The organism is Pirellulales bacterium (assembly GCA_036499395.1).
Classification (GTDB): Bacteria; Planctomycetota; Planctomycetia; order Pirellulales; family JACPPG01; genus JACPPG01.
The window spans coordinates 1-115,343 of the sequence record DASYDW010000129.1 but is presented as its reverse complement, the minus strand read 5'-3'; the positions used below and the strand labels follow the sequence as shown (position 1 = coordinate 115,343).

The window sequence follows — 115,343 nt, the reverse complement described above, 5'->3', positions numbered from 1 at the left end:
CGATCAACCGGCGCAGTTTCCTGCGGGTGGGCGGGGGTCTGGCGCTGGCCAGCGGGATGGCGCCGCAATTGGCGCGCGGACTAGCGACAACGCCGTCGCTGGGGCGGGCGCGGTCGTGCATCTTCGTTTATCTACTGGGTGGCCCCTCGCACCTAGACATGTGGGATCTGAAGCCGGCAGCACCGGCCGAGATTCGTGGACCGTTTCAGGCGATCGACACGGCCACGCCCGGCTTGCAAGTCTGCGAGCATTTGCCGCTGCTGGCGGCGCGCTCGAAGCAGTTTGCGATTGTGCGCTCTGTGAGCCATCACAATCACAACCATACGCCGATGATCTACTACACGCTGACCGGGCGTGAAGTCGAACGGCCCGAGATCGACAACGACGTGCGGCCTCCCGACCGGACTGATTTTCCGTGTGTGGCCGCGCTGGTGGCGGCGCAGCGCAAGCAGGCAGCGCAGTTGCCGGGCTACGTGGCGATCCCGCAATTGGCCACACGCAGCAGCATATCCGGCGAATTCGTGCGGGCCCGACAGGTATTTCGTGGCGGTGGCGCCGGTTTTCTGGGAACGATCTTCGATCCTTTGTGTGTGGATGGTGATCCCGGCGCAGGGGACGCGGTCCCGGCCCTGAATCGGCCCGACGATGTGGCGGCCGAACGTATGGAGCGCCGGGCGCGGCTGTTGTCGCTGGTGGAATCGCGCCGGCCGATCGCGGCCGCGGCCCAGTCGTACCTGGAGCTGCGCGATCAGGCGGTCGTGTTATCGGGCGCCAGTGGGAATTCGGCCAGCACGTTCTCGCTCGACGGTGAGCCGGCGAAACTGCGCAAAGCTTACGGGAACCATCGCTTCGGTCGGGCCATGCTACTCGCGCGACGTTTGTCCGAGGCAGGCGTGCCGATGACCGTGATTCACTTTAATGAAATGACCGTCTGCGACGGCTGGGACACGCATTCAAAAAACTTCGAAGCGTTGCAAGGGGAACTGCTGCCGATGGTCGACCACAGTCTGTCGGCGCTGTTGGATGACCTGTCCGCGCGCGGCACGCTGGACGAAACGCTGATCGTGGTGATGGGAGAGTTCGGCCGCACGCCGAAGATCAACGCCAACGCCGGGCGCGATCACTGGGGATCGTGCCAGTCGGTGCTGCTGGCGGGCGGCGGCATTCGCGGCGGGCAAGTGATCGGGGCCTCGGACAAGATCGCCGCGTTCCCCGCGACCACGCCGATCGATCCGGTCGATATACACGCCACGATGTTCCACTGCCTGGGAATCGATCCACGCAGCGAGATTCACGACCACCTGGGCCGGCCGTTTACATTGACGACTGGCAACGTGGTGAGCGGGCTGCTGTAGATTGAGTTCATATATCGTGCGCGAGCGCGTCGGGCGTCGCCTCGGAATGCCAGAAACGTGCCGCGCGTGATGGGCTACTCTTTCACCCGCTCCAGCACGTACAGGTAGGCTCTGACGTCCGGCGTGGTTTTGAATTCCGTCGGCCGCGGCGCGCTTGGGTTGTACGAATAGCAGATTTTGAGCGTGTCGCCGTCCAGCGAGCAAATGCCTTTGAGCGTTTCATCCCCCAAGCGATCCGCCGAGAGATCGACCAGCATCGGACTCTGGCTGGCGTCGAAGTGGAACCGGTACTCGGCCGTGCGGCGTTTAGACCGTAGCCAACTATTGCCGCGGATCTCGTCTTCCGTGCCGACAATGCTCCGTGAATCCCCGCCGGTGAATTCACAGCGAGTGATTCTCCATTTGCCCTGCATTGCTGCTAGATCAGGCTGCGGAACTGCGCTGGCAATCGATGGCGAAGATTCGACACGGCGTGTGGTCTTCGGAGCGCCGACTTTCACCCGCTCCAGGACGTACAGATAGGCCTGGGCGTCCGGTGTGGTTTTGAACTCGGTCGGCCGCGCCAGGTCCGGGTCGTAGGAGTAACAGATCGTTAGTTTATCTCCGTCCAGCGCGCAGATCCCTTTCAAGGTTCGATCGCCCAAGCGGTCGGCCGACAGATCGACCCACATGGGATTTTTGGTGGCGTCGAATTTCAACCGGTACATCGACGTCCGACGGTTGGGGCGAAACCATTTGCCATCGACGATCGCATGTTCCACGTCGACGATTTCATTGTCGGGCTTTCCCGAGAATTCACACCGCGCGACAGTCCACGTCCCTTGCACCTGTTGCTCGGGCGTCGGGTCGGCGGCAGCGGGTGCAGCGCCGCGATCGTCGTTGGCTTGCAGTTGCTGCTGCAGAGTCAGTCCCGTTCCCGGAAGGAGCATTAGCAATCCCACCAGGAAGCAGATTCGCGAGATTCGCACGGTCCACCGATGATCGATCTGTGCATACTTCATGATGGACTCCAATCTTTGTGAATTGACTTCCAAGGCTCGCATGCCCGGCTGCGCGACGAGCGAGCGCAATCGTCCGCTCAGTTCGAGAACGTTTAACAGCGTGCGCGCATAGAGCGCCGGCTTGCAGCCGAGGCCCGAGAGTAGTTCTTCGTCGCAACAACGTTCGCGCTCGCGGGTGAGTTTTTGATTCACCCACCAGATGATCGGGTTGAACCACCAGGTGAGTTGCGCGACGAGTTGCACCGTGCTGGCCGCAACGTCCCTTCGGCGGATATGGATAAGCTCGTGCGCGAGCACCAGCTCGACGCGCTCTGGGGGCGTACCGTTAAGCAGTGCCTCGGGGAGCAGGATTGTAGGCCGAAACAGACCGAAGGCGGCCGGACCGATAGGCCTCGAGGTCACGATCAATCGGACATTCCGTTTTACGCCAAGCTGTCGCGACAGATTGCGCAGGGCCGACGATAAGCGTTCGTCCACGGGAAGGCGCGAGCGGTGGATCAGACGCGCGGCGATAAGTCGTTTCTCTAGTACGTATCCCGCGCCGAGAAGCAACCCGGTCAGCCAAAGTGCAAAGACGATCACGTGAAGACGTGGTCGCTCCGGATATTCCTTCGCGATGGTCTCGCCAGAAAGGTCGTGTGTGTCCTGCGAAGTAATGTCGCCCACGACGGAGACTTGCGGCGGACTGTTTGCAGCCTCGCTCGGTTCGATGAGCTGAGGAGTTCGCGCTGCCAAGCTGTCAGTCAGTGCTCCACGATCGGTTACGGCCGCACGATCGGCCAGTGCCCAACTAAAGATGCCGACGGGGCTGCTCCAAACGGGCGGCACGAGCGATTTGACGATGACCAGCATCCAGAGCGCGTAGGCCAGCCGCGGCCGAGACCGGCAGCAGATTCTTACGATAAGGCCTATCACGAGCGCCACGATCGTCGTTTGCCAAAGGTGGGCCCAGGCGAGATGAGCAAAGTTCTCTGAAGAAAAGGTCATGGCGATTCCTTCTCCATTTGGTCGAGAAGCTCGCGAAGCTGTCGCACTTCGTCGCTGGACAACCCTCGATCGTTGACCATGTGCTGAAAGAGCGGCAGAACCTGGCCATCGAACAGCCGGTTCAGCATGTCATCAACGACTTCGCCGATGACCCGGCCCGGCCGGATGATCGGTTTGTAGACATTGCTGCGCCCATCACGGCTGGTTTTGACGTACCCCTTGGCCTCGAGGCGGCGCAAATACGTTTGCACGGTCTTGAAATCGAGCCCACGATTCTCGGGCAGAGCATCCAGAACCTGGCGCACCGTGGCCTGCCGCAGGCCCCACACGATGCGGGCGATCTCGAGTTCCGACTTGGCCAGTTCTGGTCGCTTGGACATAAGCGGATAGCCCTCGCTTAATGGCGTTCAATTGACAGTCATCATAGCGTTCATTTGAACGCCGTCAAGATTTAAAACGATACCATAGTCGTGTGCCGCTGCTGACTTGCTGACACTGCTAGACGAGCTAACAGTGGCAACCAAGGCGTGGCGGTCGACATGCAGCTTTGGATGACTTTTTTCGATGTGAAAAACTCTTGACTTCGTCGTTACATGCCAATAGATTGACACATGCCAAATGAATGGCACTTAAGGATGGGTCGACATGTCGAATAAAACACCGCTGGAACTGGGCAAACGCGAACGGCAGATCATCGAAACGATCGAGCGCCTGCGCGAAGCCAGCGTGACCGAGGTGCGAGCCAATCTGGCCAATCCCCCCAGCTATTCCGCCGTGCGCACGATGCTGGGGCTGCTGGTCGACAAGGGATGGCTGAAGTTTCGCCGCGACGGCAAGCGTTATCTATATCGCTCGGCCGTGTCGCGCGAGCGTTCGCAGCGTACCGCCCTGCGCCGACTGCTGGGCACGTTCTTCGGCAACTCGCCCGACGATGCCGTGGCGGCACTGTTGGACCTGTCGGCCGCCGACATGACCGACGAGCAGTGGCAGCGAATGACCGCGTTGATCGAAAACGCGCGGCAAGAGAACCAGAACAAGTAAATCGAGGGCATACCGATGGCACTCCTAAGCTCGCTACTCGGCACGATCGAGGAACGCGGCGTGCCGATGATGGTTTCGTCGCTGGCGTGGGCGACATGCTTGTTGGGACTGGCCTGGATCGCGGCGCGGCTCTCGCGCCGCTCGTCGGCCGGCGTGCGTTATTGCATCTGGCAATTCGCCTTGATCGGGCTATTGGCCGTGCCGGCTCTGTTTCTGGCGTTACCCGGCGTGCCGTTGGGTTTCACGCTCGAGCCGGCTGCCGCCACGGCCGAGGCCGAACGTGTTGTGGCACCATACGCGGTTCAAAACTCGTCCACGCCGGATCTCGTGCAATCGCCAGTCGGTGAACAACAGTCGGCCCGCACGCGCGAGAACCCGTGGGCTTTTGCTTTGCCGATCGAGGGGCAGCGATCGGCGGAGTCGCTGCCGACTAGCGCGCCGGTGACGCGCGTCGACGCTGTGCCCGTCGAATCGTCACTCGCCGCTGCATCACCTGTCGTGATCGATGGCGTATCCCTTACCGGGACATTGCTACGAATCGTCGTTGGCACGTGGGTTCTGGGAATCGTCTTGCAAGGACTGTTGCTGTTGCGATGCATTGTCCGGGCCGAGCTGTTGGCGCGCGGCGCCACGGTGATTCACGACGCGCGCTTCGAGCAAGCGATGCGGGAACTGATACCGAACTTGGCGGCGCGGTCGCGCGTACGGCTTGGCATCTCACCGCAGGTGCGCGTGCCGGTAGTGATAGGGATCTGGCAGCCGCGAATTCTCTGCCCGGCCGATTGCACGAACTGGTCGCGGGAAAAGATCCGGCTGGTGTTGTCGCACGAGCTGGCGCACGTCGACCGGCGCGACATCGTATGGCAATTGGCGGCGCGCGTGGCGGCCACGTTGTATTGGGTTCACCCGCTGGCGTGGCTGGCGCTGCGGCGGATGCGCGAAGAGCGCGAGCGAGCTTGCGACGATCGCGTGTTGGCAATGGGAGTCGCGGCGGTCGACTATGCGACCGGACTCGTGGAAGTGGCCGCGGCGCTGGCGGGTCGCCCGGCCCGTTTGGTGGCGGGCATCGGCATGGCCGAGCGCTCGGAGCTTGCGGATCGGGTGAATTGGATTCTGGATCGCACGTCGCGGCGCCATCCGGCCTCGGCGCGATTTCGCCGTGGGCTGCTCGTGACAACGGCGCTGGTCGTGGTGGTACTGGGCGTGCTGCGCCCGTTCAGCCCGATCGCGAGTGATGCGGATGAAGCGCCGGCTGCGGCGCAGTCAGAGAATACTTCGGAAAAGAGTAGTAACGACACTCCGGTCGTCCAGGATGCGGGGCAGAGCACGAAGACCACCGATCAAACCACGAGCGTCGAAGCAGAGAAGAAGGAAGTGACAAAGCCGGTCCCGACAGCACCGGCCGACACCGCGGAATCTGAGCCGGCCAAGCGCATCTCGCCATCAACCAATCGAGTCATCGCAACGACGAAAGGAAATATTCTGGTCCGCGTCGTCGACTCGGATGGCAAGCCCATCGCCGGGGCTCATATCCATGCCAGCGTCTGGACGGACGAAAAGGATTTCAAATCCAATCAAGATTACACATGCGACGAGCAGGGTGAGGTCGAGGTCGCGCTGCCGGAGATTCTAACCATTATGCGGCTGTGGTCGTCGAAGGCGGGCTACGTTCCGTTGTTTGCCAATTGGGACACGAACGTCCCCGAAGACCGTGTACTTCCCGACGAGTTCACATTTCAAATGCAGCCTGGCACCGCACTCGGCGGCGTGATCAAAAACGAACAAGGCGAGCCGATAGAGGGAGCGTACGTCGACGTCAAATATGATCGTGGCAAGGTTAAGGAAATTTCGAAGAGCCGCCCATTTGTCGATACTTGGTTGTCCAACGGAGCCACGGCAATCCGCACCGACGCCCAGGGGCGCTGGATACTGCGAAACGCGCCGGCGGGAGATAACCTGCCGATTCAGATCAAGCTCCGTCACCCCGACTATGTGAGCGATGCGAACTGGGCCGAGCCGACGGTATCGATGAAGGCGCTGCGCGAGCAGACGGCCGAGATGGTAATGCACGGCGGCAAGCAATTGACTGGTACGATCACCGACCCTGACGGCAAACCGGTTGTGGGCGCGCTGGCGATTTGGGGTGATCGTCCGTATTGGGAGCATCGGCCTGAGCAAGAGGTACGCGCCGACGAACATGGCGCGTACCGCTTTCCGCCACTGTCGCCGGGCAAGATGCGCGTGACGATCGTCGCCAAGGGGTGGATGCCCGAGATGCGCTTCGTCAACGTTGGCGCCGGCATGTCCCCATTGGACGTGCAATTGAAGCCGGGGAAGACGTTGCGGGTGCGCTTGGTCAATGTCGAGGGACAGCCGATTTCGAAGGCGCTGTTTCAGATTGCTGGCTGGCGGGGGGCGGAATCACTTTACAACTGCGATCATCCCAACGTCCTCGACTCGCAGATTCCGCGACATCCTGACAAACAAGGTATCTACGAGTGGACCTGGGCCCCCGACGACGCGGTTTCGTTTCGAGTTTCGGCGATTGGCGATTACGCCATGGCCGAGACCACATTTACAGCGGACGATACGGAACAAGAGTTCGTCTTGCAGCCGAAGCTGCGCTTCCGTGGCCGTGTGACGGACGCTGTCAGTGGTAAGCGGATCTCGAACTTCATAATCGTACCGATGATTTCGTTCCGGCCTGATTTTCCTCTCGTCGAACGTGACCAGGCCGAAACGGCGAAAGGGCGAAGATTCGATTACCGGCCCGATCGCACCGATGTCAAGCACAGCTTGCAGATCGAGGCGCCGGGCTATGCCACGGCGCGGCTGGGGTGGTATAGCGTCGGCGATGAAATTTCCGATCAAGATATTCGGCTCACGCCAGCGCCGCACTATGAAGGGCGCGTCGTTACCGACGACGGACGTCCGTTGGCCGGAGCGCGGGTCTATGTGGGAAGCTATTCCGAGCAGTTGGATTTGCGCAACCTCGACGAAGAGACTGGCGGCCCGCCATCGAATGATTCCGTCCCGACCGACGAGCAAGGACGCTTCGAGATCCCTCACCAGTTAGAGCGATACTCATTGGTCATCGTGTCGCCAGATCACTACGGCGAAGCGGAACGCGCGGCGGACAAGGTTCCCGGCGAGATCCAAACGCGGCGGTGGGCTAAGGTAACGGGGCGCTTGGTGCAAGCGGGCAAGGCAATTCCGAAGTGGGATGTACGACTCGATCCAATTCGCGAGCAAGGAGGGGACGCTCCGCGCGGACGTTTCAGCCTGCACGCCAAGACGTCGGACGATGGCTCATTCGAATTTGGCCGCGTTCCTCCGATCCCCTGTCACGTCGAAGGGAGCATTCATTGGTCGAGCGAAGGTCCGTTGAGTTCGAGTCGCTCGTTGTCGCTTCATCCTGCGCCGGGAGAAAGTATCTCAGTGACGCTGGGCGAAGGCGGAACGGAAATCAGCGGGCAACTGGCGCTCGATCCAGCGGCGCCGGCGGGCTTCGACTATCACTTCGGCTTGAACTATCTGGTGCCGCGCCGGCCGGGCATCACACCGCCGCCGGCGATCGCGGCCTATGGCTTTGACGGCAGCCAAGGCTGGAACGATGCGTGGACGAACTCTCTCGAAGGAACAGCTTTCTTAAATACGCTCGATCATTTTTTTGTGAAGCCTGATCCCGACGGACGATTTCGCATCTCAGGCGTACCGCCGGGCGAATATGACCTTGCGTTCAAGCTGTATGGAAGTACGGAAGGATGCCTGACGCATCCCGTGGGGCAACTCGTCATGCATGTGAACGTGCCCAAGGGGGAAGCGACACTCGATCTGGATACAGTCAAGGTGCCGGTGCTCAAGGTGCGCGACCCAGCGCCGGACGTTGAGTTCGCAATGATGGACGGCACGAAACAAAAGCTGGCCGAGTTGCGCGGCAAGTACGTGCTGATCGACTTCTGGGCCTCGTGGTGTGGTGCCTGCGTTTCGCGCATGGGCGAAGTTGAAAAGCTGCGCGAGTCGCTCATGTCCCGACCGGAACTGATCGTCATCGGCGCGAACCTGGATCATGACCCGGCGCGCGCGAAAGAGTTTCTAAACACGCATCAGCTTCCGTGGAAGCACGCGCTGCTGGGAGATTGGTCGAGCACCGACATACCGAAACGGTTCGCCGTGTCGAGCATTCCGACCTACGTCCTGATCGACCCCGACGGACGCGTGGCCGCGAACAGCTTCTCGCTCGACGATGTTCGCAAACAACTGAGCGAGGTGATCACCGCAACAGGCAAGTTCGACGGCAAAGTCAATAGTACAGAATTTCTGAGAAGGGCCGAGTAGAAGCAGTTGCAGCCTTCACGCAATAAGATCCGACCAAATTGATCTCTGATCGTCTCCGGCAAGCAGAAAAAACGAGCGGCCTGAGAGCCGATGTTCGAAGACGCGGCGCGATTTGTCGAATTGAGAAACGTGACTCAGCGCGGCGCGGCCGGGTCTTTCCCTTTGATCGCGATGTCGCCGGCCACGAATTCACCTGGCTCTTTCGCACGGAAATCCTTCGATCCCGAATTCCCTTTCTGCGAGTCGACGTACAACTCGGCTTTGACGCCCAGCGGGACCGCGGGAACTTTGAATGTGCCGTCGGCGTTGGCGGCGAGCTGCAGGGTGACCTTGCGATTGTTGTGCGGCTTTCCAGGCTCGTCGCCAGGCAGTTGCCAATCGTCCGGCATCGAGATCGCGCAAAACACGCGGGCCTGCGCCAGGGGTTGGCCGGTCTCGTCGACGGCGCGACCCACGAGCGTGGCCGCGGGGGCGAGCTTGAAGTTGCAAGTCTTGTCATCCTCGACCAGTAGCGCCGTGTCGGCCCGATTTCCCGCAACGTCGCGTGCAATGGCGAACATCACATCGGTCCAGCGTTCGGTTTGAAAATGCCCTTCGGCATCGGTGACGGCGTGAAATCCGGCATGACCGTTGTGTTCAACTGATTCGCCCGAGACGACCACGTCGGCTACCGGCGCGTTATCTTCCCCCGCGCGCACGGTTCCTTGTAACTGGTCGCGCGCTTTGCGCTCGGCGTGGGCGTCGTTCACGATCGACGCTTGGTCGTTAACTTTGACGTCGAGCTGCGCCGGCGTCATGCCAGAGGGAAAGCGAAGCTTGTAATTCCCCGGCCCGACGCGAAAGCGATAATACCCCTGCTCGTCGGCGTTCGACCAGCGAACGAACTGCGGCTCTTGCAGCAGGGTGGCAGTTTCTCCGACGGCCGGAGCGTGGTCGGGTCCGATAGTCAGATTTCCCTCGATGAGAGTTCCCGGAACGAGTTGGAAATTCACCACGTGCGGCTGGTCCCCTAGCTGCACCTGTTCGCCGGTGTGGCTGCGGGCGGCCCAATCGTCGTCCAGCACGTTGACCGCGTACGTCTGATCCGCATAGACGCTGAACGCGTAATTCCCTTCTTCATCCGAGCGGGCGAAGCCGCGGAAATAATGGGGCGAGCCGTTCCCTTCAGCTTGCAGCAGAATCTGCGGCGCCGGCGAACCGTCGGCAAAGGTCAATTGGCCGCGGATCGTGACGTTGGGCTTGAGCGTGATGTGCAGCGGACCTGCATCGCCTGTCGGAATGTGCAGTGATTCGGTGGCGTGATAATCGTCCGAATGAACCAAGAACGACACGCCTTCGGCCATCAGTCTTGGCAGAAATGCAAAGTGGGCACGTCCGTCAGCGTCGGTTAGGCGGCGCGTCGAGAGACTTCCTCCGATGTTCGCGTACGACAGCTTGCCGGGCTTCTTGACCGTCCACAGCAGGACGCCGATTCCGGCCAGCGGCTTGCCGTCGGGCGTCTCGGCTTCGGCAACGACGTCCGGTCGCGCGCCGTCGAGCGTCAGACGAATATCCTCGGCGAGCGGTCCGCGGTCGTTCGTGGGAAACGCCTTGTAGTTTTCGTGATAATCGAATCCGACGTCGTCTTTGAACGCCAGAACCCAATCGATTTTCACATCGGCCGGAAACCACAACTCGGCGCGGCCGGCGCCGTCGGTTGCGCTGACGGCCACGGACGAGTAGTCACCGATGACTTCTACCGTTGCGCCGGAGACGGGCTTGCCCGCGCCATCGACGACCGTGACGAAGGTCTTTCGCGGCGGCTTGAGCATGATTTCCAGTCGGCGCGGCAGCGCATGCTCTTCGTGAACTTTCACATACGACTGATGTTCGTGGTTGGGAGTGGTGGCGATCAGCGTTCCGCTGCGCCAATATCCCGGCCGGCCGTTCAGCCGGAAGTTGCCCGTCGCGTCGGTGAGGGTGTTTACCGGCTGGCCCCAGAGCCGGGCGTGATTATTCGAGACGATGACGCCGGCCATTGGTTTGCCGTGTTCGTCGAACACCTCCCCGCGTAGTGTGTCACGCAAGGAAGGAGGGGGCGCCGCGGCGGGCTGAGCGCGCGATGCCACGGGACCGATCAAGTCCATCGCGAGCGCGACGGCGAGCGGGAACGTTCCCCGAAAGATGGAAAATTGCAAGAGCATGGCTCCCCCCCACAGCCAGTAACGCCCAACGGCTCACACTTCACCTTAGCACCCGTCGCGGCGTGAAGACAGCGACATCGAGGCGCTCGCCTGGCAGGAGAAGTGGCGCGCAATCGCAAAAAACGAGCCGCTTGAGGGAATCAAGCGGCTCGTCCTTGCCCGAACAGCAGGGAAGCGGTTCTGTCCGGATTAATTCTTCACGCGTCGCCAGGCGGCGAACCCGACGAACCCGAGCGCCAGGAAAACGATCGACGCAGGTTCGGGAACGGGGACTGGAACTGGCTGGGCACCAGGGCCAAGGCTGGTCCACGGCGAGGGAGGAATATGATCCTGCGACGTGGCGTTGCCGTAGGTCGGCGGCTCCGTCGACAGGAAATAGAGCGTGGTCGACTGCGAGCCTGCCGCCAAAGGATTGAAGGTCCAGGTCACGGTGTCGTCGTTCGGATCGAGGCTCGTGTTGACGCTCGTCAAGCCTTGCAGGGCGAAGCCTTCTTGCTCGGTGGCCAGGATTGGAAACGTCGCAGCGTCATGCGCCGGATGATTCGCGGTCAAGGTGTCGAGATTGTCACCGCCGAGCACACCGGCCGAGACGATGCTATTAAACGAGCCGGCATTGGGCAGGCTGACGCTGTAGATGTCGACGCCCGAGAGGGACGTGTTTTCGATCTGATACAGGTAGGCGTACAGACCGGGCGAAAAGGCGGTGCCGGTGGTGGGAATGACTTCCCAGTCGATGTTGACGCTGCTGCCGACCGTAAAGCTGCTGGTCAGAATAGATTCCCCTGCGGAGGGGACCGGGCTTGGCGACCCGGGAATTGGCCCGGCCTGAGATCGGCCGGCGCAAAGTGCCAAGCATAGGCACAAGATTGTCGCCTTACATGTCCTGCTCATTTGCGGCTCCTTCGTGATAGCCCAGGACGAGAAGTTCTGCCCTGAAAGTCGTTCGAAATCTGTCGTTGAAAGCTAATGGTGGCCGGCGAACGTCTCGCCGACCGGTATCGCGTGGACTCAGCTCCGCGGGCTCCCGAAGGGGCCACACGGGATCAAAAATCGCGCCCTGCGGTGTGTATCAAAAGATTACTAGTCTTCGACTTGGGTCCGATTCGCTGAGGAGCGTCGCGGCCGGTCCGGCAAGACATTCCCCCCCACGCCCGCATGCCCATGAGGGCACTTGGACAAAGGCAAATACGAGCCGGAACGGGTGGCAGATTTCTTTTTTTCGTCTTAACTGTCAGGAATTCTCTACACAGCATTGTGGAGGGGACTGGCGGCGCCTCGCGGGGACCCAAGCGCCAAGCCACCGCATCGAAGTTCAAGCATGTGAGCTAATGCTCAAAGGTCGGAAGCGCGTAGCTGCCGTGGCATCGCCAGGCGGAAGCGGGACGATGAGAGAGAATTGAAAGGTTACTTTGCCGGTTGGGCGACTGGCGGTTGCCAAGCGCCGTCCAGTAGAGCCTGGCGCGGGCGGTAAAACCGCAGCAGGTAGTTCCAGCCTGGCGTGACGGGCAGAAAGTTCTTGGCGTTTTCGTTCCCGCCGAAATGGATTGTCACAGCGCCATCTGCATCGGGCGAGCCGGTGATATTGTTCACCGTGTAGGCGTTCTGAGCGTTTTTTTCGAAGTAGCCGTCCTTGTTATAGACGCTAACGGACCAGAATCCGTCGACCGGCACATTCTTGATCGCGAGTACGTATGGGGTCTGCCCATCATTCTTTTCAGGCGCGGCGCCGGCATAAAGAGCGGCGGTCCGCGGGTTACCGCCCCAGCCTGCTGCCGTGCCCAGCAGGTGCTGAACCGGATCAACCTGGTCCTTGCGGCCGAACATTCGTGCCGAATCGATCCCGCCATTGGCGGTCGTCAGATTAAGCAGCGCCTCGCGGATCTTCTTAAAGCGACGCCTGATCCCAGTCAGGTAAGACAAGCTTCCCCGCGCCTTGCTGCGCGACCTTGATTGCATCCTGCAGTTTGTGCGCGGCCTGCAGGTCGTCCGGATTGTTGGGGTCAACGAAGGTACGGACCGCCAGGCAAACGTACCGAGTGCCGACATTTTCTTTTGTGACAGTATGTGTGCCTGGTGCGTAGAACACATCTACGGCGTAGTGGTCTTCGCTGATGACCTGCAACGACATGAACCGTTTGCCGGTGTCAGGCAGGGTAATTGTGATCGGCCCGGCGTCCAGGTCGAACACACCGAAGGAATAGAGCGTGTCGCGGTTCAGGCGGATCACAGCTTGATGATCGATATCCGCTAGAGCGCGCTCGTGTGCGAGACGGCCGAAGCCACCATCTTTAGCGAACCGGGCGAAGTAATTGTCTGTCTCTGCGCGGCGGAAGTTATCGACGTTTACCCGCTGCGGGGCTTCGTCGGCCGAGGAAGCCGGCAGCCACGATCCTGGAAAGAAGAGCACGGTCGTCAGGATACTCGTTGTCGTTCGCATTATCTTATTAAACGTTGAATGTCGCCGCTGCCAAACAAACGCCGCTGCCGAAGTGTACCATTAAGGTGAGGGGGTCGTGCCGTCTGCATGTTAGAAGGAGAGACGGGTTGGCGGCATTCACAAGCTTTCGATCGGCGCGCGACGTGAACGCGGAGCGCTCAAAGAATCGGCAGAATTGCGGCGCAAATGCAATCGCGTCGTTGGCCGTAAGCGACCTATTTATCGCCCTATTCGAGGCGTCGAGCGCGCGTCGCCAGCCCCGCCGATTTGTGTAAGTTTGGTGAATCTGCCGTGCTTAGTCTGCATTTACGCGTCAATCAACCACGCCGTTCGGTCAATTTGATAGTGCCGGGTTGCGCCAGGGTTGCGACCCGAAACGTGCCAGTTACGATTGGCACACATCGTCGTTTGCATCTGGGAGCATTGGCCGTGAGCGATCGCAGGTCTTATGCGGGGTTCTGGTGGGGCAGAGTCCTGCTGATTTTGACATTTTTGGGGTGGCTTTCGCCGCTGTCCGCTGCGGCAGCCGATCGCGAGGTCGACTCGCGCGCGCTCGATTTGTCTCTGTTGGTGGCGCCTGAGTATCCATGCACTTGGCCGGCTCCGGGGTTTCCTCCGTTCTCAATGAACGGTTATCTGCGGATCGGTCCGATAAGCGCGTACAACGGCGAAATCCTGATGATCGACGGGAATACCGGCACGCAGTTCGACGTGCCTCCGCATTCGATTCCGCACCCCGACACGAACCTGCCGAACGCGGGCCCGGCGGGCCGGATCTTCACTGACAAGGTACCAGCCTGGCAATTCGGCGGCGAAGCGTGTGTGATCGATTGCCGGGGGCTATTTGATACGGCGCCCGAAGGGCAAAGCCCGCTTGTGAAAAAGAACCGCGTCATCGCCTGGGAGCGCGAGCATCGCTCGCTGGGCTTTGGGGACGTGGTCCTGTTTCGCAGCGATTACTCGGACAAGTTTTACCAGCCGCTGCCGGCGGGCCGACGTTTTCTCGCCGATCCCGTTGAGGGATCCGCTCCGGCGTGGCCTGACCCCGACCCCGAATGCATGGAATACCTGGCCAGCAAAAAGGTCATGGCGCTGGCCACGGATAGCGCCAGCATGGGCCCGATTCCTGACCTGGCCGAGCCGACGCACCTGGCCGGCTTGAAGTACGGCATGGTCTGGACCGAGTCCGGCACCGGCTTCGATCAATTGCCCGACACCGGCGCGTTCTATTGCTTGCTCACGCCCAAGCACGCGGACGGGCCGTATGCCGAGGCGCGGGCGATCGCGATCGTGGGCGAGGCGGCGCCGCGGTTGATCGAGTCGGCAAAGAATAAGCGGGCCGTTGATCTGTCGGTTCTTTTGTCGACCGAGTATCCCGTTACCTGGCCGGGGCGCGGCGCAGGGCGCAATCGCGTTCCTTATCTGAAGGTACCGCTGCAATTCGCACCGAACCTGGGAACTTATCATCAAACGCATGTCATGGATGCCCACGTCGGCACGCACCTGGTGCCGCCGAGCTACGCCTTGCCGCCGCCGGGATTTAACAATCGCGATTACCCGGCCGAGGTACGTCCCTGGCTGGCCGAATACGAGAAGCGTTTCGGCCCACGTGGCACGAGTACGATGACCACCGAACAAGTTCCGCTGGCGTGGACTTGCGGCCTGTCGCGGACGATCGATGTGAAGCATCGCGTCGGTACGACCGAAGCCTCGAACTGGCCGGAATCCCCCGAGATTCGCCTCGAGGATATCCAGCAGGACGAAAAGCTGCACGGTCCGCTGGCGGCGGGCTCGATCGTGATTTTCACCAGCGGCTACAGCGACACATATTTCAAGTCGTTCCCAGAGGGGAACGCCTGCCTGTCCGACCCGCTGAACGGCAAACGCGAAGGGTGGCCCGCCCTGGGTCCCGAGGCGATCGCCTACCTGGCCACGAAGGGAATTCGCTGCGTCGGAACCGACGGACCCTCGCTGGGAGGCGTCGATCCGAAGAGGGCGCTGTCGACCTACTGGACGCTGGGCACCAAGAACATGGTAGCGGTCGAATTCTTGACCGGGGTCGACAAGATGCCGGCGGGCGCGTTCTTTCTGTTTGCGCCGATCAAAATTCGCGGTTGCCACGGTGGGCCGGGACGCGCGATTGCTTTATTCTAAGGCGCGCGCATGACGAGCCATTTCCTCGGCGCTGTCGCTGGTTTCAAGCGCGCTGCTCTTTACAGCACAGGATAAAGCACGATCCATGGAAAACGCCGTTCACTTTCGCCGCAAAATCAAAGCGACTGTTCCGTGTCTGGGAACGTGCATCACGTTCACCGATCCCACGGTCACCGAAGCGCTGACCACCGTGCTCGACTTCGTATGGATCGACGCCGAGCACGGCCCGTTCTCGGTGGAAGGGATTCAAGGACATATCATGGCCACCCGCGGCAGCGAAACGACGCCGCTGGTGCGTGTGGCCTGGAATGACCCGGTACTGATCAAGCCCGTGCTCGACGCTGGCGCGGCAGGCATCATTGTGCCGCTGGTCCGCACGGCCGACGAAACGCGCCGCGCCGTAGCAGCATGCCGGTACCCGCCCGAAGGTATTCGCGGATATGGTCCGCGCCGGCCGGGACGTTATGGTACTGCGGGCGGTCCCGACTATTGCAAAACCGCGAACGAGTCGGTGATCGTGATTGTGCAGATCGAGCATATCGAAGCGGTGCAGAACATCGACGAAATCCTGGCCGTCGAAGGGCTCACGACGCTGGTGATCGGCTCGCAAGACCTGGCGGCTTCACTAGGTCGCCGAGCCGAGCCGCGTCACCCCGACGTGCTGCGCGCGATCGATACCGTGCTCGAGCGGTCGGCGAAAGTCGGCATGCCGGTGGGCATGGCGCTGGGGGATCGGCCGGAAATCTATTGCGACTGGCACGCCAAGGGAGTTTCCTGGTTTGCAGTGGGCGCCGATTTTCTGCTGCTGCAGCAAGCGGCGGCCGACGCCGTGGCACGCATCCGCAAAGGCGTGACTTCGAAATAATCACGCGGCAATCGTGCGCTGTAGCGCCATGAAGCACGATTCTTCCCAGCCCGAGAGTTCCTTGCCGCGAGCCGGTCACGTAATCGCGCCGCAGTCTCGCGGGGCGACCTGGCGCCGCACGTGGCCCGCTGCGATGCTCGTGCTGCTGGTGCTCGTGACGTATATCCCGGTTCTCGACGCGGATTTCATCACCGATGACGACGTCAACGTCACGGCGAATCCGACGCTTTACTCGGCGACCGGCCTGCGCGATATGTGGCTCGTACCAACGGCGGCCCAACAGTTCTACCCGATCACGTATTCGACGTTCTGGATCGAAACCCGTCTGTGGGGACGTCATCCGCGCGGTTTCCACGTCGTCAATGTTCTGATCCACGCGACGAACGCGGTTCTGCTGTGGCATGTCCTGAAGGCGTTACGACTACCGGGGAGCTGGTTCGCGGCAGCGATCTTTGCCGTTCATCCGGTCGAGGTCGAATCCGTAGCCTGGATCACCGAGCGCCGTAACCTGCTGTCGATGGCGTTCGCCTTGGGCTCGCTATTGTGCTACGTGCGATTCGCTCCGACCGAGGTTTCGGCAGGCTCGGCGAAGACTTTGGGGCGTGGTCGCTGGTATGCCGCGTCGCTGGCGCTGTTTGCCGCAGCGCTGCTCTCAAAGACGGCCGTGGTCACGTTGCCGGCGGTGATCCTGGTCATCGAGTGGTGGCGGCGCGGACGCCTCACGCGTCATGACCTGGCCTTAACAGCGCCGTACTTTGCGCTAGCATTCGCGCTCGGTAGCGTGACGTTGTGGCTGGAAAAAAATCATGTCGGCGCGCAAGGAAGCGAATTCGACTTGTCGTTCGCCGAGCGGTTTTTGGTAGCCGGACGTGCCATTTGGTTTTATGCCGGAAAGTTGCTGTGGCCGTATCCCACTATGTTCTTCTATCCGCGCTGGACTATGGATCCGCGCGTGTGGTGGCAATGGGTGTTTCCCGCGGCCGCGCTGGCCGTACCAGCAATCCTTTGGGTAACGCGAAAGAGAATCGGGCGCGGTCCGTTGGCGGCGGTATTGATCTACGTCGGCGTGCTGATGCCGACGCTCGGTTTCTTGAACGTTTACTTTCACACGTTCTCGTTCGTGGCGGACCACTTCCAATATCACGCCAGTCCAGCGTTGTTCGCCCTGGCGGCGGCCGCGCTCACTGCGGTATTCGTCCGGCTTGCGCCCGACGCGGCGTCGGTCGTGCCGCGAAATCTCTTTCGTGTAACGGCCGGGGCGATATTGATCGCGCTGGGCGTTCTTTCGTTTCGGGCAGCAGGGCATTTTCACGACGAAGAGACTCTGTACCGCGACACGTTGGCCAAGAATCCCGCTTCCTGGGGCGGATGGTCGAACCTGGGGATGCAACTGGGAGAACAAGGACGTTATGCCGAGGCGCTCGACGCAATGACGCATGCGATCGAGATCGATCCCGGCAAATCGCGCGTCCAATACAACTATGCGAAGCTGCTCTTGGACCGTGGCGAGCGCGCCGGCTTCGGCCCCGACGATCTGGCCGATGCGTATGCGCACTTTCGCGAGGCGGCGCGGCTGACGCCGGGCTGGGCCCTGCCCGAGGTCGGCATGGGACTGGTCCTGTTGCGCGAGAATCGCACGGACGAGGCGGCCCAGCAACTCGAACACAGCCTGGCACTCGAACCGGAAAATGTCGACGCACTGCTGGCGAGCGGACTGCTCTGTTCGCAACGCGGCGCGACCGGCGACGCGCAGAAATTCTTTGCTCGCGCCGTCGAACTCGATCCGCAACGCCCCGAATCGCATTACGGGCTGGGCCAGGTGCTGGCGGAACAGGGGAATCTGCGCGGCGCGGTTGAGCAACTGGCCGACGCCGTGCGGCTGCGTCCCGACTACCCAGCGGCTTGGAGCAATCGGGGCGCGGTGCATGCGCGACTGGGCGACGCGGACGCGGCGGTCGAGTGTTTCGAGCAGGCGGCGCGCCTGGAACCAAACTCGCCACAGGCGCAAGAGAATCTGGCCAAAGTGCGCGAGTGGAAGCGGCAGTTGACACGGCCGTGACCTCGCTAGCGGATGCTTTTCGCGGCAAAACGGCTGCCCAATGCCGGCAAACTGCTGCCATTCCCGCCACCTTCGCTATCCCCTACAATCGAGGCCTGGGATGGGCCAGCATCCTCGCGCGGGGGGCCGCGGCTTAGGGAGTTAACAATGCCGTTCTGGAGTTCCCCAAAGAAGGGGAAGAAGAGCCGTCGCTTTAATATCGAACATCTAGAGGATCGGTACTGCCCCAGCGTTACAGTGAGTGCTGTTCCCATCAGCGCTGGGCATCCCATGGCCGGATACGATCTCGAGATCGTCAACACCGGCGGACCGGCCACGATCAATATTCTCGACCTGGGTAATCGGTCCGTTTCGGTAACCGATGGCGCCGGCATGATGCTCGGTGGCGCCATGAACGTTCGATCGGTCCATTACGAAGGCAGCTCAGGCGACGACACGGTTACCTACACGCTGGCCCATCAGTTGAGCACTTCGGAGATGGTCTACATTGATTTGGGGAACGGTAGCAACCACGCCATGCTGAACTTCGGCGGGGGTGTTGCCAACGCGAACCTGTCGGTTTGCGTGATCGGCGGCAGCGGTGCGGATTATATTTCGACCTCGCTCGGGATGATCACCAACGCCCACGTCATGTTCTGTCTCTCGGGCGGCGCCGGCGACGACCGGATTCTGTTTGGCGCGCCCGTGGATGTCGACTCCCGTTCGACGGTGAACGTCGTGCTCAATGGCGGCGCCGGAAACGACGACCTGGAAGCCGCTGCCACGGGATTGATTTTCGGTTCGCTCTCCGTGGCGGCCTACGGCGGTGACGGCAGCGACACGATTAACATCAACATCAAGGTCGAAGAGGATAGCACCGGCGCGGTCAGCGGTTATGCTGCAGGCGGCGCAGGAACCGACGCGATTACGCTCGCCATGAACGACTACTCGGGCGACGACATGCAAAGTACGATGCGGTCCGTTCGCGCGGCGATCGTCGACGATATTCGCACTTCGATCCTGACGAGCACGTGGAACGTGAAGGTGACCCCAACCTCACCCCGCTATAACTAAGGACGTCCCGGCGGAAACAAGCGAAGATGCGAGCCAAGCGCACGGCCCCCGCGGGACCGTGCGTTTCGCTTTTCTGACCGGGGCCCTGTGCGCGGCGAGTGGATGAAGAGCGGCCGTTCGTCACGCAAAACTGGCAATGCGACGCGAATCCGGCTATTGTCGGACACATGCTGCTCGCCCGCGTTATCGTCTGTTTGTCGCTGTCGGCCGCGCTCGTGGTCTGGCTTTTACCGCGCAACGTGGCTGCCGCTGAATATTCGGACGCGGTGCGCGGCGGTGTGGGATTGCTGGCCTATTATCGTTTCGAGGAAGCGGGCAACCCGTCGGCCGACGCGGCCCCGACTCAGACCCACTCTGCGGAACTGGTCGGCGAGACGGCGCAGGGCGTCGATTCGGCTTACGAGCCGCTCGGCAAAGCGCTCCGCCTGGGACCAGGGGGCTACCTGCGTATTCCCGATCTCGGCCGGCATGACGCGGTCAGCGTCGAACTGTGGGTAAACGTCACGCGGCTTCCTACGGAAGAAATCGCCGCCCTCTTCGCGGCCGATCATTGGGAGCCCGGCTATCTGCATTTCAATCTCAAGGCGTCGGGGGCGCTCGAGTTTGCGCTGGACGGCGCGAACACGTATCCGAATTCCGAAGCGCAACTGATTCGGCCAGGACGTTGGACGCACCTGGTCGCGACGTACGACGCGCGCGACGGCCGAGAGCGGCTGTTTCGCGATGGCCGCATGATTCTGGAAGCGACGGTCGAGCCGCGACCGCAAGTCGTGCTGGCCACGGCGGCGCTAGGCGCGTGGTACAACGGTGCAGCGTCTCGCCCCTTGGTGGCCGACATCGACGAAGTGGCCATCTACGGCCGCGCCCTGTCGCAGGGTGAAGTTCGCGAGCATTACCTGGCCGCCCGCGGCGAGCAGGGACCGCCGGTCGATTTCGCGGCTGCCGTGCGCCCGCTGCTGGCCGCGCGCTGTTTCGCCTGCCACGGACCCGAGAAGCAAGAGAACGAACTGCGCCTGGACGTGCGCGACTGGGCCCTTCGTGGTGGTGAGTCGGGCGAACCGTCCGTCTCGCCGTTCGACGCCGACGCGAGCCATCTGATTGCGCGCGTCACGAGCAACGATGCCGAATTCGTCATGCCGCCCGAGGAGCCGCGGCTCGCGAACGACGAGGTCGCGATGCTGCGCCGCTGGATCGATCAGGGAGCGACATGGCCTGACGAACTGGCCGGCCACGCCGAACCGCCGCAGGTACACAGCGATCATTGGTCGCTGCAGCCCGTCGGCGATCCGCAGCCGCCGCCGAGCGCTGACCCGTTCGCCACGACGGGCAACCCGATCGACGCCTTTATCCTCGCCCACCTCGGCACGAAGGGGCTGCATCCGTCGCTCGTGGCCGATCCGCGCACGCTGATTCGCCGTTTATATCTGGACGTGCTGGGGCTGCCACCGACGGCCGAGGACATCGATCGATTCGCTAACGACGATGCGCCTGACGCGTGGGTTCGGCTGGTCGACGGCGTGCTGGCGAGTCCGCATTACGGCGAACGCTGGGCCTCGCACTGGTTGGACGTGATTCGTTACGCCGATACGCACGGCTTCGAAGTGAACACGCCGCGCGATAATGCCTGGCCCTATCGCGATTACGTCATCAAAAGCCTGAACGACGACAAGTCGTTCGATCGCTTTATCATCGAGCAGGTGGCCGGAGATCAATTGGGCGTCGATGCGGCGACCGGCTTCCTGGTGGCGGCGCCGGCCGTGTTGCCGGGCCAGGTCGGCAAGGACGAGCCCTCGATGCGGCAGGCCCGCGCCGATGAATTACACGAAGTGATTGTTTCGGTCGGGTCGGGCGTCCTGGGACTGACCGTGGGGTGCGCTCGCTGTCACAATCACAAGTTCGATCCGATCGCACAGCGCGACTATTACCAGTTGCAAGCCGTGTTCGCGGGCCTGCAATACGGCGACCGCCCGATGCGCGATCCGGCCGCAGTGCGCCTAAGTGACGCGGAAACCGCGGTGCTGCCGAAAACGATCTTCGGCGGAAAATTCACGGCGCCCGGTCCGACGTATCGGCTCTATCGCGGTGATCCCGGCCAGCGGCGCGAGCGCGTGTCGCCGGATGTGCCGGCCGTGTTCGGTTCGCTCGCGCTCGCTTCGACCGCGCCGGACGCCGAGCGTCGTATGGCCCTGGCCCGCTGGCTGGCGAGCGCCGACAATCCGCTGACGGCGCGGGTGATTGCGAACCGAGTTTGGCAGCATCATTTCGGCACCGGCATCGTGGCGACGCCGTCGGACTTTGGCGCGATGGGCTTTCCACCGACGCATCCCGAGTTGCTCGATTGGTTGGCACGCCGATTGATCGATGGCGGCTGGTCGTTGAAAAAGCTGCATCGGCTGATGCTTACCTCGAACACGTACCGCCAAGCCAGTCAGGCGCACGAGGCCGGTCTGGCCCAGGATGCTGGGGCACAGTCGTTGTGGCGCTTTCCGTCACGCCGGCTCGACATGGAACCGGCGCGCGACACGATCCTGGCTACCAGCGGCGCGCTCGATCTGACGATGGGAGGGCCGGGTTTCAGTGTCTTCAAGGCGAACGACAATTACGTGCGCGTTTACGATCCCAAGGAGGAATGGGGGCCCGGCGATTGGCGCCGCATGATCTATGTCCATCGCGTGCGCATGGCGCAAGACGGCGTCTTCGGCGCACTCGATTGTCCCGACGCGGGACAACCGGCGCCGCGTCGCAGCCGCTCGACCACCGCGATTCAGGCGCTGAATTTGTTCAACAGCACCTTCATGCGCGAACAAGGCGAACGTCTCGCCACGCGAGTGCGCGAATCCGCGGGCGAGGATCATAGCGCCCAGGTGCGGGGCGTGTTTCGCTTCGCCCTGGGACGTGCCCCCAGCGACGACGAACTAACCGCGTCGCGGCAAGTCGCCGACGAGTTCGGGCTGGCTGCCGTGTGCCGCGCGGTGCTCAATAGCAACGAGTTTTTGTTTTTGCCGTAGCATGCGACCAAAGAATCTTCACCACCGATCGCCGAGCCCTGCCGATCTGCTCTTGGATCGGCGCGCCTTTCTGGGAAGCACCAGCACTGCGCTGAGCTCGATTGCGCTTGCGTCACTTTTACAACAAGAAGGGTTGCTGGCCGCCGAGGCACCGCCGGCCTACCGCCCGGCGATGGATCCGGCTGCACCGCATCAGGCCCGGCCCGCCCCCGAGCCGGCCCGAGCACGCAATGTGCTGGTGATCTTTTGTTCCGGCGCGCTGTCGCAGTTGGAAACATTCGATTGGAAGCCGGAGCTGGTGAAGCGCGACGGGCAGGCCATGCCGCAGCCCGAGGCCGCGGTGACGTTTCAAGGCGAGAACGGCGCGATCGCGCGGCCGCTGTACGAGTTCCGCCCGCGCGGGCGGGTGGGCAAGATGGTCAGCGATCTGCTGCCCCGACTGGGCGAACTGGTCGACGATTTTTGTTTTATCCATTCGCTGACGACGAAAACGAACACGCATGGGCCGGGCGAGAACTGCATGTCGACCGGCTTTACGCTCGACGGGTTTCCGTCGATCGGCTCGTGGGTGACTTACGCGCTGGGGTCCGAGAACCGCGAATTGCCGGCTTATGTCGCGATCCCCGATCCGCGCGGCGTGCCGCAGGCGGCCGTGAATAACTGGGGGCCGGGCTTTCTGCCGGCGGTGTTCCAGGGCACGGCGTTCAACGCGCAGCGGCCGATCGCAAATTTGCAACCGCCGGCCGTGATCTCACAAGCCGAGGCCTTGGCAACGCGGCGTTTGCTGGCGCGATTGAACGAAGAGCATCGGCAGAAGTTTCCGGCCGATGGCGAATTGGCGGCGCGCATCGCCAGCTACGAACTTGCGGCGCGCATGCAATTGAGCGTGCCCGAGGCGACCGATCTGTCGAGCGAGCCTGAGTACATCCTGGCCGAGTACGGCGCGGATGACACGCAGAACAAATTCAAGGCGGGCTTTGCGCGCAACTGTCTGCTCGCCCGGCGATTGATCGAACGGGGCGTGCGCTTCGTGCAGTTGTTCAATGGCGCGTATGCGATGGGCGAGGGGGTCGGCAACTGGGACGGCCATCGCAAACTGAAAGAGCAATACGACATCCACGGACCAATTCTCGATCAACCGGCCGCGGCGCTACTTAACGACCTGAAGCGGCGCGGCTTGCTCAAGGATACGCTGGTGGTCTTTTGCACCGAGTTCGGCCGCATGCCCATGTATCAAAAGGGGGCTTCGGGGCGCGATCACAACCCGCTGGGCTTCACTTGCATGATGATGGGAGCGGGAGTGCGAGCGCCGCTTTCGTACGGCGGCACGGACGAACTGGGCTACAAAGCGGTCGAGAATGTTGTCTCGATCCACGATTTCCACGCCACGATCCTGCATATTCTGGGCATCGACCACACGCGGCTACGGTTTTATCACAACGGCATCGAACGACGATTGACCGACGTGCATGGACGCGTGATTTCGGAAGTTTTGAGTTGAAGGCACTGTGCGATGTATCGCATTAACGCTGATGCTTAGGCGCAGGGGTCCTTTTGATTATTGAGCCAACTGCTGTTTCCCCTCACCCTGCCCTCTCCCGGAGGGAGAGGGGTTTGAAGGTTACGCCGATGACAAGATGTTGCTGTTTGTTGGTGCGGTTGAACGCCGTGTTCATCGCCCTGGGGTGTTTGCTCTGGGGTGATGCGGCATCGGCGCAAATTATGGTTTCGGCCAATGAAGGGAAGTACGACCTGTCGAGCGGTGTCGGCCGGGTCATTGATTCGGCGACGGCCGAGGCGGACAGTCTGACGATTCTCGACTTCGGTCAGTTTCCGCCGCGCGTGCGAAACATTCCGGGCGTCGCGAATAGCGTCGTCGGACCGCCGACGAACGTGGCTATCACGCCGGACGAGCGCTTGGTGCTGGTCGCGAATTCCGTGCGCCGCTACACGGACGATCCAAAGAAGCCCGTGCCGGACGACGTGGTACAAGTCGTCGACTTGAATGGCGGGAATGGCAAGATCGTGTCGCGAGTGACCGTGGGCAAGCAGCCGTCCGGTATCGCGATCCGTCGGTCGGGGGACCTGGCGATGGTGGCGAATCGCGCCGATGGCACGATCTCCGTATTGGCGATCGACGGTCCGCAGGTCACGGTGCGCGAAACGATCACGGTCGGCGACGCGGCCAGCGAACCTTCGGACGTCGCCATTAATCCGGCTGGCGATTTGGCGCTGGTCAGCTTGAACAAAGGGGCCGCCGCACGGGTGCTGCGAATCGTCGACGGGCACGTAAAGGTCGACGAGCGCAAGATCCCGCTCTATGGCGAACCGTATCACGCGCAGATCACGCCCGACGGTGCGCTGGCGCTAGTCGCGGGGGCAGGAAATCAAAAGGGGCTCGACGCTGATCTGCTGACACTGGTTGATCTAAGGGCGCGTCAGATTCACACGATCGATCACGTGAAGGTCGGCACCGGGCCCGAATCGTTCGATATCAGCCCCGATGGCCGGCTGGTGGCCGTGGTGCTGATGGAAGGCTCGAACGTGCCGGCGGACGATCCGCAGCGCGCCGAGCACGCCTGGCTGCGCCTCTTCAAGCTCGACGGGCAGTCGCTCGCGCGCGTGCAGGAGCTGCGCATCGGCCGCATTCCCGAAGGAGTCTGCTTCTCGCCCGACGGAAAATACCTGGTCGTGCAAGAGCACGCGGCAAAGCGATTAGTACTCTTCGCCGTAAAGGGGGGCGCGCTCGAGGAAACCGGCGTGCATATTCCAACGCCCGGGTTTCCTTCGGCGTTGCGACGAGCTGAGCCGCGGCGGTGACCGACTGTCGCGGTGGCAGAGCACCAGGCTTCGCGCCAGCAACGGGCAGCTTCTCTCGATTCTCTCGCACGCCCCCTATTCCGGTCGGGATTGGTCTCAAGCCCTGGTGCGCATTGCGCCGATGCAAAAAGTGAGCGACTTTGCCGGTCGCGTAAATTCTGCGCTCGCTGCTAGCACCTGGCGTTGGGCGATACGCCGGTCGGCGTGCGCGTGCAATCGTTGTTAACGGCGAGGGGGGCCTCGGCCATGGCATTCGACACTGCGCAATCCGTATCGGTACGGGCCGCATCGGCACCGGGCGTATCGCCCCGGGGGCGCTTGGGGCGCGCGCTCGCGATCCTCGCGCTTTCTGTGTTCGCTGCCTGCGAGTTTTATCGTTGTGTCTTTCAGAGGGACAACGATTTTCTCTGGCATCGCAACTTCGGCCTCACGTTTCTCAACGACAATATCTACGAGTCGTTCGCCTTCCATTACCTGCCGGCGCGGGCGATGATCGATGCCGCCACGGCCTGGCTGCCGTACCGAGTCGATCGTGCCATCTGGTTGCTCGCAACCTGTGCCGGGCTCGCCTGGTGCGTGAAGTTTTGGTCGTCGCTGGGCAAGGAACCGGGATACGCCTGGGGCCGGCCCGCCGCTGCGGCGCTCGCGGTGACCGGTTGCTACATCCTGCGCGATCTGCCCGAGTGTGGGCTCCAATTGTTCTTGCTCTTCTTGTTGAGCATGGCGCTGTGGGGGCTCGTGCAGGGTCGCGTGGCGCTGTGTGGCTGCAGCCTGGGCTTGGCCGCGGTTTATAAAGTAACGCCAGCGATTTTCCTGCCCTACCTGCTATGGAAGCGGCAGTGGCGCGCAGCGGGCTGGATGGTCACTTCGAGCACGCTGTTTTGTCTGTTGCCGGCGCTGCATCTGGGTTGGGAAAAGGATGTTGCTCTGCATCGGCAGTGGTTCGCGTTCGTGACGCATACTTTGACACTGGCTGATCCCTCGGACAACGGCGTGGAAGTGCCGGTGCTGCGCAATCAGTCGTTGCCGCTGATGCTCGCACGGTTGGTGGAAGAATATCCCGTCGGGCATCCGCTGTATGTCAAAAGCGACGCGCTCGTGCGATTGGCCAACTGGGATGCGGCGCGCACCAAGCTGTTCGTGCGCACCGGACTCCTGGTTTTGGCCGGTGTGCTCGCCTGGCGATGTCGCAGGCGCGTCGACGTTGTGGACGGTGGCGTGGGGCTCGGTTGCGAATGGGCGGCCGTGTGCGTGCTGATCGCGATTCTCTCTCCGCTGTGCTGGATGCAGCATCTGGTGCTGGTGATCCCTGCCGCGCTATTGTTTGCGCAGGTCGCGGCGGCTGGCGAGGCACGCAGCTGGCAGTGGGGGCTGGCGGTGTTTGCCGCGGCGCTGATGCTGCTGGTGCATCGCGATTTGATCGGCATGCGGCTATGCGAAATCCTTAGTTGCTATCAACCGCATACGCTTTCGGCCGTGTCGCTGCTGACGCTCGTCCTTTCGCCGCGCCAGCGGGCCGAAGCCGCGGCCGGATCATTCCTGTTCGTGTTTCCCCGGCGCCGGGCAGCCGTGTAACTGTGGGGAACGCCAGCCTTGGCAGAATGGGGACGCGAATGGCAACCGGCGGTGCGCCCGTTCCGACTGACAAGTTTGTTAGCTCACTGAGTAAAATCGCGGCTGGCTGCGTAGTGTGATATGGTGGGAATACCGCCCGACAGCGAGCCAAGACCGGGACGGCCGGGGTCCGAGGGATAGGATGGTCGCGCATGAGGGGTTCAGGCATGTCGCACCGCAACGCACGATTATTGTTCGCCGCGATTCTTGGCGGCACCTTTGCCAGCGCCAGCTTGACGCTTGCCGCCGAGCCGGCAGCACCCCGCGACGGTGACATGCTCGATTCGATCGAGCGCGTGCGGAGCGTGATGCGCGGCATGATGGAAACCGAGGTACGGGCCGCAATAAGTGATGCGCGCCAACGGCTTGCAACCGATCCCGAGGGAGTGCGCGCTACGCTGGCGCAAGAGGCGGCCCGCGTACGCATCGCTCCGGAACTCGATCCGGTGGATCGGACGCGCTTGCTCGGCAGCTTGCAGTCCGTGTCGCGCGAGGCGGCGCGGCGATCGTCCACCGCGCACACCGCGGCCGTGCATGCGCAGGAAGTGCAGGCCGAGCATCAAGCGCGCCGGCAATTGCACCAGAACCTTGCCAAGCGCGAGCAAAAGATCGAACGACAACTGGCGCACGCGAATGACCTGGCGGGGCAAGGCGATTATCGCGCGGCGGAAGAAGCAACCCGATCACTGGCCGACGGCAATGCGACGATCGTCGGCACGACCACACCGCTCGAGGCGGATTTGCAAGCGAATCAGATCGAAATGCAGGCGCTGCTCGCGCGGCGCCGGCAGCACTTGCAGGAAGAATTCCGCAACCAGGATCGGCAATTGGCCGTGGATACCGACGCTCGGCCGGTCATGTATCCCGCCGCCGAAAAATGGCAGCAGATTAGCGAGCGCCGCCGAGAATGGCGCGAAAACGCCAGCACCTATCGACCAAGCGCCGGCGAAGCGAAGATCAACCGAGCGCTGCAAGAAGTTACGAGCGTCGACTTTCAGGAGATGCCGCTATCGGACGCGCTCGATTTTCTTAAGCACAAGTTCAACATCGAAATCCAACTCGATACGAAGGGAATGTCCGAGGAAAATATCGGCCCTTCGACCCCCATCACGAAGAATCTCAACAACATCAAGCTGCGCTCGATACTGCGGCTGATCCTGGGGGATCTGAATCTGGCGTATGTCGTCAAAGACGACGTGCTGCTGATCACGTCGATCGAATCGGCCGACAGCATGACGACCACACGTGTGTACGACGTGGGGGACCTGGTGGTGCCGGTTACGCCGCTGTTTTTTCCAGGGCGCATGCCGTTCTAGCGACGCGCGACATGCTTACGCGTCTCGCATTTGGTACGGCTAAATCGGTCCGAACTGGCTCCGGCTCGTGTCGACCAGGAAGTAACCGTTGTTGGCCACTGGCACCAGCGGCGCCCAGCAACGGCCGGCCACGGTGCTCGACCGGGCGTTGGGCTTCGGGTAGAACGCCAGGCCGATCGTGAAATTCCAGGCTTCGTCGATCGATCCGGCCGCGCCCGCCCCGGCCGACGGATGCATGTAGGTCGCCAGTGCGAACAGGCTGATGCGATCGTTGAGCGGCGCATTTCCGGCCACGCCGGCCAGGTAGTCGCCCAGGCTGCCGTCGCGCGTAATGCGCGACTGTTCGGGCCGTCCAATCCAGAACCAGGTGTCGGGCCCGTTCGTCACCCACTTGTGATGCCAGTAAACATTCAACTGCTGCACGGGCTGCCAGCGGACCGGCCCGACGGTGGGAATGTCTATCGTTTGCCCCAGCGTGCGCCACGTGCCCCAGATGCCGAACTCGTTCTTGTCGCTGATGCAGTAACCGAGCTGCCCGCGCATCTGCATCAGCATCGGGTTGGCGCCGAAGATGCCGAAGGTGTTGTTGTACATCGTGTCGCTAACCAAGGCCGCGGTCCAGCGCGACGATTCGAATGCGTGACGAAAGAAGCCGAAGGTGAGAAAGCCTTGCGTCTCGGCCTGGTCCTGGTTCATCAGCCGGTAGTTGGTGCCCGACCAATCGAAGGCGCCGACGCTGGCACCAATCTGAAAGCCGATGCCGGTCAGCTCGCTGATCTCGGCCAGGCGGGTGCCGAAGTTGAAGCCGGCGACAACGCCGTTGTTCTGCCAACCGCCGTCTTGCACCCCTTTGAACGAGTCGTAGCTGACGAAGCCATTGAACACATGGTTTGGGCAATCGTCGCAGCGGGCCGGCAACTCGCCGCAGCGGCCAGCGTCGCAGTTTCCTTCGGCACACGACGAGAGATCGACGGCCTCGCCGAGATTGCACGACGCGAGTTGCGCGTTGTTCGGTTGCGCTGCCGAGGCAGGCACCAGCACGAAAGATTGCTGCGTGGGATTCGACTCGCGACCGATGATCTCGGCTAAGGGGGTGGCATTCGCGCGCGACTGTGCAGTGAGAGGCGAGGGAAGGCGCACGCACGTATCGGCGTCCGCGAAAGCGCGATCCTTGACGCACAAAGCGAGGATGATAACGAGACCTGCGAGCCTCGTGCCCATTTCTTGACGCACCACCTGCCTCCCTGCAGTGGTCGATTGTGGCCGGCCGCGATTTGAGCCGAGCGATTTCCTTTTCCGACTTCTAAGCAGAGCGTGCGGTTGCACGCACAAGACCTAACCCCGCGAGGCTATGCTTGCGCGCAGCACTCCCCGCGCACGCCACTGGTTCGGATCGACCGGAGCAGGCTGTTTGGCGAATATTTCCTCGGCAAAGATTGCCGCTTCCGCCATCGGCATACGCGTCACGGGCCGCAGGGCTTAACGGATTTCGGTTCGTTACGTGCTGGTCGGGAAGAGTTTGCCGTGGCGCGGATTAGTGCAGCTCGGCCAACAGCCGGTCCACGGCCTGCAATTGCTCGTCGACACGCGATTGCATTTCGACTCGGTCGTACCACCGAGCCAGGGCCTGCAAGCATTCGCGATCGAAGCCGGCGCCGGCATCGGCGAACATGATCTCGCGAGCTTCCGGCCAGGCGAGCGCCCGGCGATACGGGCGGCGCGCGGTCAGCGCCTCGCACACGTCGGCCACGGTCAGGACGCGCGTCATCCAGGGAAGCACGTTCTCGGAAAGCTGGCGGTGGTAGCCGCGACCGTCCAAACGCTCGTGATGGGCGCCCGCGATCTCGGCCAGTCCGCCGAAGACCGCGACCTTCTGTAGAATCTGCTGCGAGTAATCGGGGTGCTTGCGAATCTGCTCCAGTTCCTGATCGTCGGGCTTGCCAGGCTTGTCGAGAATCAAGTTCGAGACGCCCAACTTGCCAATGTCGTGCAAAAGCGCCGCGCGGCGCAAATCGCGCAGCAACTCGTCACCGCAGGCGAATTGCCGGGCAACGCCGACCGCGATGTCCGCCACACGAATCGAGTGCTGATAGGTCCACGGCGATTTGGCATCGACGACGTTGGCAAACGCCTCGGCCACCCGGTCTAGGCAGGCATCGTCCGCCAAAAGCTGCTCGTCGGCAGGTTCCCAACGGCTTAGCTCCGCAGGCAAGTCGTGCGTCGTTAACCGTGACCAGAACGATTCGTCGGACTTGAGCGTGCCCAACAGATCGACCAGCTCGGGATCGAACCAACTGCCGCGGCGCTCGCGCGCGACTTCGAATGCCGCGGACAGGCCATACGCGGTACAGAACAGTTCGACGGTTTGCGCCAGGCAGCAGATCCGTCCGAGCAGTGAGATTTCTTCGTGCTTTCGCCCCAGCGGATGACCGCGACCATCCCAATGCTCGTCCAGGTCGAGAATGGCGCGGGCGGTGGGCTCGGGAAGGTGCAACATTCGCGCGATCGAGGCGCCGCGCTCGCAGCGCGTTTGCGACAATTGCTTCGCCCCCTTCATGCCGCTGCGGGCGAGTGCCGCCATCTGCATGAGCTTGTCGAGGGCGCCGCCCCCGGGGGCACATTGCCGCCAGCAGTTTTTCAGATTCTCGCCGGCATTGGTCCAGTTCGTCAGGCGAATCGATCGCTTCACACGATGATCGTCCGCGCCGAACAGGTACGAAATTTTGGCCGCGTTGCTCGAACAGCCGACATCCTTCAGCAACAACGCGTAAAACAATGCCGAGCGGTCGGCCACGTGCAATTGCAACTCCTCGGCCAGTCGCATGCCGATGAGCGCCGTGCGCATCGAATGCCCTTGCCGGTTGCCTTGCGTGAGATCGAGCGCGACCGAAAGAGCCGAGATGATCTCGGAGAAACGAATCTGCGCTGGCGACGCGGGAACATGGAAGACAGGCCGGTCAATGACCTGGGTCTCGACGCACGAGATGCAGGTATCCGTGACGCAGGAGGAATCTTCCGCCATACGACGCGCTCCAGAAGTGCTGCCAAGCCGGGTGAAGTGCCTTCGGGAAGCATAGGTCACTTCCGCACTGTGCGATGTCTGGCACGACACAGAAACGAATCAAGCCGGATAATTGATACCGGAACCGTTCCGCAGGCCCCGCGATCTCATTCCTGCGAGGGAAGAATCGCGCGCTTGCGGCATTTGGTCCGTGGCGCTATGATCGAATGTTCACTAGCGCATTCTGTCGTGTGGCGCTAAGCTGCGCGCAACAGGAGCCGGCTTGAAATCTCTCGAAGGTAGGTTTTCGGCCGCAGGTTTTCGACCAGGAATCTTCTGCCAGGAGGAGCAATCGTGGCTTCACTTAAAGGGCTCAACGACGTCGTGCAGGGGGATTGCATCGAGCGGATGCGATCGATGCCGGCCGGTTCGGTCGATCTGGTGTTTGCCGATCCTCCGTTCAACATCGGCTACGAATACGACGTCTACGAGGACAAGAAAGAAGCGCACGACTATCTCGACTGGTCGAAGAAGTGGATCGGCGCGGTGCATCGCGTGCTGAAGCCGGACGGCACGTTTTGGTTGGCGATCGGCGATGAGTACGCAGCCGAGTTGAAGATCGCGAGCCAGGAGATCGGCTTCCATACTCGCAGTTGGGTAATTTGGTATTACACGTTCGGCGTGAATTGCAAGAACAAGTTCAGCCGTTCGCACGCGCACTTGTTCTACTTCGTGAAGGACCCCGCGACATTCACGTTCCGCGCCGACGAACTCGAGAATCGTGTCCCCTCGGCACGGCAACTGGTCTACGCCGACAATCGGGCGAATCCCAACGGCCGACTGCCCGACGATACCTGGGTGTTGCGCCCGCAGGACCTGGCCGAGTGTTTCACGACCGGCGAGGACACCTGGTACGTTCCGCGCGTGGCGGGCACGTTCAAGGAGCGGGCCGGCTTTCACGGCTGCCAAATGCCCGAGCAACTGCTGGGGCGGATCATTCGCCTGTGCAGTCAAGAGGGGGAAATCGTGCTCGACCCCTTTAGCGGCAGCGCCACGACGGTAGCCGTGGCGAAGAAGCTGGGTCGACGCCACATGGGCATCGACCTTTCGGCCGAATACATTACTCGCGGTCGAGCCCGGCTGGACGCGATCACAGTCGGCGGCGCGCTAGATGGCGCGCCCGAGCCGACGATGAGCGCGCCGGCCACGCCGAAGAGCGGCGCGGCGAAAAATGGGGCGACAAAAAAGCGTGCCGCACAGCCGAAGAAGGCCCGGAAGCGCGAGCGAGTTTCCTCAAATGATTGATCGGACAACGTAGCCGCCAAGCGCGACGACGCTCATCATCACAGTCCAGCCAACTTCGACACCACACATTGCCGCTGCGAACACAAGCGGAACGCAGCCAACCGGCACCAAGCAGCAGGTAATGCGTACCCACATCGGGTAACGAACTCGCGATTTTGTCGGAAGCATCTCACTTGCCCTCCGACGTGAGCAATGATAGCGCAGAGGACACTTCGGCAAGTTCCGTAACCTGCTGCTCGGCAATTCTTTGAAGAAGGATCAGGAGCACTGGGAAAGCCTGTGCTTTCTGCGCGATCGAAACCGTTGTTAGGTCGTGCGGCTCTTGTTCATCGTAATCGTCCTCAATTAACCACAAACCCCAACGCTTTCGCCTTTCGAAGGCAACCGTAATTCCGTCGCGATGCGCACGCGCTTCGACTTTTCCTGACGTTGCGTCAAGTCGCGACGCGATGGCGGCGATGATATTTGACAATTGCGACGCGCGGTCGCCCAAGATTTCACCAGTGCTCTCTATACGCTCGATGATTCCCGGAACCGAACTAAATGGGTCGGCATTGGAACTCTTGGCCATATCGGCTCCTTTGGCTTCACAGCCAGCCACAACGGCTAAAAAGGGTAGAAGGGCTTTCGCGGATCACTCCGCCAAGCCGGTCGTCTCACGACAACCAAATCAATTCTTTCAGAACGACCGACGCCCTGTCAAGCAAACTTTGCGCGATGAAGAATAGCGCGACACCGTAAACCCAGTTTTAGGGCCTTCATTCGGCTGCGTCGTTATCTTCCTCATTCTCTTCCCAAAGTTCTGACTCGTCTTCCATTCCATATTTCTTCGCGATCTCTGGATCGGTCGTCACAAGAGTCGCGTAATCGTCCGCAGTTCCCCCGTCAGGATCCAAGAAAACGCCATCGGTGCGCATCGCATCTAACTGTTCTGCCGCATCGCGAAGTATCGCAATCATCTCGTCGAGCGACTTCGCTTCGGTCGTCAGAAATTTATTGCGCCATGTCGTCACATAGCGCTTCTGGCGGCGATGAACGTCGCGCCATAATTCCGCATACTTGGCCCGGACGGACTCGCTCAGTTGAATAGCGAAGTCTTCGGGCAACGTGAGCAACTTGATGAGTTCCTGGACGTCAGCCAAATCCTTTATGCGATCGGAACCGGTCATACCCGATGCCAGCTTCAACTCGACTAAGGTGGGCAAGTTTAAGAACTTGACGCCGTCCTGCTCAACGGTGACTGATGCCGGGTCCGGAAACTGCACCTGTTGCGGCTTTCCATCGCCAGGGTAACTACCTGTCAAAAGAAACTCGATCTTGACCCCTTCTTCGGTGTCACGCAGATTCTTACTCTTCTCGAAGGGACGTTTGTACCCTAAACCTTCAAGCGCCTTATGAATGGTCTTAAGGCCTTCACGGGTGACAAGGATGTCAACATCTTCGGTAAATCGCCGATAGCCATGCTGAAACAGGGCCATGCCGCCGACAACAGCGTAAGGAACACCAAGTTCGTTAAGCCGCTTGCATATTTTGCGAAGGGCTTTTTGAACAGCACCTGTGCCCTCAAAGAATTGGCTGCCCTCACTCAAAGCCCACCTCGGATCGGCTGCTAGCCGCACTTCAAATGCGGTTGGCGGAGAGGTTCCAACGTCCGGCTTACTTGTTGAATCAACCACCTAAGCGCCTCGCGGGTCGAAAAACGCGGCCGTGGATATAATCCATTATTGTTCACCCATCAGCTATTTCCAATTACACATCCAGATTCCGCACTTCCAGGGCGTGTTTCTCGATGAATTCGCGGCGGGGTTCGACTTTATCGCCCATCAGGATGCGGAATAGTTCGTCCGCGCCTGAGACGTCGTCCATCCGCACTTGCAAGAGCGTCCGGTTGGCGGGATCCAATGTGGTATCGCGCAGCTCTTCGGCGTTCATTTCGCCCAGGCCTTTGAATCGTGTGATCGTCAGGCCGCGTTCGCCGGCCGAGCGGACGGCCGAGAGCAGGCTGCGCAGATCCTCGATGCCGATCTCGCTTTCGCCGCGACGCAGGATGTAACGCGGCTCCTCGGTGCCGGTTCGTTCCTGGGGAATCAACGACTGAATGTCGAAGCCCATCGCGGCCAGGTCAGCGAGCGCCTTATTGATCGAGCGGACCTCGTGCAGCTCCACGATGTGCAGCCGGTGCGCGGCGTCCCCGTTGGTATGCCCGGCCGCGCCGTCGACCGCTTCACCGCCGTAAGGGCGCGGACCCTTGGCGGCCGGCAGGTCGGTAACGGTCAGCTCCTTGCCGCTGGCCGCTTCGCGTTCGGCGACGAACTTGTCGAGCTCTTCGCGCGCGGCGAACCAATATTCGCCCGTGCCCAGGTAGACGTGATACATCGGCAGTCGGCCGCTGACCGGATCCTGTCGCACGGCGTGCTGACGCAGGCTGATACCGCGTCGCTCGAGCGCCACGAGCGACTCTTCGAGCGTGGCCAGCGTGCGGCAGAGCTTGGTCATCTCTGCGCCGCCGATCTTGCGATCATCGCCCGGTTCGAAGACGGCGTCCTGTTGCCCCTGCTCGAGCAACTGGCCGCGCATCTCTTCGTCGCTTTGGACGTAGTAGGTTTCCTTCTTGGTTTTAACGCGGAACAGCGGGGGCTGGGCGACGAAGACATGCCCCCCTTTCACCAGCGGATACATCTGGCGATAGAAGAACGTGAGCAACAGCGTGCGAATGTGCGAGCCGTCGACATCGGCATCGGTCATGATCACGATCTTGTTGTAGCGGCGCTTGGCGAGGTTCATTTCGTCGCCGATGCCCGAGCCGATCGCGGCGATGATGCTGCGGACTTCTTCGTTGGCCAGCACTTTGTCTTCGCGCGATTTGAAGGCGTTGATGATCTTGCCGCGCAGCGGCAGGATGGCCTGGAATTCGCGCAGACGGCCACCTTCGGCGCTGCCACCGGCCGAATCACCTTCGACCAGGTACAGCTCGCATCGCTCGACATCGCGGCTCGAGCAGTCGCGCAGCTTGCCGGGCAGGCCGCCGCCGGTGAGGGCGCCCTTGCGTTCGCGCACCATCAGTCGGGCCTTGCGGGCGCTCTCGCGCGCCTCGGCGGCCAGCAAACCTTTTTGCGCGATGATCTTGGCGGTCTTGGGGTTCTCTTCTAAGAAGCGATTGAGGAAATCACCCACCGCCGAATTGACGATCCCTTCGACCTCGCTGTTGCCGAGCTTGGTCTTGGTTTGCCCTTCGAATTGCGGTTCCGGAACGCGCAGCGAGATGACGGCCGTGAGCCCTTCACGGAAATCCTCGCCCGTGGGGGCCAGGTCCTTGAACAGATTCTCCTTTTTGCCGTAGGAGTTCAACGTGCGCGTGAGCGCCGTGCGGAAGCCGGAGAGGTGCGTGCCTCCTTCGGTGGTGGCGATGTTGTTGACGTAGGAGTGGACGTTCTCGGTGTATTCCGAGGAGTACTGCAGCGCGACCTCGAGGCCGACGCCATCGTAGTCGCCAGCGATGTAGACCACCTCGGCGTGCAGCGGCTCGGTGGCACGGTTCAGATGCGCAACGAACTCGATGATGCCGCGCTTGTACTGGAACGAGTCCCCTTCTTCGGTGCGCTGATCGGTGAACGTGATGCGCACACCGCGGTTGAGGAACGCCAATTCCTGCAACCGCTTATAGAGCGTGTTGTAGACGAATTTTTGCGTGCCGAAGATTTGCGAGTCGGGCTTGAACGTGGTCTTGGTGCCCACCTTGTCGGTGGTGCCGATGCGGCGGACCTCGGTCGTCGGTTCGCCGCGCTCGTATTCCTGCTGATAGACATGCCCGTTGCGGCGCACTTCCACCTCGCACCATTCCGAGAGGAAGTTGACGACGGTGACACCGACGCCGTGCAAACCGCCCGAGGTCTGGTAAGCCCCCTTCGAGAACTTGCCGCCGAACTTGAGCACGGTCATCACGCCCTGCAGCGTGGAAAAGCCCAGGTCCGAGTGCATCTCGACGGGGACACCGCGGCCGTCATCCTCGACCGTTACCGAGCCATCGATGTTGATCGTAACGCTCACCGTGTGAGCGTGGCCGGCCATCGCCTCGTCGATCGAGTTGTCGACGACTTCGTACACCAGGTGATGCAATCCGCGGGCGCCCGTATCGCCGATGTACATGCTGGGCCGTTCGCGAACGTGCTCGAGATCGCTGAGATGTTCGAGCTGCTCGGCGCCGTATTCGGATTCGACCTTGCGATATTCCGGCATGTCGCCAACAACGTCATCCTTGTCGGGCGAGTTCGATGCGGGTTCGTCTGACATAGCGCTATTGCTTATCCTTTCAGGGGGCATGTTCGAAGCCGTCGAGCGATGGTCCTCATTGACCGATGCGTCTCGGCAAGGCTTTGATGCCCTAGATTCTCAGCTCGTTACTCCGTGGGACCGACCCGAAAACGCAGGTCGGCAATATGTTCCTGAGGTAGTTTTTTTTGCAGGTGCGCGAGGATTGCCGCCTTTTGAAAGGTTAGCTCCTGGACCAGCGCCGAATGGGCCACGGTCACCTCTAACCGTCCCTGCCGGACCAATCCCACTCGACTGTGTTGCGCCACTAATTCTCCGGCTGCTTCCTGCCAGACGGCGGCCAGATCGGCGGTCGATTGCTGGCGCGCGTAACCGCGACGTGCCATCAGATCGGCAAGCACATTCGCGATTTTTTGAGGCCGTCCGGTCGACACCGCTTTTCACCGCGTTCCTTTTCGTCACTACCCCTGCTTTGTTTCGCTATTGTCGGACTGGTTACCGATCGCGCGCCAGCGGCATGATCACATACGAGTAACCGTCGCCGGTATGGCACACGGCCGCACTCTCGGCATCCTTCAGCTCGAGCGTGAAGGTCGCCTCGGCCTCGAGCACTTTGAGAAAGTCGTTGAAGAAACGTGGATCCAGGCTGATCGACACGGCCGCACCGTCGTAGGCGATTGGCAACTCGACCCGCGATTGACCGACTTCCGGCGCGCGGCCTGCTAATACCAGCTTTCCCTGACCGAAGGTGAAATCAACGCCACGGCTTTCTTCGCTCGTCACGATCGCAGCCTGTCGCACCGCGGAGTGGAGTGGGCCGACCGACAGCTCGATCTTGACCGCGTCCGGCCGCTTGGGAAATACGTCGCGCCACTTGGGAAAACGCCCCTCTACCAGCCGAGTGTAAAGCATGGCACGCGGACTTTTCACCAGCACTTCGTTGGCGCGGGCCGCGATATGAATCTCGGCATCCGGCTCGGTGAGGATCTTTTCGATCAGGTGCATGCTGCGGGCGGGGATGATCGTCATGTTGTCGCCGGTCGCGTGGCCGCCCACGCTTTGCGCCGGCGCTTCCATCATCGCCAGGCGGCGTCCATCGGTGCCGACGGCCGTGATCTTGTCGGCGCTCAGCTCGACGAGCACGCCACCCAGAGCGTAGCGGCTGCTTTCGTTATCGGTGGCGAATGTCGTGCGGCGAATGATCTGCGATAACACGCGGGCCGGTACGACGTGATACTTCGCCTCGTTAAAGTCGGCGATCGCGGGAAACTCGGCCGGATTTTCGGCGGGCAAGCGGAACTCGCTATGCTCGCCGCGGACCACGACCCCATTACCATCGGTTTCGATTCGCAGCACGGCATCGCCACTTTCGCGCAAGATCGATCCAAAGCGCTGGATCGGCAACACGACGCTACCGGGAGCCTCGGCCGTGACGCCGGGCACCTCGACGCGGATCCCCACTTCGAGATCCGTGGCCAGCACCATGCCTCCGGCGCTGCTGGCATCGAGCTTGACGTTTTGCAGAATCGGCTTGGGGCTGCGCGTGGGGGCTACGGCCGCCGCACTTTGAAACGCCGTTAACATCTTTTCGCGATCACATGTCAGCTTCATTTGAGTCCCGCGCTCCTGACGGGTAGGTCCTGAAATCCGTTTTTCAAAAGAATCGTTATTTGCTGTCTTAGGCTGGTGGGACACTACTCGACGTTGGCTCGCATTCCGAGTCACGAGCCCGGTAATCGAATGAGCTTGTCGAGGGAGTGCTTTTCCTATTTAGTTATTTTTTTAGTGACAGTAGTAGGAATGCTTCGCCCCTTGGCGTTGATAACTTTCTCCGTCCCTGCCTAAGCCGTGCTGGCCGTTGATTTTGTTGCGACGCGATGGCGACTCACGCCTGTTTAAAATCTGTCGAGTGGCCGTCGATAGCCGTTGCCAAGTTGCACGCAAGATGTCGACAGTTCGAGCAATGCCCCCCTCCCTGATTTCACGGCGCGCCTTTACTGCTTCGTACTGTCGACAACTCTCGACGTGTTTTCCACCACGTAGGATGTTCGTTCAATCTCCACGGAGTGCGGTCCGTAAATCATGCACCGTCTGGCGCAGCTCGGCATCGCGCGCCATTAGCTCTTCGGTCTTACGGCAGCCGTGCAATACGGTCGTATGATCGCGGCCGCCGAAATATTTTCCCACCGCCCCCAGGCTTTTGTCGGTCAATTGCCGCGCGATGAACATCGCCACGGCTCGGGCTCGGGCGATATTTTGCCGCTGCGAGGGGCCGCGCAAATCCGCTACCGCCAAGGCATAGTGCCGCGCCGTGCGCGCCGCGATATCACCCAGCGGCACCGGACGCGCCGCCGGACGGCCGGTGAGAAACGCCACGGCCCGGGCATGATCGATCAACGCCGCTGGTGCGTGAGCAGAAGCGGTGTTCGTGGGCGCTGTTAGTTCGTGCAATGCGCCGGCCAACTCGGGCATCGTGACGTCCAGATCACGGGCGAGCAGCCGTAACGCGTCATCAGTTAGCGAAATGTCCATCGCACGAGATATCGCCTCAAGCGCCACGCTGCGCGCTGCTGGACCAGGTTTTGTTAACGCAACGGTCAATCCCGCGGAAAGTCGGCTTACCAAACCTGGCAGCAGGTGCGGGATGCGCGTCGGGATGGTGCGCGCCGTAACCAATAGCCGGCCCCCCGCGTCTGCGAGTGCATCGATTGTGTGCAAAAACTCAATCTGCGCTGCGGACTTGCCGGTGAGCTCGTCGAGATTGTCGATCACCAATAGCGCCGCCCCGCGGAATGCTTCGCGCCAGGGGAGGATGTCGTGCGTTTCGACGGCCGTCGCGTAGCCGCGCGCGAAGTCGGCACCGGTTTCGCAAACCACCGACAATGCAGGATGTTGCGCGGCGAATCGCCGAGCGATGCCATGTGCCAGATGCGACTTCCCCAGGCCGGCCGCGCCGTGCAGCACTAGCGGCTGGTATGGCGTCGTGTCGCGGCCGAGAAAATCGTCGAGCGCGCACCGTAAAAGTGCGCCTTCCGTGCCCAGGAAAAACCGGCTGGCCCAGGTCGTGCCGTTGGACAATGCCAGCGCAAAACTCCCCTCGGAGAGCGGTGTCACCAGGGGGCGGTCAGGCACGTTCAAGTGGCTTATTCCAACGCGAAAATTGTCGCCGAAAAACAAGCCGTCAATCTACCAAATTTGCCCCCTGTCGGCGACCGTCGGGGGGGATTTTTTGCCCAATTTTTTGCCTCGCAACTCATTGCAAATCTTCAAGATGCGCCGGGCCGCCTCGGCCGTCTCGACGGCTGTGCTCGACGCTCCCCAACTGAAGCGCAGCGCGCTCTCGAAAACGTCGCGCGGACAATCCATCGCCAGCAGCGTTGGCGACGGTTCGGACGAGCCGCTGGCACAGGCCGAACCCGTGGAGCAACTGACCCCCGCCAAGTCGAGCGCCATGACCAACGCCTGCCGGTCCAGACCGGGAAACGAGACGTTGCTGGTTTGCGGCAATCTTACGGCACCCGCACCATTAACGACCAAGTCCGGCCAGCCGGCGCGTAGCGTGACCTCGAATTCGTCGCGCAGCGCGGTCCATTGGCCGGCGGTATTTGCCATGTTCGCCTGGCGGAACTCCAAGGCGGCCTGCATTCCGGCGGCGAGGGCCACTGGTTCGGTGCCCGGGCGGAGACCTGCCTGTTGATGGCCGCCGTGCAGCAGCGGAGCGAGCGTCACATCGTGACGCAGGACGAGAGCGCCGATGCCCGGCGGTCCGCCGAACTTATGCGCGCTCGTGGTCATCGCGGCGGCCCCCAGGGCGCCGAAGTCGACGCCGATCTTGCCGATCGCTTGGGCCGCGTCAGTGTGCAGGGGAATGCCGCGCTCGGCGCAAATCGCGGCCGCCTGTGCAACCGGCTGCACTACGCCGGTTTCGTTATTCGCCAGCATCAAGCTGACCAGCCGGGTGTCGGGGCGCAGCAGGTCGAGCAGCGCTTCGACCCGGGTGATGCCGTCCGAGGTGACGGGCAGAAGGTCCACGGTCCAGCCGCGCCGGCGCAGCTCGTCGGCCGGCCCGAGGACGCAGGGGTGCTCGATGGCCGAAACGATCAGATGTCCCGGCACCTGGCCGGCCAGGCCGAGAAGGGACAGGTTATTCGCTTCGGTACCGCCCGAGGTGAAGACGACGCGATCGGCCCGGGCGGTGTCGCAGCGGGCACCGACGAGAGTGGCAATCGCATCGCGCGCATCCTCAAGAAGCTGTCGCGCTTTGCGTCCCGCCCAATGCTGGCTCGCCGGATTCGCCACGGCCGAATCGTAGACCGCCACGATCGTCGCCGCGGCCTGCGGCAACAAGGGGGTCGTGGCATTATGGTCAAGATAGATATGTTGCGGCGCTACCGACATGGCTTAATTATAGCCGAACGTGGTCGTCGCAACGGTGCTGCCACGGCTCTAGTCGCTCGCGTGAAGTGGGAATGCGCCGGCCCGTCGCGGAGTCCCCCTGATTGCCATTGCCCCTCGTTGCGGCTGGCTTGTATTATCCGCCCACTTTTCGGGGTGATCGGTGCGTTTGGGGCATATCCAGACACGTCTTGCGCGCGGCCTTTCGGCCATGAGGCAAGCAGTAGGCCAGGGAGACGCCAGGCTGCCATGCAATCGTCGGCTGTTGTGACGCTTCGCGCGCTGGTGATGTTGGTCTGCCTGGTCGTGGTCCCATTGACTGCCATCTTCGGTTCTTCGTTGCCCCAGTTCTTCGACTCGTTGATCCAAGGGCGCGGCATTACGCGCTTCGTGGGAGAGAAGAAAGAGTCGAACGATCCGCGCACCCGAGGCGGCGACGCACCGATTTTCAGCACTCCGACGGAAACAAGCGCGCCCGACGCTGCGGCGGCCGTTCCGCCGCGCGGCCTGGATGGCACCGGATCCCTATGGGCGCCGGGGGCTATTTCGGCCGCTTCACACGAACAGCATAGTGCGGGGGGCGCCAACCGACCCCCTGACGAGCACGCGCGGACCGCCCAGTTCGATGCGGCTCCCGCGCCCATGGCCGGGTCGGCGCCGCAATTCGCTGTGCCTCAACCGGCTGCGAATGCTGCCCGTGATCCGCGTGCGGCCAGCGAGGGATTTCACGCCATCGAGCGCCGCTTGCGCGAACTGGGGGCCACGTACTACTTGTTGGAAACGTGGGGAAATGCCGGTCAGATGTACCGGTTCCATTGCAAAGTTGCGATGGAAAACAACCCGAAACAGACGCGACAATTCGACGGCACCGATGTCGAGCCGCTACGCGCCATGCGCAAAGTGCTGGATCAGGTCGAGCAGTATCGCGCGGGCGCGACTCCCTAAGCTGGCGCGGGTCTAACGCCTGTGGTTGAATGACGAAATTCAACCGGCCGGCCGATCAGGGCTTGCCAGAAGCCCATCCCTCGGCATATTTTGGCGGCAAGGACGCACAGGAAGTTGGGCCAGAGGCGGGCTTTACGAAAGCATGCCCCGCGCGGAATCACGCTCCTGAAGCATCGTCGGTGGCGCATGACGATGTGGCTGCGCGCAGCAGTCCGGTTTGCCTGATTGACGGAAGATTTTGCTGGCCGCGATACCCCCAATCCGCAAGCGCTGTTCGTAACGACCGATGGTATCGTCTCGCCCCACAGTCGGCAGTTTGCTTCGTAGCGTAGCACTGCGCTATCAGCCGCGCACGACGCACGCTTGGAACCCCCCAGTTCGGCGATCACGGTTGCCTGCGTCGACCGGCGAAAGTCCCGCCGTCTCGCCAAGAGTTTCCGGCCGCAGGAATCATGCGACGGCGATGGTCGAAGCTGTGTTATTGATCTCAAACGAACCGATTACGAATCGGCGCCTCTCTCAGGCGGCCGGGCTGGCCGATCCCACCCAAGCGCGGACCCTGGTGCGGCGGCTGAACGAAGCGTACCTTCGCGACGGCTCGCCGTTTCGCGTCGAAGAAGTGGCGGGGGGATGGCAACTAATGACCCACCAATCGTTCGGGGGGTGGTTACGTCGGTTGCATCCCTGGGGATGTGGGATCAGGCTGTCGAGCCCTGCGCTTGAGACCCTGGCGGTGGTTGCGTACCGGCAGCCGGTATTGCGCGCCGAGGTGGAGTCGATTCGCGGCGTGCAGTGCGGCGAAATGCTACGTCAGTTGATGGATCGCGATCTAGTACGTATCGTCGGCAAATCGCATGACTTGGGGCGTCCATTTTTGTATGGTACGACTCCACGGTTCCTGCGGACGTTCGGACTGCGGCACCTGGATGATTTGCCCCGGGCGCAGCAATTGCGTCCGGCGGCGGCGAACCTGTCAACGACAAGTGAAGTTATCCCCGGCGCCGGCCGGGATCAGGATTTACCCGGACCTACTTTTTGACTTGAAAGAGGAGCAACACACGTGACGATTTCCCTCGAGCACGAATTCGAAACGGATTGGCTGTCCTTGTCGGCCATGTCCGATCTTCTTGCTGTGCGCGCGGCCAAGAAGAAAGTCGAAGACGACGAGGAGCTCGATGACGAGGACGAAGAGCTCGACGACGATGATGACGAAGACGAAGACGACGACGATGAAGAAGAAGAGGACGAGGACGACGACCTAGATGAAGACGACGACGACTGGGAAGAAGTCGACGACGACGACGATGAAGATTGGGAAGACGAAGAAGAGGACGAGGACGACGACTGGGATGAAGACGAGGACGACGACGACGATGATGACGAAGAGGAAGAAGAGGAAGAAGAGGAGTGGGAAGACGACGAGTAACGCACTCGGTAGCCTGGTCTCGCGTATGCGGGCCGGGACTAGTCTTTGAGTTGGAACAGCCGCTTGAAGGCGTCCAGCAGTGTGTGCGTCATCCCCTCGGCTGCTTCGTCGCGCAGGCTTTCCAGCGGCGGGTGAAGCAGCTTGTTGATCAGCCGATCGAATGATTGGCGGACCTCTTGCTGCTGGCGGTCATTCAGGTCGGGGAGTTTATTCAGCAAGCGGCGCAATTCGTCCTGCGTTGTTTGCTGCCAGCCTTGCTTCAGCCGCTTGATGATCGGGCCCGTGGCGCGATGGTTCAGGTCGGCCATGAAACGGGCCGTTTCCTGCTCGACGATGCGGATCGCGGCCGGCCATTCTTTTTCGCGTTCGCGCCGATTGCGATCGCAGGCCTCGCGCAGGTCGTCGATCGAATATAGGTACACGCCCAGCGATTGGCCGACCAGCGGGTCGAAATCGCGCGGCATGGCCAGATCGAGAATGAATAGCGGGCGCTGATGACGCGCCGCTTCGACCGCCGCGAACGAGGACCGCGTCACGATCGGCTCGGTGGCAGCCGTGGTACTGATCACCAGGTCGGCCGCGGCCAGTTCGCGAGTCAGCTCTTCCCAACGCGCGGCGCGCCCACCCCAGGTCTGTGCCAGTTGCTCGGCGCGCTCGAAGCTGCGATTCAACACGTGGACGTCGCGGGCGCCTTCGTCCTGCAAATAGCGGAGCGTCTCCTCGGCCATTTCCCCAGCCCCCAGCACTAGCACGCGCTTGTCGTCGAAGCGCTCGAAAATCTGCTTCGCGAAATCGGCGATCGCGACGCTGGGAATGCTGACGCGCTTTTCGTTGATCGAGGTCTCGCTGGTAACCCGCTTTGCCACGCGCAGCGCCGCCTGGAATACCTGGTTCGTCAGCGGGCCGGTGCTGTCGCGCTCGCAGGCCAACTCATAGGCTTGCTTGATCTGTGCCACGATGTGCGGCTCGCCCACGACCATGCTGTCCAGGCTGGCGGCCACATGGAACAGATGCCGTACGACGTCCTCGCCGGTCCGCTCGAAGAGATCGTCGAAGATGTCCGACAGGTTCAAGCCGTGGAAGTCGGCCAGAAACTCCGCAACTTCCTGATGCGATGGCACGCCGGTCGGCACGTCGCAGGCGGTGTAAATCTCGACCCGGTTGCAGGTCGACAGCACGACCGCCTCGGCGGCGGGGAAGCGCTCGCGAAAATCGGCCAGCGCCGTGCGGGCCTGCTCGATACTGAACGCCAGCCGGCCGCGCGTTTCGACAGACGCCGTGTGATGGCTCAGCCCGCAAATCTGGTACTTCATGCGGAGCGCTCCGCATGAGGAGTGGCGAAGTCAGGATCAAGATCAAGCTGAAAGACGTCCCACAAAACCCCCTCTCCCTCTGGGAGAGGCCGGGTGAGGGTCTTCGCGCACGCAAATTGTCTTACGGACGATGTCCGGATCGCCGGTGCGTGCGACACCGAGAGGGCTTGCGGTTTCGCTCCTTCGCGCGCCGGCGAGTGGGCGCTAGGCAGGAACAGCCTCAGCCCGAGTGCCAGCAGCAGAAACAGGAAGCTGGCCACGGTCAGGTATGCGACCTTGCGTCCTTGTCGAGCTGGCCGGTAGAGCACGCCGAAAATGGCCGCCGTGGCGAGCCACGCCAAGAGCAGGCTCGACGTCCAGATCACGGGATCGCTCCACGGCAGCTCGTCAACTTCCAGCCGATGGTTGACCAGGTTCAACACCGTGCCGGAAAGGAACCCCGCGGCCAGCATCAAGGCCGAGATCACAATGGCCCGGCTGTTGATATGGTCGAGCCATTCCAGGTTCGGCAGCCGCAGCCCTTGCGACGGCAATTGCTTGTGCTTCAGCCGGTACGACTGCAGCAGGTACATCACGCCGGCCACGAAGCCGACCATCACGGCCACGGTTCCCAGCAGGATAAAGACGCCGTGAATCGAGCCCCAGATTTGCGAGGCGCGCGTTTCGGCGAACGGTTCGTGGCTGGCAAAAAATTGCGCCACACCGACTAGCGCGAGGACCAGCGGCAAAATGAACAAGCCTACCGCCGTGCGCGGATGGTAGAAGGACAGGTACAGGTAAGTGGCCGCCAGAACCCAGGCCGCCACGAGAAACCAGTCGAAGGGGCTCGACAGTGGTGTGGTCGTGGCGGTCGCCGCGCGGTAGCCGAGAAAAAGCGTGTGGGCCAACAAGCCGGCCGCGGCGAAGACGACCAACAGCGCCCCGCGCACACCGCTGCGGAAGAAAAGGCGCGAGAGTTCAAGCGCGAAGGCGACCGCGTAACTGGCCCCGAAGCAGAGTGTGCTGATTCCCGCGAGCATGGCCACCTTAGCCGGCCGTGTGATGTGGTAGGTCGAAGCTTTGGTCGGCGACGGCTTCTTGGCCCGGGGGACGAAATCTTCTGAAAAGGGACTCGGCAGGCTATGCCCTTGGGGACCGCGAATTCCGAGAGGGGCGTGCGTCGCGTAACTATATATTCCAGGCTACGTTTCGACGGTTCGGATGTCCACCCGCCCGGCCGGGCGGAAACGGGCATTCCGACGGAAAAAGAGGGGCCAAATGCTTTAACCGGCACGCCGGGGCGATCGACCGGCCGGACCTGGACAGGTCCAGCATGCTTATCCGCCGGTGGCGGAAAGGCCTGGCACCGAGCGGGTGAGGCCGGACTTTGATCGTCGGCTCAACGTCTAGCCCCCCTCACGCTAACCTCTCCCCCGCGGGGGAGAGGGGTAAGAGAAGACAATGCGTCGTGCGCGTGACATGCATTCCGGCACGCGCGAAGAGGCTATCAGTCAGCGCCGAATAGCTCGCCCATTTTTGCGGCGCGGAAGTCGAAGATCTGTTTCAGCGAACGTCGCACGGCGAGTGCGTGCGCGATTCGTCCGAGCGGTCCCCACGGCATTTCGTAATCGACGTGGTCGCTGACCCAGGTCCCGCCCTGCGCTTCTTCGAAGCGATGCTCGTGATGCCAGCGGCGATAAGGCCCCGTCAGTTGCACATCGACAAAGCGCGATTCCGGCTCGAACTGTTCGATCAGCGTCTGCCAATGAAAGCGGATGCCGAACAGCTTTAATTCGTAATCGATCAACGTGCCGGGGCGCATCGCTATCGGGCGCGGCGTGAGAATATGAAATGCGAGAAACTCGGGGGTCAGCGATTCGAGATTGGCCGCGTCGGAGAAGAACGCGAAGACTTCACTGCGCGGCCGTGGCACGAACTGTCGTCGCTCGATCCGGCCGACGTAATTGCCGAACACGCCACCGCCCGGCATTACGACACCTTGGCCGGCGTGGGCGCGTGAGCTGGCCGATGTTCGACAACGGCGCGCAAAGCTTCGGCCAATGACGTGTAGTGAAAATCATAGCCGGCGCGCTGCGCTACCTTGGGCAGCACACGTTGCGATCCGAGCAACACTTCGGAGAATCCTCCCACAGCCAGCCGTAGCGCCAGGGCCGGCACGGGAAAAATCGCCGGGCGATGCAGTACGCCAGCGAGCACGCGGGTGAACTCGCGATTGGTCACCGGGTCGGGCGAGACCGTGTTTACAGGGCCGCGATATTGTTCTTCATGGGCCGCGGCGAGCAGGATGCCGACGACATCGTCGATGTGTATCCAGGACATCCACTGCCGGCCGTTTCCCAGCCGTCCGCCGGCGCCGAGTTTGAAGGGAAGCAGCATCTTGGCCAATGCGCCCCCTTCGCCCAGCACAATGCCGAAGCGTGTGCAGGCGACGCGCACGCCCAGTTTTTCGGCCGCACGTGCTTCGGTTTCCCACTCACGGCAAACTTCGGCCAGAAAGTCGCGAGCCGGCGGCGAGGACTCGTCGAGAGTTTCATCACCGCGCGATCCGTAGTACCCAATCGCAGAGGCCGAGACCAGCACAGGGGGTCGTTCGTCGAGCGCTTCGATTCCTAGGACGAGATTTCGCGTGCCGATGACCCGGCTATCGCGAATTCGTTGTTTCTTGGTGGCTGACCAGCGCCCCTCGCCAACTGGTTCTCCCGCCAGGTTGAAGACGGCGTCCACGCCTGCGAAGGCATCCGCAGGAGGAGGGCCGGTGAGCGGATCCCAATAATGGTGCGTGGCCCTGGGGATTTTCTCGCGCGCCTGCTGTGGGTTGCGCGACAGCACGACCGGCTCGGCGATCTCGGCAACCAGCCGGCGTCCGATGAAACCCGTGGCACCTGTGATGAGAGCTCGCATCGCGTTACCTCGCACGTCACGTTGTGGCGTTTGGCTGTGAGAGAAACTGAATCAGCATGCACATCTAGTGCCGTAACTCGAAGGCCCCTGGGGAATTATACGTTGTTCGCTGCAAGTAAGCGGCATCCGTCGGACCGTACCGCTAGCGGGAGTTCCGCGAAGCTTGCATGAATAACCGAGCCTGAACGTCGCGATTAACGGGCGCAAGATGTGATGACCTGGGCCGCGGTTTAGGAAGGCCAAAAACCAGGGGATCATGCCCTGCTTTTCGTTCGTATTATTCGTTCGAGTCGTGGTTAAAAATGCGTAGTTCACCGCTGACTATCCGCGGGGCGGGCAAAGTCCCGGCATGACGGCGTGACCTATATTTTCGCTGTCCCGCGGCTGCTGACAGCAGACATTCGGCCCCGATATACTGGGGGCGCAATGTCTGTTCCCGCCTCGCTGACACGGCCCCGCATTCCTACCTTCAGGCCTGAGATGACCATGCAACGTTTCACCGTCGTGCTGCTGACGATCTTCTGTGGTTCGCTGAACGGTTCTAAGGCCACGGCGCTTGGCGCCGAGTTCAAGGCTCCGGCTGCGGTCGCCGCGGCATCGAAGGCCGACTGGCCGTCGTTCCGCGGCCCGTCGCAAAACGGCGTCGCCAGTCCCGATCAGCAACCGCCGCTGACGTGGAGCGAAACCGACAACGTGTTGTGGAAAGCGCCCGTTCCCGGCCGGGGTCATGCCTCGCCGACGGTCTACGGCGATCGCGTTTTTCTGGCCACAGCAGATGAAGCGCTAGAGCTGCAGTCTGTATTGTGTTTCGACCGTCGCACGGGTGATGCCAAGTGGAAGATCGACGTCCACACCGGCGGCATGGATCATCACGGGCATAAGAAGAGTTCGCAAGCCTCGGCCACCGTGGCCTGCGATGGCGAGCGGGTGTTCGCGAATTTCGTTCATGACGGCGGCGTCTATACCACGGCGCTCGACCTCGAGGGGCGGCAACTGTGGCAGACGCGCCTCTCGGACTTCGTAACGCATCAGGGATTTGGTTCGTCGCCCACGATTTATCAATCGCTGCTGCTGGTCGCGACGGACAATAAAGCCGGCGGTGTCGTGGCCGCGCTCGATCGCGCGACGGGCAAGGTCGTGTGGCAGCATGAACGGCCCAAGCAACCGAACTACACGTCACCTGTGGTGTTGAACGTGGCCGGCCGGCCGCAATTGCTGTTGGCCGGTTGCGATCACATGTCGAGCTTCGACCCGCAGTCCGGCAAACAATTGTGGGAGATCGAAAACTCAACCACCGAATGCGTCGGAGCGATTGTCACCGATGGGCAACTCGTCTTCGCCAGCGGCGGCTATCCGAAGAAGCTGACCGTTGCCGTGCGGGCTGATGGCTCGGACCAGGTGGCCTGGGAGAACACGACGCAGACATACGTCCCTTCGATGGTCGTGCATAAAGATTATCTGTACACCGTCACCGATGCGGGCATCGTTTATTGCTGGAAGGCCGCGACCGGCGAGGAGCAATGGAAGACGCGCCTCGGGGGCACATTCAATGCGTCGCCCGTGCTGGTGGGCGAGCTGTTGTTCGCGACCGATCAAGAAGGAAAGACCACGATTTTCAAAGCCAGCCCCACGGGGTTCGAGTCAGTCGGCGAGAACCACCTGGGCGAGGATGTCTATGCCACGCCGGTCTTCGTCGGCGGGCAGATCTTCATGCGCGTCGCGCACGGCAGCGGCGACGCGCGGCGAGAGTGGCTGTACTGCCTAGGGGCGAAGAAGTCTTAGAGAGCGACGCCACTAAGCTGCTACCGAAGCAGGTTCACCGGCGGTACGCGTTTGCCGGTCGTCAGATCGATTTGAAAGTCTGCAGGCTCTGCATCTTTGGGAAAAGATCTACCTGTACGAAAATCGTAAATGACGATCGTCTTCCATGGAAACTCTGGCTTCCATCGGTATTGCACGAGCGCGATATCGCCTGGGAATTCAAAGCTTTGAAAATTGTCGGCCGTTACATCAAATGGCAACCGTTCGCCTCCGCAAGAATACTCGGGCGATACCAGCTTCCGACCGTCGTACGCTTCGTAATCTATAGTGTATTCGAGTTCCATCATGAAGTCCGTATACCGCATAATGATCGAACGATCTTTCGAATAATGGAAAGCGCATATGCGGTCATTGCGCGCCCATTGAATGACTAGACTGATGCCAATCATCACAACCGCAAGAACAACCGTTCCCAGTATGTGGCGTTTAAGGAACGTAAGAACGTGCGCGAGAAAGAATCGCATGTGAGCTTCAGCCGATGTCGAATGGGATTGATCAGCGGACCGGCAAGGGCGAACGCCACGGTTCTCATCGCTCGCCGCCAGTCACTTCAACTCTTCAAAGTACTTGAAGCCGAAGCGGCGCCCCTTGCGGAAGGCAATCGGCGAGAGCTCTGGATCGGCCGGTCCGAAGCCGCCCGGCTTGAGACCATCGTCGGTCACGGGAATGCCGACGAATAATAGCCCGGGCATACCGCGACGCGTGATGTAGAGAAACGGCACCTTTGATTTTGGGTCGGGAGTCTTGGTCGCGGGATCGATGTGCAGCAAAAGGTCGCCGCCGCGCGTTCCTTCGGCTTGCAAGGCTTCGACCGTGATGTCGTCGGAACTCATCTTCCAGCGCTCGGGCGCCAGCTCCCACACCGACAGGCCGATACCGCGCAGGACGTAGTAGCGACCATCTTTGTCGGTGTACTCGGTGGCCATCAGGTCGAAGCCTTCGCGAAAGGCCCAGGCCACAATGTCATCCATGTGCGATTCAATCAGGTCGGCATCGCGCCATTTCTTGGGAAGACCTGTCGCGCGGCCGGTATCGAGATCGAAGAAGATTTCCTTGGCGTTCGGCTCGAGCACCGATTGTAGAAGCCAGCCGCTTGCTCCGCCGCTGATCTTATAGCGAGCGCCGGGGGGCGGAGATTCGATAACGTCTGCGGGCACGTTCAGCGGCGGAAGATTGACGCGGGCGTAAGCAGGATCGGGCGTAAATTCCTGGGCATGTTCGTCCCACCATTCGGCCCAGCGCGCGGCCTCGCGATCGAACAACTCACGTTTCATGCGGCGCTGCGAATCCAAGCCATCCAGGAACATATGGTACAGGTCCTCCTCGCCAAACTCTTGGCCTGAGAGTTTTCGAAGCGCGCCGAAGATCTCGCGCACAGGGCGGCCGAAGCCGTAGCGATTCCCTTTATTGTCGCCGTTGAGGTCGTATTGCCGCGCCCAATCGGCCAACCGTTGGTCATCGGCCTTCAGCCCCATGTCCGAGCCGGGGGGAAGCAGAGTCTTTGGGATAGCGCGGATCAGCGCGGGAATGGCACGCGGATCGTTGATCGCCCGCAGGGTGAAACCGCAGCAGCGCAGCATCATGTCATCAGTCGTGACGTCGAGTTCGGCAATTAAATCAGGGACGGCGTCGGGACCAAGGTCGGCCAGGCTTTTGAGCGTGAGTAACCAATCATCATGAAACCGATCAGGCCCATGATTCTGTTCGTCGAGTTTGTCGAGCAGTTTGCCGGCAGGGGTCGCGGGGCGTGCATGCTCAGCCTCGATAGGCTTCGTGTCACTGGCGCGCGACGCTTGCGAGAATCCCAACCCCACAGACGTGAACGCGAAGGCGGCACTTAAAACAAGAATGAGAATGGTGCGCATGATTCGTACCGCTATGGACGGGATAACAACACGCTGGTTATACCTTCGGCGCTGCATCGGGCAGACGCTCGAATAGTTGTAACGAGAACGGTTTTGTTTGCGGCCATCGCTTCATTTGACGCCTGAACGGGCGAACAATCAACACGTGACGGCAATCCCGACGAGCCGCGTTCGAACAACCGAGCGTTGCTACTCGGCCTTTAGTAAAAACGTGCGTGCCGTGCCGTCGGCGCTTCCGATAGCGATACGTTTACCATCCGGGGAGAAACGGACGGCCTCGATCCGTTGCAACGCGCCATTCTTCTTCAGCGCGAGTAGCTTTCCACTCATATCGTGAATGGCCAGGTCGTTTTCGCTTCCCCCGACGGCGATATGGCCATGTACGAAGTCGACATCCAGCGCGACGTGAATCTGTGACATGAAGCTTGCTTTTTCGACGTCATCATGAATATCGACAATGGAAATAGTGCTGCCCAACAGCCAGGCCCCATTTGTGGCGACCACCAGGGTGCGATCGCCGTCGAAACGGGCGTCACTGAGATGCTCGGTATCGGTCTCGATCACATCACGATCTTCGCCGATTTTGAAGATCTCACGATTCGCCTGACAATCCCAGATGCGAACGTTGTTGCTGTGCGAATTAACAGTGACCAGGTAGCGTCCCGTAGAATCGAAGCTGGCCTTATTCACAAAACCTTCAACCGTAGCGCGGCCGGTCAATCGCAAATCGACGTTAAAGAGTAGTCCTAGGCTACCAGGCTGATTAAAGTCCTTTCCGAAGTCTGTGATCAGCAGCCTGCCGCCGCGCGGTGAGCAGGCGATAGCTGTCGACATGACATATGCTTTTCCGGCACGTTTGCCGATGTCCTTGTCGGTGTATTTGGCGATGGGCTTTCCGTCGGCCAGGCGATACACGTTTAGCCGATGACCTTCCTCCAGCACAAAGACCTTGCCGGCCGCTTCATCGATCGCTAGCGAACCGACGGAGCTTGCGAGCGACACAAACCACAATCGCTCGCGCGTCTCAGGATCGTAACAACGGACGAAGCCGGCACCACCGGCGCACACGAGCTTGCTGCCCGCCCATTCGACAGAATTGACGTATGTCCGGGGATGCGATTGCCTTTCAGGAACGGGCGTGCCAAGAACTGCATCCGGCACAAGGTCGAGCGCAAGCGCATTGTCGCAGCAGGATAAGAACAACGCGATTGCGAGCAGAAGCAGTTTCATAAACACTCTCGGCGAGCATTTAGTAGCACGCGAACGATGATCACGCCAAATATCGTAGCAAGCGCGCACTTTGCTGTCTCCCGTGTACGAGTGCATGCGCGCGTTGGTTCGTACGACAGAGGCTCTTTTGATTCTTATTTTTTTCTTTGGCGCGTCGCTCGCGCCCGGCTGCAGAACTGCCGAGATTTTTCTTCCTTTCGCCGAATGACATCGATACGATGAACGTCGTAGTCGGAGATTATATGGGTTAAAAACCCCTGCATGTCGTACGGCATCTCGTTCTTTGCACGCTCGTGCATCGGGTAAGAGAGGGCTCTCATGCGAACGTGGTTGCGTGAACTGGATCGGATTCTGCGCGGCGATGCCACCAGGCTAGCCGCACTCGAACGCGGCAGCGTCGAGGTCTCGATCGGCGGACTATGTGTCGTGATCGCGCTGTTGGGGATGATCTACGGCGCGTGCATGGGGACGTTCGCTCTCGCTCGCGACGGAGGGCCCGTCTACATTCAGACCTTCGCGAGCATGCTGAAGGTGCCGGCGCTATTCTTTCTGACGCTATTGGTCACGTTTCCCTCGTTGTATGTGTTCAACGCGCTGGTCGGTTCGCGACTGGGGCTGGCCGCGGTGCTGCGTCTGCTGATCGCGTCGCTGGGAGTGAACTTGGCGGTGCTGGCTTCGCTAGGACCGATCGTGGCGTTCTTTTCGGCCAGCACTACCAGTTACGCCTTTATGGTGCTTTTGAATGTGCTGGTGTTCTCGATCGCCGGCGTGTTGGGGCTGAGCTTTCTGCTGCAGACGTTGCACAGGTTGACGGTCGCCCAACAAGAAGCCGATACCGCCGCGCGTATCGCGCAGGCCCGGGCTATGCTGCCACCTGCGCCGGCAGACCGGCCGGCGGATCCCGCTGCTGGCGAAGAACCTGCCTCGGTCGAGATCGCGCCCGAGCAAGGCGCACTCGATCGTTTAGAGGAGTACGCGCTGACGGCGCAGGTGAAGACGGTCTTTCGCTGCTGGGTCATCGTGTTCGGATTGGTGGGCGCGCAGATGGGTTGGGTGATGCGCCCCTTCATCGGTAGCCCGTCGCAACCGTTCACCTGGTTCCGCACCCGCGAATCGAATTTCCTAGAAGCGATCTTCCAAACGTTCCTGAATCTGTTCTCGTAAGCTCGGCATCCGTGATTTTATCGGGCGATTCGAAAAGGCGAAAATGACGGGCCTACTGTTACGTGCCGATGACGTCTTGCGACGGGCTGCGTGGACGACCCGCGCAGACCGCCCATGGCTCGCGATGCGCGATCTTCTAGCATGCGTAATGGTCTTCGGCATGTTCTATGGCGCGGTGATGGGGACGTTCGGCGGTGTTAGCGGCGACCGTCCCTGGCAGGTTCTGTATTCGGCTGTGAAGGTGCCGCTGCTCTTGCTCGTGACATTTACGATCAGCTTGCCGAGCTTTTTCGTTCTGAACACGTTGTTCGGTTTGCGGCGCGATGTCGGCGACGCGGTCCGTGCGGTGGTAGCGGCGCAAGCCGGCCTAGCAATCATTCTGGGCTCGCTCGCTCCGTTCACCATGTTATGGTACGTGTCGTCGAGCGGTTACCAGGCGGCCATCCTCTTTAATGCGGTGATGTTCGCCGTTGCCAGCCTGGCTGGGCAAGGTTTACTGCGCGGGTTGTACCGCCCATTGATCGCACGCAGTGAAAAGCACCGCTTCATGCTGCGCGCGTGGTTGGTGGTATATGCGTTCGTCGGCATTCAAATGGCCTGGGTCCTTCGCCCCTTCGTTGGTTCTCCCACGACTCCCGTCCAGTTCTTTCGCGAAGATAGCTGGGACAACGCTTATATGGTCGTGGTCAACCTGATCTGGAATGTCTTTGCCCGCTGACGGCTGATGCAGTAGACAAGCGGAGCTGCTTGGCATTTCGAAGCAGCGCGATGGTTGGTCAAGAGGCGCAGAAATTCAACGCCAGCGACATCGTGCTGAAGCCGTCGCCGGGTGATCCGGCAAACGGATGAAAGCCAGTCGGCACATTCGTTGGACAAAGGAACGATCTTCATGGGCCTTGACGAGGAGGCGGTGATGCGATGCGAGGCGGGCGGGACGCCCGCCCCCCTGGTTGCACTCTTCCGTAAATAAGCCCGGAAGACGGTCTTACATCTTTTCTCCAGGTTACTCAGCCATCTGGGTGGCTCGCGGCCGCTCAAGCCTTCTGTTAGTTTCGAGGGGTTATTCTGGCGACGGCAATGAGTTGTTGGCGCACTCTCTCTCTTTGCGGGAACAAAGACGATGGCCTCGGTGATTTGCACATTGCATCATTCCACACGAGTGCTGTTAGTGCTGGGCGCTTGTAGCGTATTTGCCTCGCCCGCCGCTTCGCAGGTGACTTGGGATGCCGGGGGCGGTCCCGCCGATAAAAGTTGGGGCAATGCCGCGAACTGGAGCGGCAACACGATTCCAATGCCGACCGACCTGGTGGTCTTCAACGATACGGGCGCGTCGAACCTGCCAGGTAGCCCGACCAGCGTGCTCGACATGGCGCGCACGATCGGCGGGCTGTCGATCGCGAATACGGGGAACCATTATCAAACGATCGACCTTGGAACGAACACCTTGCAGGTCAATGGCAACGTCGACATCAATACGAACGTCATCGACTCGACGCTAGTCACGATCAAAAACGGCACGCTCGACCTGGGTAGCCCGACTGCGCTCGTTGATCTTTCGGTCGGACGGGTGACAGTGCAAGGAGGAACCGATGCTACGGCTGCTCTCGATCTCACGGGCGCAATCGTGAACGGTAACATCGGCACGTTGACCGTCGGCGAGAAGATTCTCGGAGGGAACCACGCCGCGATCGGGACTCTCTCGTTAGGTTCGGGCGGTTCACTAAACGTTGGCTCGGCATCGACGTTGGGAAAGATTGTCATCGGCCATAACGCCACCGGTGGTGGCGCCGTGGGCACGGTGGATCTCAGCCAGCAGGCCACCTTCACAGCTAATGTCAGCAGTCTTTTGCTGGGGACTGCCGAGGTGGGGACAGCAACCGGAACCTTATCACTAGCCGCGAACAATACAATCAACTCGACCACGATTCGCGTTGGCTATTCGACGCAGGACGACAATGGCACAAGTGCCCTGCATCTAGGCACAACGAATACGATCACGACCAGCGAGCTAACGATCGGTGGTCGCCAAAGCAGCGGTACGCTCGACATACCCTGGGGCGGTACGTTGAACCTTGGTTCAGCCAGCACGCCCACGAATCTGACGGTTGCCCAGAATGGCGCCGCCACGGGAACCAGTTATCTAGGCACCGCGAATCTTTCCGGCAGCACGTTTAACGCTACGCTCAGCGCGCTTTCGGTCGGGGTGAAGACAGGTGGCGGAAATGGTTCGCAAACCGGTGGCGATACCGGCACTCTCATCGGTGGTAACGCCGGCAACATCATCATCGGTTCGCCAGCCTCGCCAGGGACGATCACCGTAGGGCAAGTTGCCACGGGCGGAGGCGGTTTCGGCACGGTTGATCTCAGCGGCGAAAACAGCTTGGTGGCCAATGTTTCGACATTGCTCGTTGGCACGGCGGCCGGCGGAACCGCGACGGGCACGCTATCTCTGCCCGCCAACAACACGATCAACGCCACGACGGTGCGCGTCGGCTATTCGTCAGCCGGTGACATGCAATCTTCACCCAGTGCGCTGCACTTGGGCTTAAGCAACACGATTAACGCTAGCGAGTTCACGATCGCCGGCCAGCAAAGCAACGCTTCGCTCGACATGCCGATCGGCGGCACGCTCGCTCTTGGGCTCAGCGGTACGCCCACGGCGCTATCGGTTGGCGTGAGCAATGCTGCCACGGCCACCTCGTTTCAAGGAACGATGCAACTGGGCGGAGGGACGTTCAACGCGAATCTCAGTGCGTTGTCCGTCGGCATCAAAGGGGGCGGTGGCAGCGGACCCCAGACGGGCAATGAGACAGGAACGCTCGTCGGCGGCAACGCCGGAAAGGTCGTTATCGGATCGCCTGACGCGCTTGGCTCGATTGCCATTGGTCAGGTCGCCGGTGGCGGGGGCGGCTTTGGCACCGTCGACTTCAGCGGAGAGACCACGCTGCTTGCCAATCTCACTACGCTGAATGTGGGCGTAGCCGCCAGTGGCTCGGCAACGGGTACGCTTTCGCTCGGCTCGTTCAACACGATCAATGCCAATACGATCCGCGTCGGATACTCCACGGGCACCGACAACCAGACACCGGTCAGCACACTGCATTTAGGCATGAGCAATAAGATCACTGCCAACGAATTTACGATCGGCGGACGCCAGTCCAGCGGTTCGCTAGATATACCAGCCGGCGGTACGCTAGCCCTAGTGAGCGGCTCGACACCGGCAAGTCTGAATATCGGCACGAGCGACGTTTCGTCGAACCAGTCCGAATCGGGTTCCATGAAATTGACTGGCGCCACGTTCAACGCCACGCTCGGTTCCTTGTCGGTCGGCGTTAAGACCGGCGGAGGTAATGCCACGGAAACCGGCACGCTGATTGGCGGCAATGCCGGTGGCACCATCGTCGGCTCGCCCAGCGCGCTCGGTACGGTGACGATCGGCCAGAGCAGCGGCGGTGGCAGCGGAACAGGGACTGTCGACCTTAGTGGGCAGACTAGTTTCACGGCGAACTTAAGCCAAATGATCGTCGGCCAGTCCGGCAACGGCACCTTGAAACTGCCTGCGACGAACATAATCGACACGCAGACCCTCGTTGTCGGCGACAACGGCTCGGGCACGCTCGCTTTCGGCAAACTGAACGTGCTGCAGGTCGACAATATGCAGGTCGGCAACAGTTATTCGAACGCCAGCGTCACGGTCGCCGCCGGAGGCACGATCACGATCGGTTCGAACACACGGCCGGCAGATCTTTCGATCGGCAAGGTGGTCATCAATACCAACAGCACCTACAGCGCCACGGTCGATCTCTCGAATTCGAACGTTAATGCCTGGTTCAATAACGTCACGGTCGGTTCGCGAGACACGAGCCTGCCCGGCAACGAGTTGGCACGCCTGTATGGCGGCAACGCCGGCACGATCAACGTCGGAACAACAGGGAATACCGCCAACATGATCGTCGGCGCGGGCGCGAATGCCACGGTCGACGTTTCGCAGATGGACAACTTCAACGCGAACTTGAACCAGATGCAGTTGGGCGCGGGTGCGACGGCCTCGGTCGCTCTGGCTAAATCCACGAACATCAACGCTAGTTCGATCGTCGTCGGCAACAACGGCAACGCTACGCTGACGCTTGGCAAGAATAACACGATCTTGGCCGATAGCTTGCAGGCGGGACTGAATTACGGCAACGGCACGATCCAGTTACCTGTCGGTGGGGTTCTGAATCTCGGCTCGCAAGCCCGCCCCACGACGCTGGTCCTCGGAAGCGGAATTACGAACACCAACAGTACGTATACAGGCACGCTTGATCTGTCAGGGGGGACCGTACACGCGTATCTGGGTAGTGTCACGCTCGGTCAGAAGGACTCGCAACCAGGCGTTCAAAGTGGTGTGCTGTCGATCAGCAATCATGCCGACAATACGATCGTGGCCAACTCGATCGTCCTAGGCGGCGTGAACGCCAGCGGCACGATCAATTATGGTGGCGGCGACTTTACTGCTGCTTCGATCGCCAAGGGGGCGAGTGCCCTCGCTGCTAATTTCAACTGGCAGGGAGGCATGCTGCACGTCGGCACGTTCGGCACGCCGGCGACCCACTTCGACCTGGCCAACATCGGGACAGGCACGCTTGCGCCGGGGAATTCTGCCGGCACCGTGGTTGGCACGACGCAGATCTTCGGCAATTACACCCAGCAAAGCTCCGCCACGATGCAAATCGATCTGGGAGGAACTCAGCCCGGCACGGGCTACGATTCGGTCGCGATCAGCAACGCCGCCAATCTAGCCGGCACTTTGGCCGTGCATTTGATGAATGGCTTTCAGCCGACATTGAACGAAATCTTCACTCCGCTGACGTTCGGGTTGCACGCGGGGAACTTCACGATGTTTACCGGCCTCTACGTGGGGGATCATCTGACGCTCGTACCGGTCATTTCGGCAGGCAACCTGGAACTGATCGCCCGTCCGACGGTCAGTGGCGACATCAACCTGGACGGCATTGTCAACGGACAGGACCTGGCCATGGTCTCGAGCAACTGGCTCACCAACTCGCCGTCAGGTGATGTCAATGGAGACGGTATCGTCAACGGTCAGGACCTGGCCGTGATCTCGGCGAATTGGCTGGCCACCGATCCTGGCAACAGCGCGAGCGCGCTCGTGGCTCCAGTGCCGGAACCGGCGACCTATCTATTAGCGGTCATCGGCGCAGCCGCGATCTTCGTGATGCGGCGCGCAAGGCACGGTTAATCGCGCACCCAGTCGAAGGCGCCTGGCGGTGGGCGGTCCGAGTCGTGCTCGTCGTCATCGTCGTCGTACGCATTTCGATACGGATTGCGCTCGAACTCGCCGCTGTCGTCGTCTTCTTTGCCGCGCGCCGAAATGGCCGGGTAATCGTTAACTCGGGCGCGATGCACGGCCTTCTTGCGCCGTGCCGCGATGATCCAATAACCGATCACGCCCAGTACCAATAGTCCGCCGGCGCCCAGAACAACATACGACAGCGCGACTTCGGCCGGATTGGTGGGGGTGATCATTCGCACCCACTCGACGCGCCCCACGATCATCGGTGCGGCCAGAGGCGCGGCATTCAGCTGGGCGTTGGCCGGTTGGTAGCCTTGCAGCTTGAAGAAGTAGCCATAGACCTTCACCGTCTGCGTGACGTCGGCTTCGATCGGAAAGCCCGGCGGCAGCTCGGGCGTGACCACGACATAAAACCAGCCGCGCCCGGCGGTTGGCCAGCCCCACAGCTCATACAGCCGTTTCACGCCGGCGGGGTTTTCCTTTTCGAGGTCGTACGTCACGACGCGGCGCACCGAGAGCTCGAGCGACAAGAGCTTGCCGCGATATTTGCCCGGGTGCTGACGCAATTGCTGAAAGACGGCTGCCGGCGGGTCACGCTTCTGCAGTTCGGCCAGCGATTGCCTGCCAACCCAAGAAAGCAGTCGCCAATAGGCGGGATTTTCGATCCCCTGGATGGCCAGGCCCCAATCGTTGATGGCCTCGGCCTGCCGGCGAAATTCCACGGCTTCTTCCTGGTCGCGATCGTCGCGACGAGGCGGGGCGGAATCACCGGCCCCGGCTTCGTCCTGCGTGGGGCCCGCCGAGCCAGTCTCGTCCGAAAGTCCGCCATCGGTCGGCGGTAACGATTCGTCGCGCGCCGGTTCACTGGCGCCGGCATGTTCTTCGACGGGATTGTCAGGATCCGCCTGTTGCGCGGCTGGGGCCTCGGCTTTGGTCGCAGCAGTCTCGACCGGATCGGTTGCCGCAGGTTCTTTAGCTTCCTTCACCACCGGTGCAGGCTCGTTCTCTGCTGCAATCGGGCCTGCCACCATCGCGGGCGCGCGCCAGCGGCCGTTGCGATGAACGGTGATGCCGATCACGACCAGCATCAAGATCATGCTCATCAGGCGCAGATTCTGCGCAAACGGTGCAAACACCGAAGTCCGAGCTCGCCGTTGACGTCGCGAAGACATGATTCGTTATGCGGATTTAGCCACCGAGGGCACAGAGATCACGGAGAGCCATTCAGAGCTACTGCGTTGTTTCGTCAGTGTCCCCTCCGTGTACGCAGTCGCCGAACCGTTGCTCGCTTGATTAGCCACCGAGGACACCGGAGTTCACAAGGAATAAAGATCATTTCACAAGGTTCGTGACACCGAAACATTCCCTGCTTATCGCACGCCCCCGCGCCTGTGTGGAATCGAATCCCTCTCTGTGCCCTCTGAGTGCTCTGTGGCCAAGTTGTTTGCCGAAAGGGCACAGAGATCACAGAGAGACCCGTTTGATTCCATCGACCATGCGCGCGCTACCAAAGTTCAATATCAAACCACGCCGAGCAAGCCAGGACCAAGAACACGATGAACTTCAATCGCCGCACCGATAATCCGCTCGGGGACTTCATCGTGCCCCTGGACATCCATCCGACTATCCCAGACCAAATATACCTCTGAGCCCTCCGTGAACTCCGTAGCTGAGCGTCTTGGTGTTTGAATTAACCCACCGAGGACACAGAGTTCACCGAGATAGAAACGAGCCTGGCGAAACTTTGACAAGAGCGTTTGGCCTGATCGCGGGCACGGAAAACAGTGTCGCGCCTTTTGGCAACTACCGGACAACCTCAACCTTGCATCTAGTATTTTTCTCTGAGCCCTCTGTGAACTCTGTGGCAAAATTTCCTATTAATTCATACACCCAACGCAGGGCTATCCCTCTTCGGGCAGTTCAGTGATGCTGAGCTTTGTCAGTTGCTCGCCCGAGGCCAGTTTGACGCGTGAGCAGATGTCGAGGATTCGCACCAGGCTGTCGTAGTGCAGGCCGGAGCCGACTTGCAGGATGACTTGTTCGAAGTTCGCGCCCGGCGCTCCAAGGAGCGTGTTGAGCTGCTGCTCGAATTCGTTGAGATTCGCGCTCGCCGCGCCCTCTTCGATCTGGATCGAGCCGATGCCTCCCTCGGGCGAGGACTTGATCGTGACCATCAGCGTTTCGAGTCGTTCCAGCGGCGCGCCGCCGGGATTCGGTTCGGAGGCCGTGGCGCCGGGCTTGGTCGAAGCCTCGGGCGGCGGCATCCGCAGCGCGATATAGCCTTCGGTCGGGGCCGGCTTGAACGTGAGAATGAAAAACGCCAGCAACTGAAATGCCATGTCCAACATGGCGGCCAGATTCAGCTCGACTTCGCCTTGCACGTGTTTCTTACGGCGCCGCCGCATGTCAGGTCTCTCCGGCAGTCATGGCGCGGTATTGGAACTTGCGAAAGCCTTGCGATTGGCAGGTGCGAATCACGTTGTTCAAGAGTTTGAACGGCGTGGACTTGTCGGCGCGGATCACGACCGTGCGCGGTAGTTCGCCTCCGGGCTCCAGCTCGGGATCGGTTTGCCTTGCTTTGCGCAGGGAGAGTTGGGCTTCCTGCGCGACGTAAGCGTCGACGTTCTTCTCTTCGCCGTAGACGCGCAACCGGCCTTCCTTGTCGATGTTCAATACCATCACGTCACTGTCGTCGCTCTCGGATGGCATGGCCGAGCCGATCACCGGCAGCTCGAGGTTCAGGTCGACGCTGGCCGACTTGAAATTGACCACCAACATGAAAAAGGTGATCAACTGGAACACCATGTCCAGAATCGGCGTCAGGTTCGGCTCGGCACGATTTTCCGAGCTCATGCTGCCGGACATTGGTTAACCCTGCGAGAAAAATGACGAAGGACGAATTGCAAATGTCTAAGTTCGGAGTTGCTTCGGACGACCTTCCACGATGCCATTGCCTCGCGGCATGACGGGTTGCTTCGGTAGATCGTTTATTTCGTGGCCGGTCCTGCGGCCGCGGTGGCGGCGCCTGGCGACGCTTTCCACTGTGCCATGTGGAACAGGCGGCGCAACATCTGCTCGCACAACAGCGTGGTGTTCGAGGAAATCGCCGAGATGCGGTTGCGGAACAACGCGTAGAAGTAAATCGCGGGCACCGACAAGAGCACACCTTCGAATGTCAGCAGCAGCGCTTCGGAAATACCGCCGGCCACTTGCGACGCATCGAGGTGCGTGCCCGAGCGGGCGATCACGCTGAAGCTGGCGATCATCCCTTTCAGCGTTCCCAACAGGCCGATCATCGGCCCCAACGTGCCGAGCACGGCGAGCATGCTGATCATGCGTTCCATTTCCATCGTGATTGCTTCGCTGGTGCGGTCCATGCTTTCGCGCGCCTCGGGCAGGCCATTGGGCAATTCGGAAATGCCTGTCGACAGCGTGCGACCGAAGAACGAATCGCTTTCGCGCAACACCTTGTAGAGCTGGCGAAAGTCGCGCTGCTGGATCAGATCCTCGCTCTGCGCGATCAGCTCCGGCGGGGCGGCGACCTTTTCGCGCAGCTCCATGAACATGCGCACGACCGTGGCGACGAAGTACACGCTGAGGATCAGGATCACGACGCCGATCACGCCCGAGTTCCTGGCCACCCAAATCAGGTAGCTTTCGCCTTGTTCGGGCGCGGCCTGTTCCCCTTCGGCCGCGAATGCAGCGCTAGCGAAGAACGACACCAGCACGAGCGCCACGGCGACGGCAAGCAAGGGGCGCAAACGCCGCAATCGACCGAACCAAGAATGCACGTCTCTTCTCCTGTTTATTGGGTGCCGCGCGCACGGTAGAGTGACGGCGCGGCGTCTGAAACGATTCGGTGCGCCGGCGCATCGACCGGCGGCCTGGCTAACATGCGAGACTTGTGGATATCCCTTTCCAACGCGAATGGTGCTGTTCCTGCCGGGTTGTACGCGGAGAGAGCGCGCTAGCAGAAGGCCGGCTGCGCTTTTTCCTTCGACAAACCCGCCACGGTTCATGCTATCCCCTGATTCCATTGGCTTCAACAGAATCCGCGTGTGCCACGAGGTTTACGACGCGGCTAGCAAACGAATTCGTCAGAATCGGCACAATCGGACCACGGCCGACAACGGGCGTGAAATGAGCGCGATCTACCCCAGAAGGGTCAGGCGGCGCGCATTACTTCGTTGGCGAAAGGTTGCCCGCCGCAGCAACGTCCTGCTGTCGACCGCTGGGTGTACCCGCGCCGCGGTTGTCGCTGTGGACTGTAACGTTTATGATGACCGCGCAAACTCGGGGCTGACGCTCGGCCGCCAAGGACCTCGGATGTCGGCGACATACGGATCACAGGCAGTTCGCGGGACAGTGGTTTGCACAGCGTCGACTTACACAGCGTCGCAGACAGGCAAGCGACGCTTCAACACGGCGAGAGATAACTAGATCCTGGATGGACGTCACTCTCTGGCATTGGCTGGCCTTCGCCGTCTTCGTCTCTGTGCTCCTGGCGCTCGATCTGGGAGTCTTTCATCGCGGGGCCAAGGAAACGAGCCTGGCCGAGGCCGCTCGGGCGACGGCCACCTGGGTCGCGGTCGCGTTGGCGTTTAACGCCTTCATCTGGTACTACGCCGGGCTGCAGCCCGCCACCGAGTTCTTCACCGGCTACCTGGTCGAATGGTCGTTGTCGATGGACAACGTCTTCGTCTTTGCCGTGATCTTCAGTTATTTCAGCGTCCCGATGAAGTACCAGTACCGGGTGCTGTTCTGGGGCATCCTGGGCGCGGTCGTCATGCGGTTGACGTTCGTACTGGTTGGCGGTGAGCTGATCAAGCGTTTCGAGTTCATAACTTACGCTCTGGGGCTGTTCCTGGTCTGGACAGCCATGAAGCTGGCCTTCTCGGACGAAGAGGCCGACCCCGAAAACGGTTGGACCCTGCGACTGTCGCGCCGCTTCCTGCCGATCTCGAAGGAAAACTACGGCGAGAAATTCTTCGTGCGCGAGGCGGGCAAGTTTGCCATCACGCCGTTGTTCCTGGTGTTGATCGTGATCGATGCCACGGACTTTGCGTTTGCCTTCGATAGCGTGCCGGCCATTTTTGCCTTTACCGACGATCCGTTCATCGTTTTTTCGTCGAATGTGTTCGCCATTCTCGGCCTGCGGGCGTTGTACTTCCTGCTGGCGGGCGTGATGGACATGTTCCGCTACTTGAAGTATGGATTGTCGGCGATCCTGCTGTTCGTTGGCCTGAAAATGCTGCTGCACTGGGTGGCCCATCCACCAGAGTGGTACGTCGACCGTTTCGGCAATCCGCCGGAGTGGGCGCAAAAATGGATCGGCAATCCGCCGGCCTGGGCGTCGCTGGTCGTGGTGCTGGGGCTATTGACGGTTTCGATCGGCGCCTCGGTCGTTCACGCCAAGATCGCCGGCCCGCACGACACGCATAAGCCGCACGGCGAAGACGCGGCCAACGAAGCGCAAGAGCGCAACGTCACGAATAGCAGCGTCGAATAGCCGCGGCCGAGTTGCGGCAGCCAAACGTGCGCGTCAAACCCCTCTCCCTCCGGGAGAGGGTAGGGTGAGGGTCGCTCGGGCAATGAACGTGAAGTGCCGAGCGAACGACACGCTCGCGCAGCATCAATCATCTACTGCTTCGCGCTCACAGCCCCGCCCGCGCCAATTATTCCTTGGCGTCGATGACGGTGACGGGTGCGATCTTTTCGAGCCCTGCTTTCAACTGCTCGGCGCTGCCAACGACGACCACCACGGTTTGGTCGGGCCGGACCACGTTCTCGATTAGGTCCATGCAGGCCGGCTCATCGGCCCGGACAACGCTGCGCAGCTCTTGGTCGAAATAGTTCTCCGGCAGGTTGTTGACCGCCAACAGCCACAGCTCGGACGCCATTTGCATCGGCGTCTCGCGGTCCATGGGAAAGCTGCCGACGATGAAGGCTTTCGTCTTACGCAGTTCGTCAGCCGTCGGAGGTTCGCTTTTCAGGCGTTTGATCTCGTCGAAGACGGCCGAGAGTGCTTCGGCCGTCGATTCGGTTTTGCTAAACGTGTGGACGGTAAAGTCGCCGGCGAAGCGCTGGGCGTGGAATCCGCCGTTGGCGCCGTAGGTCAGCCCTCGTTTGACGCGAATCGTTTCGTTCAGTCGGCTGGAGAATGCTCCGCCGAAATAACCATCGATCACGCGGCTGGCAGCGTAGCGCGGATCATGTCGGGTGATGCCCAACTGTCCCGCGTAGATCTGGCTCTGCGTTGCGTCGGGCCGATCGACCAAAACGATGCCGGTCGCTCCGGCTGCCGGCGGGTCGGGGAGCTTGATCTCGGGCTTCTCGCCCTCGGCCTGCCAATTGCCGAACACTTTCTCAGCGAGCGCCACGCCGCGCGCGTCGTCGATATCGCCCGACAGAATTAGCACTGCCGAATCGGGCCGCGCGAATTTCTTCCACCATCCCGACAGATCGGCAATTTCGAGCGCTTCGACATTCTTTACTTCGCCGGTCGCCGTGCGAGCATACGGATGCTCGCCGTACATCTTGCGGCGCAGTTCGCGCCGCGCAATGTAGGCCGGCTCACGTGACGAGACGCGCAGGCCCGTTAGCGCCTGCTTCAGATTGTCATCGAACTCGGGTTCTGGAAACGTCGGCTCGCGCACGACTTCGCCCATCAGTCCGAGCGTTCGTTCCAATTCTTCGGTCAAGCAGTTCGCGTTCACCGAGGACGAGTCCATGCCCCCCGTGCCTGACAGGCTGATGGCGTAGGTCCCCAGCTCGTCGGCCAGTTGTGCTTCGTCATGATGCTTCGTCCCCTTGGTAATCATGTCCAAGGTCATTGAGGCGGTGCCCGGCTTGGTCTCGGTCCACGCGCCCGACAGCAGGCCGAGCGTGGCGCTGACGAACGGCACCTCGTGATTCGGCACGATCAGCAGTTGCAAGCCGTTTTTCAGCTTGTGCGTGGTGTGGGCCAACGGCGGCGGTTCAACATCCAGGGGCGCCGCCAAGGGCGGAGCCGGGAAGAAGCCTTGCGGGCGCGACACGCCGGGCCGGCCTGGACGCGGCGCCTGTGTCTCGGTCTGGGCCGTGATCGGGGCGTCCTCTTCGGGATTCTTCTTCGGGCCGGCCGCCATGCCGCTGGCGGGGATGATCACCTTGATCTGCCGGTCGGGCACAAGATATTTCTTCGCCACGCGCTGCAAGTCATCGATCGTTACGCGGCGCACGTCGGCCAGAATGTCGTTGGCTCGTTCGGGATTGCCCTCGATCACGGCCGCTTCGCCCAGGGCCGAGGCCTTGCCCTCGACGGTCAGCGTTTGCGTGACGATGCTTTTCAAGGCGCGGTTCTTGGCCTTCAACAGTTCATGCTCGCTGATCGGCCCGGTGCGCAGCTTTTCGATTTCCTGATCGAGCGCCTCGATCGCGGCGTCCGGCTTGGCACCGAACGGCGGCACGATGGCCCCGGCGAAGAAAACTCCCTCTTGTTCGAGCGTTTGCGAGATATCGATCGCCGAAACGGCCACTTTCTTATCGACGACCAGCGAGCGATACATCCGGCTGCTGTCATCGCCCACGAGAATGGTCGAGAGCAACTCGAGCGGCACATGATCCGGGTGTGTTTGCGGGACGGTGCGGAACAGCACGCCCACGATCGGCGCCGGCGCGTTATCCTCTTTGATTGTCACGGTGCGGCCGGCCTCGGGCCACGGTTCCTCGATCTTGACGCGAGGAGGATCAGCGCCGCGGGGAATCCAACTGAAATGACGCTTGGCCAATTGCTGCGCCTCGGCATGTTTGACGGCGCCGGCCACGATCAGCGTGGCATTGTTCGGCACGTAATATAGATTCCAGAAATCGCGCAGCTCTTGCACGGCCGCCGAACGCAAATGCGGAATTTTGCCAATCGGCGTCCAGCGATACGGATGCTTTTGAAAAACCTCGGCCATGACTTTTTCCATCACCGTGCCAAATGGCCGGTTCAGGCCCATGCGCCGTTCTTCCTCGACGACTTTGCGCTCGGTATCGAACGAGCCTTGGTCGATCTTTAGGCCGGCCATACGATCCGCTTCGAGCCATAGCGCCAGCTCCAACTGGTGCGCGGCGAGTGTCTCGTGGTAAACGGTCTGATCGAACGAGGTGTAGGCGTTGCATTCACCGCCGGCCTGACGGACCAGGTCCATGTGTTCGGTGGGGCCGAGCCGTTCGGTGCCACGAAACATCATGTGCTCGAACATGTGGGCAAAGCCCTGCCGTTCGGGATTCTCATCCTTCGAGCCAACGTGGTACCAAACCTGCACGTTGACGATCGGGCAAGAGAAATCTTCGAGCGTGATCACGCGCAGACCGTTGTCGAGCTTGATCTCGCGAAAGTCGAACAGCTTCTTTTCGCCCGCCGGTTTGGCGTCCAAGGCTTTGTCCGCGTTGGCCGGTTTTGCCGCCGGGGCGTCTTTGGCCAGGCTGACGGTCGATGGGCATAAGAGCATGGAGAGGCAGAAGACGCTTAAGCAGATCGAGCGCTGATATCGCATTTTGTTTTCCTGAAGCGCGAGCAAGTCGAAACGCAGGACTGGCCGTAGTCTAGCGGCGATTGCCCAAAGCAACCAAGAGGGGATGACGGATGTGAACGCCGGAGTGATGTGAAACGACGACTGCGCGTCCCAAATACCGAGTGTCCCGCACGAATGTGCGAGCCCCGCTAGGCAATACGCACGCGGCGCCGCGCGAGATCATTTTCGGGCGGTTGTCGATCAGGCCAGGATCGGCCGCAGCACGGTGCCGGATACGTCGGTCAGGCGGAAATCACGTCCGGCGTAGCGATAAGTCAGCCGCGTGTGGTCCAAGCCCAACAGGTGCAAAATCGTGGCGTGATAATCGTGGACGTGTACAGGATCTTTGGCGATTTTGGCGCCGTATTCGTCGGTTTCGCCGTAGGACATGCCGCCGCGGACGCCGGCCCCGGCCAGGAAGCAACTAAATGCCTGGGCGTGATGCTCGCGCCCCTTGGTGTTTGGCTTGGCGGTCCAGGGCGTGCGCCCGAACTCTGTGCAACCGACGATCAATGTGGTTTCCAACAAGCCTCGTCGTTTCAGGTCGGCGATCAGCGCTGCTAGCGGCTGATCGACGCGCTGCGCTTTTTTGCGATGGTCCTGCATGTCGCCGTGGGCGTCCCAATTGTCGTGCGAGCCGGTGTCGATCAACTCGACCACGCGCACACCACGCTCGACCATGCGCCGCGCGACCAGGCATTGCCAGGCGAAAGATTTTCGGTCACCCTCGGCGACACCATAGGTATCGAGCGTTTGCCGGTTTTCGCGCGCGACGTCGAAAGCCTCGGGCGCTTCTCGCATCATGCCCTGGGCGACGTCGAAGCTGCTGGCCCGCGCCGTCAGGTTGGCATCTGCTGGCCGTGCGGCCGCGTGCCGCTGGTTCATGTCGCGCAGCATGAGTTGTTCAAGCTCGGCCAATCGCACACTGCGCGCCTGCGGGCGCAAATCCGCGATCGGTTCGTCCCCCGGCACGATCCGCACACCCTGGTAATGCGGTGGCAGAAAGCTGTTGTCCCAGACCTGCGCGCCGGCGTACGGCAGATGCTCGGCCAGCACCATATACGACGACAGATTGCCGTTGTGCGTCCCCAGCGCGTAACTGACCCAGGCGCCCAAGCTGGGCATCGGCACCGTAGCCGAACCGGTATGCATGGCCAGCGTGGCTTGAAAATGCTCGACGATGTCGGTGTGCAGCGTTCGCAGCACGCACAGCTCGTCCGCAATGCCGCCCAAGTGCGGGAACAAATCGCTCAGCATCAGGCCGGACTGGCCGCACGCCTGAAACTTGAAAGGTGAGCCGAGCAGAAACCCGCCGCCATGCTCTTTGCCATGATCTGTGGCGAGTCTTGGCTTCGGATCGAACGTATCGACCTGCGAGTAGCCACCGGTGAGAAAGACGACGATCAACCGCTCGGCCTTGGGCGCAAAATGGGCGCGCCGCGGCGCCAGCGGCCCACCGCCGTTGGTTTCAGCAGCAAGCGCCAACTGCGCACGCAGTGCGCCTGCTCCGGCAGCCAAACCGCTCGCAGCAACCTGGGCCAGAAAGTCACGCCGGTTGATTGAAGGTCGTCGCATCAGTCTTTAATTCCGAAATTAGCCACCGAGGGCACAGAGTTCACAGAGAGGGAAATGCATTGGTTTCTTTTCTGTTCGTACGCATCTTTCTGACAATTGTGTCGCGCTCCGTTATCTCCTCAGTGTCCTCGGTGCTCGCTGTGGCAAAATTTCTTGCATCCTCAATCAACGTACAAAAACTCATTCGACGATAGCAGCACGCGGGCGTATTGCGTCCAGGTTGCTTGCTCTAACTTTTCGTGCTTGCAGCCGGTGATCGCGAGCTCTTGGCGAAATTGATTGATGTAGCCGAGCATCCCGAGTGTTTCGTCGTCGCTTGCCGGCCGCGACAAGGCTTGCAGCGTAGCCGCCTTCACACGCTCGGCCGGGGTCGAGGACTGCGTGATCAGCCTTGTGGCGAACGCCTCGGCCTGGGCCGTGAAGCTTGGGTTGTTCAAGAAGTACAGTGCCTGCAAAGGGACCGTGGCCTCGGTGCGGACACCGGTTGAATAGTTCGTATCTGGTCCGTCGAACAACATCAAATAGGGATGCCGTTGCAGTCGCTGTGTCATCAGATAGACGCTGCGCTTTTGCGAGGGATAGATCGTCTTGAATGGATTGTGCTGCGTCCAATGCCACTCGTTCAACGGTGGAAACGGATGGGCCGTCGGTGGCGATAGATCGAGCGTGCCGGCCACGGTCAGCACCGCGTCACGCAGCGCTTCGGCATCGAGACGCCGCCGATCGAAACGCGCGTAGTATTGATTCGCCGGATCGATGTTCAGCGCATCACCCTTGGGCTGCGACGATGCCTGATAAGTTTGCGACAACATGATCGCGCGGTGCATAGCCTTTACGGACCAGCCACTGGCGACAAACTCGTGCGCCAGCCAGTCGAGCAGTTCAGGATGCGTTGGCGCGGCGCCTCGCAGGCCAAAGTTCGAAGAGGTTGCCACCAATCCCTTGCCGAAATGCCACTGCCAGAGACGATTGACCATCACGCGGGCCGTGAGCGGATTCTGCGGACTGCTAAGCCAGCCGGCTAGTTCCAAGCGGCCGCTTGCGCCCGCGGCAATCGTTAACTCGGTTTCGCCGCGTAAGAACTTCGGTGCGTTGCGCTTTGCGACCGGCCCCGGTTCGCCGGGTTCGCCGCGACGCTGGACCGGCACGTCATGCGGCGTACCTTCGCAGACGGCATACGCGCCAGGCATGTCAGGGGGAAGCCCACTGCGCTGCGCGTCGCGTAGCTCGTCGCGCAGCGTCCTCAGCTTTTTCTCCAGGTCGCGCTTGATCTTCTTATGTTCGTCCTCGAGCTGCTGTAGTTCTTGCTTCCGCTGCGTCTGCTGTTGCTCGTCGGTCGGCACGTCTTTGAGTTGCGCCACGAGCGAGTCGATGTTGGTTTGCAACTTCGCCAGTTCGAGTGTCGCTGGATCGTCTTTCTCGGCTTGTTCGAAGGCACGTCGCAACTCGTTGACGCGCTCGGCGTGGGCCGCGATCTGTGGCGCTGCCTCGGCTGGCGGAGCGAGCGGCATGAAGCCGGTGCGATTCAAGCCCTTCGACTGGTACTCTTCCGAGCCCGCGTAAGCATAGCGCGTGCTATCGAAGATGCCGTACAGCGCGTAATAGTCCTCGGTTGTCACGGGATCGAACTTATGATCGTGGCAACGGGCGCAACGAAGCGTGAGCCCGAGAAATGCCTGACCGACGGTATCGATCGTGTCTTCGAGCGTCAGGTGCCACAGCTCGCCTGGCATGGTGCCATAGCGGCGCGACAGTGCGATGAAACCTGTGCCGATCACGCGCTCGGCATAATGTCTGTCCGGCACGGCCGTGGCCATGATGTCGCCCGCCAGTTGCTCGCGCAAGAACTCGTCGTACGGCTTGTCGGCGTTGAACGAGGCGATCACGAAATCGCGATACTGATGCAGCTCGGGCACGGGATAGTCGGCATTGTCGCCGGCGGTGTCGGCATAGCGTACGACGTCCAGCCAGTGTCGCCCCCAGCGCTCGCCATACCGAGGCGACGCCAACAATCGGTCAACCACGCGGGCGAATGCCTCGGGCGAATCGTCCGTTTCAAACTCCGCGATAACCGCGGGCGATGGTGGCAGCCCGATCAGGTCGAAATAGGCGCGCCGCAGCAAACCGTGTTTTGTCGCGGGCGCGGCAGGCTGCAACTGGTGATCAGCTAATTGCGCGGCGATTAAATGATCGATCGGCGTCGTCGCCCAACCGGTACTGTCCACCGGCGGTTCGACGGCTCGAACCGGTTGAAACGCCCAATGCCGTACCCGATCGAAGGCGGCCGTGTTCGCGACACTCGCAGGCCAGGGAGCCCCGGCGCGAATCCACGTTGCCAGGTCCTCGACCACGGCAGCCGGCAATTGCTCGTCGGGGGGCATGTGCAGATCGTCGCGGTCGTTCGAATCGTTATGGCGAACGGCTCGCAGCAGCAAACTCTCCGGGGCGTTTCCTGGTACGAGCGCTGGACCTCGATCGCCGCCGGATATTAGTGCTTCGCGTGAGTCGACACGCAGACTGCCGGATTGCTTGTCTGCGCCGTGGCATTTCGCGCAGTGCGCCACGAGAACGGGGCGCACATGGGTTTCGAAGAACGATTCGTCGACTCCGGGAACCGCTGCTGCGTCCTCGCCGCGCGCAGCGCTACCGGCCAACAGAAGAGAGATCGCCAGCGCGGGCAAAATCGTGCGCGGCATGCAAATTCGTCCGGCAGGTTGTCATGCGACTGGCGGCGCCCCGCGCGGCGTGCCCGCGGCGTTAGGCTAGCACCAGTCTCGGGCGGGTGGGGACGATCGATAGTTTAGCCGGTCCAGACTATGAAAGCACGTGTGTGGGAAGCCGAACAGGCGGCAATTGCCATGCACCTGGGCCTGTTAGAATGGGCGAATGGCGTTCACTCGACCCCGATTCACGATCCTGCGGTTGTTTCATGCGATGGCGTGGTTTGCCGTGGCGGCATGGCTAGCCAGCTTCGGCATACCGGTCGACTTGCTTAGCATTCCGGCGCTCGCCGGCGCCGCCACAGTTGCGCTGATTGGCGCGGCGGCGATCTGGGGCCGCGCGTGGTTGGCGATCATCTTCGCGCCGACGATCGTGATTTTGCTAATCGCGATATCGATCCGCGTCTTTGCGGGCCCGTAAGGACGGTGTCGTGTCAGAATGACGAAGAGTTTGATGCGCGGATTGCGCAGATTTGAAATACGGCTGATTTTATTCGGATGCAATGAAAGATCAGAGTTTCCTGAAACTTCGCTCGGAGGGCACCATGCGGACCGTACAGTATGCAACCGCAGTCCTGATTGCTTTGCTGCTGATTTGCGACCCGTCGCAATCGACGGCGGATGACAATTTGGTCAAACAAGTTCAGGAGTTACTTCCTGAGGGTTGGTCCGTCGCTATGGACTCGGTAGCAGGCCATGTCGTTCTGAAGGTCATCACGCCAACCATGAGGTTGCGAGGCTCAGCGCGAGCGCAGGGCGAAAGTCGCGTTGACTCGCATTTACAGATTCGGATTCGAGTGTTGCCCAAGTACTCGGATGCCATGCTCGCCGAGATCAGCAGATACAACCAGCCAATTCATGAGAAGCTCAAAACGGTCGACTATTACTCTGACGAACATCGAGCTTTAGATCGGGAGCTAATTGACGAGCCTACATTCGCGGACGATTCATACGGCTATAGGATCGATTTTCCTCCTTATGTACCCGCGCGTGCGGAGGATCAGGTCACGTTGGTCGCCGTGTTTCAGAAAATCGCCGCAAATTGGAACGTTGTCCAACCAACCAAAGACAAAACGGCCATTCTGGAAGATGCGCTGATCGACAAAGGGCATCAATGAGCAGACCTTCATTCAAGTGCATCGCCGACAAGGCGATTATTTGAACCAGAACCGCTCGCCGCGGGCGAAGCGTGCTAGGCCGCGGGCAGTGCTTTCGCTGCGCATGACGCGGTACATGTTGGCCGCTTCGGCTTCGAGCGCGTCTTCCATCGTTAGCGACAGCCCGTGGATTGCTGAGTTCAGGTCGGCGAGCATGGCGTCGCGCGGTTGCCGGCAGATTTGCTCGGCGACGTCGAGCGCGCGGGCCAGGCCGGTACCTTCGGGAACGATTTCCCAGACGAGGCCGATCTCGCGAGCCCGCGCGGCTGAGATGCGTTCGCCTGTAATGATTAGTGGCAGTGCGTTGCCCCAACCCAGTAGTCGTGGCAGATAGACGGTCCCACCGTCGACCAGCGGCACGCCCCACCGCCGGCAGGCGACCGAGAACGTAGCCTGCGGCTCGGCAATGCGAATATGCCCGTGGCAAAAGAGTTCGAGCCCACCGGCGTAGGCGTAGCCCTGCGCCATCGTGATGACCGGCTTGACCTGCACGAGGCGGGTGCCCCCCATCGGGCCGGCACCCTGTTGTTCGAGTTGACCGCGCGAGGCGGTTTCGTCACCGAGCGTCGATAGCTGATCGAGCGCCGTGAGATCGGCCCCCGAACAGAATGATTTGTCTCCGGCGCCATGCAGCACGGCCACGAGCAGCGAATCGTCTTGCTGAAAGCTTTGCCACGCGATGAGCAGTTGCGCGGCCGCGGCGCCGTTCACGCAGTTGTGAACCGCGGCGCGATTGATCGTGATCTGCAGGATGTTTCCTTCGTCGCCCGGCAGGACTCGCGTGACGACTTCGGCCGTTTCGGTGGACTCGGCCATTTTTTGCTACTCCGGCGGTCAGTCCCTAAGACCCTCACCCGACCCTCTTCCGGAGGGAGAGGGACTTTGATATTTCCATTTTGGTGTAGTGCTTTCACTTCCCTGGAAAAGTGTCTTTACTTCGTGGTCCATTCGACCGGTTGGGGTTGCAGGTCGGTGGCAGGCGGGCCGCCGGCGTCCTTGCGGCCGCTTCCCTCGAGCCGGCTGATGGCGCGGACCGTCATGTCGTGGTCGCACAGGATCTGGCAACTGAGGCGCACGCCGCTCAGGCCGCGCGCGGCCAGTACATTCTTTTCGGCCACGGTCATCTTGTCCGGCTCGCCGGCCACGAATTCCACGCGGCAGGTTGTGCAACGGGCGTTGCCGCCGCAGGCGTGCAACTGATCGATGCCGGCATCCTCGGTGAGCGCCAGCACCAGGCGCTTACCTTCGGGGACCGTGAACTCGCCGACTCCTTCGACCGAAAGCTTTGGCATCGCTGGCCTACCTTTTTCGCGGACTGATTTCAGTGAATTCTGTTGCTCGCGCACGCACGGTGCGCTTGCGACGCATTATTCCGGTTGCGGGCTGCAAAGCAACCCGCCTTTGTAGATGGCCTCTATGAGGCCGGTCTTCTTATCTTCACGAAAGGACGTGTTGTGGTCGTTCGGCATGCTTATCCGCCTGTGGCGGAAAAACATGGCACGACGTCGGACGCTGCCCGTCTTTGTGAACTTAGCGCGCGCCGGGGTGGTACTTCACCTTCGAGTGTGCCACGACTTCGTCCCAGTCGAACCAGGCCGGTTTGAATTTTTGCTGCACGTAGAGTTGGGCCTGATCGAAGTAGTGGGGTGAATTCGGGTCGGCACTCTCGCCGAATTGCAGAATCGTGGCGGCTTTAACCTTTTCGTTCTTGCTGAACTCGTACACGCCGACGAAGGAATGCCCGACGACGCCGTATTGCTTTTTGCGTTGCGGCGTAATCGGCGTGTAGTAGGTGTTGAACACTACGCCCAAGGGACCTGGCGCGCCGGGGCAGGCGAGGCTCGATTGCTTGTCGTCGAACGGCACGAGCGCACCCTCGGCGAAGTTGGGGTGCCGCTGCATACGGCTGATGTCTCCCCAGGGGACTTTCCAATCGCCAAATAGCGCCTTGATCTTGGCCGCGGCGATGATCAAAGCTTCGAACCGCTTGGCCTGGCTCTCTTGATATTCCGGCTTCAAGTTTTCGGCCGGATAACCGGTGCCGTATAGCTCTTGATACCAGGCCGCGCACAACGTGGTCTGCGTGGAAGTGGTTGACGAGCGGAAGTCCCAGTCCGCCAGGTGGGCCAACAGCGGTTCGGCCTTGGCGGCCAGTTCCGGATTAGTTTTCTTCAGTATCTCGAGCTCGCGTTTATAACGCGGAATTTCGACCAGTGGCCAGTACAGCGTGGTGTCAAAGGCCAGACGCTGCAAGTCATCGAATGTCGCTCCGTGCAGCTTGCGCAGCAGCATGCGCGACACCTTCGAACGGCGCTTGTCGTCGTTCTGTTCTTCGACCATGTAAGCCGGGAAATCGGTCTGGAAAGGGTTGCCGTCGTCGGTGGCCGCGAACGGAGTGGCGTTGCAGTTCTGCACATAGCCCGACGGTGGATTCAATATCTGCGGCAACTCGTCGAAGGTGTGCAGGCCCTGCCATTCGGTCTTGGGGTTGCTGCCGTCGACGGGCTTGGTCCAGTCGAAGCCGGGGTCGCGGCGCGGAATCGTGCCGTTGTAGACGTAGAAGATATTGCCATCGCGATCGGCATATACCGTGTTGAACATTTGCAGGTTCAGCCCGGACATGGCTTTGCGCCAATCGTCAAAGTTGCGAGCGCGAGTCATGTCGAGCGCTTGCCGCAGGCGGCTACCTTCCATGATCTTCGCGATGCGCACGGCCAGGTAATGCGTATCGTCTTCCTTCGACATGAGCGGGCCGTGGTGCGTCTTGCGAAACGTGCAGTTGCGCGGCTCGACCTTGTCACCGCTGCGGACATTGATCGAAACTTGCCACTGCTCGGCCGTTTTGTAGCCGTCGCCGTAGCGATAGTTAAGCGGGCTCTTGGGGTCGTCGAACGTTTCGCGATAAACGTCGGCAATGTCCGGATTGTTCACTGTGTGGGACCAGCCGAGGTAGTCGTTATGGCCGATCGTGGGGATGGGGCCGCCGAAGAAGGTCGAACCCGAGAAGCTCCATCCTTCGCCGCTGTGAAGGTGCCCTTCATAGAATTGCCCAGCGCCGAACCACGGCTGATGCGGATTAGCGAACAGCATGGTGGTGCCGGACTTGGTCTTCGAGGGACCGATGGCCCAGGCGTTCGAACCCGTGGCTGCACGGATCTGCTCCTGCAGTTTGCGGGTGGCCGCCTTCGGTACGTGTGCCTTACCGTAAATGAAATTCAACAAGGTGAAGCGTTCGAAGGCGATCAAGTTCCACGGTTCGAGCTTCGTGATCAGTCGCGGCTTCACGTCCGGGTGTGTGGCCAGGTAATGATTGAAGCCGGCGGCGTAAGCAGCGCAGATTTTTTGCAGTTTCGGCTCGATGGTCTTGAAATCCTCGCGCGAGCGATTGACGACTTCGTACGAATTGTTGAGCAGATCGCTTTCCAGGCCTGCATCGCCGACCACTTCCGCGTAGCGTCCGAGGCACTGCAGATAAGAATCTTCGACCTGCCAGAAATAGTCCTCGCATTGCGCATAGGCGAAACCGAAGACGACTCCTTCGTCGGTCGCGGCGTCGATATGCGGCACGCCCCACTCGTCGCGATAGATCGTGACGCTTTGGGCCAGGGACGAAGGATCGATTTCATCGGCAACGGCCACGAAGCGCGGCGCGGCCAAAGAGGCGAGGCAAAGCAAGGCAAGCGCCGAACGACGACTATGCATGGCCAAAACTCCTCGAACGATTTATGGGGCGGCAGAAGGGCCGAAAAGCCGCCCATAGCATCGCCCCTGGTTTAGCGTGATGCAAGCAGATTCGATGCCGATCCCCTTGGTGCGGCGCCACTAGCCACGAATGAGGTGAAAGCCTGCGGAAATGACGGATTGGCTTCGCGCTGCCGACCGCTGAATCCGCGACGCGGCGCAGCACGGTCGAGCGCGGTATCATGCCGGCTGCCGTGAGATCAGCAAATCACGATTGTTCGTGCTGATTCGATCGCCGCCCGCGCGGACGCTGTATAGGAGTTGACGATGAGCCAGGATCCACCTGCCCACGGTGCCACGAAAGCAATCGTCCCGCCGTTCACGCACGAGACGGCCGTGCAGAAAGTGCGGCTGGCCGAGGACGCCTGGAACACGCGCGATCCGCAGCGCGTGGCGCGAGGATATACCGTGGATTCGGTGTGGCGCAATCGCAGCGAGTTCATCATGGGGCGCGAGCAGATCGAGCGGTTCCTGGCGGGCAAATGGTCGCGCGAGCTGGATTACCGGCTGGTGAAAGCGTTGTGGACCTTTGTCGATAACCGCATCGCTGTCCGCTTTCAGTACGAATGGCACGATACGGCCGGCGCGTGGCATCGCAGCTACGGCAATGAGCTGTGGGAGTTCGACGAGCACGGCCTGATGCGACGCCGCGAGGCGAGTATCAACGACGTGCCGATTGACGCGGCCGAGCGAAAATTCTTCTGGCCGGCGCCGGGCGCCCGGCCTGTGGATCATCCTGGCATCGCGGACGTCCGCTAATTTCGCTTAACAGGATTCAGTGAGTTTCAAGGGAGCAGAATTATGATGTGTTCTATAACCATTCGAGCGGCCGTGGCTGCATGTATTGTTGTTGCCTTTGTGGTGGGCCACGGGACGACGGCCCAGGCACAGCAAACGCCGGTTGTCACCTATAAGACCGCGAAGGTTGGTGACCTCGATATCTTCTACCGCGAGGCAGGTTCGCGGAACGCTCCGACGCTGTTGCTGTTGCACGGTTTTCCGACCAGTTCACAAATGTTCCGCAATCTGATCCCGGCGCTGGCGGAAAAATACCACGTCGTTGCGCCGGACTACCCAGGCTATGGCCATAGCTCCATGCCGCCGCACGACAAGTTTTCCTACACGTTCGACAACCTGGCGAAAGTGATCGATGAGTTCACGGAGCAGCTCGGATTGAAGAAATACGCGCTGTACGTGCAGGACTATGGCGCTCCGGTGGGCTATCGCCTCGCCGCGAAACATCCGGACCGCATCACGGCCATCGTCGTTCAGAATGGTAACGCATACGACGAGGGGCTCGACAACGACTTCTGGAAGCCGATCAAGGAATACTGGAAGGCGCCGCAGAGCAAAGAGAAGCGGGACGCTATCCGCAATTTGCTGACGTACGAAGCCACGAAGTGGCAGTACACAACCGGGGCGAAGAATCCCGAGCTCGTGAGCCCGGACGGCGCTGCCGAGGATCAGTTTTTGCTAGATCGGAAAGGCAACGACGAGATTCAACTCGACCTGTTCCTCAGCTACGGCAGCAACCCACCGTTGTATCCCAAGTGGCAGGAATATTTTCGCAACCATCAGCCACCGATGTTGATCATCTGGGGGAAGAACGACCAGATTTTTCCGCCCGCGGGGGCCGAGCCCTACAAGCGGGACCTGAAGACGCTCGAATTTCATCTCATCGACGCGGGGCATTTTGCGCTGGAGACGAACGGCGCGGAGATGGCTGCGTTGATGCGAGCGTTTCTCGGCAAGCACGTAACGGGTCAATAAGCACTAATCGAAAGTGCGCCCGCGCCAGCAGGATTAGACGGCGATGTCCAAGCGCTATCCGTCCAGCCAGGATTGAAATTTCTCGCGCCACACGGCGGCCAGCGCCGGGATTTCGAGCAATCGTCGCACGTCGCCGGGCGAGGTGTCACGGTCAAGGATCAGCGCGAGCATATCTTTCACGGTGATGCGGCGCTCGTCGGTATGTAGTCGCTCGACCGAATCGCCGGGGCCAACCGCGCCCTCTGCGAGCACTGCGAAATAGATACCGGGCCAGCCGGAGTCGAGAAACGTTTTGACCATGCTAGGATCATCGAAGCGAATTCCCAGCTTGTAGCAGGGGAGCCGGGGCTGCGTGACGACCAGTCGTGCCGTGCCGACGCGAAACTCGTCGCCGATAAAGACCCGATCCTCAAAGAGCCCTGCGGTGGTGAGGTTCTCGCCAAAGGCGCCGGGTGAGAGCCGCCGGCCCAAGCGCGCTTCCCAAGTGCTATAGTGCTCCGAGGGATAAGCGTAGATCGCCTTGTCTCGGCCGCCGTGGACGGTCAAGTCGGACTGCGCATCACCGTCCAAATTCAATCGGCGCAGCGGCACCCGGTCGACAACCGGATCCTTGAAGATCCCGGTGCGAACCATTTTGCCGTGCCAAGCGACGTCGCGAGGCAGTCCCACGTTGACGGAGAGAATTTGCATCGCTCAAGTAGTCTAAAGCTGGGAGGGACGGTGACGTGATTGTCGTCGAACTCTTCTTCGATTAATCGCACAGAAGTATACGAACGGGAAGCAAGGCAGTTCGCGGCGGTGCTTAAGGGACTGTTGCAACGGCCGACGACGACCGGCTTTGAGTGCGAGTATCGCGATTGAGGACACTTCGGCGTGACGATCGGTTTTCACACCTGAGAAAAAGAGGCCGCCATGCAGTTCGATCTTCGCAGGTTTCTCTCGCAGGCGATGGCCGTCGTGGCGGCGATCTGGATAGCCGCGATTTTTGGCTTTGTAGTTCGGGCCGATGATGCAGAGGCCGGCAAAAAGGCCACGCCCAGGCCGACCGTGTCGGTAAACGCCGGCAGCGCTGACGATTTGCAGCAAGCGATGGACCGGCAATCGGCCGCCGGGGGCGGCATCGTCCGCCTGGAAGGCGCTGGCAGCATCAGGTGCCTGGTGCGCCAGGCGGAAATCGCGGGCGAGACGTCGATTCACGCGCTGCTGGTGCCGCCGGATGTCGAATTGGATCTCGGCGGCAGCACGCTGTTGTTGGATTTGCGTTCGAATAGTTACGGGGTGCGCCTATCGGCACGGTCGGCAATTCGCAACGGCACGATCCGCGTCATACGGAGCGAAGGAAAGGGATCGCAGGCCATCTGGCATAGCGCCGTCAGCGTGGGGGCCGCCTATGGTGATGGTGGAACGGTCGCGCGGCCGGGGCATTTTTCGACCGTGGGCGATTGGCGCATCGAAGACATCACGATCGATCAACCGCAAGAGGCGGCCGGCATTCAGTTGATGTCCGAAGCACATCACGGCGTGATTCGCAACATACGCATTCTCGATTCCGAAAAGGCGCTGCTAGGGATCAGCCTCGATTGGGGAACGGTGGGACCCGTGACCACGGCGGACGAGCTGGTGCCGGCGATGAGAAAGCTGTGGGAGAAGAACGAGATTTCTTCGACCCACCCGCATCACGTGCTGATCGAGAATATCACGATCGGGCGTCTGGGACGCAGCATGGACGGCAACGACGCCGGGGTGCGTTGCAGCGGCTGCCACCACATCACGATTCGGAACCTTTCGATTGAGACCGCGATGTCGGCCGTGGCGCTGTTCGGCGGCGATTTCGGATTCGAGTTTGCGCCGGACGAGCAGCGGCGTGACGCGCACGTGGGATATCTGGTCGAGAATATCAACATCAAGGCCGCGCGATTGTATGGAATCGTGATCAACGGCGCTGAGGACAACGTTTATCGCTCGCGGCTCAACTTCGGCTATGACTCGATTCGCGACCCTGTTCATCCGGGCTTGGATCGGCCAATCATTCGCAACGCGGTGTTGCGCGGCACGCGCGCCCCGCATTCGCGCGGCGTGTATGTGGCTGCTACAACCGGCGCCGTGTTCGAGAATGTCGACGTCGAAGGTTTTGAAACGGGGGTGGCCGTCAATAATTGGGTGCGCTCCTTTACATTTCGTAAGGGACGTATTGCCAACAACCAAGAAAAGACGCAGATCAGCGGCAGCAGCGAAGCGCCGAGCAACGTGACGTTCGAAGACAACGCCGAGAGCGATTAACGGTTCGCGGGACAAGTGCCGCCGTCACGCTCGAACCATCGTGCCAGCATCGAAGCTGACCGCCGCCATTCGGCATCAACCCCCAAGCCGTACGGCTTTCGCAATCGACACGCAGCAGCTTTAATGCGGCGAAGGACATCGACGTCCAAGAAATGAAAGCCGGACAGCGCACAAAGGCCGCTTATCGGCCGTGAAGCTTACCGAACCTAGGTCGGCCCGGCTTGTCCTACTACTTTCGGGTGAGCTTGCAGGCGCTGAGCCTGCAAATGCCGTTCAGGGCAAAAATGAAATCTTGGTTAACGTAATAAAATGCGTGACGGGAGCAATCGTTCGAATTCGCCGTCGCATCGGGAGGCCGTGAGTGAATCGCAGCGAGGAGGTTCCCGCCGAGAAAGCCGGAACGCGTACCGAAGAGCGAATCGTGCTGTTGACGCTGGCCGCCGTGCAGTTCATCAGCATTGTCGATTTTATGGTGATCATGCCGCTGGGGCCGCAATTGATGCGCAGCCTCGAGATCGGCCCTTCACAGTTTGGGTTGGTCGTGTCGTGTTATACGTTGGCGGCCGGCGTGGCCGGTTTGTTCGCCTCGTCGTTTGCCGATCGCGTGGGACGTAAGACTGCTTTTCTGGGGCTAGATGCGGGGTTCTTGGTAGGGACGCTGTTGTGCGGCCTGGCGCCGACGTACGGCACCCTTGCACTCGCGCGATTGGCCACCGGCGCGTTCGGAGGAATCCTGGGCGGGATGGCGATGGCGATCATCGGCGACGTCTTTCCCGAAGAACGTCGCGGCCGCGCCACCGGTGCGCTGATGTCGGCCTTTGCGTTGGCGTCAGTTGCCGGCGTTCCAATTGGTCTGTTTCTCGGGAACTGGCTCGGTTGGCATGCGCCGTTCTTGGTGCTGGCCGCGATTGGAGTTCCGGTGCTGGCCGTGGCCGCGGTGACCATGCCACCGCTGCGTGGGCATATTGGTGAGCACACGGCGGATCATCATCCCGTGCGACTGCTGGTCGAGACCTTCACCGAGCCGAATCATGTCAGGGCGTTTGCCCTGGTCATGGCGTTGATGCTGGCCGGATTCAGCGTCTTTCCGTTCATCAGCCCGTACCTGGTCAGTAACGTCGACATGGCCGAAAACCAGTTGCCGCTGATGTTCGTGGCCGGCGGCGTGATGTCGTTGTTCTCGTCTCCGTTGATTGGTCGACTGGCCGACCGATATGGGAAACTGCGCGTGTTTCGTTTTATTGCCCCTGCATCGGCCGTCCTGACGTTGTGGGTCACGAGCCTGACGCCCGTGCCGACAGTTGTGGCGGTCATGGCCGTGGCCTCTTTGATGGTTGCCAATTCGGGGCGGATGGTTGCGGCGATGGCGATGATCACCAGCAGTGTCGTGCCGGCGCGCCGCGGCGGGTTTTTAACCGCCAGCTCTTCAGTGCAGCATCTGGCGGCTGGCCTCGGCGCGTATGTCGGCGGCTTGATCATCGTCGAAACGGCCGACGGGCGGTTGGGCAACTTCTGGATCGTGGGGCTGCTCTCGGCCGTTGCGTCGATCGTCAGTCTGTGGTTGGCTGGCCGCATCCGCACGGCCGAAGTCGAGACCCCGATTTCGACGAACCAGGCGCTGGCCGCGGCGGCCGAGGCGCTGTGCGATGCTACCGAGCCGTTGGTGTGATTTGGCACTCCGGCGGCTGTAAAACTCTACTTTCGCCGTTTGCGCGGCTACAATGATCGCGACTGCAAGGGGCGACGGTTCTTCGCTAATCGGGCCGGCGTAGCTTTGCACATCTCTCATCCGTCCTTGGCGCGAGCGCGCGTTTGCACGCTTCGGCGACTTCTTGAAGCCCCCTTGGTTTTTATGGGCCTGAAATCGTAACGCAGCTTTGTGGAGCAATTCCAGCAGGTAAAGGTGTCCGCCACAGCAAATCTTTTCCAGGGGACCGATCATGCGTCGACGCTTCGTGGGATTGGTTTTGATGGCCGTCGCAGCGGCAATTACACAACTGGATGATTTTGCCGACGTGGCCTGCGCCGACGTCGTTGCGTCCACGACCGGCGAGCCTGATCGCAGCGTGCTCCCCATTGTCGATCCGAAGTTTCAAGGAGTCAGCGAGCGCACGCTGGGTGGCTCGAAACCGGATTTCCCCACGGCCGTGAAAGCGCCAAAGGATGCGCCCAACGTCGTGCTCGTACTGCTTGATGACGCCGGCTTTGGCAATCCATCGGCGTTCGGCGGGCCGGTGCAGACGCCGGCGCTCGAGAAGCTCGCGTCGCATGGCTTGCGGTACAATAATTTTCACGTGACGGGACTTTGTTCGCCGACGCGCGCGGCGCTCTTGTCCGGTCGCAATCATCACACGATGGGCTTTGGATCGGTTGCCGAACTGGCTGGAGGTTTCCCCGGCTACTCGGCACGCTGGCCGAAGAGCGCCGCATCGATTGCCCGTGTGCTGCGCGATAATGGTTATGCAACCAGTGCGTTCGGCAAATGGCATCTGACGCCCGATCATCAAAGCGGTCCGGCCGGACCGTTCGATCGCTGGCCCAACGCGCTGGGGTTCGATTATTTCTGGGGCTTTCTGGGAGCCGAGTCGAGCCAGTACGACACGCTTTTGACCGAGAACAATACGATCCTCGGCGTGCCGCAGGACGCCGACTTTTATTTCCCGGACGCCATGGCCGAGAAGGCGGTGCAGTGGCTGCACAGCCGGCAGTCGCAAGCGGCGGACAAGCCGTTCTTTCTGTACTTCGCCCCGGGAGCGACACACGCGCCGCACCATGTTCCGCACTCGTGGAGTGACAAATACAAAGGAAAGTTCGACCAGGGGTGGGACAAGCTGCGCGAAGAAACGTTTGCGCGGCAGAAGCAGTTGGGGGTCATTCCGCCCGAGGCAAAGCTGACGCCGCGCGACCCGGCTTTTCCGGCTTGGGATTCTTTGCCGCCGGAACAGCAGAAAGTCTATGCACGGCAAATGGAGGTGTTCGCCGGCTTCCAGGAGAACGCGGACTTTCAGGTGGGACGCGTGATCAGTGCCATCGCAGAGCTGGGGGAACTCGATAATACGCTCGTGCTGTATATTTTCGGCGATAACGGCGCCAGCATGGAAGGAACGCCGACCGGCACGTTCAACGAAATCATTTCGCTGCTCGGTGTTCCCCTCTCGCCCGAACAGCAGTTGCGGTTGATCGCCTTTCATGGCGGGCTGAAAGAAATGGGGGGACGCAATACGGATCCACATTACGCGTCCGCCTGGGCGTGGGCTGGCAACACGCCGTTTCCGTGGGGCAAGCAAATCGCGTCGCACCTGGGCGGCATTCGTTCGCCGCTGGTGGTTTCCTGGCCGAAGCGCATCAAGGACAACGGTCGGGTCCGCAACCAGTTCACCCATGTGATCGATGTGGCACCCACGATCCTGGAAGTAGCCGGTTTGCCGGCGCCGAAAACCGTCGACGGCACGACGCAGATTCCGGTGCAGGGCGTAAGCTTTGCTGATTCATTCGATGACGATGCCACCCGTTCGCGCCATACGACGCAGTATTTTGCGATCCTGGGAAATCGATCGATTTACAAGGATGGCTGGTTGCTGAGCACCCGGCTGCCGAAATTGCCGTGGGATATGTCGCCGCCGACGATGGCCAAATTCGCGCCGGGGGTCTGGGATCCGGACAAGGATCCGGTCGAGCTGTTCAACCTGAACGAGGATTTCTCGCAGTCCACGAACGACGCGGCAGCGAATCCCGAAAAGGTGAAGGAGCTAAAGGAGCTTTTCTGGGAAGAAGCAGCCAAGAACCAGGTGCTGCCGCTGCTGGCGGAGTACTCGTTCTTTTACGGGCTGTTGCCGCCGGATGCCAACACGACCTACAACATTTACCGCGCCGGCATGGAGAACTTGCCCCCCGGCGCCGGCCCGCACATGCACAGCCGCTCGTACACAGTCGATGCCGAATTGAACGTGCCCGAGGCCGGGGCCGATGGTGTGATCGTCGCCAACGGCAGCTTCCTGGGGGGCTTCGCTTTGTACGTCGAGGAAGGGAAGTTGAAGCACACCTACAACTTCTACGGGCTGGCCGCGACGACACTGGCCGGGCCTGATCCGTTGCCGACAGGCAAGGTTAAGGCGCGCTTCGAGTTCATTGCCGACGAGCCAGGAAAGCGCGGCACCGGCGGCAAGACGGCGCTCTATGTCAACGACAAGCGAGTGGCCGAAGGAAAGCTGGCGCACACCGTGGTGTTACGGTTCTCGCTCTACGAAGGAATGGACATCGGCAAGGATAATGGACTGCCGGTCACGTCCAGCTATGCCAAGAAATCTCCCTATCCGTTTACGGGTAAGATCGACAAGGTTGAATTCCAGTTCAAGTGAGGCAGCGTAGAATCGCGTGAAAATCAGTTTTCGCTGCCGTCGAGCGCGAATCGATAAGCGCGGCTGAGGCCGGCCGGCAAGACCGAGACGTGGTTCTCGTTCTCAAACGGCGTGTAATAAACCCGCAAACCTTCGGCCGAGAGGGGCGCCAGTCGCTCGGTCACGCGCTGCGCGTCGTGGACCATGTAGCCTGACTCGAGCGCGCCGACGAACACGAGCAGGTCCGCCTTGACGCCGCGCTTCGCTATGAAACCGCGCTCTTCGGCGAGGATGGATTGATCGTTCCACCAGATCGAAGGGCTGCCCGCCACGTAGTTCTGGAAGCATTCGTCGCGCGTGAACAACACGTGCAGTACGAACAGACCGCCTAGGGAATGTCCGACGAGCGTCTGCCGGTGGCGGTTGATCTTGAACCGTTTTTCGATATCCGGCTTGAGATCCTTCTCGATGAAGTCCAGAAACTCGTCGTTACCGCCGGTCGGCTCCTCGGCCGCGCCCAGCAAGGCTTCGAGCTTGCCTTGCTTCGACGGCGGGGTGAAGTCGTACGTTCGACGAGCGTCGAAAGGGGCGTCGCTGGGATAGCCAATCCCGACGATGACCACACCGGCGATCCTTTGCGCTCGTGCGATCTCCACCATCGTGGCAAAGTTCGCGTTGCCATCCAGCAAGTAGATCACGGGATAGCCGGCGGCGGGAGGCTGCGTACTGGGCTCCGTGACACGGATGCGATATTCGCGATCATTGGCCTGCGACTTCAGAGAGAACTCTTGCGTCCTGGCGAGCGTGACGCGGTTCGCAGGAGTGTCAGTGGTGGTCGAGCTAGGTGTTTCCTCGGCCTGCCCCACGCTGACTGATTGTGCGGTGCTAGTCGCCACGAGCGCGAGTGCCAGAATTGCGGAGCGCATGCGTTATCCCTTTCGAATGTCCTGCCGAGGCGACCAGTCGATGCGTGCCATTATGATTGGCAAATCGTCCAGTTGGGACATGGCTCAGCAAAAACGGGACACAGCGGCGCAAGAACACCAAGCGAGCGGAATGCTCCGTGTGCGGAGTCGATCTTGGCACCGGCGCGGACGATTGACTAGCGTGACGGCTGTTGCTCGATGCGCTTTAGCGTCTCGACCATCCGGTCGATTTCTCCCGTCGTGTTGTAGATCGACAGCGACGGCCGCACGGTGGTTTCGAGCCCGAAGCGGCGCAGCGACGGTTGCGAGCAGTGGTGACCGGCCCGGACGGCGATCCCTTCTTGATCCAGCAGCCGGCCGATCTCCTCGGTGCGGCGATTGGGCATGACGAAGGAAATAACGCTCACCTTTTCCCGCGCATTGCCGATGATGCGCAGACCGTTGACGGTCGAGAGCTGCTCGGTGGCGTACGCGAGCAGCGAGTGCTCGTAGTTGGCGATGTTCGGCAGCCCCAGGCGGCGAACGTAGTCGAGCGCGGCCCCCAGGCCGACGGCATCAGCGATGTTGGGCGTGCCGGCTTCGAAGCGAGCCGGCGCCTCGGCGTAAGAGGTTTCCTCGAATGTCACGTTGCGAATCATGTTGCCGCCACCTTGCCACGGCGGCAGGACGTCGTGCAATTCTTCGCTGACGTAGACGGCGCCAATGCCGGTCGGGCCGAAGATCTTGTGCCCCGAGAAGACGAAGAAGTCCACCCCCATTTCTTGCACATTGACCGGGATGTGGGCGACCGATTGCGCACCGTCAACCAACACGCGCGCTCCGTAACGCTTGGCCATTTGCGTCATCTCGGCCACCGGCAGGATCGTGCCCAGGCTGTTCGAGGCCTGCGTCAGGGCGACGACCTTCGTGCGTGGTCCGAGCAGCTTTTGATATTCCTCGAGCATGATCTCGCCCCGGTCATTGACCGGAATCACGCGAATCACGGCTCCCTTTTCCTTGGCGACCATCTGCCAGGGAACGATGTTGGCGTGATGTTCCAGGACCGACATCACGATCTCATCCCCCGGCTGAAGGAATTTGCGGCCGTAGGTTTGCGTGACGAGGTTGATGCCCTCGGTGGTGCCGCGGACGAAGACGATATCCTTGATGCTCGACGCGCCGAGGAAGGTCTGCACCTTTTCGCGCGCCTTCTCGTAAGCGTCTGTCGCGCGGGCGGCCAGGGTGTGGGCGCCGCGATGAATGTTCGAGTTGTCCTGTGCGTAAAAGCGCGAGATGGCGTCGATCACCGCCTGCGGTTTTTGCGTCGTGGCGGCGTTGTCGAACCAGGCGATCGGCTTGCCATGGACGCGCTGACTGAGGATCGGGAAGTCGTTGCGAATCGCCGACACGTCAAACGGACGCGAGCTGGTGGTAGGCGAAACGGCGGCCGGGGCGATTCGTTCGCGAAACGAGTGGCCGAAGATATCGAGTCCGGTGCTGCGATCCAGATTCGACTCGCGGACCCGGGCGACGAAGGCGCTTAAGCCGCTCGGCGATGTGCCGGACGAGGCGCCGGTGGTCGGTGGCGCAACGGCCGTGCCCGGCGAGCCAAAGGGTTCGGCCGATGCGTGCGGCACGTTGGATGCCACAGAGCTGGGAACGACGAAATCGGCCGGCGGAGCGGTGAACATGGCGGGCGCAGGCGTCGTCGGAAGCGAGGTGGGAGGCACCATCGACGGTGTTCCGGCTGGCATCGGCGGCGTCACGGGGGGCGTCGTCGGCATGTGTGGCCAGGAATGGACCGACACGGGGACGCTGCCGTAGTGCGATGCCGGCGACGCAGCATCGGCCGGAACGTCACCGCTGTGCGGCTCGGCACCGGCGTGGCTGTCGACCTGCGGCGGCTCGTTAAAAATGCGCGAGGCCATGCGTGCGATCGTGTCGGGCGTAATCTCGTCCACGTTTATCACTCCTCCGCTCGCGCGAGCGGTCGTTACTTCGGTTTGCTTTGTCGGTGTTCGTAATCGTGGTAGTAACCGACTTCGACGTTTTCGAGAACGCCGAGAGCGTCGTCTGTAAGGACGGCGCAGGAGGAGTAGAGGGTGAGCAGATAGCTGGCGACGCCCAGGCTATCGAGCCCCATCAACCGAGCGGAGAGGCTGGGGCCGATCTCGCCGGGGATACCGGCCTGATGCAGACCGACGACGCCCTGATCGGCTTCGCCGACGCGCATCAGTAGGATGCTGGTCGTGCCGAACCACTGGTTCGACTGGTAGCGGCTCTTCATCTCGAGCTTGTCGCAGGGGATGAGCGGGAGACCGCGCCAGGTGAGGACCGGCACGCCGAACAGATTGATCGTCGGTGGCGGCACTCCGCGCCAGGTGCATTCACGACCGAAGGCGGCGATGGCCTTGGGATGCGCCAGGAAGAAGGCCGGCTTCTTCCACACCAGGGCCAGCAGCTCGTCCATGTCGTCCGGCGTCGGGGCGCCGTAGCGGGTGCTGATCCGCATGGCCGGATCGGCCGAATGAATCAGACCGAACTTGCTGTTATTGATCAGCTCCCATTCCTGGCGTTCCTTGATCCCTTCGATCGTCAGCCGCATCTGCTCTTCGAGCTGATCGTACGGACCGTTGTACAGGTCCGACACGCGCGTGTGGACGCGGACCACGGTCTGCACGGCCGAGAGGGAGTATTCGCGAGGATGAGCCGAGTAGTCGACGAACGTCTCGGGAATCTCGACGTTCTCGGCAAAGCCCGAGACCAGGTCGATGTTACGCTCGCCGTAACGGTTCACGGTCGAACGTAGTTCCAGATGCTCGTCGATGGCCTTCTTGAATTCGTCGCCCAGGCTGGGAATCTCGCCCAACACGGTGTCGAGATCCTTGCGCGACAGGGTCAACAGCACGCAGGGGGTGATCGTGCGGACGGTGACGTCCGAAGGCTTGTCCGAGACCAGGTCGGTCTCGCCGAAGAACTCTCCTTCGGTCAGCAGCGCGATCCGCAGATCGGCGCCGTGAACACCCTTGCTGAGAACTTCGACTTGGCCTTGGGCCAGGATGAAGAACTTGCTGAGGTCTTCCCCCTCGACGATCAGCTTGTTGCCGAGCGAGACGTCTTCAGTCTTGAAGCGGGCCGTCATCCGTTCCAGGATCGGCTCGGGCAATTTCGAGAACAGCGGCACGCTGCGTAGGGCTTCGGCGGGTAACAGCAGGGCGCCGTCACGCGAGTCGACTTCGATCCGCGCGGCCTTGCTCAGCTCGACCTTGGTGCGGTTGACCCGATAGGTCCCCCCTTCGACGTTCACCCACGGCAGCAGGCTCAACAGCCAACGCGGCGTGATCGACATCATCTTCGGTGATGTCTTCGTCGTCGTGGCCAGGTTCTTCGCGACCGAGGTCGTCACGCTACGCTGCAATGTAGAGTCCGACATAGGTGTTCGATGATCTCCGGTTAAATAGGGCAGCGCCGGCTTTTGGCGCAACGCAAGAGCGAGTGCACAGTGACCATTCCATTGACCTACTGACGACTGCGAAGCTGGAGAGATAGGCCGAACTGGGCCAACTGCGTGACGTTTGCTATCGTCACACAAGCAAGCCGCTTGGGCACGGCGAAGAGCCTCCGGTTTGTCCGGTCAGCCACGAGAGGTGCGCCCAAGTTTCCACATCGGCCGCAAAGTCTCGCTAACTTACCGACTTTTACCTCAATCGAAAAGAAGGTTGATGTCAGAATTTGGATCGTGACGAGATTTCCGGGGGGAGGGGAAATGCCGAGCGAGACGGCCTGAGCGAATGGCCGCCGGCGGTGGCCCCCCGAGTGACCGTATGTCGGAAGCGCGCCCGCGAGACGTCGTAACTCTATATCTCCCCAAGCTGGTGCGACGTCTTGGGCCGTCCCCGATCGGCGGCGAGAATTGATCGCCAGGGGGCAACACCCCTATGATTTGCGCGGAGCGATCATGCCTGGAGCGACCGGTTATTCGATCCCAGGAATTCGGCCCGAAGCGTCACGGATAATGCTTGCAAAAATCGCGCGAAGCGATTCCAAACGATAGGAGACATAAACCATGAGCGTTGCCACAATCTCGCCGAACGGGTTGGCACAGCGTCGCGCCGAAGAGAAAAACCTGAAGTTGATTGACGTCCGGACGCCTGCCGAGTTTCAGGAAGTTCACGTCGACTTTGCGCAAAACATTCCCCTGGATCAGCTCGACCCGGCCGCGGTGGCGTCGCGAAACGGCGCTGGTACCGAAGCGTTGTACCTGATCTGTCAGGCCGGCGGCCGCAGCGCCAAGGCATGCGAAAAGTTTCAGCAGGCCGGGTTTACCAACGTAGTGAGCGTCGAAGGGGGAACGCAGGCCTGGGATCAGGCCGGACTACCCGTCGTGCGTGGGCAGAAGACGATGTCGCTCGAGCGCCAGGTGCGCATCACGGCCGGATCGATCGTTCTGGTTGGCGTGATACTCGGCTTCTTGGTTCATCCCGCGTTTTTTGGCCTGTCCGGCTTTATTGGCGCTGGGTTGGTTTTCGCCGGCGTCACGGATACCTGTGGCATGGGGATGATGTTGGCCCGCATGCCCTGGAATCAGCGAGGCGGCAGTTCGGCGTGTAGCGTTAGCACACCGACACCTGCCGCGGGACGCTGAATTATCGGGCGCCTGATCCGCTTTTCTTCGATGGCACGCGCGAGGGTTCGCTCTCGTTGCGGACGCCGTACGTCTTGTTGTAGGGAGCGTCGCTCGACAGCGTTTCCTCGTCCAGCGAACCCGGATCGCGCGACACATCACGGTCTGACTCGGGCCGGATATCTTCCCGGCGGCTTTCGCCGGCCTTGGCGGCAGATTGGCCGAACGGTTTGCTGCGCGGAGTGCGTGCGGTGCTCGCGTTTGCAGTTTTTCGCGTCGTTATTTTTCTTGGCATGATCTTGCTCCCTTCGCGGTGGCCCCTTGTTGAAAGCTACGGGAGCAACTGGCATGCCAAGCTTCAAGCAGTAACAGCCGGGCCAGAGCGGCACTGTGGGCGTTTGGCCTCTAAGAGGCCAGCTACAGAAAACGGAGCACGAACTCTCAACCTGGCCGTTCTCCTTTTGATACGCCCCACGTTGCTTGCCGAGGCCGATCATTCCGCATTATATTCTGGCGGACCAACTTGCTGACCGGTCTACCGGAGGCCAGTGCATGCGACCGATAGCACTGGTCTTTTTTTATAGAACCACTTGCTGACCTTACGTTGGCGCATTCAAGGATTCTCACTATGCCGCATTGGTTTCAAGACAACTCGCTGTCGATTGGACGCACCCCGCTGGTCAAGCTGAACCGGATCACTGACGGTGCGGGCGCCACGGTGCTGGCGAAGATCGAAGGACGTAATCCCGCCTACTCGGTGAAGTGCCGCATCGGGGCTGCCATGATCTGGGACGCGGAAAAGCGCGGCCTGCTTGGGCCGGGCAAGGAACTGGTCGAACCCACCAGCGGCAACACGGGCATCGCGTTGGCGTTCGTCGCCGCGGCACGCGGAATTCCGCTGACGCTGACAATGCCCGAGACGATGAGCGTCGAGCGTCGCAAGTTGCTGGTCGCTTACGGCGCGAAGCTGGTGCTGACCGAAGGTCCGCGGGGAATGGGGGGCGCCATCGCGAAGGCCGAAGAGATCGTCGCCTCGGCGCCGGATCGTTACGTGCTGTTGCAGCAATTCAAGAATCCGGCCAACCCTGCGATTCATGAGCAGACGACTGGTCCCGAGATTTGGAATGACACCGAGGGCGGGATCGACATCCTGGTCTCGGGCGTAGGGACCGGTGGCACGATCACGGGCGTCACGCGTTACATCAAGAAAGAGAAGAACAAGCAGATCAAGTCGATCGCGGTCGAGCCGTCGGCCAGCCCTGTGCTGACGCAGCAACGCGCGGGCCAGCCGCTGAAGCCGGGGCCGCACAAGATTCAAGGCATCGGCGCCGGTTTCGTCCCGGCTGTGCTCGACTTGTCGTTGGTTGACGACATTGAGCAGGTCACGAACGAAGAATCGATCGAGTTCGCCCGACGCCTGGCGCTGGAAGAAGGAATTCTATCCGGCATCTCGTGCGGTGCGGCCGCGGCCGTGGCGGTGCGGGTGGCCAAGCGGCCGGAAAACGCCGGTAAAACGATCGTTGTCGTGCTGCCCGACTCGGGCGAGCGGTACTTGAGCTCGGTGCTCTTCGAGGGTGTCTTCGACGCCGAAGGTCGCGCGCGATGAGTATCAGCCAACGGATCGACGGCAAAACGGAGAAGGCCGCCGCGGCCTCGCCCAGCGATTTGCACTGGGACATTCACGCGATCGTCGATCAACTGCGCGATCTGCGGCAGGCCTCGCTGGCGGCGCGCAATCGACTGGACAAACCGGCCAAGTTGCCGTCGCGCGCGGCACTGGCGTCGATCGTGGAAAGCGTGATCACCTCGCTGTTTCCCAATCGCCTAGCGTCGCATGCGCTCGACAGCGAGAGCGTCGACTTTTTCGTCGGTCACACGCTCGACAAGGCCTTGCGCGAGTTGGTCGGGCAGGTTGTGCGCGAGCTGCAATTCGTCGCTGGCGACGAAGTAGCGAGTGAGGAGCAGCGTAATCAAGCGATCACGATCGTGCGCAATTTCGCCGATCGCTTGCCGACGATTCGTGAATTATTGGAAACCGATATCCGCGCCGCGTATGAAGGGGATCCCGCCGCGCGCAGCGTCGACGAAGTGCTGGCCTGCTATCCGGGCGTCACGGCCATCGCCCATTACCGACTGGCGAACGCGCTGTTTGAGCTGGGGGCCGTGCTCGTGGCGCGGATTATCACCGAGATCGCCCATTCGTTGACGGGCATCGATATTCATCCTGGCGCAACGATCAATGGCAGCTTCTTCATCGACCATGGCACCGGAGTTGTCATCGGCGAAACGGCCGTGATTGGGCGGCATGTCCGGCTGTATCATGGCGTCACGCTGGGAGCAAAAAGCTTCCAGGTCGACGAAGACGGGACGCTGGTGAAAGGGAACGCCCGCCATCCCACGGTCGAAGACGACGTCGTGATTTATGCCAACGCGACAATTCTGGGACGAATCACGATCGGGCGCGGCTCGGTGATTGGCGGTAACGTGTGGCTCACACGCAGCGTTCCGGCGGGGAGCAATATCGCGCAGGCGCAGGTGCGCAGCGAAATCTTCGTCGAAGGATCGGGCATTTGAGGTCTCGGGCGATGCAGGGCGCCAGATTGCTGCGCTTTATCGCGACGCTGATGCTGGGATGCGGCATGGCCGGAACGACCGCAGGCGCCGAAGAGCCGGGCGGGCCGCTCGTATTGCCTTTCGACGGTACGCTGGCCATCTGGGGCGGTGGTCCCATGAACGATCACGTTGCTGGCCGTCTGAAAAAGCTTGTCGGACCGCGCCGGGAAACCGTCTTTCTCACCGATAAGGCAGTCCCTCGGTCTGGCGAAGCGCCCCGTGATGCACATCTTGCCGGGGCGCGCAGGCTCACTCTCGACCAGAATGTGCAGCCCGACGCCGAAACCATCAAAGCGATCGACGAGGCCCACGCGGTTTGGATCGATGCTCCTGCGCAATCCGTGCGGCAACTAGTCCCGGCATTGCGCGAAGTGCTGGCGCGTGGAGGTTTTGTCGGCGGTACGCTCGCGCAACTCGATCTGCTGCCACGCGTGCGCATCGAAGGTGGCGAAATCGAGCGCGACACCCAGGCCATCGATCGCGCCCTGGACGCCGGCGACCTCGACGCGGCGTTCGCAGTGCCGGCCGAGACGCTACTGGTGATTGAAGGGCGAGACGTAACGTGCGTAGGTCGTGCGGCGGCCGCGTGGAGGCTGCCCGCGCCACGTTCCGCAAAATACGGTCACGCGGGGCGCGAAATTGTCGTGCGGCCGGAAGAAGAACAAGACCTGCTCACGATTCGACGCGCATCGCTGGCACGCCGTGAAGGAGACGTGCCAGGAGACAAGTTGCGGACGCCCGAGGTGGCACATGGATCGCTATTGATTTGCGGCGGCGGCGATTTGCCGGACAGCGTTTGGCAGCGGCTGATCGAACTTGCCGGAGGACCCGACGCGAAGATTGTGTTTTTAACCGCTTCGCTGCTTGACCCGGATGCGCCGAATCCCAAGGGTCTGCAGCTATTGCACAAGAATGGCGCGCGGGTTGTCGAAGTCGTGGCGGCTCGCACGCCGCAGGATGCAAATTCACCACGCTTTGCACAGGCGCTGCACAACGCTCGCGCGGTGTGGTTCACCGGCGGCAGGCAATGGAAGTATCTTGACGCGTTCCAGGGGACCGTGGCCGAGAAAATGTTTCGCGACGTGCTCGCGCGCGGCGGTGTCATCGGAGGAAGTAGCGCAGGCGCGGCCGTGCAAGCGGAGTACATGGTGCGGGGAAGCCCGCTTTCGAATCGAATCATCTCGGCCGAGGGTTACGAGCGCGGACTCGATTTCTTGCCGGGGACGGCGATCGATATTCACGTCTCGGAACGCGGGCGCTTGGAAGAGTTTGTCGGGCTGATTTCGCGGCGGCCGAATTTACTGGGCCTGGCACTCGACGAAAAGGCCGCGGTCGAGGTCCACGGTCATCAATTGACCGTGATCGGGCCGGGAGAAGCACGCATCGTCGATTTTCACGCCGGTCGTTCGCACATGATCGGCCTGCGGCGCGGAGAACGATTCGATCTGCAGACGCGGCAAGCGATTGATTCCGAGGCCGCGCAACCATCGGGCGACAACCGCTGATGTCGGGATCCGTGCGAATTCATGGAGTTCGTCGAGTTGCGCGATGGGGCAAATGTTGTCGCCCATGCTTGATCACGGCGAAATAAAAATCGACACCCTGCGGACCGTTTCGGGTTAAAGGATTGCATCGGCTCGCGACCACCGGCGCTGACACCGGTTTTGATCAAAGAAGCTATTGACAGACGGTCGATAATTGCAATAATCGTAAATCGATCGACTTGCTGAACATTCTAAAGAATGACGGCGAAACAGGTCGATTTCCCACCATTCGTGCGTAGCTGACTGGATCGACCGGAGGCGAGCGCTCCCGCATTGGCGAGTAGCACTATGCCGCGCTCATTCCTGGTGCCCACGAGTTTCTCACGCCCTCGTGGGTCACAAGCAATAGGACGTAGATTGCGTTGCTTGCGGGCGCATCTTGCCGCTCGGACCAGTACACTGAGCATCGTTCGCCTTGCGTCGCAACGTTCGTCTCTTTTGCCGCGGATCATGTTTTTCGATTCTGGCATCACGCGCTCAATTCATCTCGCGCTTGCTTTGCTCGCGAGCTCGGCCTTGTTTTTCTCCACGGCGTCGCTGGCCGAAGAAGCGCCTGGCGACGACCCTGCCGCCGGCGAGTTCTTCGAAAAGAAGATCCGGCCGCTGCTGGCCAGCAATTGCTACAACTGCCACTCGGCGAGCACGAATTCGCAAGGCGGGCTGCGAATCGACGATCGCAACGGATTGTTGATTGGCGGCGGACGCGGTCCGGCCATCGTGCCGGGCAAGGCTGCCGAGAGCTTGTTGATCTTGGCGGTCAGCCAGACCGACGATGACTTGAAGATGCCGCCGAAGAAGCAGCTGTCGGCCGAGCAAATTGCCGACCTGACGAAATGGATCAACGACGGCGCTGTCTGGCCCGGCACTTATGTGCATGTCGTGACCAATGAGCCGAACCCCGAGTACGAAGAGCTGCGCAAAACGCATTGGGCTTGGCAGCCGGTGCGCGATACGGCAGTGCCCACGGCGAGCGATGCATCCTGGCCGCGCGATCTGATTGATAATTTTGTGCTCGCCAAACTTGATGAGCGGCAACTCAAGCCGGTAGGCGATGCCGATCAGCGCACACTCATTCGGCGGCTGGCGTTCGACCTGACCGGTTTGCCGCCGACGCCGCAAGAGATCGACGCGTTTCTGTGGGACGCATCGAGTAATGCCTACGAGCAACTGGTTGATCGGCTGCTAGCCTCGCCGGCCTTCGGCGAGCGCTGGGGTCGGCATTGGCTGGACGTCGCCCGGTATGGCGAATCGACAGGGTCTTCGCGAAACCTGCCCTATCCGCATGCCTGGCGGTATCGCGATTACGTCATCGACGCGTTCAACAAGGACAAGCCATACGATCAATTCCTGCGCGAGCAGATCGCGGGAGATCTTTTGCCGGCCGGTTCGACGGAGGAGCGTGACGAGCACCTGATTGCCACAGGCTTTTTGGCGCTGGGCGTCAAGGATGTGAATCAGCGCTACAAAGTGCGATTCATCATGGACAACATCGACGAGCAGATCGACACGGTCAGCCGCTCGATCCTGGCGGTCACCGCCAGTTGCGCGCGGTGCCACGATCACAAGTTCGATCCGATCCCAACGGCCGATTACTACGCTCTGGCCGGAATCCTGCACAGCACCGAGTTGTGCGCGGGCTTGCGAAACAAGATGGGGGGCGGCGGCCTGGATTATTACGATTCGCAATTGCTGCTGCAGGTCGGCCCCGAGGTGGCGCCTGATCCCGAGGCCGAGAAGAAAATCGAGCAAGCCAAGCAGGCGGCCGGTGCGGCGAAAACCGAGTTCGAGGCGATCCGCGGCACGCCCGAGGGGGACGAACCTGGGCCGAACGGTCGGCCAAAGCGCAATATCGCGCGGCAAAAGATGCGCAAGATGCAGTTGGAATTGATGGTGCTAACGGACCCGATCGCGCAGGGGCGCGCAGCGGCGCTGGGCGTGCGTGATGCCGCGGCCGTTGGCGATACCGAAATTCGCGTTCGTGGCGAAGCCGAGAAGCTGGGGCCAGCTGTGCCGCGCGGTTTCCTGAGCGTGGTCGCAGTTCAGGGCGCGCCGAGCGTGAATCCCGCGCAGAGTGGCCGGTTGGAGTTGGCCGCGTGGCTGGCAAGTGCCGAAAACCCGCTGACCTCGCGCGTGATCGTGAATCGCGTCTGGCAGCATTTGTTCGGCGAGGGGCTCGTAAAGAGCGTCGACAACTTTGGCATTACCGGGGACACGCCGTCGCATCCGGAGTTGCTGGATCATCTGGCGGCGCGATTCGTACGCGAAGGATGGTCGATCAAGAAGCTAGTGCGTACTTTGGTTCTGACGCGCACGTATCGGCTGAGCGCGGACGAAGCTTCGACCAATGTGGCCATCGATCCGAGCGCGCGGCTGTTGTGGCGGCATCGCCCGCGGCGCCTGGGCGCCGAGGAACTGCGTGACACGATCTTGGCACTCGGCGGGCAGTTGGAGTTGTCGCGCCCCACTGGGTCGGCGGCGCAGGAATTTAAAGTGGTCGAGTTTCGAAACAACGGCCCCGAGGCGCGTCGCGTGGCCGAAGTCGTGGCGAAGGATACGCATCGCAGCGTTTACCTGCCGCTGCTGCGTGATCTGACGCCGGGGTCACTCGCCGCATTCGACTTCGCCGAGCAGGGCATGGTCACCGGGCATCGCGACACGACGACCGTCGCGCCCCAGGCGCTCTACATGTTGAATGATCCGTTTGTGCGGCGACAGTCCTTGGCATTGGCCGAGAAACTGCTGGCCCGCGCCGATCTAGATGAGCGTGCCCGTATCGACAGCGCCTACCGGCTGGCGGTGGGGCGTGCCGCCACGAACGAAGAAATCAAGCGCACGCAGAGTTACCTCGCAGACTATGCGGCGGTGGCGAAGGACGTACGGGCCAATTCGCCGGCTCCCACGTCCGTCTCAGAGCCCGTGGTTGAAGTTGCGGGCAAGGCCAAGCCGGCGCCGGCGAATCCCGACGAGGCGGACCAGACCGACGAGCCCGTCGTGGAAGAAGTGATTCAAGCTCCGAACGAGACCGCAGCGGCCTGGGCAAGCTTTTGCCAGGCGCTGATCGGATCGGCCGAGTTTCGATACGTGAAATGATTGCGAATCGACGTTAATCCCACGCGCCGTTTGCGCAGCGGCGCCTCACATGGTTCATAGGTTTACGAATGCTTGATATCTCGTCTCTCGGGGATGCGGGGCGCTCGCCAATGAATCGTCGACAGGCGCTGGGCACGGCCAGTGCCGGTTTCGGATACCTGGCGCTGGCTGGCATGCTGGGCGATCAGCGCGCCGTCAAGGCACGCGCCGCAACTGCTGATCGCGCTGCCCCGGCGCCGCTGGCGCCGAAGCAATCGCATTTTCCGGCCAAGGCAAAGCGGATCATCTTCTTGTTCATGCAGGGTTCCATCTCGCAGATGGATACCTGGGAATACAAGCCGCGCGTGCAAGAGGACGACGGCAAGGTCGGACCCGGCGGCGGCATTGTCACCGGATCGAAATTCAAGTTCGCCCAGCACGGTCAGACGGGTACCTGGGTCTCGGAGCTCTATCCGCATCTGTCGAAGCATGTCGACGACCTGTGCTTCGTCCGTGGACTGCACACCGACACGCCGGCCCATCCCGAGGCGGTGATGCAACTGCACACTGGCGCCGCGATCGTCAGTCTGACGCGCCCTTCGATGGGGGCCTGGCTGATGTACGGGCTCGGGACCGAGAACCAGGATCTGCCCGGCTATATCACGATCAATCCGCCGCCGAATTTCGGTGGCGCGGCGAACTATGGCAGCGCGTTTCTGCCCGCGCATTTTCAAGGGACCAAAATCAACGACCAGGGTTACCTGCCGAACTTGAAGGCGCAGACGGTCGCGTCCTTGCAGCGGAAGCAGATCGATCTGATCCAGGCGATGAATCGTGATCTGGCGCGCACACCTGGCGCGCCCGAGCAGCTCGACGGCGTCATTCAATCGTACGAGCTGGCCTTCCGGATGCAGGACCGTGTTCCCGAAATATTGGATCTATCGCGCGAGCCGCAATACATCCTGGACGAGTACGGCGTGAAGCCGGGGCCAGCGGGGAGCTTTGCCCGCCAGTGTCTGATGGCGCGCCGGTTGAGCGAGGCGGGGGTGCGGTTCGTCGAGATCTGCCAGCCCGGCTGGGATCATCACAACAATTTGCATAAGGGATTGATCTCGAATTGCGCGGCGACCGATCAGCCGGCGGCAGCACTCCTCACGGACCTGCAGCGCCGCGGGCTGCTTGAGGATACGCTGGTCCTATTCGGCAGCGAATTTGGACGCATGCCCACGGCCCAGGGGCCGGACGGCCGCGACCACAACATCACCGGCTATCCGATGTGGATGACCGGGGCAGGCGTAAAACGTGGCTTCTCGTACGGCGCCACTGACGAATTCGGGTTGCATGCGGTCGAAGGGCGCATGCACATGAACGACCTGCACGCCACGCTGCTGGCCTTGATGGGGCTGGACCACGAGCAGTTGACGTATCCCTACGCGGGACGCGATTTCCGCCTGACCGACGTAGCCGGCAACGTCGCGTGGGACATCTTTGCGTAAAGGGCGACGGCCAAACGTTGCCAGGCCCGAATCAACTTGCCAAGGCCACTGCGGGCCGTCGACTGCCGAGCGGCTCGGCGTCGCGCAATTCGTCCAAAATCTCGCTGCGAAGAACGCTTTCCAGCGCCGTGAGCGCGCGGGCCACGGGCGAGCCGTCGAGCACGCGGTGGTCGTATGTCAAACGAACGTCGAGCGAGCCGTCGGCATCGAACATGCCGTAGTTCAAAGTGGTCGTCAGCGGAGAAAGAATGTGCAGCCCGGCCGCACCCTGCGAGGCTGCGGCGCTGACGGCGAAGGTGCCGAAAAAGTGCGCCCGATAACCGCCGTCGCTGTACAGCCCGAGCGACCAGATCAAGCGGCGCACCGGCGCGGGCAAGCTGCTGAGCCGCATGGCCTGGCGAAATTCGGGAATGCTCTCCACGGGCGCTTGCTTGCGATGCCGAACCAGTGCGTCGAGTTCTTCAAGGCTCAAAAGCTCGGGCTGACGAACCTTGGCAAAGAAGACTCCTTCTTCGCCGCGATATGACCGCTCGAGGCTGAAGCTGGCCACATTGAAGGGATGTTCATACAGGTGCGGCCAGATATATGGCATATAGGCGCGGCGCAGCTCGGGACGCTCGGCCGAGACAATGGCGTAGGCCTTGAGAAAGATGGCGCACCAGCTGATGCGGTTCGGACGCAGGCGGCGGGCCGCGATCAGCTCGGCAAGCCGCATCCGCCGCTCGGAAGGAACGCTGGGGACGCGCTTTGCATGGCGCATCAGGTCGCATACGAAGCGGCGCTGCGCGGATAGCGAGATCCACCGCCCTTGCGGCGCGTCGACACCGGGAAGCTTGATCAGACGCATGCGATACCTTTCTCGAACAAAAGGACCCGAGTGACCGTGAGCGACACAACGGCCAGCCGCGAGATGGCAGGATGCTCAGGTGAACGCATGCCATGAAAGGCGGACAACGGCTCCATGAGCGCAGAAAGGCGCTCGACCCGCGGCACCAACCCCATGGGGGCGACGTTGCGAGTGTACCGGAAGCGCGGTGGCACTGCTGGATGGGCCGGCATGCGTGACCCGAACAGGTCTGCGCAGCGTGCCTCCGGAGGGTCCAGTCAGCGACGCAGCTAGGAAAATAACGGCGAACGGAGCGAGTTGCCGAAAACATGATAAATATAATAATCTTAGTGATCTTGTCGAATTATTTTCCTTGTCGACATGTTCAAGAGGCCGATGCTGCGATCTTTGGTAGCCCCGAATACCGGTTCGTTCAGTGGCGTGTTGAAGAACGCGCTCGACCTGACCGAGTTGGAAGACTGGCAAGGGAAGTTGATTTCCCTGATTGGCGTTTCAGGAGGCAGCATGGGCCCGCTCGGTGCGCTGTCCGGGCTGCGCGACGTGGGGCGCGGATTGCATGCCTGGGTGTTGCCGCGGCAAGTCGCAATCGCGGCCGCGCATAAAGTCTTCGACGAACAGGGGCAACCGCAGGACAAACTGCGCGACCGGCTGTTCAAATTCGGCCGCCTGACGGTGGAAACCCTGCACGGGCCGTTCCGGCACTCGTAACCTCGGTCAACGATTGTTCAGCGGGCGCTTGTAGATCGCCAAAAAGTCGACTACTCAATCCTCGGCTCGGGCGATTCGAGCGCTCTCCAGTAAATGTCGATGATGTCCTGAGCAAGCGTGAAGGGCAGACGCACGGCGCGGCGATGACGAAGAATTCGTCACCGCGGGACAATTCATCATCGCGCGGAAAGTAAGTGGAAGTTACACCGCCCTGAATTGCAGGGCTTTCACGGCAGCGCCGCGTAGTGGTCCGGCATTTGCAAAGGCTTGGGCGCCTGACGTTGGGTTCCCGCTAAACACGACTCAGGTTGTGCGGCTGCACTTCTACGAGCGGCAACCTTTGGCTCGACCGGCCGCCAGTTGCCCCGCGCTGGCCAGCGCTTGCGGTGCCTTGGCTCGACAGCGTTTGGCCAGTGCGGGTTCTTTCGTTCGACCGGTACACGGTTTGATCGTGCCGGTCGTCGTGAATTTTCGCTGCGCCTGATCATGCCCGACAGCGGTCTGCGAGCGTGGGTTTTCGGCAACGTTCGGTGGAAATCGCATTACGGCCGTATCCGGTTTTCGCCCCAAACGATTCGCTGAAGGTCCATCCGCCCCATCGCGTAAGTGGCTGCCCCGCATTGAGCTGCGCGAAAGCCAGGTCGTCCGGCGCACAGTCCAGCGAGCGGGCGGCATTTGAGTTGCATCTGGCCTGTTTCGTCGTCGTTTGCCAGACGTGGGACCGTGGGCAAAAGCCCGAGTAAACCGCATGACCATTAGTTCCGTCACCGAGCAGCGCCAGGCCCGCCGGCTGCCGGTCTCCGCGGAATGCCAAGGCGCGATCCTGCGCTGGCAAGACGCCGATCGTCCGGCGACGGTTGTGGAACAGTCGGCCGGCGGGTTAGCAGTGTGCCTCGACGGCGCGTGCGACTTGCAGCCGGAAGCGGTGGCCACGCTTTCCTGGACGCAGGGTTTTTGCCGCGTGCGAGTCGTCCATCGCCAGGAACAGGGCGACGTCGTACGTCTCGGGCTGGTGCGACTCGAAGATCTATATTCTGCGGCGGACATGGTAGCGCCGGGGCATTTCTGGCCCTCTTCTTCATCGCTCGCGCGTCCGCAGTTTCGCTCGAACTTCTGGTTCTACGCGATCACACTGTTTGTGTTAGGGGGCGGAATCGTCGCGATCGCTTGGGAAGTCATGCCATCAGGCGGCGAGCTCAGTTTGCAAACACCAACGACCACACAATCGCGGCGGAGCAACGCCGAGAATCCACATGTCACCGCGGCGGCGCGCCGCCGCTTGGCTGAGGCGACCGCGATAAACTCCAATCGACAGCCGAGCACGACGCGCGGCGGTGCCGGCTGGGCCGATACGGGAGCCTCGATGGCGACGGGGGCCGTGGATCATGTGGTGAATGCCGTGTCGGGCGCTGCGGATCGGGCGACTATCTCTTCGCAGGCGATTGCCAAGTCGACCGCAGGCGCGGTGGGTGCCCGAGTTATTGACGCCGCTGAAACGTTGCTGCTGGCCATACCACGCCATAAGGCGACGTTGCAACTTTCCGTCACTCAGCAGAAGCGAATCGATGCGATCCTGCGGCAGTCTCAAGACGCGATGCAGACGGTTTATCGCCAAATCGCGGAACTGGGAACGCAAGAGGTGATGAGCAAGGTTGCGTCGATCCGCCGGAAGGCTAGCGAACAGGTGTTCGCCGCTCTCTCGCCTGAGCAATCCGCCAAGCTGCGCAAGCTCGAATCGCGCCATTCGAAATAGCTGCCGGGGCAAACGTAAGCCTCGGGGCGCCGGCGATCTGCTCTTCGAGTTGCGCGGGTTTGTACCGGACTTCGGTTCGCGCCGGGGATATAATCCACGCCGACCGAGGCGGTTGCGCATCGACATTTTGATTTAGCGCGGGTGCCCGGGCTCGGAGGCACGCCATGCTTTGTCGAATCTCTCGCTCGTGGCTGTTGGCGACTATCGGCCTTTTTTCGCTGGCCTTCTCACTACGATCCGCATTCGCGCAAGTTAGCCTGGTGCGCGACGGTAAAGCGTACGCGGTCGTGGTGACCGCCGCCCAGCCATCGCCCGTGGCGACGTACGCTGCCCAGGAATTGGTCGCGCATGTGCGGAAGGCGACCGGTCAGCAGTTGGCCGTCGCGACCGAGGATACGATTCCGGGGGGTTACGAAAGCCGGATCTTTGTCGGCGCATGCGACGCGGCGCGAAAGCAAGGAATCGACTTCGATTCGCTGCAGGTCGAAGAGTACGTGCGGCGCACCGACGGTCGTGATGTGTACATCGTCGGTAAGGAACTGTTGCCCGAGCAGTATCACGGCACGCGTCCTTTGTATTCCGAGCCGTGGAATCCGCTCAGCATGGAATGTGTACACGGCGGAACGTTGTTGGGCGTTTATGATTTGCTCGAAGAGGATTTCGGCGTGCGCTGGCTATGGCCCGGCGATTTGGGCACGTATGTTCCGCCGTGCGAGACGTTGGTCGTTGCCGCCGGTGATCGAACCGTGAAGCCGCGATTGCTGTATCGCAACCTAGGCGGATGGGATCTTCCGCAGATCTTTCTGACGGGATCGTATTTCGGTCGAAAAATACCGCGGAACTATAAGGTCGGCGGAATCTCGGAAGCCGTCGTCAACAACCTCGTCTTTCCCACAGCGGATGCTGGATACACGTACGGCAAAGCGGTCGAGGTCTTTCATCGCCGCCACCGCCGTGTGACGCAGATCGAGAATCCGCGCGTCATTCTGGGGTCGCACGTCATCGCGGGAGTGACAGACTGGTGGGCCACGTATGGCAAAGAGCATCCCGAATGGTTTGCCCAACGCGCTGACGGAGAGCGTGGGCTGAAAACGCCTCGCGCCGGCGCCTGGACGCCGCTGTGCGTTTCGAATCCGCACCTGCAACATTTCATCGTCGACCAGGCCTGGGATGGCAGTGGCGTTCTGACGCTTGGCGAAGCCGATGCGGCTGGCGAAAGTATGTGCCACTGTGCCAACTGCCTGGCGTGGGACGGACCTCAGGAGACGGATGCTCCCGATTACTTGCGCCTGTTGAAGTACACGCCGCGTGCCGTGGGAGATCGCTACGCCCGCTATTGGAAAACGGTTTACGACCTGGCGGTGCCACGAAACGCCGACGTCAAAGTGGGCGTTTACCTTTATCACAATACGTTGCCTGCGCCGCAGACGGGCATCAAGCTGAACAAGAACATCTTCGGCGAGTTCGTCATCTACGGCGCGCGAGATGGCTGGTATCCCATGAGCGAGGAAGAGGATCGTTGGTATCGCGACCAGTGGCAGGGCTGGGCCGGCACCGGAATGTCGCTCGTGTACGGTCCGAACTACCTGTTGAACAGTTATGTGACGCCAAACGTCACGACGCGGCAATCCGGAGAGTTCTTTCGCTTTGCCTACGAGCATGGCATGGTCGGCACCAGCTTCCGCAGCTACGCGTTCAGTTGGGCGGCGCACGGCCCGATGGCGTACATGCACCACCGACTGCTCTGGAGTCCACAACTGACGATCGACGCAATTCGGAAGGAATACTTTTCGGCCTTCGGACCTGCGGCGGCAGACGTCGAGCGGTACTTCGACTATTGGGAGCATTACGCCGCGACGCGACCGACGATTCGCGATCTGGAAACCGATCCGCGCGGGGCGCTGGAGCGTTTGAAAAGAATCCGCGGGCACTATCTGGCGTATCCGAAAGAGGTTTACGCTCCGGCCGAAGCGATTCTGGCCATGGCGCTAGAGACGGCGCGGCAGGATCCGCTGCCGGAGTTTGCCGCGCGCGTGCAGTTCTTGCAGGCCGGATTAAAGCACGCGCAGTTAGCGACCCGGCTGCAGGATTTTCTGGATTTCGAGAGCGCCGGTGCCGAGCGAGGCGCGACTCCCAAGGATCTGGCCCGACTTGCGCAAGCACGGCAGTCGATGCGCGAGTTGATCGCTTTCCGGCACGATCCCCGCAACATGTTCGTGTCGGACTACATTAGCAATGCGACGGTCGAGAAGAATCAGATCATCGATATCGAGTTGCTGTTCAGCGACAAGGCAGGTACGAACAAGCCGCTGTTCAAGGATGACGCGCAGTAGCGTGTGAGTCTGGTAGCTCGGCCACGATTCGGAAAAAACTCTGCCCGATTCTTGACAGAGAATACCTAACCTAATAAATTAGGTGACACGGAGGCCGCATTTCATGAATCCGACCGATCGTGAACTCGAGATTCTCAAGGTCCTGTGGGACATCGGCGAAGGAAGTGTGCGCGCCGTTCACGAGCAGATGGCCGTGGCCGGCGATCCGCACTTCAACACGGTGCAGACGCAATTGCGCATCATGGACCGCAAGGGACTGGTCGCGCATCGCCGCGACGGGCGGACGCTGATCTACCGACCGCTCTATAGCCGGGAACATGAATCGTCGCGGTTTCTGAAGCAGGTCTTCAACGGCTCGCTCGATCAACTCGTGCTGAGCATGCTGTCGGCCGAACGGGTGAAGCCGGAGACGCTCGACGAATTGGAAGAGCTGATCAAGGACGCGCGCAAGAAGGGACGAAGCAAAAAGCGCTCGGACAACGATTAAATACGCTGAGGCCTAAAATGCGCCTGCTGGAGAAAGTGACATGACCTCGCTTTCCGCGTACACGTGGCTGCTGCATGGAATTCTGGCGAGTACGTTTTTATTAACGCTCGCCGCGCTCGGGGTGTCCGTCTTGCGGCAGCCGGCCGATCGCCTGCGATTGATTCAATGGGCGCTGGTCGGCACGCTGGCCGCGCTGGCGCTGCTGGGAGTACCGCAGCTCGGAGCATTCTCGCTTGGGCTGTTACGTTTCGGCGAACCTGTCGCGGCGCCGCGTTCTGCTGAACAATCTGGGACGACGGACATCTTGCCGGCGACTCCTGTGTCAACAATGAATGCCGATGTGGCGATCAACGCACCGGCTCTCGAACCTTCGGAAACGACTGTCTCCGGGACGAATCTTGCCGAGCCGCGCGACGCTGGAGAATCTTCGCAGACGACGGCCGCGGTGCCGGACCGCGCGCCACGCTGGGAGCTGATGAGACTGCTGCCGATCGGCGTGTGCGTGGCCTATGGGCTGGGAGTATTTGTGTTCTCAATTCGTTGGGCGAGCGCGTATCGGCGCCTGTCGGGCCTGCGGAACAGGGCTCGCCAGGCGTCGCCCGAGGTCTATGCCGAGCTGTCGCGAATCGCTGGGCCGCGGGCGCGGCCGGTGTGCCTGCTGGAAAGCGACCAGATTGCCGGACCGGTGACTTGGGGCGTGCTGCGACCGGTGATCATGATTCCGGCAAACGTCGTGCGTGAAGGCGATGTCAGACGGTTGCGCTACTACCTGGGACACGAGTGGGCGCACGTGGTTCGTCGCGATTTCGCGACCTGGCACTTTGCCACGTTCCTGCAGATGCTGCTTTTCTATCAGCCGCTGTTCTGGTGGCTGCGCGGTCGACTGGCCGTGTGCATGGATCAACTGGCCGATGCGGACGCATCGGAGCAGGGAAGCTCGACGGCCGATTATGCCGAATTCCTGGTCAAGCTGGCCCGGCTACGGCTAGCGCCGAACTCGCAACTGATGTTGGGCATGGGGGACCGGCGGTCGACGCTGCGCGAACGCATCGTGTTTTTGCTCAATGATATGGCGCGGCCGCGGCCGACGTGTCCGCGCGGCAAAAGCCTGGCGATCGGCGCGGCGGTATTGCTGCTCGTCGTATCGGTGTCGGTCGTGCGACTTGATGCCGGCGCGGCGCCGGGAGGCGAACCGACACCGAACAAGGAAACGCTCGTTGCAGCACTCTCGGCCGAAGACAAGCCGGCGGAAGATCAAAAAGCTTCGCCTGCACCCGAATCAACGAAGGATGTGGCAAGCATTACGTATGACGGCATTGTGAAAGATGCGCTAACCGACAGTCCGATTGAAGGAGTGCAGGTCGTCGTCTGGCACAAGCTCAGCCGCGATCCGAAGACGGGGGGCTGGAGCACTCTCGGAAAAACCGAGCATATGACTGACGCCGCGGGACATTATTCCTTTACTCTGCCGCCCGAGGAAGTGGCGGACGACAGTCTGTACATCGAGGTCGAAGCGCATCATCCGACCTATGCGTCCAAGGGACGTAGTGGCTATTCGCACGCGATGATTCGCAAAAACCTTACGAAGGGAGAGCCGCCATTCTATTCGACGATCAAGCTCTGGTCCGGCGAGCCGATCACTGGCACGGTCGTGAATCCAGAAGGTGAGCCGCTGGCGGACGTCGAGATTTCGATGTACGCGGTGTCCGATCATTCCAAGAAAAAATTTGGGCGCGGTTCGTTCGAAAAGACGAAGACCGACGCCGCCGGCGGGTTCCGTATAGTGCCACCAACGCCAGGCGACGGTGTGTTGTGGATCAGGCCGGCTGAAAACGCGCCGCAAGCCCACCGAATCGGGAATCGTCGCGGGGACTGGGGCCGACTGGTGATGGAGCACGGAACCGCGGTTCGTGGGCGCGTGCTGGATGCTAAAGGGGCGCCGGTCGCCGGCGTGCGCGTTGAAGCGCGTGCTAAGAGCGATGGCGAGAAAGCGGACGAATTCCTGCGCAGCAATGCCGTCGCGCAGGGTATCACGCGCAATGCTGTCACGGGCCCCGATGGCGAGTATGCGTTATTGGCTTTGCCTGACGGAGAATACAACGTCCGGATGGAACCGAATCACAAAGAGGGTGAGTACGATCCGCCGCCGCTTGAGCAGGTCTTCTTGCAGACGAAGTTAGCGATCGTGGATGGCAAGGCGCCGGAGCCGTTCGACATTCGCGCCGTGCCGCACGTCGTGATCCGGGGAACCTATCTTGATAGCGCCGACAAGCCGCGCCGGGGACACGAGTTCCACCTATTCGGTCGCATGGACGGGCAGTTTTATTTCGCCAATAGCTCGACCCCTGGCCAGGATGGCAAGCTCATAGCGCTGGCGCCCCACGGAGCGGATGTCGAGCTCGATCTGTCCACGAACGAGCACAGTTCGCTGCGCTGGCGCATGTCGCACGACGCGCCGCTGCAGCGTGGTCGCCGCGTGAAGCTGGGAGTTATGGAAGAGGACCTGTCCGGTTTTGAGATCATCCGTTACACAGCCCCGATTCTGCTCGTGAAGCCCGTCGATGAACAGGGAAACGTACTGCCTGATTGCCAGCCGGTTTTGAACTACACGCGAGAAACAGACGGCAAGGAGGAAATGACCGCCTATACCACCGGCGGCCACGTTAGCTTCGAGAAACAACCCGACGGGCGATGGCGCAGCTCGCAACTGCTGCCGGACGAACCATTTTCGATCGATCTGAAGAAAGAAGGTTACGCAACGACCGCGCAGAAGCTGTCGCTGGCCGAAGGCGAGGATCGTGAAGTCGTGCTCGTGATGAAGAAAGAGGCCGCGGCCGCGAATGGCGATGCGGATAAACCGGCAGTTGCCGACTTTATAGAGGAAGAATGAAGAATGGATGCCGCTTTGGCATGGGCAGCGGTGTCTAAGTTCCGATCTGGCAACGAACGTAAATCTCTTGATCGGCGGGCGACAGGATGCGTCGAACGTTGCTAATCGCCTGGTGTTGCGCAGGGGCTCTGTGCTGGGGCCCCTGGTTCTGCCTGCCCGGGGCCGTGGCGGACGACTCCGCAGAGCCGAGCGAGTCCCCCTTCACTCCCTGGACAGAGCCGGCCTCGAGGAATTTCATCGACGAGCAGATCTTTGCCCACCTTCGTGAGCACGCGATCGTGCCGTCTGTCTTGTGCGATGACGCCACATTCTTGCGACGACTCACTCTGACGACCATCGGGCAATTGCCGACTCCGGCCGACGTGCGCGCGTTCACTGCGGACAATGATCCCCAAAAGCGCAGTCGCAAGATCGACGAATTGCTCGCGCATTCGCTGCACGCCGCGGTCTGGGCGACACGTTTTTGCGACATCACGGGCAACAGCATCGAAACTTTGGAAGAGCCTGCGGAGTTAAAGCCGAAGCGGGCCCAGATGTGGTACGAGTGGCTGCGCCGGCGCCTTGAACGCAACGTGCCGTACGACCAATTGGTGCGTGGCATCATTACCGCCACCAGTCATGCCGCGGGGGAAACCGAGAGTTGGATCGATCGCGAGGCGACGCTTGTTCTTCAAGCCCGCGCCGGTTTCGAATCCGATTATGCGGAACGCGAGGTTCTCGATTTGTTCTGGCGTCGGAAGAACGTCGAGGACAAGTACCCGGTCGAGCAGATGGCCGAACGGATTGCCTCCAGCTTCTTGGGAGTACGGATCAATTGTGCCCGCTGCCACGACCATCCCTTCGAACGATGGACGCAGCAGGATTATCGACAGTTTGTCAGCATCTTCTCCCGGGTTCGCTTCGACATGTCGCCGGAGCTGCGCGCCCGAGTGACGGTCCGGATCGAGGCGCGGCGTCGGCAGGTGGCCGAAGGAACACCGGTCGGGCGTCCGTTGCCCAGCGTGCGCGAAGTCTATCTGGCCGATACAGCCACGGCCGGTTTTGCCGGAGACGGGTTAATTCCGAAAGCGCTGGGCGGACCTGAACTGGGGCCGGTGCCTACTGCCGGTCAGCTGCAGCAATTGCGCGACGAACGCGTGGCGCTCGCGGACTGGCTGTGCGATGCGCAGAACCCGTTCTTCGCGCGAAACTTTGTGAATCGTGTATGGGCGTACTACTTCGGGCGTGGGCTGGTCGAGCCGCTGGACTCGATCTCGGCAGCCGAGGCTTCGCCGCACTCGCAACTGCTGAACCAACTGGCGGGCGATTTCGTCCAGCACGGCTACGACATTCGATGGCTTGAGCGGCTGATTCTGAATTCGACGTCCTGGCAGTTGTCGTCCGAGCCCAACGATACGAATCGCGGAGATCGGGATTATTTCTCGCGCGCGTATGTGCGGATGCCGCCGGCTGAAACGTTCATCGATATGTGGTGCGGCGCGACCGGCATCAAGCCTGACTTCGGCGGCAATGTTCCTCAGGACATTCTCGCCGTAGAAATCGCCGCCAGTAGTTTGGGAAGCAACCGCTGGGATGGCGTCCTCACGCTCTTCGGGCGATCGAAGCGTACGCAGACCTGCGACTGCGAGACGACCAACAGTCCGTCGATTCGCCAGACGTTGGCTTTGATGAGCGACGAGAATTTGCTGGCTGATCTCTCGGCGGGAGAGCTGGGCCCGTTACTCGACGCCGGGTTGGGAACGGACGAGATCATCGACGAGCTGTTCTTGCGCACGTTGTCACGTCTGCCAACTGACCGGGAACGGACCGCTGCCGCCGAGGCCACTAGGCAAGCCGATGATCGGCGCTTGGCGTTCGAAAGCATCCTGTGGGGACTGGTCAACACGCAAGAGTTCATCACCATTCACTGACCATGAAACGCGCGACGCGTTCCAGGAAGAGGGTGTTGTCATGAGAAATCGCGCATCGACGGGCAGTCGTTGTTCGCGGCGCACGCTGTTGCAAATCGGCTGGAGCGGATTGCTGGGCGTGGGGTCGGCCGATTTGCTGCGCGCAGAATCCACGCCCGAGCGGATGTCTGCGCGGGCCACGGGGCTGATCATGATCTGGCTCGGCGGTGGGCCGGCCACGATCGATATGTGGGACCCCAAGCCGGACGTCGCGCGCGAAGTGCGTGGCGAGTTCGATACGATCGAAACGGCGTTGCCGGGCGTCCGCTTTAGCCAACACTTGGCGCGCACCGCAGAAATCATCAACCGCGGTGTGTTGATGCGCTCGCTGCACCACAACATTCCCGACCACACGCCCGGCGCACAATATGTCATGACGGGTAACAAGCCCAGCGCCGCACTCACGTATCCTTCGATCGGCTCGCTGGCGGCGAAGCTGCTACCGACCAGCGCCGGCATGCCGCCGTATTTCACGATCGGCGAGGCCGCCAACACCGGCGCCGGGTTTCTGGGGGCCGCGTACGATCCGTTTCGCTTTTCGGCAGCGAAAGCGATGAGGACAAAAGACCAGCCTGCGAATGACCTCAACGGCGTTGTTCTTCCGGCTAGCATGAGCCCGGCACAACTGGACGAGCGCCGCCGCATGCAAGAGCTGTTCAATGCCCGGTTTGTCGAGCGCCATCGCGAAACGGATCTGGTGCCGACGTTTAGTCGATTCCAACTGGACTCGCACGACATTCTGGCATCGAATCGAATTGGCAGTGCCTTTGATCTGACTGGCGAATCCGAGGCCACGCTTGCGCTGTATGGACAAGGAGAAGTGGGGCGCAGCATGCTCGTGGCGCGCCGGCTGATCGAGGCGGGGGCGCGCTTCGTAACGGTCGGCACTTCCGGCTGGGATACGCACGTCGATAACTTCTCCACGCTGCGCCGGCTGCTGCCGCCGCTGGACAAGGCGCTGGCGGCCCTGGTTACCGATTTGGACCAGCGCGGCCTGTCGGACAAGACCTTGCTGCTGTGCGGTGGCGAGTTCGGCCGCACGCCGGTCGTGAACAACACGGCCGGCCGGGACCATTGGTCGCGTGTTATGACCTGGTTCGCCAGTGGCGGTGGGCTGAAGCGCGGATACGTGCATGGCAGTTCCGATGCGCGTGGTAACGATCCGGCCGATGCCCCTTGTTCGCCCGACGATCTGGCGGCGACCGCACTACAACTGCTGGGCTTTCCGGCAGACAGTCGTGTGACAACGACGGCGGGCCGCCCGGTGAAGCTGTTCGAGAGTGGACGAGCGATCGGTGCAATCATGGCCTAGCCGGCGGCCGTGCGGGGCCGGCTTATTCTCTTCGTGCGCTCGGCAAGTTATCGTTGGAGGCTTGGCGAGCACTCGCGCCTTTATTTCGCACGTCCCACGCACCAGGATTTCGCAACCATGAAGAATTCGTCCGCTTGGCTCGTATTCGCGTTGGCCTTGGTGATGTCGCATCCCGTGCTGGCCGCGGACAAGGTGCAGCCAGTACGCATGGGTTGCGGCAAGATGACCTTCGATACGGTGCCGGGCTGGGGGCTGTTGCCCGACGGGCGCTCGGCACTCGGGCCAACGCACGGCTCGGTCGTGATCGACAAAGAAGGGAATATCTACACCAGCGCCAATAAGGGCGTCGTCGTCTTCAATCCCGATGGCAAGGTGATTCGCTCGTTCGTGGACGACAAGCATTCGAACATCCACGACATGAAGATCCGTGACGAGGATGGAACCGAGTACATCTACGGAGCACGCAACAACGACGCCGAGGGAATCAAGTTCAACGCCCAGACCGGTGAAATCGTGTTGCGGCTGGGTTTTCCCAAGGAGTCGGGACTGGACCTGAAGAAGTTCAACCCGACCGCGATTACCATGGCTCCCAACGGCGATATTTTCCTGTCGGATGGTTACGCTAGCAACCACATCTTTAAGTTCGACAAGACGGGCAAGTACCTGATGCATTTCGGTTCGCCCGGAAATGACCTCAAGCAGTTCAACACCGCGCACGGCATGACGCTCGACACGCGGTACGACCCGCCGCGGCTGTTAATTTGTGATCGCAATCACGAGCCGAAGGGACGATTGCTGCATTACGATCTGGATGGGAACTTCATCGCCGAAGTCGTGACCGGGCTCGGAATGCCGACGTCGGCCGTCGTGCAGGGGGACTATGTGTCGGTGCCGGATCTGCACGGACGGCTGGTGATTCTCGACAAGAGCAACACGATCATCGCCGTGCTGGGTCATAATGCCGATCCGGCAGCGCGGATGAATTTCAATGTCCCACAGGAACATTGGATCGAGGGCATTTTTTCCGGCACGCACGGATCGAGCTGGGACAAGGATGGGAACCTGTACGTGCAAGACTGGAACGTCGCGGGGCGCATCATGAAGCTGGTGCGGGTGCAATAAGTAGGCAGTAAGCAGCGGGCAGAAAGCCCGCGGCCGCGTTTTTTTGTCGACGGGACTTGATCCGGGTCTGTTTCAGATTGATAACCGAAGGGTGCCAACCGCCGTTAGGCGCTCGTTCCTCCCTGCGCCCAAGGAGATGATCCGATGAAGATGAAATCTTTTGCTGCGACTCTGGTCCTGTTTTCGTTGTCGGACTGGACTATGGGGGCAGACAACTCGAAATCGGAAGATGCGCCGAAGAAAAGTCCTCAGTCAGTTGTTTACGATGCCGATTCGGCGTTCGAGTTTTTGAAGACGCTAACCGGCGAGTGGGAACGGTCCGGAGGCGATCACGACCACGGCGGCAAGTCGCATGCGGTCAACTTCCGGCCGACAGCAGCCGGCAGCGCTGTGATGGAGACGATTTTCGAAGGCGAGCCGATGGAGATGATTTCGATCTACCACATGGATGGCGACAAGTTGTTGCTCACACATTACTGCGCGTTACAGAACGCGCCGATCTTGCGCTTCGAGAAGAGCAACAAGCCGGGCGAGATCAAATTCGTCTTCCAGGGCGGAACGAATTTCGACCCTGCAACCGACGCACACGTCCACGAAGGGACCATGCAAATCAAGGATGCGAATACCTTGGATTCGTCCTTCGTTGGCTACAGCGGGGGTAAGCCCGGCGAACGCCCACACGGAACGCTCAAGCGCAAACCAGCGAAGGCGGCCGAGTAGCGACCGTCGTGATTGCGTAAGCTGTATTGCGCGGCGAAAGTATTTGGCCCGCGAAAGATATCCCGGTGTTGCCGTGCAGCGCGAGCGCGCCATGGTGGCAATTTGTCTCGGATGTTGATCCCCACCGCGCGCACCTGAAATGGTGGGGGTATAGTTGCCGGGATATCTTTTGCCCAAATCGGCGTTTGGGCAGGCGCGCGGGCGACTCGATGGAACGAAACAGGCCAAAGCCCTTGCCGGTTCTCTCCCCGCAAGGCCGGGTATTGCTGCCGCTCGTCACGGCATTGCTCTGTTTCGCTTTGGCAGCGGGCTGTACCAACTATCGCGCCTGTGTGCCGACCGGATTGCTGGTCTCCGGTGCGGCGGTCGACCTGAATTCGACGGGAGAGACCGATTACGCCCAAGAGCACGAGACCTTTCTAGCGGCCTTCGCGCGAATCAAGCCAGCGCATCCGGAAGGGTTGAACCCGGCGGGCAAGAAACACAACGTCCTCGCGCTCTCGGGCGGCGGAAGCTATGGCGCATTTTCGGCGGGAATCCTCAATGGTTGGACCGCCAGCGGACAACGCCCGCAGTTCGACATTGTCACCGGCGTCAGCACCGGCGCCCTGATCGCGACGTACGCCTTTCTGGGACCGCAATACGATGGTGCGGTGCGGCAGTTTTATACTCATACGACGACCGCGGATGTTTACCACAAGCGTCTGAAGCCGGTCGCCTTGTGTTCGGACGCGTTCGTGTCGTCGGCGCCGCTGGAGCGCGCCATCGCGGCCACCGTGACGCCGCAATTGTTGTGTGAAGTGGCCCAAGCGCACGCCCAGGGGCGCCGGCTGTTTATCGGCACGACGAACCTGGACACCGGCCGGCTGGTGATCTGGGACATGGGGGCGATCGCGGCAAGCGGTACGGCGGACTCGCTCGCGCTGTATCGGCAAGTGATTCTGGCGTCGGCTTCGCCCCCTGGCTTCTTTCCGCCCGTGCCGATTGATGTCTCGGTCAACGATCAGCGCTTTACCGAGATGCATGTCGACGGCGGCACCACGGCGCAGGTCTTCTTTCGCGCTTCGTTGGTCCCGATCGACGCGTCCGAATTCGCCGGCGGAGCGCAACCGCTGGCCGGCTCGTGCGTGTATGTGATTGTCGCGGGCAAATCGTTTCCCGATCCGAAGTGCGTGGAAGATCGCGTGCTGAAAATTGCCGGCCGATCGTTGAGTACGCTGACGCACGCACAGACGCGCAACGACCTGGTGCGCATCCACACGTTGACGTTGGTCACGGGCATGGACTTTCGCATGGCGGCCATCCCTCAGGATTGGCCGATCCCGGAAGACAGCATGGCGTTCAACCCGGCGGCGATGTGCAGCCTGTTTGAACGCGGCTATCAATTAGCACTGGCCGGGCGCGAGTGGCTCGATCTGCCGCCGACACTCGAACCGTCGCAGCAGAGCATACCGCGCTCCGGAACGCGCTTTGCCACCCCCTAGGTGGGCGTCTGCGATCGAGCGTCGCCGTAGCCCAGATTTTACGGCTCATCGTGCCATGGCGCGGGTTAATGTCCATGCGATGGGTCTAAATCCCTCGCCGTCAGGCGAACCCTTGAGGTTTTTCGGTTTGCTATGATCGGGTGATGGAAAAGTACCGGACTGGTTCGCATAGTCGCTTCGACCTGAAGTACCATTTCGTGTGGAT

The 115,343-nt window shown here is 61.2% G+C and carries 83 protein-coding genes (1 of these 83 running past the window's edge); 44 read left to right on the top strand and 39 right to left on the bottom strand.

Annotated elements, in window-relative coordinates:
- A protein-coding gene (locus VGN12_25930) for a DUF1501 domain-containing protein (GenBank protein ID HEY4312917.1) crosses the window boundary here: on the top strand, positions 1 to 1,355 show its 3' portion. It extends 31 nt beyond the left edge of the window; 1,355 of the gene's 1,386 nt are visible here — the last part of the coding sequence; its start codon lies beyond the left edge, outside the window; its stop codon occupies positions 1,353 to 1,355.
- 74 nt (positions 1,356 to 1,429) lie between these two features.
- Here the strand turns inward: VGN12_25930 and VGN12_25925 are convergent, their stop codons facing one another.
- Positions 1,430 to 3,343 carry a M56 family metallopeptidase gene (locus VGN12_25925; GenBank protein ID HEY4312916.1) on the bottom strand — a complete coding sequence of 638 codons (1,914 nt, stop codon included), beginning with the start codon at positions 3,341 to 3,343 and terminating at the stop codon, positions 1,430 to 1,432.
- Entirely contained in the window at positions 3,340 to 3,723 is a 384-nt protein-coding gene (locus VGN12_25920) for a BlaI/MecI/CopY family transcriptional regulator (protein HEY4312915.1), read from the bottom strand. The genes VGN12_25925 and VGN12_25920 overlap by 4 nt, the downstream gene beginning before the upstream one ends.
- Positions 3,724 to 3,988: 265 nt before the next feature.
- Between VGN12_25920 and VGN12_25915 the strand changes: the two genes are divergently transcribed.
- Together VGN12_25915 and VGN12_25910 are read left to right on the top strand one after the other, a co-directional pair.
- Complete coding sequence (locus VGN12_25915) at positions 3,989 to 4,384, top strand: BlaI/MecI/CopY family transcriptional regulator (protein HEY4312914.1); 396 nt, start codon at positions 3,989 to 3,991, stop codon at positions 4,382 to 4,384.
- 15 nt (positions 4,385 to 4,399) lie between these two features.
- Entirely contained in the window at positions 4,400 to 8,722 is a 4,323-nt protein-coding gene (locus VGN12_25910) for a carboxypeptidase regulatory-like domain-containing protein (GenBank protein ID HEY4312913.1), read from the top strand.
- A gap of 134 nt (positions 8,723 to 8,856) precedes the next feature.
- On the opposite strand, the gene VGN12_25905 is transcribed toward VGN12_25910, so the two are convergent.
- From VGN12_25905 to VGN12_25890, 4 genes are all read right to left on the bottom strand, one after another.
- Complete coding sequence (locus VGN12_25905; GenBank protein HEY4312912.1) at positions 8,857 to 10,899, bottom strand: carboxypeptidase-like regulatory domain-containing protein; 2,043 nt, start codon at positions 10,897 to 10,899, stop codon at positions 8,857 to 8,859.
- Between the two features lie 195 nt (positions 10,900 to 11,094).
- A complete protein-coding gene (locus VGN12_25900) occupies positions 11,095 to 11,796 on the bottom strand; it encodes a PEP-CTERM sorting domain-containing protein (protein ID HEY4312911.1) in 702 nt (233 codons plus the stop codon).
- Positions 11,797 to 12,309: 513 nt separating this feature from the next.
- On the bottom strand, positions 12,310 to 12,825 hold the full coding sequence (locus VGN12_25895) for a DUF1214 domain-containing protein (GenBank protein HEY4312910.1): 516 nt from the start codon (positions 12,823 to 12,825) through the stop codon (positions 12,310 to 12,312).
- Positions 12,791 to 13,342 carry a DUF1254 domain-containing protein gene (locus VGN12_25890; protein ID HEY4312909.1) on the bottom strand — a complete coding sequence of 184 codons (552 nt, stop codon included), beginning with the start codon at positions 13,340 to 13,342 and terminating at the stop codon, positions 12,791 to 12,793. Before VGN12_25890 ends, VGN12_25895 begins: the two co-directional genes overlap by 35 nt.
- Positions 13,343 to 13,771: 429 nt before the next feature.
- Between VGN12_25890 and VGN12_25885 the strand changes: the two genes are divergently transcribed.
- The 9 genes from VGN12_25885 to VGN12_25845 all read left to right on the top strand — a co-directional run bounded on the left by VGN12_25885 (position 13,772) and on the right by VGN12_25845 (position 28,231).
- Positions 13,772 to 15,496, top strand: a complete 1,725-nt coding sequence (locus VGN12_25885) for a cyclase family protein (GenBank protein ID HEY4312908.1) — start codon at positions 13,772 to 13,774, stop codon at positions 15,494 to 15,496.
- 85 nt (positions 15,497 to 15,581) lie between these two features.
- On the top strand, positions 15,582 to 16,361 hold the full coding sequence (locus tag VGN12_25880; GenBank protein ID HEY4312907.1) for an aldolase/citrate lyase family protein: 780 nt from the start codon (positions 15,582 to 15,584) through the stop codon (positions 16,359 to 16,361).
- Positions 16,362 to 16,389: 28 nt separating this feature from the next.
- Positions 16,390 to 18,420: a tetratricopeptide repeat protein gene (locus VGN12_25875; protein HEY4312906.1), complete on the top strand. Its 2,031-nt coding sequence runs from the start codon at positions 16,390 to 16,392 to the stop codon at positions 18,418 to 18,420.
- A 147-nt stretch (positions 18,421 to 18,567) separates the two neighbouring features.
- Positions 18,568 to 19,473: a hypothetical protein gene (locus VGN12_25870; protein ID HEY4312905.1), complete on the top strand. Its 906-nt coding sequence runs from the start codon at positions 18,568 to 18,570 to the stop codon at positions 19,471 to 19,473.
- A 98-nt stretch (positions 19,474 to 19,571) separates the two neighbouring features.
- Positions 19,572 to 22,481, top strand: a complete 2,910-nt coding sequence (locus tag VGN12_25865) for a DUF1553 domain-containing protein (GenBank protein HEY4312904.1) — start codon at positions 19,572 to 19,574, stop codon at positions 22,479 to 22,481.
- Position 22,482: 1 nt separating this feature from the next.
- The gene (locus VGN12_25860; protein HEY4312903.1) at positions 22,483 to 23,982 is read left to right on the top strand and encodes a DUF1501 domain-containing protein; all 1,500 of its coding nucleotides are present in this window, start codon (positions 22,483 to 22,485) and stop codon (positions 23,980 to 23,982) included.
- A 128-nt stretch (positions 23,983 to 24,110) separates the two neighbouring features.
- Positions 24,111 to 25,301 carry a YncE family protein gene (locus VGN12_25855; GenBank protein ID HEY4312902.1) on the top strand — a complete coding sequence of 397 codons (1,191 nt, stop codon included), beginning with the start codon at positions 24,111 to 24,113 and terminating at the stop codon, positions 25,299 to 25,301.
- Positions 25,302 to 25,547: 246 nt separating this feature from the next.
- The gene (locus VGN12_25850; protein HEY4312901.1) at positions 25,548 to 26,876 is read left to right on the top strand and encodes a glycosyltransferase family 87 protein; all 1,329 of its coding nucleotides are present in this window, start codon (positions 25,548 to 25,550) and stop codon (positions 26,874 to 26,876) included.
- Between the two features lie 206 nt (positions 26,877 to 27,082).
- Positions 27,083 to 28,231: a hypothetical protein gene (locus VGN12_25845; protein ID HEY4312900.1), complete on the top strand. Its 1,149-nt coding sequence runs from the start codon at positions 27,083 to 27,085 to the stop codon at positions 28,229 to 28,231.
- A 39-nt stretch (positions 28,232 to 28,270) separates the two neighbouring features.
- Here the strand turns inward: VGN12_25845 and VGN12_25840 are convergent, their stop codons facing one another.
- Together VGN12_25840 and VGN12_25835 are read right to left on the bottom strand one after the other, a co-directional pair.
- Positions 28,271 to 29,371 carry a DUF6666 family protein gene (locus VGN12_25840; protein HEY4312899.1) on the bottom strand — a complete coding sequence of 367 codons (1,101 nt, stop codon included), beginning with the start codon at positions 29,369 to 29,371 and terminating at the stop codon, positions 28,271 to 28,273.
- 394 nt (positions 29,372 to 29,765) lie between these two features.
- Positions 29,766 to 31,253 (bottom strand): HD domain-containing phosphohydrolase, encoded by a 1,488-nt coding sequence (locus VGN12_25835; GenBank protein HEY4312898.1) that lies wholly within the window; start codon positions 31,251 to 31,253, stop codon positions 29,766 to 29,768.
- A 333-nt stretch (positions 31,254 to 31,586) separates the two neighbouring features.
- On the opposite strand from VGN12_25835, the gene VGN12_25830 reads away from it, so the two are divergent.
- Positions 31,587 to 32,537 (top strand): site-specific DNA-methyltransferase, encoded by a 951-nt coding sequence (locus tag VGN12_25830; protein ID HEY4312897.1) that lies wholly within the window; start codon positions 31,587 to 31,589, stop codon positions 32,535 to 32,537.
- Between the two features lie 169 nt (positions 32,538 to 32,706).
- On the opposite strand, the gene VGN12_25825 is transcribed toward VGN12_25830, so the two are convergent.
- The 7 genes from VGN12_25825 to VGN12_25795 all read right to left on the bottom strand — a co-directional run bounded on the left by VGN12_25825 (position 32,707) and on the right by VGN12_25795 (position 41,204).
- Entirely contained in the window at positions 32,707 to 33,108 is a 402-nt protein-coding gene (locus VGN12_25825) for a hypothetical protein (protein HEY4312896.1), read from the bottom strand.
- Between the two features lie 187 nt (positions 33,109 to 33,295).
- Positions 33,296 to 34,213, bottom strand: a complete 918-nt coding sequence (locus VGN12_25820; GenBank protein HEY4312895.1) for a nucleotidyltransferase family protein — start codon at positions 34,211 to 34,213, stop codon at positions 33,296 to 33,298.
- 73 nt (positions 34,214 to 34,286) lie between these two features.
- Positions 34,287 to 36,827 (bottom strand): DNA gyrase subunit B, encoded by a 2,541-nt coding sequence (locus VGN12_25815; protein ID HEY4312894.1) that lies wholly within the window; start codon positions 36,825 to 36,827, stop codon positions 34,287 to 34,289.
- A 107-nt stretch (positions 36,828 to 36,934) separates the two neighbouring features.
- Positions 36,935 to 37,240, bottom strand: a complete 306-nt coding sequence (locus VGN12_25810) for a DUF721 domain-containing protein (GenBank protein HEY4312893.1) — start codon at positions 37,238 to 37,240, stop codon at positions 36,935 to 36,937.
- Positions 37,241 to 37,301: 61 nt separating this feature from the next.
- Entirely contained in the window at positions 37,302 to 38,417 is a 1,116-nt protein-coding gene (dnaN, locus tag VGN12_25805) for a DNA polymerase III subunit beta (protein ID HEY4312892.1), read from the bottom strand.
- Between the two features lie 441 nt (positions 38,418 to 38,858).
- Positions 38,859 to 39,938 (bottom strand): DnaA/Hda family protein, encoded by a 1,080-nt coding sequence (locus tag VGN12_25800; protein ID HEY4312891.1) that lies wholly within the window; start codon positions 39,936 to 39,938, stop codon positions 38,859 to 38,861.
- Positions 39,939 to 39,992: 54 nt separating this feature from the next.
- Positions 39,993 to 41,204, bottom strand: a complete 1,212-nt coding sequence (locus tag VGN12_25795; GenBank protein ID HEY4312890.1) for a cysteine desulfurase family protein — start codon at positions 41,202 to 41,204, stop codon at positions 39,993 to 39,995.
- Positions 41,205 to 41,450: 246 nt separating this feature from the next.
- On the opposite strand from VGN12_25795, the gene VGN12_25790 reads away from it, so the two are divergent.
- The 3 genes from VGN12_25790 (at position 41,451) to VGN12_25780 (ending at position 43,572) form a co-directional block, all read left to right on the top strand.
- Positions 41,451 to 42,146, top strand: a complete 696-nt coding sequence (locus VGN12_25790) for a hypothetical protein (GenBank protein HEY4312889.1) — start codon at positions 41,451 to 41,453, stop codon at positions 42,144 to 42,146.
- Positions 42,147 to 42,609: 463 nt separating this feature from the next.
- Complete coding sequence (scpB, locus tag VGN12_25785; GenBank protein HEY4312888.1) at positions 42,610 to 43,185, top strand: SMC-Scp complex subunit ScpB; 576 nt, start codon at positions 42,610 to 42,612, stop codon at positions 43,183 to 43,185.
- 66 nt (positions 43,186 to 43,251) lie between these two features.
- On the top strand, positions 43,252 to 43,572 hold the full coding sequence (locus VGN12_25780; protein HEY4312887.1) for a hypothetical protein: 321 nt from the start codon (positions 43,252 to 43,254) through the stop codon (positions 43,570 to 43,572).
- 38 nt (positions 43,573 to 43,610) lie between these two features.
- On the opposite strand, the gene hemA is transcribed toward VGN12_25780, so the two are convergent.
- The 4 genes from hemA to VGN12_25760 all read right to left on the bottom strand — a co-directional run bounded on the left by hemA (position 43,611) and on the right by VGN12_25760 (position 47,786).
- Complete coding sequence (gene hemA, locus VGN12_25775; protein ID HEY4312886.1) at positions 43,611 to 44,885, bottom strand: glutamyl-tRNA reductase; 1,275 nt, start codon at positions 44,883 to 44,885, stop codon at positions 43,611 to 43,613.
- Complete coding sequence (ccsA, locus tag VGN12_25770; GenBank protein ID HEY4312885.1) at positions 44,882 to 45,904, bottom strand: cytochrome c biogenesis protein CcsA; 1,023 nt, start codon at positions 45,902 to 45,904, stop codon at positions 44,882 to 44,884. Before ccsA ends, hemA begins: the two co-directional genes overlap by 4 nt.
- Positions 45,905 to 46,371: 467 nt before the next feature.
- Complete coding sequence (locus VGN12_25765) at positions 46,372 to 46,854, bottom strand: SRPBCC family protein (protein HEY4312884.1); 483 nt, start codon at positions 46,852 to 46,854, stop codon at positions 46,372 to 46,374.
- Positions 46,854 to 47,786 carry a TIGR01777 family oxidoreductase gene (locus VGN12_25760; GenBank protein ID HEY4312883.1) on the bottom strand — a complete coding sequence of 311 codons (933 nt, stop codon included), beginning with the start codon at positions 47,784 to 47,786 and terminating at the stop codon, positions 46,854 to 46,856. The genes VGN12_25765 and VGN12_25760 overlap by 1 nt, the downstream gene beginning before the upstream one ends.
- A gap of 486 nt (positions 47,787 to 48,272) precedes the next feature.
- Between VGN12_25760 and VGN12_25755 the strand changes: the two genes are divergently transcribed.
- Positions 48,273 to 49,568 carry a PQQ-binding-like beta-propeller repeat protein gene (locus VGN12_25755; GenBank protein ID HEY4312882.1) on the top strand — a complete coding sequence of 432 codons (1,296 nt, stop codon included), beginning with the start codon at positions 48,273 to 48,275 and terminating at the stop codon, positions 49,566 to 49,568.
- A 20-nt stretch (positions 49,569 to 49,588) separates the two neighbouring features.
- Here VGN12_25755 and VGN12_25750 read toward each other — a convergent pair whose 3' ends face one another.
- The 3 genes from VGN12_25750 to VGN12_25740 form a co-directional block, all read right to left on the bottom strand.
- The gene (locus VGN12_25750; protein ID HEY4312881.1) at positions 49,589 to 50,071 is read right to left on the bottom strand and encodes a hypothetical protein; all 483 of its coding nucleotides are present in this window, start codon (positions 50,069 to 50,071) and stop codon (positions 49,589 to 49,591) included.
- Positions 50,072 to 50,152: 81 nt separating this feature from the next.
- Positions 50,153 to 51,472, bottom strand: a complete 1,320-nt coding sequence (locus VGN12_25745) for a hypothetical protein (protein HEY4312880.1) — start codon at positions 51,470 to 51,472, stop codon at positions 50,153 to 50,155.
- 189 nt (positions 51,473 to 51,661) lie between these two features.
- Complete coding sequence (locus VGN12_25740) at positions 51,662 to 52,702, bottom strand: hypothetical protein (GenBank protein HEY4312879.1); 1,041 nt, start codon at positions 52,700 to 52,702, stop codon at positions 51,662 to 51,664.
- A gap of 318 nt (positions 52,703 to 53,020) precedes the next feature.
- On the opposite strand from VGN12_25740, the gene VGN12_25735 reads away from it, so the two are divergent.
- From VGN12_25735 to VGN12_25725, 3 genes are all read left to right on the top strand, one after another.
- Positions 53,021 to 53,866: a hypothetical protein gene (locus tag VGN12_25735; protein HEY4312878.1), complete on the top strand. Its 846-nt coding sequence runs from the start codon at positions 53,021 to 53,023 to the stop codon at positions 53,864 to 53,866.
- A 43-nt stretch (positions 53,867 to 53,909) separates the two neighbouring features.
- Positions 53,910 to 54,584: a hypothetical protein gene (locus tag VGN12_25730; GenBank protein HEY4312877.1), complete on the top strand. Its 675-nt coding sequence runs from the start codon at positions 53,910 to 53,912 to the stop codon at positions 54,582 to 54,584.
- Between the two features lie 402 nt (positions 54,585 to 54,986).
- Entirely contained in the window at positions 54,987 to 59,108 is a 4,122-nt protein-coding gene (locus VGN12_25725) for a dockerin type I domain-containing protein (GenBank protein ID HEY4312876.1), read from the top strand.
- Here VGN12_25725 and VGN12_25720 read toward each other — a convergent pair.
- From VGN12_25720 to VGN12_25705, 4 genes are all read right to left on the bottom strand, one after another.
- On the bottom strand, positions 59,105 to 60,298 hold the full coding sequence (locus tag VGN12_25720; protein ID HEY4312875.1) for a hypothetical protein: 1,194 nt from the start codon (positions 60,296 to 60,298) through the stop codon (positions 59,105 to 59,107). The two genes, VGN12_25725 and VGN12_25720, sit on opposite strands and share 4 nt — an antisense overlap.
- 765 nt (positions 60,299 to 61,063) lie before the next feature.
- Positions 61,064 to 61,567, bottom strand: coding sequence for a biopolymer transporter ExbD (locus VGN12_25715; protein ID HEY4312874.1), 504 nt, complete (start codon positions 61,565 to 61,567; stop codon positions 61,064 to 61,066).
- Between the two features lies 1 nt (position 61,568).
- On the bottom strand, positions 61,569 to 62,027 hold the full coding sequence (locus VGN12_25710) for a biopolymer transporter ExbD (GenBank protein ID HEY4312873.1): 459 nt from the start codon (positions 62,025 to 62,027) through the stop codon (positions 61,569 to 61,571).
- Positions 62,028 to 62,149: 122 nt separating this feature from the next.
- On the bottom strand, positions 62,150 to 62,953 hold the full coding sequence (locus VGN12_25705) for a MotA/TolQ/ExbB proton channel family protein (protein HEY4312872.1): 804 nt from the start codon (positions 62,951 to 62,953) through the stop codon (positions 62,150 to 62,152).
- Between the two features lie 656 nt (positions 62,954 to 63,609).
- Here VGN12_25705 and VGN12_25700 point away from each other — a divergent pair.
- Positions 63,610 to 64,671 (top strand): TerC family protein, encoded by a 1,062-nt coding sequence (locus VGN12_25700; protein HEY4312871.1) that lies wholly within the window; start codon positions 63,610 to 63,612, stop codon positions 64,669 to 64,671.
- Between the two features lie 166 nt (positions 64,672 to 64,837).
- On the opposite strand, the gene VGN12_25695 is transcribed toward VGN12_25700, so the two are convergent.
- The 3 genes from VGN12_25695 to VGN12_25685 form a co-directional block, all read right to left on the bottom strand.
- Positions 64,838 to 67,684 (bottom strand): pitrilysin family protein, encoded by a 2,847-nt coding sequence (locus VGN12_25695; protein ID HEY4312870.1) that lies wholly within the window; start codon positions 67,682 to 67,684, stop codon positions 64,838 to 64,840.
- A 219-nt stretch (positions 67,685 to 67,903) separates the two neighbouring features.
- Positions 67,904 to 69,277 (bottom strand): DUF1501 domain-containing protein, encoded by a 1,374-nt coding sequence (locus tag VGN12_25690; protein HEY4312869.1) that lies wholly within the window; start codon positions 69,275 to 69,277, stop codon positions 67,904 to 67,906.
- A 161-nt stretch (positions 69,278 to 69,438) separates the two neighbouring features.
- Entirely contained in the window at positions 69,439 to 71,973 is a 2,535-nt protein-coding gene (locus tag VGN12_25685; GenBank protein HEY4312868.1) for a DUF1553 domain-containing protein, read from the bottom strand.
- A gap of 190 nt (positions 71,974 to 72,163) precedes the next feature.
- Here VGN12_25685 and VGN12_25680 point away from each other — a divergent pair, with 190 nt between their 5' ends.
- Positions 72,164 to 72,418, top strand: coding sequence for a hypothetical protein (locus VGN12_25680; GenBank protein ID HEY4312867.1), 255 nt, complete (start codon positions 72,164 to 72,166; stop codon positions 72,416 to 72,418).
- Between the two features lie 82 nt (positions 72,419 to 72,500).
- Positions 72,501 to 73,115, top strand: coding sequence for a hypothetical protein (locus VGN12_25675; GenBank protein ID HEY4312866.1), 615 nt, complete (start codon positions 72,501 to 72,503; stop codon positions 73,113 to 73,115).
- A 36-nt stretch (positions 73,116 to 73,151) separates the two neighbouring features.
- Here the strand turns inward: VGN12_25675 and VGN12_25670 are convergent, their stop codons facing one another.
- From VGN12_25670 to VGN12_25660, 3 genes are all read right to left on the bottom strand, one after another.
- A complete protein-coding gene (locus tag VGN12_25670; GenBank protein HEY4312865.1) occupies positions 73,152 to 73,970 on the bottom strand; it encodes an enoyl-CoA hydratase-related protein in 819 nt (272 codons plus the stop codon).
- A gap of 116 nt (positions 73,971 to 74,086) precedes the next feature.
- Complete coding sequence (locus tag VGN12_25665; GenBank protein HEY4312864.1) at positions 74,087 to 74,446, bottom strand: 2Fe-2S iron-sulfur cluster-binding protein; 360 nt, start codon at positions 74,444 to 74,446, stop codon at positions 74,087 to 74,089.
- Positions 74,447 to 74,684: 238 nt separating this feature from the next.
- A complete protein-coding gene (locus VGN12_25660; GenBank protein ID HEY4312863.1) occupies positions 74,685 to 76,856 on the bottom strand; it encodes a penicillin acylase family protein in 2,172 nt (723 codons plus the stop codon).
- A gap of 306 nt (positions 76,857 to 77,162) precedes the next feature.
- Here VGN12_25660 and VGN12_25655 point away from each other — a divergent pair, with 306 nt between their 5' ends.
- Both VGN12_25655 and VGN12_25650 read left to right on the top strand, forming a co-directional pair.
- A complete protein-coding gene (locus VGN12_25655) occupies positions 77,163 to 77,654 on the top strand; it encodes a nuclear transport factor 2 family protein (GenBank protein ID HEY4312862.1) in 492 nt (163 codons plus the stop codon).
- 42 nt (positions 77,655 to 77,696) lie between these two features.
- Positions 77,697 to 78,665, top strand: a complete 969-nt coding sequence (locus tag VGN12_25650) for an alpha/beta hydrolase (GenBank protein HEY4312861.1) — start codon at positions 77,697 to 77,699, stop codon at positions 78,663 to 78,665.
- A 54-nt stretch (positions 78,666 to 78,719) separates the two neighbouring features.
- Here VGN12_25650 and VGN12_25645 read toward each other — a convergent pair whose 3' ends face one another.
- Complete coding sequence (locus VGN12_25645; protein HEY4312860.1) at positions 78,720 to 79,355, bottom strand: MOSC domain-containing protein; 636 nt, start codon at positions 79,353 to 79,355, stop codon at positions 78,720 to 78,722.
- A 222-nt stretch (positions 79,356 to 79,577) separates the two neighbouring features.
- Here VGN12_25645 and VGN12_25640 point away from each other — a divergent pair, with 222 nt between their 5' ends.
- The 3 genes from VGN12_25640 (at position 79,578) to VGN12_25630 (ending at position 85,303) form a co-directional block, all read left to right on the top strand.
- The gene (locus tag VGN12_25640) at positions 79,578 to 80,945 is read left to right on the top strand and encodes a hypothetical protein (protein HEY4312859.1); all 1,368 of its coding nucleotides are present in this window, start codon (positions 79,578 to 79,580) and stop codon (positions 80,943 to 80,945) included.
- Between the two features lie 361 nt (positions 80,946 to 81,306).
- The gene (locus tag VGN12_25635) at positions 81,307 to 82,614 is read left to right on the top strand and encodes an MFS transporter (GenBank protein HEY4312858.1); all 1,308 of its coding nucleotides are present in this window, start codon (positions 81,307 to 81,309) and stop codon (positions 82,612 to 82,614) included.
- Between the two features lie 271 nt (positions 82,615 to 82,885).
- Positions 82,886 to 85,303, top strand: a complete 2,418-nt coding sequence (locus VGN12_25630) for a sulfatase-like hydrolase/transferase (protein HEY4312857.1) — start codon at positions 82,886 to 82,888, stop codon at positions 85,301 to 85,303.
- Positions 85,304 to 85,326: 23 nt separating this feature from the next.
- On the opposite strand, the gene VGN12_25625 is transcribed toward VGN12_25630, so the two are convergent.
- The 3 genes from VGN12_25625 to VGN12_25615 form a co-directional block, all read right to left on the bottom strand.
- Complete coding sequence (locus tag VGN12_25625) at positions 85,327 to 86,208, bottom strand: alpha/beta hydrolase (GenBank protein HEY4312856.1); 882 nt, start codon at positions 86,206 to 86,208, stop codon at positions 85,327 to 85,329.
- A 176-nt stretch (positions 86,209 to 86,384) separates the two neighbouring features.
- Positions 86,385 to 88,148, bottom strand: coding sequence for a SufS family cysteine desulfurase (locus VGN12_25620; protein ID HEY4312855.1), 1,764 nt, complete (start codon positions 88,146 to 88,148; stop codon positions 86,385 to 86,387).
- A 32-nt stretch (positions 88,149 to 88,180) separates the two neighbouring features.
- Positions 88,181 to 89,620 (bottom strand): family 2B encapsulin nanocompartment shell protein, encoded by a 1,440-nt coding sequence (locus VGN12_25615; GenBank protein ID HEY4312854.1) that lies wholly within the window; start codon positions 89,618 to 89,620, stop codon positions 88,181 to 88,183.
- Positions 89,621 to 90,253: 633 nt separating this feature from the next.
- On the opposite strand from VGN12_25615, the gene VGN12_25610 reads away from it, so the two are divergent.
- Positions 90,254 to 90,832, top strand: coding sequence for a rhodanese-like domain-containing protein (locus tag VGN12_25610; GenBank protein ID HEY4312853.1), 579 nt, complete (start codon positions 90,254 to 90,256; stop codon positions 90,830 to 90,832).
- 1 nt (position 90,833) lies between these two features.
- Here the strand turns inward: VGN12_25610 and VGN12_25605 are convergent, their stop codons facing one another.
- Complete coding sequence (locus VGN12_25605; protein HEY4312852.1) at positions 90,834 to 91,106, bottom strand: hypothetical protein; 273 nt, start codon at positions 91,104 to 91,106, stop codon at positions 90,834 to 90,836.
- 333 nt (positions 91,107 to 91,439) lie between these two features.
- Here VGN12_25605 and cysK point away from each other — a divergent pair, with 333 nt between their 5' ends.
- The 5 genes from cysK (at position 91,440) to VGN12_25580 (ending at position 99,533) form a co-directional block, all read left to right on the top strand.
- Complete coding sequence (cysK, locus tag VGN12_25600; GenBank protein HEY4312851.1) at positions 91,440 to 92,417, top strand: cysteine synthase A; 978 nt, start codon at positions 91,440 to 91,442, stop codon at positions 92,415 to 92,417.
- A complete protein-coding gene (gene epsC / locus VGN12_25595) occupies positions 92,414 to 93,385 on the top strand; it encodes a serine O-acetyltransferase EpsC (protein ID HEY4312850.1) in 972 nt (323 codons plus the stop codon). The genes cysK and epsC overlap by 4 nt, the downstream gene beginning before the upstream one ends.
- A gap of 11 nt (positions 93,386 to 93,396) precedes the next feature.
- Positions 93,397 to 94,929, top strand: coding sequence for a cyanophycinase (locus VGN12_25590; protein ID HEY4312849.1), 1,533 nt, complete (start codon positions 93,397 to 93,399; stop codon positions 94,927 to 94,929).
- 555 nt (positions 94,930 to 95,484) lie between these two features.
- A complete protein-coding gene (locus VGN12_25585) occupies positions 95,485 to 98,058 on the top strand; it encodes a PSD1 and planctomycete cytochrome C domain-containing protein (protein HEY4312848.1) in 2,574 nt (857 codons plus the stop codon).
- A 110-nt stretch (positions 98,059 to 98,168) separates the two neighbouring features.
- A complete protein-coding gene (locus tag VGN12_25580; GenBank protein HEY4312847.1) occupies positions 98,169 to 99,533 on the top strand; it encodes a DUF1501 domain-containing protein in 1,365 nt (454 codons plus the stop codon).
- 31 nt (positions 99,534 to 99,564) lie between these two features.
- Here the strand turns inward: VGN12_25580 and VGN12_25575 are convergent, their stop codons facing one another.
- Entirely contained in the window at positions 99,565 to 100,380 is an 816-nt protein-coding gene (locus tag VGN12_25575) for a hypothetical protein (protein ID HEY4312846.1), read from the bottom strand.
- 375 nt (positions 100,381 to 100,755) lie between these two features.
- Here VGN12_25575 and VGN12_25570 point away from each other — a divergent pair, with 375 nt between their 5' ends.
- Complete coding sequence (locus VGN12_25570; GenBank protein ID HEY4312845.1) at positions 100,756 to 101,088, top strand: NAD(P)H-dependent oxidoreductase; 333 nt, start codon at positions 100,756 to 100,758, stop codon at positions 101,086 to 101,088.
- 324 nt (positions 101,089 to 101,412) lie between these two features.
- Here VGN12_25570 and VGN12_25565 read toward each other — a convergent pair whose 3' ends face one another.
- Positions 101,413 to 101,631, bottom strand: a complete 219-nt coding sequence (locus tag VGN12_25565) for a hypothetical protein (GenBank protein HEY4312844.1) — start codon at positions 101,629 to 101,631, stop codon at positions 101,413 to 101,415.
- A gap of 205 nt (positions 101,632 to 101,836) precedes the next feature.
- Here VGN12_25565 and VGN12_25560 point away from each other — a divergent pair, with 205 nt between their 5' ends.
- The 9 genes from VGN12_25560 (at position 101,837) to VGN12_25520 (ending at position 115,138) form a co-directional block, all read left to right on the top strand.
- Complete coding sequence (locus VGN12_25560) at positions 101,837 to 102,841, top strand: hypothetical protein (protein ID HEY4312843.1); 1,005 nt, start codon at positions 101,837 to 101,839, stop codon at positions 102,839 to 102,841.
- A 164-nt stretch (positions 102,842 to 103,005) separates the two neighbouring features.
- On the top strand, positions 103,006 to 105,174 hold the full coding sequence (locus tag VGN12_25555; GenBank protein HEY4312842.1) for a DUF4838 domain-containing protein: 2,169 nt from the start codon (positions 103,006 to 103,008) through the stop codon (positions 105,172 to 105,174).
- 103 nt (positions 105,175 to 105,277) lie between these two features.
- Complete coding sequence (locus VGN12_25550; GenBank protein ID HEY4312841.1) at positions 105,278 to 105,661, top strand: BlaI/MecI/CopY family transcriptional regulator; 384 nt, start codon at positions 105,278 to 105,280, stop codon at positions 105,659 to 105,661.
- A gap of 40 nt (positions 105,662 to 105,701) precedes the next feature.
- Positions 105,702 to 108,551, top strand: a complete 2,850-nt coding sequence (locus tag VGN12_25545) for a carboxypeptidase regulatory-like domain-containing protein (GenBank protein HEY4312840.1) — start codon at positions 105,702 to 105,704, stop codon at positions 108,549 to 108,551.
- An 86-nt stretch (positions 108,552 to 108,637) separates the two neighbouring features.
- Positions 108,638 to 110,461 carry a DUF1549 and DUF1553 domain-containing protein gene (locus VGN12_25540; GenBank protein ID HEY4312839.1) on the top strand — a complete coding sequence of 608 codons (1,824 nt, stop codon included), beginning with the start codon at positions 108,638 to 108,640 and terminating at the stop codon, positions 110,459 to 110,461.
- Between the two features lie 40 nt (positions 110,462 to 110,501).
- Positions 110,502 to 111,812, top strand: coding sequence for a DUF1501 domain-containing protein (locus VGN12_25535; protein ID HEY4312838.1), 1,311 nt, complete (start codon positions 110,502 to 110,504; stop codon positions 111,810 to 111,812).
- Between the two features lie 117 nt (positions 111,813 to 111,929).
- The gene (locus tag VGN12_25530) at positions 111,930 to 112,934 is read left to right on the top strand and encodes a hypothetical protein (protein HEY4312837.1); all 1,005 of its coding nucleotides are present in this window, start codon (positions 111,930 to 111,932) and stop codon (positions 112,932 to 112,934) included.
- A 144-nt stretch (positions 112,935 to 113,078) separates the two neighbouring features.
- Positions 113,079 to 113,654 (top strand): hypothetical protein, encoded by a 576-nt coding sequence (locus tag VGN12_25525; protein HEY4312836.1) that lies wholly within the window; start codon positions 113,079 to 113,081, stop codon positions 113,652 to 113,654.
- Positions 113,655 to 113,863: 209 nt separating this feature from the next.
- Positions 113,864 to 115,138 carry a patatin-like phospholipase family protein gene (locus VGN12_25520; protein HEY4312835.1) on the top strand — a complete coding sequence of 425 codons (1,275 nt, stop codon included), beginning with the start codon at positions 113,864 to 113,866 and terminating at the stop codon, positions 115,136 to 115,138.
- Positions 115,139 to 115,343: the final 205 nt, after the last annotated feature.

Bases quoted from the DNA above. Each gene is read 5' to 3' on its own strand.
- VGN12_25925 (HEY4312916.1), bottom strand. From the start codon at position 3,343: ATGACCTTTTCTTCAGAGAACTTTGCTCATCTCGCCTGGGCCCACCTT.
- VGN12_25920 (HEY4312915.1), bottom strand. From the start codon at position 3,723: ATGTCCAAGCGACCAGAACTGGCCAAGTCGGAACTCGAGATCGCCCGC.
- VGN12_25915 (HEY4312914.1), top strand. From the start codon at position 3,989: ATGTCGAATAAAACACCGCTGGAACTGGGCAAACGCGAACGGCAGATC.
- VGN12_25910 (HEY4312913.1), top strand. From the start codon at position 4,400: ATGGCACTCCTAAGCTCGCTACTCGGCACGATCGAGGAACGCGGCGTG.
- VGN12_25900 (HEY4312911.1), bottom strand. From the start codon at position 11,796: ATGAGCAGGACATGTAAGGCGACAATCTTGTGCCTATGCTTGGCACTT.
- VGN12_25890 (HEY4312909.1), bottom strand. From the start codon at position 13,342: ATGCGAACGACAACGAGTATCCTGACGACCGTGCTCTTCTTTCCAGGA.
- VGN12_25880 (HEY4312907.1), top strand. From the start codon at position 15,582: ATGGAAAACGCCGTTCACTTTCGCCGCAAAATCAAAGCGACTGTTCCG.
- VGN12_25875 (HEY4312906.1), top strand. From the start codon at position 16,390: ATGAAGCACGATTCTTCCCAGCCCGAGAGTTCCTTGCCGCGAGCCGGT.
- VGN12_25870 (HEY4312905.1), top strand. From the start codon at position 18,568: ATGCCGTTCTGGAGTTCCCCAAAGAAGGGGAAGAAGAGCCGTCGCTTT.
- VGN12_25860 (HEY4312903.1), top strand. From the start codon at position 22,483: ATGCGACCAAAGAATCTTCACCACCGATCGCCGAGCCCTGCCGATCTG.
- VGN12_25855 (HEY4312902.1), top strand. From the start codon at position 24,111: ATGACAAGATGTTGCTGTTTGTTGGTGCGGTTGAACGCCGTGTTCATC.
- VGN12_25850 (HEY4312901.1), top strand. From the start codon at position 25,548: ATGGCATTCGACACTGCGCAATCCGTATCGGTACGGGCCGCATCGGCA.
- VGN12_25845 (HEY4312900.1), top strand. From the start codon at position 27,083: ATGTCGCACCGCAACGCACGATTATTGTTCGCCGCGATTCTTGGCGGC.
- VGN12_25835 (HEY4312898.1), bottom strand. From the start codon at position 31,253: ATGGCGGAAGATTCCTCCTGCGTCACGGATACCTGCATCTCGTGCGTC.
- VGN12_25825 (HEY4312896.1), bottom strand. From the start codon at position 33,108: ATGGCCAAGAGTTCCAATGCCGACCCATTTAGTTCGGTTCCGGGAATC.
- VGN12_25815 (HEY4312894.1), bottom strand. From the start codon at position 36,827: ATGTCAGACGAACCCGCATCGAACTCGCCCGACAAGGATGACGTTGTT.
- dnaN (HEY4312892.1), bottom strand. From the start codon at position 38,417: ATGAAGCTGACATGTGATCGCGAAAAGATGTTAACGGCGTTTCAAAGT.
- VGN12_25795 (HEY4312890.1), bottom strand. From the start codon at position 41,204: ATGTCGGTAGCGCCGCAACATATCTATCTTGACCATAATGCCACGACC.
- VGN12_25790 (HEY4312889.1), top strand. From the start codon at position 41,451: ATGCAATCGTCGGCTGTTGTGACGCTTCGCGCGCTGGTGATGTTGGTC.
- scpB (HEY4312888.1), top strand. From the start codon at position 42,610: ATGGTCGAAGCTGTGTTATTGATCTCAAACGAACCGATTACGAATCGG.
- hemA (HEY4312886.1), bottom strand. From the start codon at position 44,885: ATGAAGTACCAGATTTGCGGGCTGAGCCATCACACGGCGTCTGTCGAA.
- ccsA (HEY4312885.1), bottom strand. From the start codon at position 45,904: ATGCTCGCGGGAATCAGCACACTCTGCTTCGGGGCCAGTTACGCGGTC.
- VGN12_25765 (HEY4312884.1), bottom strand. From the start codon at position 46,854: ATGCCGGGCGGTGGCGTGTTCGGCAATTACGTCGGCCGGATCGAGCGA.
- VGN12_25760 (HEY4312883.1), bottom strand. From the start codon at position 47,786: ATGCGAGCTCTCATCACAGGTGCCACGGGTTTCATCGGACGCCGGCTG.
- VGN12_25755 (HEY4312882.1), top strand. From the start codon at position 48,273: ATGCAACGTTTCACCGTCGTGCTGCTGACGATCTTCTGTGGTTCGCTG.
- VGN12_25750 (HEY4312881.1), bottom strand. From the start codon at position 50,071: ATGCGATTCTTTCTCGCGCACGTTCTTACGTTCCTTAAACGCCACATA.
- VGN12_25745 (HEY4312880.1), bottom strand. From the start codon at position 51,472: ATGCGCACCATTCTCATTCTTGTTTTAAGTGCCGCCTTCGCGTTCACG.
- VGN12_25740 (HEY4312879.1), bottom strand. From the start codon at position 52,702: ATGAAACTGCTTCTGCTCGCAATCGCGTTGTTCTTATCCTGCTGCGAC.
- VGN12_25735 (HEY4312878.1), top strand. From the start codon at position 53,021: ATGCGAACGTGGTTGCGTGAACTGGATCGGATTCTGCGCGGCGATGCC.
- VGN12_25730 (HEY4312877.1), top strand. From the start codon at position 53,910: ATGACGGGCCTACTGTTACGTGCCGATGACGTCTTGCGACGGGCTGCG.
- VGN12_25725 (HEY4312876.1), top strand. From the start codon at position 54,987: ATGGCCTCGGTGATTTGCACATTGCATCATTCCACACGAGTGCTGTTA.
- VGN12_25715 (HEY4312874.1), bottom strand. From the start codon at position 61,567: ATGCGGCGGCGCCGTAAGAAACACGTGCAAGGCGAAGTCGAGCTGAAT.
- VGN12_25710 (HEY4312873.1), bottom strand. From the start codon at position 62,027: ATGTCCGGCAGCATGAGCTCGGAAAATCGTGCCGAGCCGAACCTGACG.
- VGN12_25700 (HEY4312871.1), top strand. From the start codon at position 63,610: ATGGACGTCACTCTCTGGCATTGGCTGGCCTTCGCCGTCTTCGTCTCT.
- VGN12_25695 (HEY4312870.1), bottom strand. From the start codon at position 67,684: ATGCGATATCAGCGCTCGATCTGCTTAAGCGTCTTCTGCCTCTCCATG.
- VGN12_25690 (HEY4312869.1), bottom strand. From the start codon at position 69,277: ATGCGACGACCTTCAATCAACCGGCGTGACTTTCTGGCCCAGGTTGCT.
- VGN12_25685 (HEY4312868.1), bottom strand. From the start codon at position 71,973: ATGCCGCGCACGATTTTGCCCGCGCTGGCGATCTCTCTTCTGTTGGCC.
- VGN12_25680 (HEY4312867.1), top strand. From the start codon at position 72,164: ATGGCGTTCACTCGACCCCGATTCACGATCCTGCGGTTGTTTCATGCG.
- VGN12_25675 (HEY4312866.1), top strand. From the start codon at position 72,501: ATGAAAGATCAGAGTTTCCTGAAACTTCGCTCGGAGGGCACCATGCGG.
- VGN12_25670 (HEY4312865.1), bottom strand. From the start codon at position 73,970: ATGGCCGAGTCCACCGAAACGGCCGAAGTCGTCACGCGAGTCCTGCCG.
- VGN12_25665 (HEY4312864.1), bottom strand. From the start codon at position 74,446: ATGCCAAAGCTTTCGGTCGAAGGAGTCGGCGAGTTCACGGTCCCCGAA.
- VGN12_25660 (HEY4312863.1), bottom strand. From the start codon at position 76,856: ATGCATAGTCGTCGTTCGGCGCTTGCCTTGCTTTGCCTCGCCTCTTTG.
- VGN12_25655 (HEY4312862.1), top strand. From the start codon at position 77,163: ATGAGCCAGGATCCACCTGCCCACGGTGCCACGAAAGCAATCGTCCCG.
- VGN12_25650 (HEY4312861.1), top strand. From the start codon at position 77,697: ATGATGTGTTCTATAACCATTCGAGCGGCCGTGGCTGCATGTATTGTT.
- VGN12_25645 (HEY4312860.1), bottom strand. From the start codon at position 79,355: ATGCAAATTCTCTCCGTCAACGTGGGACTGCCTCGCGACGTCGCTTGG.
- VGN12_25640 (HEY4312859.1), top strand. From the start codon at position 79,578: ATGCAGTTCGATCTTCGCAGGTTTCTCTCGCAGGCGATGGCCGTCGTG.
- VGN12_25630 (HEY4312857.1), top strand. From the start codon at position 82,886: ATGCGTCGACGCTTCGTGGGATTGGTTTTGATGGCCGTCGCAGCGGCA.
- VGN12_25625 (HEY4312856.1), bottom strand. From the start codon at position 86,208: ATGCGCTCCGCAATTCTGGCACTCGCGCTCGTGGCGACTAGCACCGCA.
- VGN12_25615 (HEY4312854.1), bottom strand. From the start codon at position 89,620: ATGTCGGACTCTACATTGCAGCGTAGCGTGACGACCTCGGTCGCGAAG.
- VGN12_25610 (HEY4312853.1), top strand. From the start codon at position 90,254: ATGAGCGTTGCCACAATCTCGCCGAACGGGTTGGCACAGCGTCGCGCC.
- VGN12_25605 (HEY4312852.1), bottom strand. From the start codon at position 91,106: ATGCCAAGAAAAATAACGACGCGAAAAACTGCAAACGCGAGCACCGCA.
- cysK (HEY4312851.1), top strand. From the start codon at position 91,440: ATGCCGCATTGGTTTCAAGACAACTCGCTGTCGATTGGACGCACCCCG.
- epsC (HEY4312850.1), top strand. From the start codon at position 92,414: ATGAGTATCAGCCAACGGATCGACGGCAAAACGGAGAAGGCCGCCGCG.
- VGN12_25590 (HEY4312849.1), top strand. From the start codon at position 93,397: ATGCAGGGCGCCAGATTGCTGCGCTTTATCGCGACGCTGATGCTGGGA.
- VGN12_25580 (HEY4312847.1), top strand. From the start codon at position 98,169: ATGAATCGTCGACAGGCGCTGGGCACGGCCAGTGCCGGTTTCGGATAC.
- VGN12_25575 (HEY4312846.1), bottom strand. From the start codon at position 100,380: ATGCGTCTGATCAAGCTTCCCGGTGTCGACGCGCCGCAAGGGCGGTGG.
- VGN12_25570 (HEY4312845.1), top strand. From the start codon at position 100,756: ATGCTGCGATCTTTGGTAGCCCCGAATACCGGTTCGTTCAGTGGCGTG.
- VGN12_25565 (HEY4312844.1), bottom strand. From the start codon at position 101,631: ATGCGATTTCCACCGAACGTTGCCGAAAACCCACGCTCGCAGACCGCT.
- VGN12_25560 (HEY4312843.1), top strand. From the start codon at position 101,837: ATGACCATTAGTTCCGTCACCGAGCAGCGCCAGGCCCGCCGGCTGCCG.
- VGN12_25555 (HEY4312842.1), top strand. From the start codon at position 103,006: ATGCTTTGTCGAATCTCTCGCTCGTGGCTGTTGGCGACTATCGGCCTT.
- VGN12_25550 (HEY4312841.1), top strand. From the start codon at position 105,278: ATGAATCCGACCGATCGTGAACTCGAGATTCTCAAGGTCCTGTGGGAC.
- VGN12_25545 (HEY4312840.1), top strand. From the start codon at position 105,702: ATGACCTCGCTTTCCGCGTACACGTGGCTGCTGCATGGAATTCTGGCG.
- VGN12_25540 (HEY4312839.1), top strand. From the start codon at position 108,638: ATGCGTCGAACGTTGCTAATCGCCTGGTGTTGCGCAGGGGCTCTGTGC.
- VGN12_25535 (HEY4312838.1), top strand. From the start codon at position 110,502: ATGAGAAATCGCGCATCGACGGGCAGTCGTTGTTCGCGGCGCACGCTG.
- VGN12_25530 (HEY4312837.1), top strand. From the start codon at position 111,930: ATGAAGAATTCGTCCGCTTGGCTCGTATTCGCGTTGGCCTTGGTGATG.
- VGN12_25525 (HEY4312836.1), top strand. From the start codon at position 113,079: ATGAAGATGAAATCTTTTGCTGCGACTCTGGTCCTGTTTTCGTTGTCG.
- VGN12_25520 (HEY4312835.1), top strand. From the start codon at position 113,864: ATGGAACGAAACAGGCCAAAGCCCTTGCCGGTTCTCTCCCCGCAAGGC.